This window comes from Thiothrix winogradskyi, assembly GCF_021650935.1.
In the GTDB taxonomy this organism is placed as follows: domain Bacteria; phylum Pseudomonadota; class Gammaproteobacteria; order Thiotrichales; family Thiotrichaceae; genus Thiothrix; species Thiothrix winogradskyi.
Genome location: NZ_CP091244.1, coordinates 1,429,350 through 1,541,654 on the forward strand (window position 1 = coordinate 1,429,350; position 112,305 = coordinate 1,541,654).

Annotated in this window: 118 protein-coding genes and 4 tRNA genes (2 of these 122 running past the window's edge); 91 read left to right on the forward strand and 31 right to left on the reverse strand. The window is 50.5% G+C overall.

Features of this window, described 5'->3' with window-relative positions:
• From L2Y54_RS07165 to L2Y54_RS07185, 5 genes are all read right to left on the reverse strand, one after another.
• Positions 1-231 carry the 5' portion of a hypothetical protein gene (locus L2Y54_RS07165; RefSeq protein WP_236501147.1) on the reverse strand. The gene continues 180 nt to the left of window position 1, outside the view, so only the first 231 of its 411 coding nucleotides appear in the window; the start codon lies at positions 229-231; its stop codon lies off the left edge, out of view.
• A gap of 27 nt (positions 232-258) precedes the next feature.
• Positions 259-2,580, reverse strand: a complete 2,322-nt coding sequence (locus L2Y54_RS07170) for a copper amine oxidase (protein WP_236501148.1) — start codon at positions 2,578-2,580, stop codon at positions 259-261.
• Positions 2,581-2,597: 17 nt separating this feature from the next.
• Complete coding sequence (locus L2Y54_RS07175) at positions 2,598-3,758, reverse strand: copper amine oxidase (protein ID WP_236501150.1); 1,161 nt, start codon at positions 3,756-3,758, stop codon at positions 2,598-2,600.
• Between the two features lie 12 nt (positions 3,759-3,770).
• A complete protein-coding gene (locus tag L2Y54_RS07180) occupies positions 3,771-4,442 on the reverse strand; it encodes a hypothetical protein (protein WP_236501151.1) in 672 nt (223 codons plus the stop codon).
• A 110-nt stretch (positions 4,443-4,552) separates the two neighbouring features.
• Positions 4,553-5,017, reverse strand: a complete 465-nt coding sequence (locus L2Y54_RS07185) for an META domain-containing protein (RefSeq protein ID WP_236501152.1) — start codon at positions 5,015-5,017, stop codon at positions 4,553-4,555.
• 145 nt (positions 5,018-5,162) lie between these two features.
• Here L2Y54_RS07185 and L2Y54_RS07190 point away from each other — a divergent pair, with 145 nt between their 5' ends.
• The 6 genes from L2Y54_RS07190 to L2Y54_RS07215 are packed head-to-tail and all read left to right on the forward strand — an operon-like array spanning position 5,163 to position 14,059.
• On the forward strand, positions 5,163-5,654 hold the full coding sequence (locus L2Y54_RS07190; protein ID WP_236501153.1) for a HugZ family pyridoxamine 5'-phosphate oxidase: 492 nt from the start codon (positions 5,163-5,165) through the stop codon (positions 5,652-5,654).
• A complete protein-coding gene (locus L2Y54_RS07195) occupies positions 5,651-6,421 on the forward strand; it encodes an ElyC/SanA/YdcF family protein (protein ID WP_236501154.1) in 771 nt (256 codons plus the stop codon). The genes L2Y54_RS07190 and L2Y54_RS07195 overlap by 4 nt, the downstream gene beginning before the upstream one ends.
• A 2-nt stretch (positions 6,422-6,423) precedes the next feature.
• Positions 6,424-7,143 carry a tRNA (N6-threonylcarbamoyladenosine(37)-N6)-methyltransferase TrmO gene (tsaA, locus tag L2Y54_RS07200; protein WP_236501155.1) on the forward strand — a complete coding sequence of 240 codons (720 nt, stop codon included), beginning with the start codon at positions 6,424-6,426 and terminating at the stop codon, positions 7,141-7,143.
• Positions 7,144-7,161: 18 nt separating this feature from the next.
• Positions 7,162-8,643 (forward strand): D-alanyl-D-alanine carboxypeptidase/D-alanyl-D-alanine endopeptidase, encoded by a 1,482-nt coding sequence (dacB, locus tag L2Y54_RS07205; RefSeq protein ID WP_236501156.1) that lies wholly within the window; start codon positions 7,162-7,164, stop codon positions 8,641-8,643.
• Between the two features lie 41 nt (positions 8,644-8,684).
• Positions 8,685-10,457: an autotransporter assembly complex protein TamA gene (locus L2Y54_RS07210; protein WP_236501157.1), complete on the forward strand. Its 1,773-nt coding sequence runs from the start codon at positions 8,685-8,687 to the stop codon at positions 10,455-10,457.
• Positions 10,454-14,059, forward strand: a complete 3,606-nt coding sequence (locus L2Y54_RS07215) for a translocation/assembly module TamB domain-containing protein (protein WP_236501158.1) — start codon at positions 10,454-10,456, stop codon at positions 14,057-14,059. The genes L2Y54_RS07210 and L2Y54_RS07215 overlap by 4 nt, the downstream gene beginning before the upstream one ends.
• An 8-nt stretch (positions 14,060-14,067) precedes the next feature.
• On the opposite strand, the gene L2Y54_RS07220 is transcribed toward L2Y54_RS07215, so the two are convergent.
• The gene (locus tag L2Y54_RS07220) at positions 14,068-15,393 is read right to left on the reverse strand and encodes a UDP-glucose dehydrogenase family protein (RefSeq protein WP_236501159.1); all 1,326 of its coding nucleotides are present in this window, start codon (positions 15,391-15,393) and stop codon (positions 14,068-14,070) included.
• Positions 15,394-15,578: 185 nt separating this feature from the next.
• On the opposite strand from L2Y54_RS07220, the gene L2Y54_RS07225 reads away from it, so the two are divergent.
• The 54 genes from L2Y54_RS07225 to zapD all read left to right on the forward strand — a co-directional run bounded on the left by L2Y54_RS07225 (position 15,579) and on the right by zapD (position 54,555).
• A tRNA-Tyr gene (locus L2Y54_RS07225) sits at positions 15,579-15,663 on the forward strand.
• A gap of 67 nt (positions 15,664-15,730) precedes the next feature.
• Positions 15,731-15,804, forward strand: a tRNA-Gly gene (locus L2Y54_RS07230).
• A 29-nt stretch (positions 15,805-15,833) separates the two neighbouring features.
• Positions 15,834-15,909: transfer RNA gene (locus L2Y54_RS07235), tRNA-Thr, on the forward strand.
• Positions 15,910-15,942: 33 nt separating this feature from the next.
• Positions 15,943-17,133 carry an elongation factor Tu gene (tuf, locus tag L2Y54_RS07240; protein ID WP_236501160.1) on the forward strand — a complete coding sequence of 397 codons (1,191 nt, stop codon included), beginning with the start codon at positions 15,943-15,945 and terminating at the stop codon, positions 17,131-17,133.
• 59 nt (positions 17,134-17,192) lie between these two features.
• Positions 17,193-17,268 (forward strand) — tRNA-Trp (locus L2Y54_RS07245).
• A 105-nt stretch (positions 17,269-17,373) separates the two neighbouring features.
• Entirely contained in the window at positions 17,374-17,769 is a 396-nt protein-coding gene (gene secE / locus L2Y54_RS07250) for a preprotein translocase subunit SecE (protein WP_236501161.1), read from the forward strand.
• Positions 17,769-18,302 (forward strand): transcription termination/antitermination protein NusG, encoded by a 534-nt coding sequence (gene nusG / locus L2Y54_RS07255; protein WP_236501162.1) that lies wholly within the window; start codon positions 17,769-17,771, stop codon positions 18,300-18,302. Before secE ends, nusG begins: the two co-directional genes overlap by 1 nt.
• Before the next feature lie 54 nt (positions 18,303-18,356).
• Positions 18,357-18,788, forward strand: coding sequence for a 50S ribosomal protein L11 (gene rplK, locus L2Y54_RS07260; RefSeq protein WP_236501163.1), 432 nt, complete (start codon positions 18,357-18,359; stop codon positions 18,786-18,788).
• 1 nt (position 18,789) lies between these two features.
• Positions 18,790-19,485 (forward strand): 50S ribosomal protein L1, encoded by a 696-nt coding sequence (gene rplA, locus L2Y54_RS07265; protein ID WP_236501164.1) that lies wholly within the window; start codon positions 18,790-18,792, stop codon positions 19,483-19,485.
• 267 nt (positions 19,486-19,752) lie between these two features.
• Positions 19,753-20,271: a 50S ribosomal protein L10 gene (gene rplJ / locus L2Y54_RS07270; RefSeq protein WP_236501165.1), complete on the forward strand. Its 519-nt coding sequence runs from the start codon at positions 19,753-19,755 to the stop codon at positions 20,269-20,271.
• A 27-nt stretch (positions 20,272-20,298) separates the two neighbouring features.
• Complete coding sequence (rplL, locus tag L2Y54_RS07275) at positions 20,299-20,673, forward strand: 50S ribosomal protein L7/L12 (protein WP_236501167.1); 375 nt, start codon at positions 20,299-20,301, stop codon at positions 20,671-20,673.
• Positions 20,674-20,827: 154 nt separating this feature from the next.
• A complete protein-coding gene (gene rpoB / locus L2Y54_RS07280; RefSeq protein WP_236501169.1) occupies positions 20,828-24,931 on the forward strand; it encodes a DNA-directed RNA polymerase subunit beta in 4,104 nt (1,367 codons plus the stop codon).
• A gap of 15 nt (positions 24,932-24,946) precedes the next feature.
• Complete coding sequence (gene rpoC / locus L2Y54_RS07285; RefSeq protein ID WP_236501170.1) at positions 24,947-29,137, forward strand: DNA-directed RNA polymerase subunit beta'; 4,191 nt, start codon at positions 24,947-24,949, stop codon at positions 29,135-29,137.
• A 162-nt stretch (positions 29,138-29,299) separates the two neighbouring features.
• Positions 29,300-29,674, forward strand: a complete 375-nt coding sequence (rpsL, locus tag L2Y54_RS07290; protein ID WP_028489190.1) for a 30S ribosomal protein S12 — start codon at positions 29,300-29,302, stop codon at positions 29,672-29,674.
• Between the two features lie 19 nt (positions 29,675-29,693).
• Positions 29,694-30,164: a 30S ribosomal protein S7 gene (gene rpsG / locus L2Y54_RS07295; RefSeq protein ID WP_093064453.1), complete on the forward strand. Its 471-nt coding sequence runs from the start codon at positions 29,694-29,696 to the stop codon at positions 30,162-30,164.
• A gap of 20 nt (positions 30,165-30,184) precedes the next feature.
• Entirely contained in the window at positions 30,185-32,290 is a 2,106-nt protein-coding gene (gene fusA / locus L2Y54_RS07300; RefSeq protein ID WP_236501171.1) for an elongation factor G, read from the forward strand.
• A gap of 2 nt (positions 32,291-32,292) precedes the next feature.
• Positions 32,293-33,483, forward strand: coding sequence for an elongation factor Tu (gene tuf / locus L2Y54_RS07305; protein WP_236501172.1), 1,191 nt, complete (start codon positions 32,293-32,295; stop codon positions 33,481-33,483).
• A 5-nt stretch (positions 33,484-33,488) separates the two neighbouring features.
• Positions 33,489-33,800, forward strand: coding sequence for a 30S ribosomal protein S10 (rpsJ, locus tag L2Y54_RS07310; RefSeq protein ID WP_093064459.1), 312 nt, complete (start codon positions 33,489-33,491; stop codon positions 33,798-33,800).
• A gap of 138 nt (positions 33,801-33,938) precedes the next feature.
• Entirely contained in the window at positions 33,939-34,571 is a 633-nt protein-coding gene (gene rplC, locus L2Y54_RS07315) for a 50S ribosomal protein L3 (protein ID WP_236501173.1), read from the forward strand.
• 11 nt (positions 34,572-34,582) lie between these two features.
• Positions 34,583-35,185, forward strand: coding sequence for a 50S ribosomal protein L4 (gene rplD / locus L2Y54_RS07320; protein WP_236501174.1), 603 nt, complete (start codon positions 34,583-34,585; stop codon positions 35,183-35,185).
• Positions 35,182-35,475 (forward strand): 50S ribosomal protein L23, encoded by a 294-nt coding sequence (gene rplW, locus L2Y54_RS07325; protein WP_236501175.1) that lies wholly within the window; start codon positions 35,182-35,184, stop codon positions 35,473-35,475. Before rplD ends, rplW begins: the two co-directional genes overlap by 4 nt.
• Before the next feature lie 14 nt (positions 35,476-35,489).
• Complete coding sequence (rplB, locus tag L2Y54_RS07330; RefSeq protein WP_236501176.1) at positions 35,490-36,317, forward strand: 50S ribosomal protein L2; 828 nt, start codon at positions 35,490-35,492, stop codon at positions 36,315-36,317.
• A 12-nt stretch (positions 36,318-36,329) separates the two neighbouring features.
• The gene (gene rpsS / locus L2Y54_RS07335) at positions 36,330-36,602 is read left to right on the forward strand and encodes a 30S ribosomal protein S19 (RefSeq protein WP_028489199.1); all 273 of its coding nucleotides are present in this window, start codon (positions 36,330-36,332) and stop codon (positions 36,600-36,602) included.
• 9 nt (positions 36,603-36,611) lie between these two features.
• Positions 36,612-36,944: a 50S ribosomal protein L22 gene (rplV, locus tag L2Y54_RS07340; protein ID WP_202718494.1), complete on the forward strand. Its 333-nt coding sequence runs from the start codon at positions 36,612-36,614 to the stop codon at positions 36,942-36,944.
• Positions 36,945-36,952: 8 nt separating this feature from the next.
• Positions 36,953-37,657: a 30S ribosomal protein S3 gene (gene rpsC, locus L2Y54_RS07345; protein WP_202718493.1), complete on the forward strand. Its 705-nt coding sequence runs from the start codon at positions 36,953-36,955 to the stop codon at positions 37,655-37,657.
• A 12-nt stretch (positions 37,658-37,669) separates the two neighbouring features.
• Complete coding sequence (gene rplP, locus L2Y54_RS07350; protein WP_028489202.1) at positions 37,670-38,083, forward strand: 50S ribosomal protein L16; 414 nt, start codon at positions 37,670-37,672, stop codon at positions 38,081-38,083.
• Positions 38,083-38,280 (forward strand): 50S ribosomal protein L29, encoded by a 198-nt coding sequence (rpmC, locus tag L2Y54_RS07355; protein ID WP_202718492.1) that lies wholly within the window; start codon positions 38,083-38,085, stop codon positions 38,278-38,280. The genes rplP and rpmC overlap by 1 nt, the downstream gene beginning before the upstream one ends.
• A gap of 2 nt (positions 38,281-38,282) precedes the next feature.
• Positions 38,283-38,558: a 30S ribosomal protein S17 gene (gene rpsQ, locus L2Y54_RS07360; protein WP_093064473.1), complete on the forward strand. Its 276-nt coding sequence runs from the start codon at positions 38,283-38,285 to the stop codon at positions 38,556-38,558.
• A gap of 16 nt (positions 38,559-38,574) precedes the next feature.
• Entirely contained in the window at positions 38,575-38,943 is a 369-nt protein-coding gene (gene rplN, locus L2Y54_RS07365; protein ID WP_093064475.1) for a 50S ribosomal protein L14, read from the forward strand.
• 28 nt (positions 38,944-38,971) lie between these two features.
• Positions 38,972-39,292 carry a 50S ribosomal protein L24 gene (gene rplX / locus L2Y54_RS07370; protein ID WP_236501177.1) on the forward strand — a complete coding sequence of 107 codons (321 nt, stop codon included), beginning with the start codon at positions 38,972-38,974 and terminating at the stop codon, positions 39,290-39,292.
• An 8-nt stretch (positions 39,293-39,300) separates the two neighbouring features.
• Positions 39,301-39,843 (forward strand): 50S ribosomal protein L5, encoded by a 543-nt coding sequence (gene rplE, locus L2Y54_RS07375; protein ID WP_236501178.1) that lies wholly within the window; start codon positions 39,301-39,303, stop codon positions 39,841-39,843.
• A gap of 14 nt (positions 39,844-39,857) precedes the next feature.
• Positions 39,858-40,163 (forward strand): 30S ribosomal protein S14, encoded by a 306-nt coding sequence (rpsN, locus tag L2Y54_RS07380; protein ID WP_236501179.1) that lies wholly within the window; start codon positions 39,858-39,860, stop codon positions 40,161-40,163.
• Between the two features lie 12 nt (positions 40,164-40,175).
• Entirely contained in the window at positions 40,176-40,571 is a 396-nt protein-coding gene (gene rpsH, locus L2Y54_RS07385) for a 30S ribosomal protein S8 (RefSeq protein WP_236501180.1), read from the forward strand.
• Between the two features lie 14 nt (positions 40,572-40,585).
• A complete protein-coding gene (gene rplF / locus L2Y54_RS07390; RefSeq protein ID WP_202718487.1) occupies positions 40,586-41,125 on the forward strand; it encodes a 50S ribosomal protein L6 in 540 nt (179 codons plus the stop codon).
• Positions 41,126-41,137: 12 nt separating this feature from the next.
• A complete protein-coding gene (rplR, locus tag L2Y54_RS07395; protein ID WP_236501181.1) occupies positions 41,138-41,491 on the forward strand; it encodes a 50S ribosomal protein L18 in 354 nt (117 codons plus the stop codon).
• 9 nt (positions 41,492-41,500) lie between these two features.
• A complete protein-coding gene (gene rpsE, locus L2Y54_RS07400; protein ID WP_202718485.1) occupies positions 41,501-42,010 on the forward strand; it encodes a 30S ribosomal protein S5 in 510 nt (169 codons plus the stop codon).
• 3 nt (positions 42,011-42,013) lie between these two features.
• On the forward strand, positions 42,014-42,202 hold the full coding sequence (gene rpmD / locus L2Y54_RS07405) for a 50S ribosomal protein L30 (RefSeq protein ID WP_236501182.1): 189 nt from the start codon (positions 42,014-42,016) through the stop codon (positions 42,200-42,202).
• A gap of 1 nt (position 42,203) precedes the next feature.
• Positions 42,204-42,641: a 50S ribosomal protein L15 gene (rplO, locus tag L2Y54_RS07410; RefSeq protein ID WP_236501184.1), complete on the forward strand. Its 438-nt coding sequence runs from the start codon at positions 42,204-42,206 to the stop codon at positions 42,639-42,641.
• A 12-nt stretch (positions 42,642-42,653) separates the two neighbouring features.
• Positions 42,654-44,006, forward strand: coding sequence for a preprotein translocase subunit SecY (gene secY / locus L2Y54_RS07415; protein WP_236501185.1), 1,353 nt, complete (start codon positions 42,654-42,656; stop codon positions 44,004-44,006).
• Positions 44,007-44,033: 27 nt separating this feature from the next.
• A complete protein-coding gene (gene rpmJ / locus L2Y54_RS07420; protein WP_002709743.1) occupies positions 44,034-44,147 on the forward strand; it encodes a 50S ribosomal protein L36 in 114 nt (37 codons plus the stop codon).
• Positions 44,148-44,222: 75 nt separating this feature from the next.
• On the forward strand, positions 44,223-44,579 hold the full coding sequence (rpsM, locus tag L2Y54_RS07425; RefSeq protein ID WP_236501186.1) for a 30S ribosomal protein S13: 357 nt from the start codon (positions 44,223-44,225) through the stop codon (positions 44,577-44,579).
• Positions 44,580-44,605: 26 nt separating this feature from the next.
• The gene (gene rpsK / locus L2Y54_RS07430) at positions 44,606-45,010 is read left to right on the forward strand and encodes a 30S ribosomal protein S11 (RefSeq protein ID WP_028489217.1); all 405 of its coding nucleotides are present in this window, start codon (positions 44,606-44,608) and stop codon (positions 45,008-45,010) included.
• An 11-nt stretch (positions 45,011-45,021) separates the two neighbouring features.
• On the forward strand, positions 45,022-45,642 hold the full coding sequence (gene rpsD / locus L2Y54_RS07435; RefSeq protein WP_093064497.1) for a 30S ribosomal protein S4: 621 nt from the start codon (positions 45,022-45,024) through the stop codon (positions 45,640-45,642).
• A gap of 26 nt (positions 45,643-45,668) precedes the next feature.
• Positions 45,669-46,673, forward strand: a complete 1,005-nt coding sequence (locus L2Y54_RS07440) for a DNA-directed RNA polymerase subunit alpha (RefSeq protein ID WP_236501187.1) — start codon at positions 45,669-45,671, stop codon at positions 46,671-46,673.
• 25 nt (positions 46,674-46,698) lie between these two features.
• On the forward strand, positions 46,699-47,082 hold the full coding sequence (gene rplQ / locus L2Y54_RS07445; RefSeq protein ID WP_093064501.1) for a 50S ribosomal protein L17: 384 nt from the start codon (positions 46,699-46,701) through the stop codon (positions 47,080-47,082).
• 72 nt (positions 47,083-47,154) lie between these two features.
• Positions 47,155-47,538: a hypothetical protein gene (locus tag L2Y54_RS07450; protein ID WP_236501188.1), complete on the forward strand. Its 384-nt coding sequence runs from the start codon at positions 47,155-47,157 to the stop codon at positions 47,536-47,538.
• 10 nt (positions 47,539-47,548) lie between these two features.
• Positions 47,549-48,520, forward strand: coding sequence for a biotin synthase BioB (gene bioB / locus L2Y54_RS07455; protein WP_236501189.1), 972 nt, complete (start codon positions 47,549-47,551; stop codon positions 48,518-48,520).
• A 13-nt stretch (positions 48,521-48,533) separates the two neighbouring features.
• Positions 48,534-50,405, forward strand: a complete 1,872-nt coding sequence (gene mnmG / locus L2Y54_RS07460) for a tRNA uridine-5-carboxymethylaminomethyl(34) synthesis enzyme MnmG (RefSeq protein WP_236501190.1) — start codon at positions 48,534-48,536, stop codon at positions 50,403-50,405.
• A gap of 3 nt (positions 50,406-50,408) precedes the next feature.
• On the forward strand, positions 50,409-50,987 hold the full coding sequence (gene rsmG, locus L2Y54_RS07465; RefSeq protein ID WP_236501191.1) for a 16S rRNA (guanine(527)-N(7))-methyltransferase RsmG: 579 nt from the start codon (positions 50,409-50,411) through the stop codon (positions 50,985-50,987).
• A 14-nt stretch (positions 50,988-51,001) separates the two neighbouring features.
• A complete protein-coding gene (locus tag L2Y54_RS07470) occupies positions 51,002-51,799 on the forward strand; it encodes a ParA family protein (RefSeq protein WP_236501192.1) in 798 nt (265 codons plus the stop codon).
• Positions 51,793-52,647, forward strand: coding sequence for a ParB/RepB/Spo0J family partition protein (locus L2Y54_RS07475; protein ID WP_236501193.1), 855 nt, complete (start codon positions 51,793-51,795; stop codon positions 52,645-52,647). Before L2Y54_RS07470 ends, L2Y54_RS07475 begins: the two co-directional genes overlap by 7 nt.
• 141 nt (positions 52,648-52,788) lie before the next feature.
• A complete protein-coding gene (gene rpsT / locus L2Y54_RS07480) occupies positions 52,789-53,001 on the forward strand; it encodes a 30S ribosomal protein S20 (RefSeq protein WP_479688089.1) in 213 nt (70 codons plus the stop codon).
• A 73-nt stretch (positions 53,002-53,074) separates the two neighbouring features.
• Positions 53,075-53,674 carry a dephospho-CoA kinase gene (coaE, locus tag L2Y54_RS07485; protein ID WP_236501194.1) on the forward strand — a complete coding sequence of 200 codons (600 nt, stop codon included), beginning with the start codon at positions 53,075-53,077 and terminating at the stop codon, positions 53,672-53,674.
• Between the two features lie 59 nt (positions 53,675-53,733).
• Positions 53,734-54,555 (forward strand): cell division protein ZapD, encoded by an 822-nt coding sequence (gene zapD, locus L2Y54_RS07490; RefSeq protein ID WP_236501196.1) that lies wholly within the window; start codon positions 53,734-53,736, stop codon positions 54,553-54,555.
• A 71-nt stretch (positions 54,556-54,626) separates the two neighbouring features.
• On the opposite strand, the gene L2Y54_RS07495 is transcribed toward zapD, so the two are convergent.
• On the reverse strand, positions 54,627-55,178 hold the full coding sequence (locus L2Y54_RS07495) for a DUF2914 domain-containing protein (protein WP_236501197.1): 552 nt from the start codon (positions 55,176-55,178) through the stop codon (positions 54,627-54,629).
• A 161-nt stretch (positions 55,179-55,339) separates the two neighbouring features.
• Between L2Y54_RS07495 and L2Y54_RS07500 the strand changes: the two genes are divergently transcribed.
• From L2Y54_RS07500 to L2Y54_RS07515, 4 genes are all read left to right on the forward strand, one after another.
• On the forward strand, positions 55,340-55,588 hold the full coding sequence (locus L2Y54_RS07500; protein WP_236501198.1) for an exodeoxyribonuclease VII small subunit: 249 nt from the start codon (positions 55,340-55,342) through the stop codon (positions 55,586-55,588).
• Positions 55,588-56,481, forward strand: a complete 894-nt coding sequence (gene ispA / locus L2Y54_RS07505) for a (2E,6E)-farnesyl diphosphate synthase (protein WP_236501199.1) — start codon at positions 55,588-55,590, stop codon at positions 56,479-56,481. The genes L2Y54_RS07500 and ispA overlap by 1 nt, the downstream gene beginning before the upstream one ends.
• A gap of 69 nt (positions 56,482-56,550) precedes the next feature.
• A complete protein-coding gene (gene dxs / locus L2Y54_RS07510; protein WP_236501200.1) occupies positions 56,551-58,440 on the forward strand; it encodes a 1-deoxy-D-xylulose-5-phosphate synthase in 1,890 nt (629 codons plus the stop codon).
• Between the two features lie 75 nt (positions 58,441-58,515).
• Positions 58,516-59,139, forward strand: a complete 624-nt coding sequence (locus L2Y54_RS07515) for a DoxX family protein (RefSeq protein ID WP_236501201.1) — start codon at positions 58,516-58,518, stop codon at positions 59,137-59,139.
• Between the two features lie 59 nt (positions 59,140-59,198).
• On the opposite strand, the gene L2Y54_RS07520 is transcribed toward L2Y54_RS07515, so the two are convergent.
• The 3 genes from L2Y54_RS07520 to L2Y54_RS07530 form a co-directional block, all read right to left on the reverse strand.
• Complete coding sequence (locus tag L2Y54_RS07520; protein ID WP_236501202.1) at positions 59,199-59,456, reverse strand: hypothetical protein; 258 nt, start codon at positions 59,454-59,456, stop codon at positions 59,199-59,201.
• A gap of 122 nt (positions 59,457-59,578) precedes the next feature.
• The gene (locus L2Y54_RS07525) at positions 59,579-60,640 is read right to left on the reverse strand and encodes a Gfo/Idh/MocA family protein (protein WP_236501203.1); all 1,062 of its coding nucleotides are present in this window, start codon (positions 60,638-60,640) and stop codon (positions 59,579-59,581) included.
• Positions 60,641-60,768: 128 nt separating this feature from the next.
• Positions 60,769-62,088, reverse strand: coding sequence for a Gfo/Idh/MocA family protein (locus L2Y54_RS07530; protein WP_236501204.1), 1,320 nt, complete (start codon positions 62,086-62,088; stop codon positions 60,769-60,771).
• 208 nt (positions 62,089-62,296) lie between these two features.
• Between L2Y54_RS07530 and L2Y54_RS07535 the strand changes: the two genes are divergently transcribed.
• Entirely contained in the window at positions 62,297-62,773 is a 477-nt protein-coding gene (locus L2Y54_RS07535) for a DUF302 domain-containing protein (protein ID WP_236501205.1), read from the forward strand.
• On the forward strand, positions 62,770-63,249 hold the full coding sequence (locus tag L2Y54_RS07540; RefSeq protein ID WP_236501206.1) for a DUF302 domain-containing protein: 480 nt from the start codon (positions 62,770-62,772) through the stop codon (positions 63,247-63,249). Before L2Y54_RS07535 ends, L2Y54_RS07540 begins: the two co-directional genes overlap by 4 nt.
• A 7-nt stretch (positions 63,250-63,256) precedes the next feature.
• Here L2Y54_RS07540 and L2Y54_RS07545 read toward each other — a convergent pair whose 3' ends face one another.
• On the reverse strand, positions 63,257-65,029 hold the full coding sequence (locus L2Y54_RS07545; protein ID WP_236501208.1) for a coiled-coil domain-containing protein: 1,773 nt from the start codon (positions 65,027-65,029) through the stop codon (positions 63,257-63,259).
• 161 nt (positions 65,030-65,190) lie between these two features.
• Between L2Y54_RS07545 and rpoH the strand changes: the two genes are divergently transcribed.
• Positions 65,191-66,060, forward strand: coding sequence for an RNA polymerase sigma factor RpoH (gene rpoH, locus L2Y54_RS07550; RefSeq protein ID WP_236501209.1), 870 nt, complete (start codon positions 65,191-65,193; stop codon positions 66,058-66,060).
• 260 nt (positions 66,061-66,320) lie between these two features.
• Here the strand turns inward: rpoH and L2Y54_RS07555 are convergent, their stop codons facing one another.
• A complete protein-coding gene (locus tag L2Y54_RS07555; RefSeq protein WP_236501210.1) occupies positions 66,321-66,527 on the reverse strand; it encodes a hypothetical protein in 207 nt (68 codons plus the stop codon).
• 44 nt (positions 66,528-66,571) lie between these two features.
• Between L2Y54_RS07555 and L2Y54_RS07560 the strand changes: the two genes are divergently transcribed.
• From L2Y54_RS07560 to L2Y54_RS07570, 3 genes are read left to right on the forward strand one after another with little or no spacing between them, the layout of a single operon-like run.
• On the forward strand, positions 66,572-67,174 hold the full coding sequence (locus L2Y54_RS07560; protein ID WP_236501211.1) for an HNH endonuclease: 603 nt from the start codon (positions 66,572-66,574) through the stop codon (positions 67,172-67,174).
• Positions 67,175-67,233: 59 nt separating this feature from the next.
• Positions 67,234-68,013 (forward strand): T6SS effector amidase Tae4 family protein, encoded by a 780-nt coding sequence (locus L2Y54_RS07565; protein WP_236501212.1) that lies wholly within the window; start codon positions 67,234-67,236, stop codon positions 68,011-68,013.
• 17 nt (positions 68,014-68,030) lie between these two features.
• Positions 68,031-68,468 carry a hypothetical protein gene (locus L2Y54_RS07570; RefSeq protein ID WP_236501213.1) on the forward strand — a complete coding sequence of 146 codons (438 nt, stop codon included), beginning with the start codon at positions 68,031-68,033 and terminating at the stop codon, positions 68,466-68,468.
• A 14-nt stretch (positions 68,469-68,482) separates the two neighbouring features.
• On the opposite strand, the gene L2Y54_RS07575 is transcribed toward L2Y54_RS07570, so the two are convergent.
• Positions 68,483-69,025, reverse strand: coding sequence for an SPOR domain-containing protein (locus L2Y54_RS07575; protein ID WP_236501214.1), 543 nt, complete (start codon positions 69,023-69,025; stop codon positions 68,483-68,485).
• A gap of 94 nt (positions 69,026-69,119) precedes the next feature.
• On the opposite strand from L2Y54_RS07575, the gene L2Y54_RS07580 reads away from it, so the two are divergent.
• From L2Y54_RS07580 to L2Y54_RS07615, 8 genes are all read left to right on the forward strand, one after another.
• The gene (locus L2Y54_RS07580) at positions 69,120-69,953 is read left to right on the forward strand and encodes a DUF3025 domain-containing protein (RefSeq protein WP_236501215.1); all 834 of its coding nucleotides are present in this window, start codon (positions 69,120-69,122) and stop codon (positions 69,951-69,953) included.
• An 88-nt stretch (positions 69,954-70,041) separates the two neighbouring features.
• Positions 70,042-71,775 (forward strand): type II secretion system ATPase GspE, encoded by a 1,734-nt coding sequence (gspE, locus tag L2Y54_RS07585; protein ID WP_236501216.1) that lies wholly within the window; start codon positions 70,042-70,044, stop codon positions 71,773-71,775.
• Positions 71,762-72,994 (forward strand): type II secretion system F family protein, encoded by a 1,233-nt coding sequence (locus L2Y54_RS07590; RefSeq protein ID WP_236501217.1) that lies wholly within the window; start codon positions 71,762-71,764, stop codon positions 72,992-72,994. The genes gspE and L2Y54_RS07590 overlap by 14 nt, the downstream gene beginning before the upstream one ends.
• A 54-nt stretch (positions 72,995-73,048) precedes the next feature.
• Positions 73,049-73,492, forward strand: coding sequence for a type II secretion system major pseudopilin GspG (gene gspG, locus L2Y54_RS07595; protein WP_236501218.1), 444 nt, complete (start codon positions 73,049-73,051; stop codon positions 73,490-73,492).
• On the forward strand, positions 73,467-73,913 hold the full coding sequence (locus L2Y54_RS07600) for a GspH/FimT family pseudopilin (protein WP_236501220.1): 447 nt from the start codon (positions 73,467-73,469) through the stop codon (positions 73,911-73,913). Before gspG ends, L2Y54_RS07600 begins: the two co-directional genes overlap by 26 nt.
• Entirely contained in the window at positions 73,897-74,292 is a 396-nt protein-coding gene (locus L2Y54_RS07605) for a prepilin-type N-terminal cleavage/methylation domain-containing protein (protein WP_236501222.1), read from the forward strand. The genes L2Y54_RS07600 and L2Y54_RS07605 overlap by 17 nt, the downstream gene beginning before the upstream one ends.
• The gene (locus L2Y54_RS07610; protein WP_236501224.1) at positions 74,289-74,906 is read left to right on the forward strand and encodes a prepilin-type N-terminal cleavage/methylation domain-containing protein; all 618 of its coding nucleotides are present in this window, start codon (positions 74,289-74,291) and stop codon (positions 74,904-74,906) included. Before L2Y54_RS07605 ends, L2Y54_RS07610 begins: the two co-directional genes overlap by 4 nt.
• Positions 74,896-75,783: a type II secretion system minor pseudopilin gene (locus L2Y54_RS07615; RefSeq protein WP_236501226.1), complete on the forward strand. Its 888-nt coding sequence runs from the start codon at positions 74,896-74,898 to the stop codon at positions 75,781-75,783. Before L2Y54_RS07610 ends, L2Y54_RS07615 begins: the two co-directional genes overlap by 11 nt.
• Here L2Y54_RS07615 and wecA read toward each other — a convergent pair.
• Complete coding sequence (gene wecA / locus L2Y54_RS07620; RefSeq protein ID WP_236501227.1) at positions 75,737-76,810, reverse strand: UDP-N-acetylglucosamine--undecaprenyl-phosphate N-acetylglucosaminephosphotransferase; 1,074 nt, start codon at positions 76,808-76,810, stop codon at positions 75,737-75,739. The genes L2Y54_RS07615 and wecA overlap by 47 nt on opposite strands.
• Positions 76,811-77,134: 324 nt before the next feature.
• Between wecA and L2Y54_RS07625 the strand changes: the two genes are divergently transcribed.
• Positions 77,135-77,947, forward strand: coding sequence for a tyrosine-protein phosphatase (locus L2Y54_RS07625; RefSeq protein WP_236502005.1), 813 nt, complete (start codon positions 77,135-77,137; stop codon positions 77,945-77,947).
• On the opposite strand, the gene L2Y54_RS07630 is transcribed toward L2Y54_RS07625, so the two are convergent.
• On the reverse strand, positions 77,936-78,859 hold the full coding sequence (locus tag L2Y54_RS07630) for a hydrogen peroxide-inducible genes activator (protein ID WP_236501228.1): 924 nt from the start codon (positions 78,857-78,859) through the stop codon (positions 77,936-77,938). The two genes, L2Y54_RS07625 and L2Y54_RS07630, sit on opposite strands and share 12 nt — an antisense overlap.
• Positions 78,860-79,115: 256 nt before the next feature.
• On the opposite strand from L2Y54_RS07630, the gene L2Y54_RS07635 reads away from it, so the two are divergent.
• Positions 79,116-80,606 (forward strand): oligosaccharide flippase family protein, encoded by a 1,491-nt coding sequence (locus L2Y54_RS07635; RefSeq protein WP_236501229.1) that lies wholly within the window; start codon positions 79,116-79,118, stop codon positions 80,604-80,606.
• Positions 80,607-80,646: 40 nt separating this feature from the next.
• Here the strand turns inward: L2Y54_RS07635 and L2Y54_RS07640 are convergent, their stop codons facing one another.
• Entirely contained in the window at positions 80,647-81,363 is a 717-nt protein-coding gene (locus tag L2Y54_RS07640) for a class I SAM-dependent methyltransferase (protein ID WP_236501230.1), read from the reverse strand.
• A 132-nt stretch (positions 81,364-81,495) separates the two neighbouring features.
• Here L2Y54_RS07640 and L2Y54_RS07645 point away from each other — a divergent pair, with 132 nt between their 5' ends.
• Positions 81,496-82,977, forward strand: coding sequence for an oligosaccharide flippase family protein (locus tag L2Y54_RS07645; RefSeq protein WP_236501231.1), 1,482 nt, complete (start codon positions 81,496-81,498; stop codon positions 82,975-82,977).
• Here L2Y54_RS07645 and L2Y54_RS07650 read toward each other — a convergent pair.
• From L2Y54_RS07650 to L2Y54_RS07690, 9 genes are all read right to left on the reverse strand, one after another.
• Positions 82,969-84,153 carry a glycosyltransferase family protein gene (locus L2Y54_RS07650; protein ID WP_236501232.1) on the reverse strand — a complete coding sequence of 395 codons (1,185 nt, stop codon included), beginning with the start codon at positions 84,151-84,153 and terminating at the stop codon, positions 82,969-82,971. The genes L2Y54_RS07645 and L2Y54_RS07650 overlap by 9 nt on opposite strands.
• The gene (locus tag L2Y54_RS07655) at positions 84,150-85,292 is read right to left on the reverse strand and encodes a DegT/DnrJ/EryC1/StrS family aminotransferase (RefSeq protein WP_236501234.1); all 1,143 of its coding nucleotides are present in this window, start codon (positions 85,290-85,292) and stop codon (positions 84,150-84,152) included. Before L2Y54_RS07655 ends, L2Y54_RS07650 begins: the two co-directional genes overlap by 4 nt.
• A gap of 4 nt (positions 85,293-85,296) precedes the next feature.
• Positions 85,297-86,049, reverse strand: a complete 753-nt coding sequence (locus L2Y54_RS07660; RefSeq protein WP_236501235.1) for a class I SAM-dependent DNA methyltransferase — start codon at positions 86,047-86,049, stop codon at positions 85,297-85,299.
• On the reverse strand, positions 86,027-86,482 hold the full coding sequence (locus L2Y54_RS07665) for a hypothetical protein (RefSeq protein ID WP_236501236.1): 456 nt from the start codon (positions 86,480-86,482) through the stop codon (positions 86,027-86,029). Before L2Y54_RS07665 ends, L2Y54_RS07660 begins: the two co-directional genes overlap by 23 nt.
• A gap of 167 nt (positions 86,483-86,649) precedes the next feature.
• Positions 86,650-88,314, reverse strand: coding sequence for an energy-dependent translational throttle protein EttA (gene ettA / locus L2Y54_RS07670; RefSeq protein ID WP_236501237.1), 1,665 nt, complete (start codon positions 88,312-88,314; stop codon positions 86,650-86,652).
• A 29-nt stretch (positions 88,315-88,343) separates the two neighbouring features.
• Positions 88,344-88,535, reverse strand: a complete 192-nt coding sequence (locus L2Y54_RS07675) for a hypothetical protein (RefSeq protein ID WP_236501238.1) — start codon at positions 88,533-88,535, stop codon at positions 88,344-88,346.
• 223 nt (positions 88,536-88,758) lie between these two features.
• Positions 88,759-91,125, reverse strand: coding sequence for a hybrid sensor histidine kinase/response regulator (locus L2Y54_RS07680; protein WP_236501239.1), 2,367 nt, complete (start codon positions 91,123-91,125; stop codon positions 88,759-88,761).
• A 5-nt stretch (positions 91,126-91,130) separates the two neighbouring features.
• Positions 91,131-92,495 carry a phosphohexomutase domain-containing protein gene (locus tag L2Y54_RS07685; RefSeq protein WP_236501240.1) on the reverse strand — a complete coding sequence of 455 codons (1,365 nt, stop codon included), beginning with the start codon at positions 92,493-92,495 and terminating at the stop codon, positions 91,131-91,133.
• Between the two features lie 23 nt (positions 92,496-92,518).
• A complete protein-coding gene (locus tag L2Y54_RS07690) occupies positions 92,519-93,877 on the reverse strand; it encodes an exopolysaccharide biosynthesis polyprenyl glycosylphosphotransferase (RefSeq protein WP_236501241.1) in 1,359 nt (452 codons plus the stop codon).
• A gap of 31 nt (positions 93,878-93,908) precedes the next feature.
• Between L2Y54_RS07690 and L2Y54_RS07695 the strand changes: the two genes are divergently transcribed.
• From L2Y54_RS07695 to L2Y54_RS07710, 4 genes are read left to right on the forward strand one after another with little or no spacing between them, the layout of a single operon-like run.
• On the forward strand, positions 93,909-94,853 hold the full coding sequence (locus tag L2Y54_RS07695) for a glycosyltransferase family 2 protein (protein ID WP_236501243.1): 945 nt from the start codon (positions 93,909-93,911) through the stop codon (positions 94,851-94,853).
• A gap of 9 nt (positions 94,854-94,862) precedes the next feature.
• Entirely contained in the window at positions 94,863-95,693 is an 831-nt protein-coding gene (locus tag L2Y54_RS07700) for an ABC transporter permease (protein ID WP_236501244.1), read from the forward strand.
• Positions 95,683-97,020, forward strand: a complete 1,338-nt coding sequence (locus tag L2Y54_RS07705; RefSeq protein WP_236501245.1) for an ABC transporter ATP-binding protein — start codon at positions 95,683-95,685, stop codon at positions 97,018-97,020. The genes L2Y54_RS07700 and L2Y54_RS07705 overlap by 11 nt, the downstream gene beginning before the upstream one ends.
• Complete coding sequence (locus L2Y54_RS07710; RefSeq protein ID WP_236501246.1) at positions 97,004-100,432, forward strand: glycosyltransferase; 3,429 nt, start codon at positions 97,004-97,006, stop codon at positions 100,430-100,432. Before L2Y54_RS07705 ends, L2Y54_RS07710 begins: the two co-directional genes overlap by 17 nt.
• A gap of 58 nt (positions 100,433-100,490) precedes the next feature.
• Here L2Y54_RS07710 and L2Y54_RS07715 read toward each other — a convergent pair whose 3' ends face one another.
• Together L2Y54_RS07715 and L2Y54_RS07720 are read right to left on the reverse strand one after the other, a co-directional pair.
• A complete protein-coding gene (locus tag L2Y54_RS07715; RefSeq protein ID WP_236501247.1) occupies positions 100,491-101,597 on the reverse strand; it encodes a glycosyltransferase in 1,107 nt (368 codons plus the stop codon).
• 51 nt (positions 101,598-101,648) lie between these two features.
• On the reverse strand, positions 101,649-102,764 hold the full coding sequence (locus L2Y54_RS07720; protein WP_236501248.1) for a glycosyltransferase family 4 protein: 1,116 nt from the start codon (positions 102,762-102,764) through the stop codon (positions 101,649-101,651).
• A 112-nt stretch (positions 102,765-102,876) separates the two neighbouring features.
• On the opposite strand from L2Y54_RS07720, the gene recC reads away from it, so the two are divergent.
• On the forward strand, positions 102,877-106,053 hold the full coding sequence (gene recC, locus L2Y54_RS07725) for an exodeoxyribonuclease V subunit gamma (protein ID WP_236501249.1): 3,177 nt from the start codon (positions 102,877-102,879) through the stop codon (positions 106,051-106,053).
• On the opposite strand, the gene L2Y54_RS07730 is transcribed toward recC, so the two are convergent.
• On the reverse strand, positions 106,037-106,690 hold the full coding sequence (locus tag L2Y54_RS07730) for a histidinol-phosphatase (protein ID WP_236501250.1): 654 nt from the start codon (positions 106,688-106,690) through the stop codon (positions 106,037-106,039). The two genes, recC and L2Y54_RS07730, sit on opposite strands and share 17 nt — an antisense overlap.
• Before the next feature lie 119 nt (positions 106,691-106,809).
• On the opposite strand from L2Y54_RS07730, the gene L2Y54_RS07735 reads away from it, so the two are divergent.
• Complete coding sequence (locus L2Y54_RS07735; protein ID WP_202718429.1) at positions 106,810-107,280, forward strand: RNA pyrophosphohydrolase; 471 nt, start codon at positions 106,810-106,812, stop codon at positions 107,278-107,280.
• Between the two features lie 102 nt (positions 107,281-107,382).
• Here the strand turns inward: L2Y54_RS07735 and hemJ are convergent, their stop codons facing one another.
• Both hemJ and L2Y54_RS07745 read right to left on the reverse strand, forming a co-directional pair.
• Positions 107,383-107,805 (reverse strand): protoporphyrinogen oxidase HemJ, encoded by a 423-nt coding sequence (hemJ, locus tag L2Y54_RS07740; RefSeq protein WP_236501251.1) that lies wholly within the window; start codon positions 107,803-107,805, stop codon positions 107,383-107,385.
• Between the two features lie 3 nt (positions 107,806-107,808).
• Positions 107,809-108,312, reverse strand: a complete 504-nt coding sequence (locus L2Y54_RS07745) for a peroxiredoxin family protein (RefSeq protein WP_236501252.1) — start codon at positions 108,310-108,312, stop codon at positions 107,809-107,811.
• A gap of 75 nt (positions 108,313-108,387) precedes the next feature.
• Between L2Y54_RS07745 and argC the strand changes: the two genes are divergently transcribed.
• From argC to erpA, 4 genes are all read left to right on the forward strand, one after another.
• Positions 108,388-109,419: an N-acetyl-gamma-glutamyl-phosphate reductase gene (argC, locus tag L2Y54_RS07750; protein WP_236501253.1), complete on the forward strand. Its 1,032-nt coding sequence runs from the start codon at positions 108,388-108,390 to the stop codon at positions 109,417-109,419.
• 29 nt (positions 109,420-109,448) lie between these two features.
• Positions 109,449-110,294, forward strand: a complete 846-nt coding sequence (locus L2Y54_RS07755) for a DUF6776 family protein (protein WP_236501255.1) — start codon at positions 109,449-109,451, stop codon at positions 110,292-110,294.
• 6 nt (positions 110,295-110,300) lie between these two features.
• On the forward strand, positions 110,301-110,762 hold the full coding sequence (locus L2Y54_RS07760; protein ID WP_236501256.1) for a bactofilin family protein: 462 nt from the start codon (positions 110,301-110,303) through the stop codon (positions 110,760-110,762).
• Positions 110,763-110,829: 67 nt separating this feature from the next.
• On the forward strand, positions 110,830-111,180 hold the full coding sequence (gene erpA, locus L2Y54_RS07765) for an iron-sulfur cluster insertion protein ErpA (RefSeq protein ID WP_093064620.1): 351 nt from the start codon (positions 110,830-110,832) through the stop codon (positions 111,178-111,180).
• A 53-nt stretch (positions 111,181-111,233) separates the two neighbouring features.
• On the opposite strand, the gene L2Y54_RS07770 is transcribed toward erpA, so the two are convergent.
• Positions 111,234-112,305, reverse strand: the 3' portion of a protein-coding gene (locus L2Y54_RS07770; RefSeq protein WP_236501257.1) for an RNA-binding domain-containing protein. Its footprint extends 65 nt past the window's final position; 1,072 of the gene's 1,137 nt are visible here — the last part of the coding sequence; its start codon lies off the right edge, out of view; the stop codon is at positions 111,234-111,236.

Genomic DNA, 112,305 nt, shown 5'->3' on the forward strand with positions numbered 1-112,305 from the left:
CATTCCACCATCCACGGCAATGATGAGGTCGGCGGGCAGGGCTTGCGGGCTGTCCACTTGCAAGCGGCACTCCTGAAATGTACCAACGCTGGGGGGCGCGGCACAGGTCAGGGTGGCTTGGTACAGCGCTTTGCTGCTGGCTTGTTTGAGTTGCCAAGCAATATTCGCGGTGCTGTCCTGGCAGCCTACCAAGAGCAGGCTGAGTGTCAGGGTGAGCAGTTTTGTTAGCATGGTTGTGTGCTCAAGTTGTCCGAAGTATTACTGGAAACGATACGCGAAATAGCGTGGGTTTGCCGAAGCATTCGGATAAACGTCTTCAGTCGTGCCACCAAAGACAGCATTGTTGCCCCGGAACATCAGGCGTAAGTTGGTGGTGCTGCCCAGCCAGCTACGCGGGAAACTGAATTCCGCCGTTTGTCCGCTGAAGGCGTTGGTGGTGCTGCCTTGCGGTACCCAGCTCCAACTGTCGCCGTCGCCGGTATAGCGCCAGAGCGTGCGCCCTTCCAGCATGTATTCGGCTCCTACTGCGCCATTGTCGTAGCCGGTGGTGCTATTGCTATCCGTGTCGAAATAGACTTGGTATGCCCATAACTTGCTGGTATCCACCGCATTGAGGGTGCGGTAAGCAAGGTAGACGTTGCTGCTGTCGTGCGCCAGCCAGCCTTCTTGCCAGTCGAGTGGATTATTGGCACCGGCTACGTCTATTGGATCAATCCCGAAAGAGGTCAGGCTGTTCCAGTCACTCAGATTGCCATTGATGCTGAGATTGGCGGCAGGATTGCTAATGCTGGTTGCTGTACCTGTGCCGGTGGGCGTGTACATTTTATAGGTGAAATAGCGAGTGGTGCTGGTGGTGTTGAACGCGCCATCGGGGTAAACGTCTTTTGCATCCCCACCAAACGCAGCATTATTACCCCAGAAGAGTAAGCGGAATTCGCTGCTATTGCCCAACCAGCTACGCGGGAAGCTGAATTCTGCGGCAGTGCCACTGGTTTGTGATGTCATACGGCCTTGGTATGCCCAACTCCAGCTTGTGCCATTACCGGTATAACGCCACAGGTTTGCGCCTTCCAGCAAATAGTCTGCGCCCAGTGCACCGGTACGGTAGCCGCTGGTGGTGCTGGCGTCGGTATCCAAATACGCCTGATAACCCCAGAAACCGCTGGTGTCGATGTTATCTTTGGTTTGGTAGGCCAGGTAAATACGGTCAGCATCATTGGCTGCCCACGCTTCCAGCCAGTTGAGCTTGTTGTTAGTACCGCTTACGTCATCGGGATCCCTCCCAAACGAGGTCAGGCTTGTCCAGTCGTTGAGGTTGCCGTTGACGCTGATGCCATTGGCATTATTCGACACGGTGCCATTTGCAGGCGGCGGCGGTGGAGGTGTGGTATCAGCCGTGGTTTCGGCGCTAGTGCTCAAGGGGTTTTTGTCATGCCAGTCACGCGGAATGACGCGGATGTGGCTCCAGTGGGTATCCATACGCGGTGCATCTTCGGCACGTGGCATGTGGTAGAAAGTGGTGGAAGGCCATACCACAATGTCTTGTCCGCCGAGGCTCTCATTATTCACAAACGCGCTCAGGTTTTCTGCACAGCCGTTGGTGGTAGGATTGTGGGAGGCAAATAATTCACAGCTTTTTTGCTTGGTGACGTAGAAATCGTTGTGGGTGAACGGTTCGGTGCTGGGGCCAACGTCACGTTGCACCGATTCGGGGAGCTGGATTTCGTAGGAAAGCGCTAAGCCTTTGCTGTTTTTCAGGCTGCCATCCATGACACGCCAACTGCGTAAGGTGGCAGGGTTGACGGAACGGGCGGCTTCGCTGGTGAAGGGGGTGTTGGCGCGGGTTAGTTTCCCGGCGTTTTGGGTGTAGTTGATTTCTTCCACTACATCATCATTGCCGGTGCCACCGAGGTCGAAGTCCAGTTTCCAGAAGAAATTGTGTAAGTGCGCAATCCCGACTTTATTGCTTTCCAAGAGCCAGCCGTGTTCGGCAATGTTGGCTGCGCCAAAGCGTTGCAGCGCACCGGTCGCACCGATACTGGGTTCGATAGCGCCGTCATCCAGAAAGCGCCATTGGGGGATGTAGTTATACGCCCCGATGGCGGCAACGCTGAACAGGCTCAGGGCATCGCCTTGCAAGCGGTCGTTGTCGACGCTGTAAGCATCATCGCGGGGGGTGACTTGCTGGCACAGCACATTTTTGCCGGAATAGCTGAGCAATTGCCCACCGACGCATTCTTGTGCCGTCAACGCGGACATGTAATTACCGCCTAAGCCATAGTCAGATACGTCATGATAGCGTGCGCCATTGTCGTCGTAGGGAACGTGGATTTGCGCCACGGCTGCTTGATACAACACCATGCGGCGCGTGCCGTTTTTGGGCGTGTAATGGATATTGTGCAACACAATGCCTTCGCGGTTACGGTGTTCCCAGCACATATCCCAACGTGATTGATTGGGCAGGGTGGCTTCAACGTAATACTGATCGGCGCAAAATTCGGCTGCTTGCACGCTGTTAGGTAAACAGTTGCCGAGTGCCAGCAGGGCAGTGGCGGCATAGGCATAAACTGATGATTTCATTGTTATCGTTCTCACTATCAGAAGGGGTTGGTGGAGTGCCAGTCACGCGGTAACAGTTGGAAACTGCTCCACACAGTACCGATGCGATTGCTGTCTTCGCTACGTGGGAGGTGGTGGTAACTTTGTTTGTACCACACCACGATGTCCTGTTGGTTGAGGCTTTCAGCGTTAACAAACTGGCTGACATTGGCGGTGCAATTGCTGGTGGGGTTATTGGCAGCGTGTTTTTCACAGGCGTTATAACGGGTAAAAAACACGTCATTTGCCAGCCAAGGGGTATTGCTGCTATTGGCGCGGCTGTGGTCATAACGGTTGGGGATCAGTTCGTAGGAGATTTGCCCGACACTGCCATTGGTGAGAATGCCATCGCGGATGCGCCAGAAACGTTTGGTTTCGGGGTCAAAGTTGCGCCCGGTTTCGGTGTTGAGTCGGGTGATGGTTTTGGTTTTGCGTAAGCGATCGGCACTGGGGGTGCTGATGATTTCTTCCACCACATCATTCGCATGGGTGGTGTCGAGGTCGAAATCCAAGCGCCAGAGGGCGTGATCGGTGAAGCCGGTGGCGATCTTGCCGCTTTGCATGGCGGGCCAGCCGTATTGGGTGGCGCTGGCATCAACGACGGGTAATTCACCGCTTAAGCCGAGGCTGGGTTCAATCGTGCCGTTTTCGTAAAAGCGCCAGCGTACTGCGTAATTGCGCGAGCCGATTTGCGAGTGACTGCTCAGTTCCCACAATTGCCCTTGGCGTTGGGTGGTGTATTTGTAGGAATAGCCGTGGTTGCGGGTGGTGTCACACAACACATTCCGCCCACTGGTGGCGTGTAATGTGCCGTTAGTGCAGGCGGCGGCATTCAGGGTTTGCAGATTATTGCCACCGAAACCGGCTTCGGTAGTCAGAAATAAGGGGGCTACTGAGCCGTCATCCAGCGCGGTTTCCACTTGGGAGAGCGCGGCTTCGCCCAGTACACGCCGTGCGGCGTGGTTGGGGGCTTTGTAGGTGACTTGCGACAAGACAATGCCTTCGGCTTGGCGGGGTTCCCAGCAGAGATTCCAGCTTGCGCCAGACGCAAAGGTTTTGCTGAGTGCTTGCCCGGTGCAGGTGTTGCCGGGGGCAGCAAACACGGGGTTTTGCCATGCGATTAGCAGACTAAGTGTCAGCAGGGGAGTGCGGTATTGCATGGTGGGGTTCCCTTAGAAGCCGATGGTTTGCGTAATCACGCCTGCGGACAGGTTGACGATGGGGCTGACTTCAAACACCACTGAATCGGCGGTGTAGAGCAGCACTTGGGCGCACCGGTGCAAGCCGCATTGTTGGGACGCTGCGTTAAGCTGTTCCGGCAGGCTGGAGGCGTGAAAGACGAAGGCTTTGACCTGTAATTGCTGTGCGGGGTTATTGAGGGGTTGCCCGGTGATGCGTTTGAATTCGGCATCCAATAGGCTGCGCTGCTCATCGTCGGCAAGGATGAGGTCAGAAGCACGTTGCAACTCGTTGGCTGTCAGCGGCAGTTGCAGGTTTTGTTCACGTTTGCGGGAAATCACGCGATTGGTGTCGAGGTCAATCACGTCAATAAGGGTTTCATTGGTGCTGTAGTCATAGGTGTACACATCTGCCCGGCGGGCGGTTTGACCTTTGGCATTGGGGTGACGTTCGACCAGCAGCAATTCCAGCACAGGTGTGGTGCTATTGGTTGTGGCGCTGCGGGTAGTCGGGAGCGGAGCGGCAACATTGGCTTGTTGGGTGGCGCGTGCTATTTCAGCGGGGCTAAGCGGATCAAGGTTGCCTGCATTGGCTGGCAAGTGTGTAAGCGCACAGAGTAGGGTGGCGTAGTGCAGCAAGGTGCGTAGTGACAGAATCTTGGGCATGACTGAAACCGTTATTATGTAAATGTTGGTATCAGTCTAGGAAAGCTAGGGCTGGTCATCTAGTGTGCGGATGCCAGCCTATTTTATTTTTATGATAAACGGTAAAAATTTTATTTTGTCTTGTCGGGCACGGGTTTTTCTGCATTAAAAACCATCAAAATATTGCGCCCGTTATCCAAAAGATGGAGTTGCTCGCGGGTGACAGAATATTTGTTTGCCTTTTCCAACTGGGCGAAAAATTGTTGTTCCACGGCATTTTTGTCATCAAGACAAGCCATTTTGGTTGCGCCTACCGCACTGGTGGTGAAAATGCCATCATTGCTGCTGGTGTAATTCCCGAAAAACTGGTTGCAACCGGAATAGCCATTCATGCGCGTGTCATCAAACTGAATCGTGGGTAATCGGTCAGTGGTGACGGGTTTGCCATCCAAGGTTTTCAAGACCCAGCTAGTATTCGCCAACGTGATACTGGGCGCAGGTTCTTTAGCGTCAAAGCTACAAGCGGAAATGATGCTCAACAGCACCAATACGCCGACGAGTTGTCCTGCCAATGAGGAAAAAAATGCCTTAAGCATGGTTCAGCTCCTAAGTGATGTATTGTTATAGTTATGTAGAGGTTTGAAATGGAAAAAAGTTGCAACTAAATGATGCTCCCGTAAACAAGCATCACGCAAAGCGAACCGACGAGTTGCATAATGAGCTTATTTGAGGAGAAATGTCATGAGCAAGAACCCTGAGGAAATACTGGGGCAACTACTGAAACGTGCAAAAACCCTGCAAATGGCGACCTTGGATGCCGTGGGTGAGCCTTCGATCAGTTATGCGCCATTCGTGCAGGACGACGCGGGTAATTTCTATATTTTCGTGAGTCGGCTATCCAGCCATACGCAGGAAATTCTACAACACCCGCAACTTTCCGTGTTGCTGATTGAGGATGAGCAAGAGGCGCGGCAAATTTTTGCACGTACTCGTGTGACTTACCGCTGTGTGGCGGAGGTCGTGGCGCGGGAAGCGGCGGAATATGCACCGCTATTGGATGCGATGGAGGTGCGGTTTGGGAATGTGGTGGGTTTGCTGCGTGGCTTGGGGGATTTCGTGATGTTTCGGCTGGTTCCACAATCTGGGCGCTTCGTGATGGGTTTTGGGCAGGCGTTTGTGCTGGCGGGGGCTGGCTTGCGTGAGTTGCAGAACATCGGGCCGGGGCAAGCGTGAATATTGATTTGTTTTTGTTCAAAAAACTGGTGTCTAACGCCATTATGCCGCTGTCGTTGTGTGTGTTGCTGCTGCTGATCGGTTTGGTGCTGTTGTGGTTTACGCACCGGCAGAAAACCGGCAAGGTTTTGGTCACGGCGGGTTCGGTATTGTTGCTGGCTGTGAGCTATGGTTGGGGGTTTGCGCCTGCTTTGAAAGCGTTGGAGCATGAATATCCACCCGTGACTGCTGTGGTGGGGGATGCTAAATGGGTCGCGGTGCTGGGTGGCGGTACATTTTCTGATGCGGCAATTCCGCTCCATGCGCGTTTGAGTGAGGCATCGTTAGGGCGTTTGGTGGAGGGCATTCGTTTGTATCGGCAACTGCCGGGGGCGACATTATTGGTTTCCGGCGGGCGCGTGTTTGGCTCTGGTTCGGATGCGGAATCCATGCGTGAAATGGCTGTGTCACTGGGGGTGAATCCGGCGGATATTCGGGTGGATGAGGAGTCGCCGGATACTGAAACCCAAGCAGTCATTATTCGGCAAATGGTGGGTGATGACACAGTGCTGCTCGTAACATCAGCTTCGCATATGCCGCGTGCAGTGGGTTTGTTCAGGTTGGCGGGGGTGAATGTCGTGCCTGCGCCAGCCCATTATCTCGCGCAAACGAATGCAGGGTGGCAACCGGCTGATCTATTCCCTGATAGTGATAATGTGCTGATGGCGCGACGGGTGGCGTATGAGTACATGGGGATTGTGTGGGCGAAGTTGCGGGGGCTGTTGTAAAGATGAAGTACTCGTTTCACCCCATCGCCACCATCACCTCCCCCTACAAAGAAAAATTCGGTATCCCCCGCCAACCCGGTTTGGTCACAGCCGCTCGTTCCACCCTCACGCTCTTGCCCCCGTACAACCTGCCCGAAACGGTGCGCGGACTCGAAGGTTTTTCCCACGTCTGGTTAATCTTCGTCTTCCACGGTACGCAAGCGCAAGGCTGGAAACCCACGGTGCGCCCGCCGCGTCTCGGCGGTAATGCACGGCTGGGTGTATTCGCCACCCGTTCCACGTTTCGCCCCAACCCGATTGGTCTTACGGTGGCTGAGTTATGCGGGATTCAGGTCTCAGGGAGTAACATCACCCTGGAACTCGCCGGGGCAGATTTGCTGGATGGCACGCCGATTCTGGATATTAAACCGTACCTGCCGTATGCGGATGCGTTGCCGCAAGCGCGGGCAGGCTTTGCGCCGGATGCACCACTTGCGCCGCAGCCGGTGGTGTTTTCTGCCCAAGCCAGCCAGCAATGTGCACAAAAACAAGCGCAATGGCACACCGATGTGCGTGTATTGATTGAGCAGATTCTGAGTCAAGACCCGCGCCCTTCTTACCAGCATGGGCAAGTGGTGGACAGGGTATACGCCATGCGCCTCTACGATTTTGATTTGCGTTGGCATTACACCGTTGCGGGCATTGAAGTGCTAGAATTAGCCGACCTTCAACCAGACACTTAAAACCACAACGAATGCATTATGTTGAAAAAATTATTCATCACGCTGGGGCTATGCGTGAGCTTAGGCAAGGTTGGTGCGCAAGAGCCGCCGTTGCCTGTTCCTGCCCGCCCCGCACCACAACCGGCTGAACTTGCCCTGATTAGGCATCAACAAACAGCGGATTTACCCGCTGATATTCAGGCGTGGATGCAGCAAGCCAACATTCCCTCTGAAAACCTGAGTGTATACATCCGCGATTTGAACGCCAATTTACCGATGGTGGTGCATAACGATAAGGTGCTGCGTAACCCCGCTTCGGTGATGAAATTGCTGACGACTTGGACAGCGCTTAAGCTACTTAGCCCCAGCTATACCTGGAAAACCGAAGCTTGGACACGCGGTGAATTAAAAGACGGTATTCTTAACGGTGATTTGATCTTAAAAGGTTACGGCGACCCGTTTCTGACCGATGAAGCTTTTTGGCAATTGCTGCACGATTTGCAACTGAAAGGTTTGAAAGACATTCGCGGGCAATTGGTGGTGGATAACAGTTATTTCAGCATTCCCGATTACGACCCGGCGGCTTTCGATAATGAACCAACCCGTGTCTACAACGCCCAGCCGTCGGCGTTAATGTTTAACTTTCAGGCGAACCGTTTTCTATTGGAAGCCGACCAAGCCACGGGCAAGGTGGCGATTGCACCATTCCCGCTGATTCCCGGTTTGCAATTGGATAACAGCATGGTGTTGGCAAAAGGTGGTTGCCGTAAGGGGCATTACCAGCCGGACTTTACGCCAACAGGCACGGCGCTTAAGGTTTCCGGCGCGTATTCGGCAGATTGCGGGAAAAACTTTGTGCTGCGGGTGTTGTCCACCCCTGAGGAGCATGTCTTCAATGCATTTCGGGATGTGTGGCAGTCGCAAGGCGGTAAGTTCGGCGGCTCTTTGCAAATCGGGCAGGTGCGGGAAGGCGATGTGTTATTGCATACCCACGAATCGCGTACTTTGGGGGAACAAATCCGCTTCATCAATAAGTGGAGCAATAATGTCATGACGCGCAATGTGTTCCTCACCATTGGCGCGAAAGTGCTGGGAGCGCCCGCGACCTTGGATAAAAGCCGGATAGCGACTGCCGATATGCTCAAAAAAGCCGGTATCGACTACACTGGTATGTTAGTGGAAAACGGTTCCGGCTTATCACGTTCCGAACGCATCAGTGCCAAGCAGTTGGGTGAATTATTGGAAATGGCATGGCGTGATCCGTACATGCCGGAATTCATGGCATCGTTGCCGCTATTGGGGGAAGACGGCACATTGGCAAGCCGTTTCAAGGACGATGACTTGCGCGGGCGCAGCCACCTGAAAACCGGGACGCTGAAGGATGCCACGGCTATCGCGGGGTATATGTTGACCCGCAGCGGTAAGCGTCTGGTCATCGTGTTATTGCATAATGGGCGGGAAGCTCAGGGTAGCGGACGGCGCTTGCAGGATGATTTATTAAAATGGGCATTCGAGCAGTAAGTAATATCGCAAACAAAACATAAGGATCAGGAAGCGGCAGCATGAAAACAATCATTTGGGGCTTATGCTTATTAGGAGCAAGTGCGCCGGGGTATGCCGCTTTTTTCCAACAAACGGAAGAAGAGGCTGCGGCTCAGGCGGAATCCCCTGTTAACGTTACTGTGCAGGGCGCTGATACGGCGCTGGCGGATAATTTACGGGCTTTCATGCCTTCCTTGCGCAACCTCAAATGCGATAGCCCGACCGATCGGGTGCAACGTTTCATCGAATCTGCCGAAGAAAAACTACACGAAGGCGCGGAGGCGATGGGCTATTACAGCGCCCGTTTTAACGTTACTCCGGTGCAACAAGGCAATTGTTTGGCGTTGCATGTGGCGGTACAACCGGGCGAGCCGGTGCGCGTGACACTTATCGAGGTGCAAGTGACGGGCGCGGGCAAAGATTTGCCGGAGTTTCGCCAGATAACCGCAGCATTGCCTTACCGAAAAGGCGATGTGTTGGTGCACCAAAAATACGAAGATTTTAAAGCCAGCCTCAACAGTACTGCCAACCGCTTAGGGTTTTTCGATGCGGAATACGTGCAGCGGGAAATTCAAGTTGACCCTGATACACGCCAAGCGCAAGTGCGCTTGCATTTTGATACGGGTAAACGTTACCAAGTGGGCAAGGTCAAGGTAGAACAGGATGTATTGGCAGGAAAATACCTCAAGCGCTACCTGCGTGTGCGTGAGGGCGATACCTATAATGCTGAAAACTTATTGAAACAGCAGCGGATTTTGGAAGGCAGCGGCTATTACAGTGAAGTGCAGGTCAGTGGTGATTACCAACAAGCAGAAAACGGTAGTGTACCCGTGGACATTTCCGCTGAACGCCGGAAACGGTACACCTATAGCGGACGAGTGGGGTACGGCACGGATACGGGGTTTCGGGTGGAAACCGGCATGGATGCTCACTGGGTTAACAACAAAGGTCATAAACTCAATGCCAAAGGCATCTTGGCGCAAAATGAGCAATCGGTGGAGGGCACTTATAAAGTGCCGCTGTGGCAACCAGAACACGAATTCGCGAGTCTTTCCGGCGGTTTGCGGCATACGGATAACAACGGTATTGAAAGTGAAGCGCTCAAGCTAGGCTTGGATTATAACCGCCGCAACCGCCATGATTGGCAGCAAACGGTATTCATCAATTACCTCGACGAAACCACGCGCGTGACCAGTGGTGCGGAAACCCGTTCCCAACTGACGCTGGGTGGGGTGCGGGTCAAAAAGACCGAAACCGACGATTTATTGTTTCCCACGCGCGGTTGGCAAGTGGCGGCTGAAGTGCAGGGTGCGGCAGATGGCGTGCTAAGCGACCAAAGTGTGTTGCAAGGTAAGCTGAGTGGAAAGTATCTGCACACCTTCGACAACCGCGATAAGTTGATTTTGCAAGGTGCAGCAGGGACTACCCTGACCAACGATTTGGACGAGATGCCCAAGTCGCTGCGTTTTTTTGCGGGAGGGCAAAGCTCGGTGCGTGGCTATGATTTCGAGTCCTTGGGAGAAACCAATGCCGCTGGCGATGTATTAGGCGGCAAGCACTTGTTGACTACCAGCGTTGAATACGAACGCCCCATTGTGGATAGTTGGAGTGCGGCTGGTTTTGTGGATGCAGGCGATGCGTTTGACAATACCGCGAATTTGACCATGAACGTGGGGGCGGGGTTCGGGGTACGTTACAAATCCCCGCTGGGGCCGATACGTGCCGATATTGCCGCGCCGACTGATGACCCTGGTGATGTACATTTCTACTTCAGTTTGGGGCCTGACTTGTGAATCAATGGCTGAAACATTTATTGGTTAACCCCTTGCTGGTGATTTTCCTGCTGTTATTGCTGGTGCTGGGAAGTTTGGCTTTTCTCGCGTTGTCACAAACTGGTACCCGTGTTCTGGTTAATAATGTGCCTTATTTTGTCTCCGGTCTTACGCTGGAAAACGTCGAAGGCACACTAGCAACAGGTCTCAAAGCCAGTCGTATCCGCTGGGAAAGCGACAGTGCGACATTGGAGGCTGACAATGTAGATGTGGATAGTCAGGTGGAAGTGGCTTCACCGCCGACCTTGCGGGTAAGCCGTTTGCTGGCTGATAAACTGGTGATTCGCTTGCCGGAAAGTCAGGAAGCGGCAGCCAGCAGCCCGTTTGAATTAATGTCGATTGCATTGCCACTGAATCTCGATGCTCAACAAATTCGTATTAAGGAACTGGAGGTTTGGCAGGGTGAACACCCATTGCGCTTACGCGACGTGCAATTGGATGCGCAAGCCCATAACGGGAAATTACACCTCGATAACTTGCAAGCTGAGCTTTACGATGCACAAGGCAAGGTCGATGTGGCGCTGGATGGCACGATGCAATTGGATAAACCGCATGAGCTGGCGTTGCGTGTGGCTGTGGATGCGAACAGCGCAACGTGGGGTGTCGGCACGGCGAAAGCTGATGTGGGCGGCGAATTATTGCAGTATACCCTCGATATGACGGCGGATTGGGCTTATGCGGATTACCCGCGCTACCAAGGCACTTTGCAGGGCAAGGGTTCGTTTGCTGATCTTACGGTGGCGCAATTGCAGCTTAACGGTGCAGCGGGGGCGCTCAATGCCACTGGGCATGTGGATTGGGAGAATGCATTGATTTGGCAAGCCGAGGTGGAAGGCAGCCAGTTAAACCCCGCGCCATTTCTTAAAGACTGGCCTGCCACGCTCGATGTGGAATTGCGTTCGGGCGGCACATTGGCGCAGGGTAAATTGCAGGTAACGACACTGGATGTGACGCGCTTGCAGGGTAAATTGCGCGAATACCCAGTGGATATAAGTGGGAAGGGCGATTGGAACGGCAAGGTTATCAATTTGCAAGCGCTGGATGCCAAAGTCGGCGATAACCGCTTGCTGGCAAATGGTGCTGCCAGCGACAAACTCGACATCAACTGGCAAATAGATGCGCCAAAATTAGCACAGCTTGACCCACGTTTGCGCGGCAATGCCAAGGGTAATGGGACGTTGCAGGGGCTGCTCGATGGTTCGCAATTGCAACTCGATGTGGCGGATTTATCCGGCAAGGTGGAAGGTTACGACCTCAATGCCAAGGGGAAACTCGCTTGGGGCGATGCCAAACTCGCCGCGCAAGATGTGGTGATTGAGTCGGGTGGCAATCGGGTGGAAGTTTCCGGGCAAGCCACCGCGCCCTTTGATTTGCGCTGGAAAGTGGATGCTAAGAACCTTGCCAAAGCGTGGAAAGGGTTGGAGGGCAGTTTGCAGGGCGAGGGTGTTTTCAAAGGCAAGTTGGAAGCGCCAGAGATTCAAGCGGATTTAACCGGCAGCAAATTGCGTTATCAGGATTACCGCTTGGGTGCGTTGGATGTGCAGGCGCAGCAAGTGGGTGAACGCTACGAGGTGGACGGTAAGCTTAAGGATTTTAAAACCGGCGAAACCCTGATTCAGGCAGCCACCATCACGGGGGAGGGAACGCTTGCGAGTCATCGGCTGAGTGCTCAAGTGACCCATGAGTCAGGCAAGCTGGATATAATCGCCAGCGGTGGTTGGCAAAATGAACAGTGGCAAGGCACGATTCCCAGCCTTACATTGCGCGATACACCAGCGGGTGATTGGAAGATGGTTGCACCGATTAATTTGCAAGCGTCCGCTACAGCGTTTAGTAGCTCGCTGATTTGTTTGAGTGACAAGGGGGCGCGTGCTTGCGGCAAACCGGCGTGGACACCCACGGCAGGATTCAGTATTGCGGGGGAGTTGCAACAAATTCCCTTGGTGATGTTGCGTCAGTGGTTGCCAGATACCGTGAGTGTGGCAGGGACAGCGAATGCCGATTACCGTTTTGAGCAGCGTGGTGGCAAGCCGGTGGCGAGTGTCGCATTGCGCTTGCCCGATAGCAGCGTCAGTGTGCGTGGCAGCAAGGGCAAAACCGAAACGGTGCAATACAGCAATACCCGTGCGGATGTTAGCCTCAATGATCGGCAGATGGAGGTGCAGGCGCAACTGGATTTGGTGAGTTACGGGCAGTTGCGTGCCGATGGGCGTATCGACTTGTCGCCTACGGATGGCAATCATCGGATCAATGCCCGCTTGAATGCGGCACTGCCAGATATTGCTTGGCTGGAACGTTTTTCGCCGCAGATTGACCGTTTGCAAGGCAAGGTGGCGGGCGATGTGCAAATCAGCGGTTTGCTCAAACAACCGGTGGTGAATGGCGAAGTGCGCTTAACCGAGGGGCAAGTGCATTTGCCAGAAGCGGGTGTGACCTTGGATGCGATTACGCTGAACATGCAAGCCAGCGGGACAGAACGCGCCACGATTAAGGGTTCGTTGCGGGCAGGCGATGGTTTGATGACCGCTAACGGTGTGTTGTCCTTGGCAAACCTGCCGAAGTGGGAGGCGGATGTTAGCTTGCAAGGCAATCGGCTCAGGCTGATGGATACGCATGAAATACAGGCGCTGGTTTCCCCGGATTTGCGGATTCAAGCCAGTCCCAGTGAGGTGGCGATTAGCGGTGGTTTGTTGATTCCTGAAGCGACGGTGAGTTTACGGGAGATTCCGCAGACTGCCAGTGCGCGTTCCAATGATGTGGTAATCGTCGGGCGTAGTGCGGGTAAGGCGGATGCCGGTGAGCCAGCGACGGTCTTGGTAAAAGATGCACCCTTGAATATCAAGCCCAATGTGGTGATTGAGCTGGGCGATAAGGTTACATTCAATGGCTTTGGGTTGGATGCGCGGTTGACGGGCAAATTGCGGGTGTTGCGTACCCGGCAGGATATTATTGCCGAAGGCGTACTCAATGTCGTGGATGGTGTGTATAAGGCTTATGAGCAGCGTCTGGCGATTGAGCGCGGGCGGTTGATTTTCAATGGTCCGTTGAATAATCCGGGGCTGGATGTGCGGGCGGTGCGGGAAGTGGCAGATGGTGACATCAAGGTGGGCATTTCACTGGCTGGTACGGTGCAACAACCGGAGTCCACCTTGTTTTCCACCCCGCAACAAACGCAAAGCGACACCTTGAGTTATTTGCTCACTGGGCGGGCAATGTCCAGCTTGAGTGGCGATCAATCGTCGTTGCTGATGGAGGCGATTACGGGTCTGGGCATTGCGGGGGGCGAAAATCTTGCGCAACGTTTAGGCGGTAGTTTGGGGTTAGACGATGTGAGCTTGAAAGCCAAAAATGGTGATTTCGACCAGAGTGAACTGGCGTTGGGCAAGCGCTTGGGGGCAAGGCTCTACGTGCGTTATGTCGTGGGTTTGTTTGATTCGTTGCAACGGGTGGCGATTACTTACCAAATTAATAAGCACTTACAGGTTGAGGCGCAAGCGGGGATCCAGCAGGGTGTCGACCTGATTTACAAGATCGACACCGATACCGGGCCACTTAAACGCTGAGCGGGCGGTTAGCAGCCGCGCCCAATGGCGTAGTAGGTAATGCCTTTTTTCACCATTTGTTCGGGTGAGTACAGATTGCGCCCATCCACGATAACCGGGTCTTTCAGCTTTGACTTGAGCGCCTCAAAGTCGGGGCTGCGGAATTGCTGCCATTCGGTCACGATCACCAGACAATCCGCACCTTCCAACGCTGCCTCGGCTGTTTGGCACAGTTTCAGGTCGTCACGTTGCCCGTAAATGCGGGTGCATTCCTCCATCGCTACCGGGTCAAAAGCTTGTACCTTGCAGCCTTGTTTCCACAGGGTTTCCATCAAGGTGCGGCTGGATGCTTCGCGCATATCATCGGTATTGGGTTTGAATGCTAAGCCCCACACTGCAATGGTTTTGCCTTCCAGATTTGTGCCGTAATGCTTTTGCAACTTCTCAAACGGCTTGTCTTTTTGGCGGTAGTTGACCGCTTCTACCGCAGACAGCAACTCGGCGTTGTAACCGATTTCACGCGCAGTACGTTCCAGTGCCTGTACGTCTTTGGGGAAACAGGAGCCACCATAGCCGCAACCGGGGTAGATGAAGTGATAGCCTATACGCGGGTCAGAACCAATCCCCACCCGCACTTTTTCAATGTCCGCACCCAGCAGTTCCGCCATATTTGCCAGTTCGTTCATGAAACTGATTTTGGTGGCAAGCATTGCATTGGCAGCGTATTTGGTGAGTTCGGCAGAGCGGATGTCCATCACCACCAAGCGGTCATGGTTACGGTTGAAGGGGGCGTAGAGTTCGCGCATCAGTTCAGTGGTGCGAGGGTTGTCTGTGCCGATCACAATCCGGTCGGGTTTCATGAAATCGTCAAGTGCTGCCCCTTCTTTCAGGAATTCAGGGTTGGATACCACGTCGAATTCGGCGTTGAAGGCACGTTGTTCCAATACCTCTAGCATCGCCGCACGTACTCGGTCAGCCGTACCGACGGGGACAGTGGATTTGTCGACTACAATGCGGTAGCCGTCCATGTGTTGCGCAATCGAGCGGGCTACGGTGAGTACATAACGCAGGTCAGCCGAGCCGTCTTCATCCGGTGGTGTGCCAACCGCGATAAACTGAAATAAACCGTGTGCAACGCCTTCCGCCGCTGATAAAGTAAACTTCAGACGCCCGGCAGCAATATTGGCTTGCACCATTTTGTCGAGACCGGGTTCATGAATGGGGATTTCACCATTGAGTAACATATTGATTTTGCGCTCATCAACATCGACGCACAGCACGTCATTGCCAACTTGTGCTAAGCACGCCCCGGTGACTAGGCCGACATAACCCGAACCGTAAATTGTAACTTTCATTGATGGTTCCTAAAATAAAAACTGGATTTTTGTATACGATGCGGATTATGATCGACTCCGCTAATTTTTGTAACAATTAAGCCGACGAACTTACCAGTTTAGCCGTCGAAGATTAATAACAAAATTCTGCTTTTCCAAGGTTGACATTGGGGAGTGATTCACTCACAATGCCGTCCTTTCCAGTCGGAGGGGTTCCCGAGCGGTCAAAGGGGACAGACTGTAAATCTGTTGGCTCTGCCTTCGAAGGTTCGAATCCTTCCCCCTCCACCATATTTTAGTTTGCACGTTCAGCTTGATTGATATTGTCACGCGGCACGATGCGGACACACGACTTCAGGCGGGTGTAGTTCAATGGTAGAACTTCAGCCTTCCAAGCTGATTGCGTGGGTTCGATTCCCATCACCCGCTCCAATTTCTGGCTGAGTCGTTAAAATGGTTTTGCTCTCATAGCTCAGGTGGTAGAGCGCATCCTTGGTAAGGATGAGGTCGGCAGTTCGACTCTGCCTGAGAGCACCAATTATTCAGGAATTTAACGGGAAGTTATCGATCATGGCAAAAAGTAAATTTGAGCGTAATAAAACGCACGTAAACGTTGGTACAATCGGTCACGTTGACCACGGCAAAACCACGCTGACAGCGGCGTTGACAGTTGTGCAGGCCAAAAAATATGGCGGCGAGTCAAAAGCTTACGATCAGATCGATGCGGCTCCTGAAGAAAAAGCACGTGGTATCACCATCTCCACGGCACACGTAGAGTACGAATCTGAAACCCGTCACTACGCACACGTAGACTGCCCAGGCCATGCTGACTATGTTAAAAACATGATCACTGGTGCGGCGCAGATGGACGGCGCAATTCTGGTTTGTTCTGCTGCTGACGGCCCAATGCCGCAAACACGTGAGCACATCCTGTTGTCTCGCCAAGTTGGTGTTCCATACGTCGTTGTTTACATGAATAAGTGCGACCTGGTTGACGACGAAGAGTTGTTGGAACTGGTTGAAATGGAATTGCGTGAACTGCTGTCCAGCTATGACTTCCCTGGTGATGACACGCCAATCGTTAAAGGTTCTGCGCGTATGGCGCTGGAAGGCGATGAGTCTGATATCGGTGTTCCATCTATCGCACGTTTGATCGAGGCTATCGACACTTTCATTCCAGATCCGGTTCGTGCAATCGACGGCACATTCTTGATGCCTGTTGAAGACGTATTCTCTATCTCTGGTCGTGGTACGGTTGTAACGGGTCGTATTGAGCGTGGTGTGATTAAAGTTGGCGAGACCATCGAAATCGTTGGTATTCGTGACACCAAGTCCACTACTGTTACGGGCGTTGAAATGTTCCGTAAGTTGTTGGATCAAGGTATGGCGGGTGACAACGTAGGTTTGTTGCTGCGTGGTACTAAGCGTGAAGAGGTTGAGCGCGGTCAAGTTCTGTGCAAGCCTGCATCTATTAAGCCACACACCACGTTTGAAGCAGAAGTTTATGTTCTGTCTAAAGACGAAGGTGGTCGCCATACGCCATTCTTCAAAGGCTATCGCCCACAGTTCTACTTCCGTACTACGGACGTAACCGGTGCTTGCGAACTGCCGGAAGGTGTTGAAATGGTTATGCCAGGTGACAACGTTAAATTGGTTGTTACGCTGATTAACCCGATCGCGATGGAAGACGGTCTGCGTTTCGCTATTCGCGAAGGTGGTCGTACCGTTGGTGCGGGCGTAGTTGCTAAAATCATTGCGTAAATAACGCCTTGTGTTTTGAAAGAGTAGAGAGTATCCTCTCTGCTCTTTCTTGCCTTTACAGGCCAATAGCTCAATTGGCAGAGCGGCGGTCTCCAAAACCGCAGGTTGGGGGTTCGATTCCCTCTTGGCCTGCCATCTTTTAAGATGGCTTTGGATAATAAATTGTAAATGATTGATTCTATTGCAATGTTGCAGTGTATTGCCCAAAGTCATTCGACTATCAGGTTTGGTAAAAAATAAATGTCAGTACATACCGAAGAACAGGGCTCGTCGCTGGACACAGTAAAGCTCATTATTTCTCTCGCACTCCTGTTCTCAGGGATTGTGGCCTTTTACTATTTTGAGAGTTGGCAAGGTCAGCCGGTTTCTTTGTTGCTGCGTGTACTGGGTTTATTGCTGGTTGTTGGTGTGGCGGTCGCTGTTGCCCTATCCAGTTTGTCCGGTAAGCGCTTGCTGGGCTTTATGAAAGATTCACGTCTCGAAGTCCGTAAGATGGTGTGGCCGACTCGTGCTGAAACGTTGCAGACTACTTTGATGGTGATGGTCATTGTTTTGATTTTGTCTATCTTCCTCTGGGGTGTCGATTCCCTGCTGGGTTGGGGCGTTAGAAGTCTGCTCGGTGGGGGGGGTGTCTGATGGCAATGCGTTGGTATGTGGTTCAAGCTTATTCTGCTTTTGAAAATCAAGTTAAGCGCTCGCTTGAAGAGCGCATTGTGCGTTTTGGTTTGGAAGCCTCTTTTGGTCGTGTGTTAGTGCCCGTTGAAGAAGTGGTGGAAATGCGCGATGGTCAAAAACGCAAAAGTGAGCGTAAGTTCTTTCCTGGCTACGTGTTAGTTGAAATGGAAATGAATGATGAAACGTGGCACATGGTGAAAGAAACGCCAAAAGTGTTAGGTTTCATCGGCGGCAAGGCAGACAAGCCTGCGCCGATTACACAGAAAGAAGTCGATAACATTATGCGTCGTGTGGAGGAGGGTGCTGAAAAGCCGCGTCCGAAAGTCCTCTTTGATGCAGGTGAAGTCGTGCGTGTTACTGATGGGCCATTTAAAGATTTCAACGGCGTAGTCGAAGAAGTCAATTACGAAAAGAGCCGCTTGTTGGTTGCAGTGCAAATTTTTGGTCGCTCAACGCCCGTTGAGCTGGAATTCTATCAGGTCGAAAAAGCCTGATCAGATAATCACGGGGAGCCGTAAGGCGTTATTACCCATTTATAGGAAAGTATCATGGCAAAGAAAGTCATCGCTTTTATCAAGCTGCAAGTTCCGGCTGGTAAAGCAAACCCAAGTCCACCTATCGGTCCTGCGCTGGGTCAACGTGGTCTGAATATCATGGAGTTCTGCAAAGCATTCAATGCTGCGACCCAGAACCTTGAAGTCGGTCTGCCTACCCCAGTCGTTATTACTGCGTACAGCGACAAGAGCTTTACGTTCGTAATGAAAACCACACCAGCTTCTGTTTTGTTGAAGAAAGCTACGGGTATCAAGTCCGGTAGTGCTAAGCCGAACAGCAACAAAGTGGGCAAAGTCACCGTTGCACAGTTGGAAGAAATTGCTAAAGCAAAAACCCCAGACCTGACAGCAGCTAGCATGGACGCGGCAATCCGCACCATCGCGGGTACTGCTCGCAGCATGGGTCTTGAAGTGGAGGGTTTGTAAGATGGCAAAGTTGACTAAACGCCAAAAGGCAATCGCTGAAAAGATCGATCGCACTAAAGCTTATGCAGTTGCTGATGCGCTGGACACCCTGAAATCTTTGCCACGTGCGAAGTTTCTGGAAAGCGTTGATGTGAGTTTCAATCTCGGTGTTGATCCACGTAAATCTGACCAAGTAGTGCGTGGCTCTACTGTACTGCCAAACGGCAACGGTAAGACCGTTCGCGTTGCGGTATTTGCACAGGGTGCAAACGCTGAGGCAGCAACTGCTGCCGGTGCTGATATTGTGGGTTTCGATGATCTGGCTGCTGAAATCAAAGCGGGCAAGATGGATTTCGACGTGGTTATTGCCAGCCCAGACGCGATGCGTGTGGTAGGTCAATTGGGTCAAATCCTCGGTCCACGCGGTTTGATGCCTAACCCTAAGGTTGGCACAGTAACACCAGACGTTGCTGGCGCGGTTCGTAATGCTAAAGCGGGCCAGGTGCGTTACCGTACTGACAAAGCCGGTATCATCCATTGCTCCGTTGGCAATGTTGATTTCGATACTGACAAGCTGGTTGGCAATATCAATGCTTTGGTGGCGGATTTGGTAAAAATGAAACCATCCACTTCCAAAGGTGTTTACCTGAAGAAAGTTTCTGTATCCACTACGATGGGTACTGGTTTGACAGTCGATAATTCATCACTGTCTTACTAATCGAATTGGGACGGTTTTGACCGTCCCTTTCTCTGGCTTCCACGGATGGAAGCTGCCGCAAGGCAAGAAGATATACAGGATGTATGTCGTCAAAGACCGCAGGTGTTTTTTAAAAGCTTAATGGTTCTGCATCTAATGTAGAGAACCTGCGCAGATGGCGTTACCCGAGTCAGTAAGATGGTTTGGGACGCTGTTTCCTTCGCAAGCCGGAGTTCCGGCAAGTGATCGATAAATGGTGGATTGTCCGCCAAACCAGGAGTAGATAACGTGGCATTAACACTGCAAGAGAAAAAAGAGATTATCTCTGAAGTGGCCGCAGTTGCTGCAAGTGCTTATTCTGCGGTAGCTGCTGAGTACCGTGGATTGACCGTAGCTCAACTCACTACGTTGCGTCAAAACGCACGTAAGAATGGGGTGTACCTGCGTGTTGTGAAGAATAATCTGGCACGAATCGCCGTTAAAGATACTGCTTTCGAGTGTATCCAAGACGGTTTGGTTGGTCCGTTGGTATTGGCGTTTTCTCAGGAAGACCCAGGCTCAGCGGCACGCCTGATTAAAGACTTCAAGAAAGACAAAGCCAATGACAAGATGGAAGTAAAGTTCGTCGCTATCGACGGCAAAATGCTCCCCGCTTCTGAATTGGAACGTCTGGCGAAATTGCCAACCCGCGATCAGGCACTGGCCACCTTGGCTGCTGTCCTGCGTGCACCGTTGGATAAATTCGCTCGCACTCTTGCTGCATTGCGTGACCAAAAAGCTGAAGCCGCTGGCATTAGCTTAGACTGATTACTGATAGGTTTTTGGAGAAACAAAATGGCTTGTACTAAAGAAGATATGTTGGAAACGTTTGCCAACATGACTGTTACTGAAATCGTTGACCTGATTTCAGCAATCGAAGAAAAGTTTGGCGTAACAGCGGCTGTTGCTGTTGCTGCTGGTCCTGCTGCTGCTGAAGCGGCTGCACCTGTTGAAGAACAAACTGAATTCAACGTTGTTATGACTAGCTTCGGTGCTAACAAAATCAACGTTATCAAGGTTGTCCGTGGCGCAACTGGTCTGGGCTTGAAAGAAGCGAAAGACATGGTTGAAGGCGTTCCTTCCGTTGTGAAGGAAGCTGCAAGCAAGGACGACGCAGCTAAGTTGAAGAAAGAACTGGAAGACGCAGGCGCAACTGTCGAACTCAAGTAAGATTGAGGGAGAGCGTGTTGCGTAGCAATTAGTTCTTACATACCTTGTAGGCTGGCAGTACATAAGTACTGTCGGCCTTTTCTCGCTTATTAAGGCGAGTGAAAAATCCGGCAGTTGTTGTGAGCCGGGGTTCTGATTCCAGAGAGGAAAGACGATGGGACTGAGTTATACCGAAAAGAAACGGATCCGCAAAGACTTTGGGAAACGGCCACAGATACTGGAAGTGCCTGACCTGCTTACCATTCAGTTAGACTCCTATCGACATTTCCTGCAATTGGAAAAACCAGTCGCAGAGCGCCGGGACGTTGGTTTGCACGCGGCTTTTTCCTCGGTATTCCCGATTATCAGCTACAACAATTATGTTGCGCTGGAGTATGCCGATTATCGTTTGGCGGAACCTGTGTTTGATGTGCAGGAATGCCAGTTGCGCGGGTTGACGTTTGCTACGTCGCTGCGTGTTAAATTGCGTCTGGTCATTTATGACAAAGATGCGCCTGCGGATGCCAAGGTGGTCAAAGCCATTAAAGAGCAGGACGTTTATCTGGGCGAATTGCCATTGATGACGGATAAAGGCACATTCATTATTAACGGAACTGAGCGTGTTATCGTTTCTCAGTTGCACCGTTCTCCGGGCGTGTTCTTTGAGCATGATAAGGGTAAGTCGAATTCCGCTGGCAAATTGTTGCACAGTGCGCGGGTAATTCCTTACCGTGGTTCATGGCTCGATTTCGAGTTCGACCCTAAAGATTCTATTTTTGTACGTATTGACCGTCGCCGTAAATTACCTGCGACGATTTTGCTGCGTGCTTTGGGTATGCAGAATGAAGGTATTCTGGATGTCTTCTTTGATAAGACGGCAGTGCATTTAAGCGATAGCAGTGTTGAAATGGAACTGGTGCCTGAGCGTTTGCGGGGTGATTTGGCTTCATTTGATATCATGCTGGACGGTCAGGTACTGGTAGAGACGGGACGTCGTATTACGGCTAAGCACATTCGTCAGTTGGAAAAGTCTGGCATGAACAAGTTGGTCGTGCCTAGCGAATACATGACGGGTGCAGGTAGTGTGCCCGGCAAAATTTTAGCGCATAACATTATTGATTCTTCTACAGGTGAGTTGTTGGCATCGGCCAATGATGAACTTACTCCTGCGCTTTTGGAAAAATTACGCGACAATGATGTTAAAGCATTTAATATCCTCTACACCAATGATTTGGATCGTGGGCCGTTTGTTTCGAATACACTGAGGATTGATCCTAGTAGCAGCCAGTTGGAAGCGCAGGTTGAAATCTATCGGATGATGCGCCCCGGCGAACCGCCAACGAAAGAAGCCGCTGAGAACTTGTTCAATAACCTGTTCTTTGTTGATGACCGTTATGACTTGTCTGCGGTAGGGCGGATGAAGTTTAACCGTCGTTTGGGGCGTGAAGAAGCGACTGGTTCTGGCGTGTTGGATCAGAACGATATTCTGGATGTACTGAAAAAGCTGATCGACATCCGTGACGGTCGTGATGATGTGGATGACATTGACCACCTCGGCAACCGTCGCGTGCGTAGCGTCGGTGAGATGGCAGAAAACGCTTTCCGTGTCGGTTTGGTACGGGTTGAGCGTGCGGTCAAAGAACGTTTGACGATGGCAGAAAGTGAAGGCTTGATGCCGCAAGAATTGGTGAATTCCAAGCCCGTTTCGGCGGCAATTAAGGAGTTCTTCGGTTCCAGCCAATTGTCCCAGTTCATGGATCAAAACAACCCGCTGTCGGAAGTGACCCACAAGCGCCGTATTTCTGCATTGGGACCGGGCGGTTTGACCCGTGAACGTGCAGGCTTTGAGGTACGTGACGTACATCCAACGCATTACGGTCGGGTGTGCCCAATCGAAACGCCGGAAGGTCCGAATATCGGCTTAATCAACTCGTTGGCGGTGTATGCCCGTACCAATGATTACGGCTTCTTGGAAACGCCTTACCGTAAGGTAATCGACAATAAGCCGACTATGCAGATTGACTATCTGTCAGCGATTGAAGAATCCAACTACGTTATCGCGCAGGCGAGTGCGGAACTGGATGAAGAAGGTCGCTTGTCAGACGAATTCGTCTCTTGCCGTCATCGTAATGAATTTACCTTGAAGCAAGCGAGCGAAGTTCAGTATATGGACGTATCGCCAAAGCAGATCGTGTCAGTTGCTGCATCCTTGATTCCGTTTTTGGAACACGATGACGCGAACCGCGCTTTGATGGGTTCCAACATGCAACGTCAGGCTGTGCCTTGTTTGCGTGCTGACAAGCCGTTGTCCGGTACGGGCATGGAGCGTGCGGTAGCGCAAGACTCCGGTTCAGCAATTTCAGCACGTCGTGGCGGTATCATTGACTCCGTGGATGCAGGACGTGTGGTCGTCCGCGTGAATGACGATGAAGCCGACGAAGTGCGTGGCGGTGTCGATATTTACAGCTTGATCAAGTACACCCGCTCCAACCAAAACACGTGCATTAACCAACGCCCGATTGTCAAAGTTGGCGACGTAATCGCACGTGGTGACGTATTGGCGGATGGTTCATCCACTGACTTGGGTGAGTTGGCGTTAGGGCAGAACATGTTCATCGCCTTCATGCCTTGGAACGGTTACAACTACGAAGACTCGATTTTGCTGTCTGAGCGCGTGGTTGATGAAGACCGTTATACCTCCATTCACATCGAAGAGATGGCGTGTTTGGCGCGTGATACCAAGTTGGGGCCAGAAGAGATCACGGCGGATATTCCGAATGTGAGTGAAAGCCTGCTGGCGAAGTTGGACGAGTGCGGCATTATTCATGTCGGCGCGGAAGTAAAACCCGGCGATATTCTGGTGGGTAAGGTGACGCCTAAGGGTGAAAGCCAATTGACCCCGGAAGAAAAATTGCTGCGTGCCATCTTTGGTGAGAAAGCGTCTGACGTAAAAGATACCTCCCTGCGGGTGTCAACTGGCATGACCGGTACGGTTATCGACGTGCGCGTGTTTACCCGTGATGGGGTTGAGCGTGATGCGCGTGCCTTGGCGATTCAGGAAGAAGATCTGAAGAAAGTCCGTAAAGACTTGCGTGACGAACTGCGTATTTACGAGGCGGATATTTTTGACCGTTTTGCAAAACTGGTGATTGGCAAAGAGGCGGTTGGTGGCCCCAATCGCTTAACGTCTGGCACCGTTGTGACCGAATCTTACCTGCATAATCTGGAGAAAAAGGACTGGTTCGCCATCCGTATGCAAGACGAGGAGGTGAATACCCAACTCGAATCGCTATCGCACCAGATTGATGAGAAGAAAAAGCACTACGAAACCCGTTTGCACAAGCAACGTGACAAGCTCATGGCAGGCGATGATCTCGCGCCGGGTGTGCTGAAAATGGTTAAGGTGTATATCGCCGTGAAACGCCGGATGCAGCCGGGTGATAAAATGGCGGGGCGTCACGGTAACAAGGGTGTGGTTTCACGCATCGTACCGGTCGAGGACATGCCATTCCTCGCTAATGGTCAAACCGTTGACATCGTACTGAACCCATTGGGCGTTCCATCCCGTATGAACGTTGGTCAGGTATTGGAAACCCACTTAGGTTGGGCGGCTAAAGGCTTGGGCGAAAAGATTGCGCGAATGATCGACACCAAGGCGAAAATCGATGAGCTGCGCCAATTCATCAACGAAGTGTATGCAACCGGTGGTAATCCCAACCAAAATGAAATGATTGCTGATTTGACCGATGATGAAGTCGTCAACTTGGCAAACAATCTGCGCAAAGGCGTGCCCATGGCGACGCAGGTGTTTGACGGTGCGGATGAAGCTGAAATCAAAGCCATGTTGCGCTTGGCGGATTTGCCAGAAAGTGGGCAAACGCAATTGTGTGACGGGCGTACCGGCGATATGTTTGAGCGTAAAGTAACGGTGGGTTACATGCACATGCTCAAGCTCAATCACTTGGTTGACGATAAAATGCACGCACGCTCTACCGGGCCATACAGTCTCGTGACGCAACAGCCATTGGGTGGTAAAGCACAATTTGGTGGTCAACGTTTCGGGGAGATGGAGGTCTGGGCGCTGGAAGCTTACGGTGCGGCTTACACCTTGCAGGAAATGCTCACCGTGAAGTCGGATGACGTGAATGGTCGTAACAAGATGTATAAAAACATTGTGGATGGCGATCACTTCATGGAAGCCAGTATGCCTGAGTCCTTCAATGTATTAATGAAGGAAATCCGCTCGCTGGGTCTGAATATCGAACTGGAACGGGATTAACACAGGATTTTGCCGATGAAAGATTTATTGAACTTCCACAAGAAAGAGCAGGAAACCCAAGACTTTGACGCAATCAAAGTTAGTTTGGCTTCTCCTGAAGTTATCCGTTCATGGTCGTTTGGCGAAGTTAAAAAGCCTGAAACCATTAACTACCGGACGTTTAAGCCGGAACGTGACGGTTTGTTCTGCGCCAAAATTTTCGGGCCAGTCAAAGACTATGAGTGTTTGTGCGGTAAATATAAGCGTTTGAAACACCGTGGTGTCGTGTGCGAAAAATGCGGCGTTGAAGTCACCCAGACCAAGGTGCGCCGTGATCGCATGGGGCATATTGATCTTGCCAGCCCGGTTGCGCACATCTGGTTTTTGAAATCATTGCCATCCCGCATCGGTTTGTTGCTGGATATGACCTTGCGGGATATTGAGCGCATTTTGTATTTCGAGACCTTTGTGGTAACTGAGCCGGGTATGACGACGCTGGATCGCGGTCAATTGCTCAGCGATGAAGCTTATCTGGAGGCTATTGAAGAGTTCGGTGATGAATTTGAAGCCAGCATGGGCGCAGAAGCAATTTTAGAATTACTGCGTTCGACCGACCTCAAAGATGAAGTCGCCAAAATGCGCGAAGAGATTGGTGAGACCGGTTCTGAAACCAAACTCAAGCGTTTGGGCAAGCGTCTGAAGCTGATGGAATCATTCATCAGCTCCGGCAATAAGCCTGAGTGGATGATCATGACGGTGCTGCCGGTATTGCCGCCGGATCTGCGCCCGCTTGTACCATTGGACGGCGGTCGTTTTGCGACTTCCGACTTAAACGATTTGTACCGCCGCGTTATCAACCGTAACAACCGTTTGAAGCGTTTGTTGGAGTTGAATGCACCGGACATTATCGTGCGCAATGAAAAGCGTATGTTGCAAGAGTCTGTGGATGCGCTGCTTGACAACGGTCGCCGTGGTCGTGCCATTACGGGTTCTAACAAGCGCCCTCTCAAGTCCTTGTCTGACATGATCAAGGGTAAGCAGGGGCGTTTCCGTCAGAACTTGTTGGGTAAGCGTGTTGACTACTCTGGTCGTTCGGTTATCGTGACTGGTCCTTACCTGCGCCTGCATCAATGTGGTCTGCCTAAGAAAATGGCACTGGAGTTGTTCAAGCCGTTCATTTTTGGCAAGCTGCAACGTCGCGGTCTGGCAACCACCATCAAAGCGGCTAAAAAGCTGGTTGAGCGTGAGACCGCAGAAGTCTGGGACATCTTGGCTGAAGTGATTCGTGAGCACCCGGTTATGCTGAACCGTGCGCCAACCCTGCACCGTTTGGGGATTCAGGCATTTGAACCGCTGTTGATCGAAGGTAAGGCGATTCAGTTGCATCCATTGGTGTGCTCTGCGTTCAATGCGGACTTCGACGGTGACCAAATGGCGGTACACGTACCACTGTCACTGGAAGCCCAGTTGGAAGCGCGTACCCTGATGATGGCGACCAATAACGTCCTGTCACCCGCGAACGGTGAGCCGATCATCGTGCCATCGCAAGACATCGTGTTGGGGTTGTATTACATGACCCGTGACGCTATTAATGCGAAAGGCGAGGGCATGATTTTTGCTGATCCCTTGGAAGTGCAACGTGCTTACGATACTGGCAATGTGTCACTTCACGCGAAAGTTAAAGTGCGGATTAGCGATAGCATCAAGGACGAAGACGGTGAGCTCATCAAGCGTACCCGTGTGCTGGATACCACTGTTGGGCGTGCGTTGCTGACCAGCATTATGCCGGAAGGCTTACCGTTTGAATTATTCAACATCGTGTTGAAGAAAAAGGCGATTTCCAAGCTGATCAATGAGGCTTACCGTCGGGTTGGTTTGAAAGCCTCCGTCGTGTTTGCTGACCAATTGATGTACACCGGCTACCGTTATGCAACCCGTGCCGGGGTTTCTTTCTGTGCGGATGACATGATGATCCCCGAAAAGAAAGCCGGTTTGTTGGCAGAAGCGGAAGATGCGGTACTGGAAATCCAGAAGCAATTCTCCAGCGGTTTGGTGACACAGGGCGAACGTTACAATAAGGTCGTTGACATCTGGGCGAGTACCAATGAAAAAGTCGCGAAGGCGATGATGGAGAAGATTGGTAAGCAGGAAGTCATTGATGCGGAAGGCAATCTGGTTTACCAAGAGTCTTTTAACTCCATTTACATGATGGCGGATTCCGGGGCGCGGGGTTCTGCGGCACAGATTCGTCAGTTGGCTGGGATGCGGGGTTTGATGGCAAAACCGGACGGTTCCATCATCGAAACGCCGATTACTTCTAACTTCCGTGAAGGCTTGAACGTCCTCCAATACTTTATCTCGACGCACGGTGCGCGGAAAGGTTTGGCGGATACGGCACTGAAAACCGCGAACTCTGGTTATCTGACGCGGCGTTTGGTAGACGTGGCGCAAGACATGGTGGTCACGATTGACGATTGCGGCACGGTGCAAGGCATTAAAATGCGCCCAATCATCGAAGGCGGTGACGTGGTAGAGGCGTTGGCGGAGCGTGTATTGGGTCGTGTGGTCGCGCAAGATGTTACCCGTGGCGATGAAATTCTGATTCCTGCCGGTACTTTCCTTGACGAAGCGTGGGTCAAGCAAATTGATGCGCTGGCTGTGGATGAAATCGTGGTACGTTCAGCGATTACCTGCGAAACCCGCTATGGCGTGTGTGCGAAGTGCTACGGTCGTGACCTTGCTCGCGGACATATTGTGAACAAGGGCGAGGCTGTCGGGGTCATTGCGGCGCAATCCATCGGTGAGCCGGGTACTCAGTTGACGATGCGTACCTTCCACATCGGGGGTGCGGCGAGCCGGTCTGCGGCAGAAAGCAGCATTGCGGTTAAGTCCAGCGGTCAGGTGCATTTGCTCAACGTGAAAACGGTGCGTAATAAAGACGGCAAATTGGTGGTGGTATCGCGTTCCGGCGAACTGGGCGTGGTCGATGAAAATGGGCGTGATAAGGAACGTTACAAACTGACCTACGGTGCGCTGCTGTCGATTGATCATTACGATAAAGTGGTGGCAGGTCAGGAGGTAGCAACGTGGGATCCGCATACCCACCCGATTATTTCCGAGGTGGCGGGTCAGGTCAGTTTCAGTGACTTCATTGATAATGTCACGGTGCAGACCAAAGTGGACGAAATGACAGGTTTGTCCTCCATCGAAGTCATGGATCCTAAAAACCGTCCTACCGCAGGTCGCGAATTGCGTCCAACCGTGCGTTTGTTGGATGAGCGTGGCGATAGCGTATTCTTTGAAGGCACGAAGATTCCGGTGCAATACCCATTGCCTGCCGGAGCAATCGTTAGCTCCACCAATGGTGCAACCGTACAGGTCGGTGAGGTTGTGGCACGTCTGCCGCAAGCATCGTCTAAGACTCGTGACATCACGGGTGGTTTGCCACGGGTTGCGGACTTGTTTGAAGCGCGTAAGCCGAAAGATGGTGCGATTCTGGCGGAAAAAACCGGCACAATCTCCTTCGGTAAAGAAACCAAGGGCAAGCAGCGTGTCATTATCACCGGCGAAGACGGCGAGCATTATGAAGAGCTTATTCCGAAGTGGCGCAATCTGGATGTGTTCGAGGGTGAAAAACTCAACCGTGGTGAGGTCATCGCAGACGGTGAGCCAAACCCGCACGACATCCTGCGCTTGTTAGGTGCGACTGCATTGGCAGAATACCAAGCGAGAGAAATCCAAGCTGTTTACCGCCTACAAGGGGTAAAGATCAACGACAAACACATTGAGGTCATTGTGCGTCAAATGATGCGTAAGGTCGAGGTGGTTGATCCGGGTGATAGCAAGTTCTTGCGTGGTGAGCAGGCCGACTACTGGCGTGTGGTGGAAGAAAATAAGCGCCTCGATAAAGAAGGTAAGCTCAAAATCGTCTACGAGCGGCTGCTGATGGGCATCACCAAGGCATCCCTAGTAACGGACTCCTTCGTGTCTGCTGCGTCCTTCCAAGAGACCACGCGGGTTCTGACAGAGGCAGCGGTACGTGGTGCGCGTGATGAGTTGCGTGGCTTGAAAGAAAACGTCATCGTGGGGCGCTTGATTCCGGCTGGTACCGGTTTGGCTTACCATGATGACCGTCGTAGCCAACGCAATGAGTTTGCTTACGAAAAGCCAGCATCAATGGAAACTATTAGTTTCGGTGAGCCGCTGGATATGGGTTCGGACGATTAATCGCAGTTGAAGAGTTAACAATCGGGAAAACTTCCTTGACAGGAGGTCTCCCGATCCCTAAAATCTGGCGTCCTTAAACAGACCGATTTTCGGTCTGTTGCTTTTATGGGGACAAGGCAAGCCAGGCAGGTTCCTCGTGATTCCAGGAGACAATTTCAGGATATGGCAACAGTAAACCAATTGGTGCGTAAGCCGCGCCAAAGCAAAGTAGAGAAAAGCAAGGTGCCAGCGCTAGAGGCTTGTCCGCAGCGCCGTGGTGTTTGCACCCGTGTTTATACAACCACGCCTAAGAAGCCGAACTCCGCTATGCGTAAGGTTGCTCGTGTGCGTCTGACCAATGGTTTTGAAGTCACCAGTTATATCGGTGGTGAAGGCCATAATCTCCAGGAACACTCGGTTGTACTGATTCGCGGCGGTCGTGTAAAAGACCTTCCGGGTGTCCGTTACCATACGGTTCGTGGTAGTCTGGATACACAGGGTGTCAAAAACCGTAAGCAGGCTCGTTCCAAGTACGGCACGAAGCGTCCTAAGAAGTAATTCACAGGTGATATGAATCATGCCTAGAAGAAGAGAAGTCCCCAAACGCATCGTGCTGCCCGATCCTAAGTTCGGAAGCCAATTGCTGACTAAGTTCATGAACGCCATCATGCAAGATGGTAAAAAGTCTGCCGCTGAAAAAATCATTTACGGCGCGTTGACTGAAATTGCTGGCAAGAAAGGCGGCGACGGTATTGAAGTGCTGGAATACGCACTGGATAACGTCCGTCCTGCGGTAGAAGTTAAATCCCGCCGTGTCGGTGGTGCAACTTACCAAGTGCCGGTGGAAGTACGTCCTTCACGTCAAAATGCGCTGGCGATGCGTTGGTTGATTGATGCGGCTCGCAAACGTGGTGAAAAATCCATGGCGCGTAAGCTGGCAGGTGAATTGATGGATGCTTCTGAAAAGCGTGGTACTGCTGTGAAGAAGCGTGAAGACGTGCATCGCATGGCAGAAGCCAACAAAGCCTTCGCACACTTCCGCTGGTAATGTGAAAAGAGTGACCATCCGTGGCGCGTAGCACCCCAATTGAGCAGTACCGTAATATCGGCATCATGGCACACATTGATGCGGGTAAGACCACTGCCACTGAGCGCATTCTGTTTTATACGGGTGTGTCTCACAAGATTGGGGAAGTGCATGATGGTGCTGCGACCATGGACTGGATGGAGCAGGAGCGTGAGCGTGGCATTACGATTACCTCCGCTGCTACCACGTGTTTCTGGTCGGGAATGGATAAGCAGTTTTCGCTGCATCGTATCAATATAATTGACACGCCAGGGCACGTTGACTTCACCATTGAAGTGGAGCGTTCATTGCGGGTGTTGGACGGTGCGATGTTTGTGCTGTGTGCCGTTGGTGGGGTGCAGCCGCAGTCGGAAACAGTATGGCGGCAGGCAAATAAGTATCATGTGCCGCGCATGGCTTTCGTCAATAAGATGGATCGTTCCGGTGCAAACTTCCTGCGCGTGTATGAGCAGTTGAAGGCTAAGCTGAATGCTAATCCGGTGCCGTTACAATTGCCGATTGGTGCAGAAGAAAATTTTGTTGGCGTTGTTGACCTGATTCGCATGAAAGCCATTATGTGGAATGAGGCTGACAAGGGTGTTACCTATGAAGCTGTTGATATTCCGGCTGATATGGTGGCTGCTTGTCAGGAGTGGCGCGAGAAGATGGTAGAGGCGGCTGCCGAAGCCGATGATATATTGATGGGCAAGTACTTGGAAGAAGGTGATTTGTCCGCCGAAGAAATTATAGCGGGTTTGCGTAAGCGTACCATCAATCTTGAAATTATCCCGATGACCTGTGGCTCGGCTTTCAAGAATAAGGGTGTGCAAGCCGCACTCGATAAGATTGTTGAGTTGATGCCATCGCCGTTGGATGTGCCCGCCATTAAGGGGCATCTGGATGACAAGGATGAGACTGAGGCGGAACGTCATGCGAGCGATGATGAGCCTTTTGCTGCATTGGCTTTCAAGATTGCGACTGACCCCTTTGTGGGGACATTGACGTTCTTCCGGGTATATTCTGGCGTGTTGACATCACAAAGTGCTGTCTACAATCCTGTCAAGGGTAAGCGCGAGCGTATTGGGCGTTTGGTGCAAATGCACTCGAATGCGCGTGAAGACATTGACGAGGTGCGTGCGGGCGATATTGCTGCGGCTGTCGGTCTGAAAGATGTGACAACCGGTGATACCTTGTGTGACATGAATCGTGTCATTACTTTGGAGAAAATGGATTTTCCTGAGCCGGTTATTGCGGTGGCAGTTGAGCCAAAGTCCAAGGCTGACCAGGAGCGTATGGGTATGGCTCTGAGTAAACTGGCGCAAGAAGATCCTTCTTTCCGTGTGCGTACTGACGAAGAGACCGGACAAATCATTATCGCTGGTATGGGCGAGTTGCACTTGGAAATCATCGTGGATCGGATGCTGCGTGAGTTCAAGGTCAATTGCAATGTAGGTGCGCCACAAGTGGCTTACCGCGAAACCATCCGTAAAACGGTCGAGGTTGAAGGTAAATTTGTGCGTCAGTCCGGTGGGCGTGGGCAATATGGTCACGTTTGGCTGCGCCTTGAGCCACTCGGCGAGGCGGAAGGCTACAAATTTGAAAACGCCTTGGTGGGCGGGGTTGTGCCGAAAGAATTCGTGCCAGCCGTCGACAAGGGCGTGCAAGAACAAATGGGTAACGGCGTATTGGTCGGGTTCCCGCTGGTCGATATGAAGGTCACCATTTTTGATGGTTCTTACCATGATGTCGACTCCAGCGAAATGGCATTCAAGATTGCAGGCTCTATTGCTCTCCGTCAGGGCGTTATGGATGCCGCACCGGTTTTGCTTGAGCCAATCATGAAAGTTGAAGTGACTACGCCTGAAGAGTATATGGGCGATGTTATCGGTGATTTGAACCGGCGTCGTGGTGTCATCCAGGGAATGGATGAGGAGAGCGGCAGTTTGGTGGTGCGTGCTGAAGTGCCTTTAGGTGAGATGTTTGGTTACGCGACTGATGTGCGGTCTGCAACTCAAGGGCGTGCTTCTTACAGTATGGAGTTTGTACGTTATTCAGAAGCGCCTGCGGCTATTACTCAGGCGGTGATAAAGAAAGTGAAGGGTGAGTAATAATGGCAAAGAGTAAATTTGAGAGAACCAAAACTCACGTAAACGTTGGTACAATCGGTCACGTTGACCACGGCAAAACCACACTGACAGCAGCGTTGACTGTTGTGCAAGCTAAAAAATATGGCGGTGAGTCAAAGGCTTACGATCAGATTGATGCAGCTCCTGAAGAAAAGGCACGTGGTATCACTATCTCCACTGCCCACGTAGAATACGAGTCTGAAACCCGTCACTACGCACACGTAGACTGCCCAGGTCATGCTGACTATGTTAAAAACATGATCACTGGTGCGGCGCAGATGGATGGCGCAATTCTGGTTTGTTCTGCTGCTGACGGTCCGATGCCACAAACACGTGAACACATCTTGCTGTCCCGTCAGGTTGGTGTTCCATACGTCGTTGTTTACATGAATAAATGCGACCTAGTTGACGACGAAGAGTTGTTGGAACTGGTTGAAATGGAATTGCGTGAGCTGCTGTCCAGCTACGATTTTCCCGGTGATGACACGCCAATCGTTAGGGGTTCAGCGCGTATGGCGCTGGAGGGTGATGAATCTGACATCGGTGTGCCATCTATTGCCCGCTTGATTGACGCCATTGATACGTTCATCCCGGATCCGGTCCGTGCGGTTGATGGCACTTTCTTGATGCCGGTAGAAGATGTATTCTCCATCTCCGGTCGTGGCACGGTTGTTACGGGTCGTATCGAGCGTGGTGTGGTTAAGGTCGGTGAGTCTATCGAGATCGTTGGTATCAGTGCTACCCAGACCACGACGGTAACGGGCGTTGAAATGTTCCGTAAGCTGTTGGATCAGGGTATGGCGGGTGACAACGTGGGTTTGTTGCTGCGCGGCACCAAGCGTGACGACGTGGAGCGTGGACAGGTGTTGTGTAAGCCGGGTTCAATCAAGCCACATACAAAATTTGAAGCGGAAGTTTATGTCCTGTCTAAGGAAGAGGGTGGTCGTCATACGCCATTCTTTAAAGGCTACCGCCCACAGTTCTACTTCCGCACTACCGACGTAACAGGTGCTTGTGACCTGCCTGAAGGTGTGGAAATGGTCATGCCGGGTGATAACGTCAAGCTGGTTGTCAGCCTGATCAACCCGATTGCGATGGAAGACGGTCTGCGTTTCGCGATCCGTGAAGGTGGCCGTACTGTCGGCGCCGGTGTTGTTGCTAAAATTATTGAGTAATAGATATGTCTGATCAAAGAATCCGTATTCGCCTGAAAGCATTCGATCACCGTCTGATTGACCGTTCTGCGACTGAAATCGTTGAAACGGCCAAGCGTACTGGTGCGCGTGTTAAAGGGCCAATCCCTTTGCCAACGCGCGTAGAGCGTTACACCATTCTGGTTTCGCCGCATGTTGATAAGGATGCGCGTGACCAGTATGAGATCCGCACTTACAAGCGTCTGATGGATATTATTGATCCGACTGACAAGACTGTTGATGCCCTGATGAAGCTGGATTTGGCTGCGGGCGTTGATGTACAAATCAAGCTTAACTGATTTGTAAAAAAAGACTTAACGGCAGAGATTTTTCTGCTATAATGCGCGGCTTTCCACGGCTCGACCTAGGTCGAGCCGAGTTTTTCTAAAAGACAGAATGAAAGTTGCTCGGTGTGAGTAATTCGAAGAGGTATGCAAATGGCTATCGGTCTGCTGGGTCGCAAAGTAGGTATGACCCGGATATACGGTGAAGATGGAGGTTCAACCCCCGTCACTGTGCTTGAGATTGCGGCGAACCGTGTATCACAAGTCAAGACGGTAGAAACAGATGGCTATAATGCCGTCCAGTTATCTACAGGTGAGAAAAAGTCTTCCCGCGTTTCCAAGTCGGAAGCTGGTCATTTTGCCAAGGCGAGCGTGCCTGCTGGTACTTGTGTTCGTGAATCGCGTGTTGATGATGCGTCAGGTTACGAGCTTGGTGCTGAGCTTGCGGTCAGCATGTTTGAGGCAGGCCAGATGGTTGATGTGACTGGTACGAGCAAAGGCAAAGGTTTTGCTGGTGTGCTGAAGCGTCACCATTTTGCAGGTCAAGACCGCACGCACGGTAACTCTTTGTCGCACCGGGTTCCGGGTTCCATTGGTCAGAACCAAACGCCAGGCCGGGTATTCCCAGGCAAGAAAATGGCTGGTCATATGGGTGCTGTACAGCGTACTGCCCAGAATCTGGAAGTGGTACGTGTAGACGCTGAGCGCAATCTATTGCTGGTTAAGGGTGCTGTTCCTGGCGCTACTAACGGCAATGTGGTTGTCAAGCTGTCGGTCAAGGCATAAAGGTGGCAGCAATGGAATTACAGATTGCAAATGGTGGCTCGGTCGCGGTAAGCGATGAGATTTTTGCACGCGAATTTAATGAAGGTCTGGTGCATCAGGCGGTTGTTGCTTATATGGCAGCAGGTCGTGCTGGTACTAAAGCACAAAAGACCCGTTCCGATGTGAGCGGTGGTGGCTGTAAGCCATTCAAGCAAAAAGGTACTGGTCGTGCTCGTGCGGGTAGTATCCGTAGCCCACTGTGGCGCACTGGTGGTAAATCTTTCGCGGCTCGTCCTCGTGACTTTACGCAAAAGCTGAACAAGAAAATGTACCGCGCTGCAATGCGGGCAATTTTCTCTGAGCTGTTGCGTCAGGATCGTTTCTTGGTGGTGGATTCTTTTAATATTGAAGAGCCTAAAACTAAGTTAATGCTGGCAAAGCTGAAAGAGTACGGCTCTAATGATGTGCTGCTGGTATCTGATGTAGATGATGTCAATGTGCTGCTGTCTGCCCGTAACATCCCTCACTGTGAAGTCACTACTGTTGCTGGGTTGAATCCAGTGAGTTTGGTAGGTCATCAGAAAGTTGTGGTGACAACTGGCGCAGTAAGCAAAATTCAGGAGTGGCTGGCATGAGTATGGAGCGTCTCTATCATGTTTTGGTTGCGCCGCGTGTAACAGAAAAAACTGTTCGTGCTTCTGAAAAGGCAAACCAGTATGTGTTTAAGGTTGCTAAAACGGCAACTAAGCAAGAAATTAAGGATGCTGTCGAGACTTTATTTGAAGTCAAGGTTGATCAGGTTCGCACTATCAACGTAAAAGGCAAGCAAAAGAACTTTGGGCGTCGCGCCGGTAATCGTAGCGATTGGAAAAAGGCTTATGTGAGCCTGTCCGAAGGTTTCTCTTTGGATGCGGCAGCAGAATAAGGCAAGGGTGAATCATGGCAGTCGTTAAGGCAAAACCAACCTCCCCAGGGCGTCGCTTCCAGGTTAAGGTTGTTAATAAGGAATTACACAAGGGTGCACCTTGTAAGAGCCTGTTAGAAAATAAGCGCAAGAGCGGTGGTCGTAACAACACCGGTCGTATTACTACCCGTCATGTGGGTGGTGGTCATCGTCAGCACTATCGTCTTGTTGACTTTAAGCGTCGTAAAGATGATATTCCGGCGCGTGTTGAGCATTTGGAATATGACCCGAACCGCAGTGCAAATATTGCATTGTTGTTGTATGCCGATGGCGAGCGTCGCTACATTATCGCGCCGAAAGGTTTGAGCGCGGGTGCTGAGGTTGTTTCTGGTGTTCATGCGCCGATTGCCACGGGTAACTGCTTGCCAATGCGTAATATCCCTGTGGGTACGGTTATTCACTGCATTGAAATGAAAGTTGGTAAAGGTGCGCAATTGGCACGTAGTGCTGGTGCTTCTGTGCAATTGATTGCTCGTGAAGGTGCATATGCCACTATCCGTCTGCGTTCAGGCGAAATGCGTAAAGTTCCTGTTGATTGCCGAGCCACTATTGGCGAGGTTGGAAACTCAGAACATGCATTGATTAAGTTGGGCAAGGCTGGTGCAAAGCGCTGGCGCGGTGTTCGCCCGACCGTTCGTGGTGTGGTTATGAACCCAGTAGACCATCCACATGGTGGTGGTGAAGGTCGTACTTCTGGTGGTCGTCACCCTGTTACTCCTTGGGGCGTTCCAACCAAGGGTTACAAGACTCGTAGCAACAAACGCACTGACAATATGATTGTCCGTCGCCGGAACAAGAAGTAAGGGGATTACACAGTGCCACGTTCACTCAAAAAAGGTCCTTTCGTTGACCATCATCTGATGAAGAAGATCGAAACTGCTAAAGCGGCTAACGATCGTCGTCCAATCAAAACATGGTCACGCCGCTCCATGATCCTGCCCGAATTTATCGGTCTGACCGTGGCAGTACATAACGGCAAGCAGCATGTTCCGGTGCTGGTTAATGAAAATATGGTAGGCCATAAGTTGGGTGAGTTTGCACTGACCCGTTCTTACCGTGGTCACGTTGCCGACAAAAAGTCGAAGTAAGAGGTCGAAATGGAAGTTGCTGCAAAATTGCGTTTCGCACGCATTTCACCTCAGAAGTGCCGACTGGTCGCTGATCAGATTCGTGGACTGCCGGTGGACAAAGCACTGAATATTCTGGCGTTTAGCCCGAAGAAAGGTGCGGCGATGCTGAAGAAAGTTCTGGAGTCTGCGATTGCTAACGCTGAACACAATGACGGTGCCGATGTGGACGAATTGTGCATTAAGAGCGTATTCGTTGATCAAGGTCCAACCATGAAGCGTATCATGCCGCGTGCTAAAGGTCGTGCTAACCGCATCCTGAAGCGCACCAGTCACATTACCGTCGCTGTAGGCGAGAAGTAAGGTTTAGTATGGGTCAGAAAGTACATCCAACCGGTATTCGTCTTGGTATCGCCACCGACTGGCGCTCCAAGTGGTACGCTGAAGGCAAAGACTATGCCGACTTCCTGTTCAAAGATTTGGAAGTGCGCACATTCTTGAAAAAGAAGCTGAAAGAAGCTTCTGTTAGCCGCATCCAAATTGAGCGTCCTGCAAAGTCTGCGTTCATTACCATCCACACGGCGCGTCCGGGTGTAGTGATTGGTAAGAAAGGCGAGGATATTGAGAAGCTGCGTGCAGAAACGGCTGCAAAGCTGGGCTTGCACGTTAATAACGTGAAGTTGAATATCGAAGAAATTCGTAAGCCAGAATTGGATTCTCAATTGGTTGCTGAAAGTATTGCTAGCCAGCTTGAGCGTCGTATCATGTTCCGCCGCGCTGCTAAGCGTGCTGTTGCGAACGCGATGCGCTTAGGTGCATTGGGTATCAAGGTTTGTGTGGCGGGTCGTTTGAATGGTGCAGAAATCGCGCGGACTGAATTTTTCCGTGAAGGTCGTGTGCCGCTTCATACGCTACGTGCTGACATCGACTATGCAACTGCGGAAGCTCTCACCACCTATGGTATCATCGGTGTGAAAGTTTGGATCTACAAGGGCGAAGTCTTCGACCTGGAACAGAAACAGCAATCTAGCCAAAGCCAAGGTCAGAACCAAGGTCAAGGCAGAAAGAAGAAGTGATAGAGGTTTGAGATGTTACAACCCAAGAGAACCAAATTCCGCAAACAGATGAAAGGCCGCAATCGCGGTCTGGCATTGGCGGGCAGCAAAGTCAGCTTCGGCGATTTCGGACTGAAAACGGTAGAACGTGGTCGCTTGACGGCACGTCAAATTGAATCGGCACGTCGTGCGATCAACCGTTATGTACGTCGTGGCGGTAAAATCTGGATTCGCGTGTTCCCGGACAAGCCAATCAGCAAAAAGCCGTTGGAAGTTCGTCAAGGTAAAGGTAAAGGGAACGTTGAATACTGGGTGGCACTGGTTCAGCCTGGCAAGGTTCTCTATGAAATTGAAGGTGTGGCAGAAGAAATTGCACGCGAGGCTTTCCGCCTTGCTTCTGCAAAACTGCCGGTTAAGACTACATTTGTTTCCCGTCAGGTGATGTGATGAACGCAGCAGAACTTAAGCAAAAATCAGCTACTGAGCTTAAAACTGAGCTGGTAGAAAACCTGAAGGAGCAGTTTAAGCTGCGTATGCAAAAAGCCGCTGGCCAGTTATCACGTCCTTCCGAAGTGAAGCGTGTGCGTCGTCAGATTGCCCGTATCAAGACAGTGCTTGCACAAAAGCAAGTGGCAGGTGAATAACGATGACTGTTAGCGAAGAAGCAAAAGTTGAACGCAGCCTGATGGGTCGTGTAGTCAGTAACAAGATGGACAAGTCAATCGTGGTGCTGATGGAACGTCAAGTAAAGCATCCAATGTACGGTAAGTTCATTAAGCGTTCTAAAAAATACCATGTTCACGACGAAAACAATGAATGTCGTGAAGGTGATACCGTAATGTTCAAGGAATGCCGTCCTTTGTCGAAGACAAAGCACTGGACCTTGATCAAAGTTGTTGAACGCGCCCCAGGCCAAGCATAAGGGACGGAGAACATAAATGATCCAGATGCAATCCATTCTGCAAGTTGCAGATAACAGTGGTGCCAAACGAGTTATGTGCATCAAAGTTCTGGGCGGTTCTCATCGTCGTTATGCAGGCATTGGTGACATCATCAAAGTCAGCATTAAAGATGCGATTCCGCGCGGTAAAGTTAAAAAAGGCGATGTTTACAACGCTGTGATCGTGCGTACTGCTCACGGTGTGCGTCGTAATGATGGCTCTAAAATCCGTTTCGATGGTAATGCCGCAGTCCTGCTGAATAACAAGCTCGACCCGATCGGTACTCGTATTTTTGGGCCTGTCACTCGCGAATTGCGTGGTGAGAAGTTCATGAAGATTATTTCCCTAGCACCTGAAGTGCTGTAAGACTGCAACGACAGAAGTAGGTGACGAAATGCGTAAAATTCGCAGTAATGACGAAGTAGTTGTCATCACCGGCAAAGATAAAGGCCGTCGCGGCAAGATCATGCAGGTGTTGGTAGACGAAGGTAAGGTTTTGGTTCAAGGTATTAACCGTGTTAAAAAACACGTTAAGCCTAATCCAAATGCAGGTATTCAAGGCGGCATTATTGAAAAAGAAATGCCAATGGATACTTCAAATGTGATGCTGGTTAACCCTGCTACTGGCAAGGGCGACCGCGTTGGATTCAAGCTCCTGGACGATGGTAAGAAAATCCGTGTCTTTAAGTCCAATGGTGAGCGCGTAGACGCTTAAGGTGTAAAATGTCGAGACTGCAACAGTATTACCGCGATACTGTCATCAAAGAATTGATGGACAAGTTCGGGTACAACAATGTGATGGAAGTGCCGAAGCTGGTGAAAGTCAGCCTGAACATGGGTTTGGGTGAAGCTGTCGGTGATAAGAAGATTATTGAACATGCAACCGGTGATATGTCTAAAATCGCAGGTCAAAAACCTGTTGTGACATTGAGCCGTAAATCAGTGGCGGGTTTCAAAATCCGTGACGGTTGGCCGATTGGCTGTATGGTAACGCTTCGTGGCGAGAAAATGTACGAGTTCATTGACCGTCTCGTTAATATTTCCATCCCCCGTATCCGTGACTTCCGTGGTCTCAATGCGCGTGCATTTGATGGTCGTGGCAACTACAACATGGGCATCAAAGAACAGATCATCTTCCCAGAGATCGAGTACGATAAAATTGATGCACTGCGTGGTATGAACATTACGATTGCGACTACCGCAAAAAACAACGAAGAAGGGAAAGCGCTGCTTGAAGCATTCAAATTCCCTTTCCGTCAGCAGTAAGAGGATAAGATCACATGGCTAAGAAATCCATGATTGCTCGTGAAACGCGCCGTACTGCTGCTGTTGAAAAATTCGCAGCCAAGCGTGATGAGCTGAAAGCTATTATCAGTAACCCAGAAAGCTCCTATGAAGCTGTGATGGAAGCTGTTGATAAGCTGCAAAAGTTACCACGTGACAGCAGTCCGGTTCGTCAAATGACCCGTTGCCGTCTGACCGGTCGTCCACATGCTGTTTACCGCAAATTCGGTCTATGCCGTAATAAATTGCGCGAAGCTGCCATGCGTGGCGATGTGCCTGGTTTGACCAAAGCAAGTTGGTAAAGGAGAAACAAAATGAGTATGAGTGATCCTATCGCCGACATGCTGACCCGCATTCGTAACGGTCAAATGGCAACCAAGGCGAGCGTCAAATTTCCGTCTTCTAAACAGAAAACGGCGATTCTAGAAGTATTACAAAGCGAAGGTTATGTTGCTGAATTTGCAACAGATGCAGTCGATGGCAAGCCTGTTACAACAGTCAAGCTGAAGTATTTCCAAGGCAAACCAGTTATCACTAAAGTGAAGCGCATTAGCCGTCCAGGTTTGCGTATTTTCCGTGGTGCAGATGAGCTGCCAACAGTTATGGGTGGTTACGGTATTGCTATCGTTTCCACATCCAAAGGCGTCATGAGTGGTCGCGTCGCCAAGGCTTCTGGCCAGGGTGGCGAAGTCATTTGCACGGTTGAATAAAGGCGGGCTTTGAAATGTCTAGAATTGCAAAGAAAGCGCTGACTGTGCCACAAGGTGTGGAAGTTAGCATCAGCGGGCAAAGCCTGAAAGTCAAAGGCGGCAAAGGCTCTTTTGATTTCGCAGTGCACGACGCTGTAGAAGTTTCACAAGAAGACAATGTACTGAAGTTTAAAGCTAAGCGTGACGGCGATTCTGCTGGTTGGGCATTAGCGGGTACTACACGCGCATTGGCAAACAACATGGTGATTGGCGTTAGCCAAGGCTTTGAGAAAAAATTGCAATTGGTTGGGGTCGGTTATCGTGCCCAAGCACAAGGCAATAAATTAAATCTCAGCTTGGGTTTCTCCCACCCTGTGGTACACGATATGCCAGAAGGCATTACGGTCGAAACCCCTAGTCAGACAGAAATTCTGATCCGTGGTAGCGATAAGCAGAAAGTTGGTCAAGTTGCGGCAGAAGTTCGTGCATACCGTCCACCAGAGCCTTACAAAGGCAAGGGTGTGAAGTATTCAGACGAAGTTATTCTGCGTAAAGAGACCAAGAAGAAGAAGTAAGGTGAACTAAAGATGGACAAGAAAACATCCCGCATCCGTCGTGGTAAGCGTAGCCGCATGAAAATGCGTGAGTTGCGTGTTAACCGTCTGAGTATTCACCGTACTTCTCTGCATATCTATGCACAAGTGGTGAGTTCCGATGGTTTTCAAGTACTGGCTTCAGCTTCCACGCTGGATAAAGACCTGAAAGCAGGTTTGGACTACACTGGCAACGTTGCTGCTGCTATGGCAGTGGGTAAGTTGGTTGCTGAGCGTGCATTGGCAAAAGGTATTGACGCGGTTGCTTTTGATCGCTCTGGTTTTAAATATCATGGTCGCATCAAGGCGCTGGCAGATAGCGCTCGTGAAGCCGGTCTGAAATTCTAAGGATTTATCATGGCGAAGGCAGAACATACATCAGCACCATCTGACGGCTTGCAAGAAAAGTTGGTTAAAGTTAACCGCGTTGCTAAGACTGTTAAGGGTGGTCGTATCATGAGTTTCACTGCGTTGACCGTAGTGGGCGATGGTAATGGTCGCGTGGGTTTTGGTTACGGTAAGGCGCGTGAAGTGCCTGCGGCTATCCAAAAAGCAATGGATCAAGCACGTCGTAACATGGTGACAGTTTCTTTGGTAGACGGTACTTTACAATACCCTATCAAATACGAACAGGGCGCAGCACGTATTTACATGCAGCCAGCTTCTGAAGGTACAGGCGTTATCGCAGGTGGTGCGATGCGTGCAGTTCTGGAAGTTGCGGGAGTGCGTAACGTACTGTCCAAATGCCAAGGCACACGTAATGCAGGCAATGTGGTACGTACTACTATCGCAGCGTTAGGTTCAATGCAGTCACCTGAAATGATTGCAGCGAAACGCGGCAAAGCCGTTGCAGACATTAAGGGGTAAACAATGACTTCCGCAAAACAACTCAACGTGACGTTATACCGCAGTCTGAATGGTCGCTTGAAAGCGCATCAGCAGTGTGCGCGTGGTCTTGGTATCCGCAAGATTCATAATACGGTTACTGTGACTGACACCCCTGAAAACCGTGGCATGATCAACAAGATTTCCTACATGCTCAAGGTTGAGGAAGCTTAAGATGAAATTGAATACGCTACAACCTGAACTGGGTAGCCGCACTAGCCCTCTTCGTGTAGGCCGTGGTATTGGCTCTGGTCTGGGTAAAACTGCTGGCCGTGGTCATAAAGGTCAAAAGTCCCGTAAAGGTGGTTTCCATCACCGTAAAGGTTTTGAGGGTGGTCAGATGCCTATGCATCGTCGTCTGCCTAAGTTTGGCTTTGTCTCCCGCATTGGTCAGCGTACCGCTGAGGTTCGTTTGAGCGAGTTGGCTCAAGTGGAAGGCGATGTGATTGATCTGGCTGGTCTGATTGCTGCGAATGTGGTTGATGCGCGTACCTTGCAAGCTAAAATTATTCTTTCTGGTGAAGTTGCGAAAGCGGTCACTGTAAAGGGTGTTGGCGTGACTAAGGGCGCACGTGCCGCTATCGAAGCAGCAGGCGGCAAAATCGAAGAATAACGGATAAAAAATATGCGCAAGAACCCTACAGGTTCCCTTGGGGGCTTTAGAAACATGGTTGAAATCCGCCAGCGGCTAGTTTTTGTGCTGCTGGCGTTGATCGTTTACCGCATTGGTACCTATATTCCTGTTCCTGGTGTAAATCCTGCGGCTATGGCGCAATTTTTTGACCAGAACAACGGTACAATTCTCGGCGTTTTTAATATGTTTTCAGGTGGTGCATTAGAGCGCCTGAGCGTATTTGCACTGGGGATTATGCCGTATATCTCAGCTTCCATCATTATGCAGTTGATGGCGACGGTTGTTCCGACATTGGAGCAGATCAAGAAAGAAGGTGAGTCTGGTCGCCGTAAAATCACGCAATATACGCGCTACGGCACTGTGGTCTTGGCTTTGTTCCAAAGCTTTGGGGTCGCGATTGCTTTGGGTGGTACCGATGCGGGCAATGGTCAAACAATTGCTTTGAATCCCGGTATTGGGTTCACGATTACGACGGTTGTTACCTTGGTGACAGGCACGCTATTCCTGATGTGGTTGGGAGAGCAGATTACCGAGCGTGGTATCGGTAATGGTATTTCTTTGATCATTTTTGCGGGTATTGTTGCAGGTTTGCCTGCTGCTATTGGTGGCACGTTAGAGTTGGTGAATACCGGCGAATTGCATTCCCTGTTTGTGATCGGCCTGTTGTTACTGGTGTTGGCTGTTACCGCATTCGTGATTTTTGTGGAGCGTGGTCAGCGTCGGATCACCGTGAATTACGCTAACCGTCAGCAAGGTCGCAAAATGATGATGGGGCAGCAGTCCAGTCATTTGCCTTTGAAATTGAATATGGCAGGGGTTATTCCGCCGATTTTTGCTTCTAGTATTATTTTGTTCCCGGCAACACTTGGGCAATGGTTTGGTAATGCAGAAGGTATGGGGTGGTTGAAAGGCTTTTTTGATATGTTAAAGCCTGGTGAGCCAGTTTATGTCTTGCTTTATGCCGCAGCTATTGTATTCTTCTGCTTCTTTTATACAGCCTTGGTATTCAACTCGCGTGAAACCGCTGATAATTTGAAAAAAGCAGGTGCTTTTATTCCTGGTATTAGACCGGGTGAACAAACATCTAAATACATTGATGGTGTCATGACTCGCTTGACCGCAGTTGGCGCTATCTACATTACATTGGTCTGTCTGTTGCCTGAATTCCTGATTTTGGGCTGGAATGTTCCTTTCTACTTTGGGGGAACTTCACTGCTGATCATCGTGGTTGTGGTCATGGATTTCTTGTCTCAGTTACAAGCACACATGATGTCACACCAGTACGAGGGTCTGATGAAAAAGGCCAATTTCAAAGCGCAGACACGCCCCGGCACAGTGCGCTGATCTGATCACTTTTGAGAGGTTTTTATCATGAAGGTTCGAGCTTCAGTTAAAAAATTGTGCCGTAACTGCCGGGTTATCCGCAGAAACGGTGTAGTTCGCATTATCTGTTCTGACCCACGCCACAAACAGCGTCAAGGTTAAGAGCCGATTTGGGTTGATAATTAAAAGGGGTTCTGGCACAATCGCCCGTTTTCCCGGTAGTCTGGAGAGATTTTAATGGCTCGTATTGCGGGTATCAATCTTCCTGTCAATAAGCACGTAGTGATCGGTTTGACCGCCATTTATGGCGTTGGTCGTCCACGTGCTGCTGACATTTGTAAGGCGGCGGATGTTGTGCCAAGCACTAAGATTCGTGAGCTGAGTGAAGACCAAGTTGAACGTTTGCGTCTTGAAGTAGGTAAACTCCTAGTTGAAGGCGATTTGCGTCGTGAAGTTTCCATGAACATCAAACGTTTGATGGACATGGGTTGCTATCGTGGCATCCGCCACAGACGTGGCCTGCCTATGCGCGGTCAGCGTACCAAGACTAACGCGCGTACCCGTAAAGGCCCGCGTCGTCCTATTCGCAAATAATACATAGATTGCAGGTAGAGTAAGTAATGGCAAGACAGCCTAGAAAAGGTGCAACTGTTAATCTTCGTAAGAAGGTCAAGAAAACTGTCACTGACGGTGTTGCACACGTCCATGCATCCTTTAATAACACTATTGTGACTATCACCGACCGCCAAGGCAACGCATTGGCATGGGCTACCTCTGGTGGCTCTGGTTTCCGTGGTTCACGTAAAAGTACCCCGTTTGCGGCACAGGTTGCTGCTGAACGTGCGGGTAACGCAGCGAAAGATTATGGTTTGAAAAACCTTGATGTCGAAGTCAAAGGTCCGGGCCCTGGTCGTGAATCTGCGGTACGTGCCCTGAACAGCGTTGGCTTCAGAATTAACAGCATTGTGGATGTAACGCCGATCCCGCATAACGGCTGCCGTCCACCTAAGAAACGTCGTGTGTAGGAGATAGTCATATGGCACGTTATATTGGCCCTACCTGCAAACTGAGCAGACGCGAAGGCACTGACCTTTTCCTGAAAAGCCGCAGTGTTTCCCTCGAAAAGAAATGTAAACTGGATAAAGTTCCGGGTCAGCACGGCGAAAATAAAGCTCGTCTATCTGACTACGGCGTTCAGTTGCGTGAAAAGCAAAAAGTTCGCCGTATGTACGGTGTCCTAGAACGTCAGTTCAGCAACTACTTTAAAGAGTCTGCACGCCGCAAAGGTTCTACGGGTGAAAACCTGTTGAAGCTGCTGGAATGCCGTCTTGATAACGTCGTTTACCGCATGGGTTATGGTTCTACTCGCGCTGAATCCCGTCAATTGGTTAGCCATAAAGCTATTACCGTTAACGGTCAGTCAGTGAACATCCCATCCTACCAGGTTAAAGCCGGTGATGTCGTAGCGGTTCGCGAAAAGTCCAAAAAGCAAACCCGTATACAGGATTCTGTCGCTGTAGCGGAACAACTTGGCTTCCCATCTTGGGTTGAAGTTGATGCAAAGGGATTGTCAGGTACGTTTAAATCTGTACCAGACCGTAGCGATCTGCCAGCCGAAATTAATGAATCACTGATCGTGGAATTGTACTCCAAATAATCATTGATCCGTTCGAGAGGAAAAGTATGACCTCGAAAACAACAGAATTGCTGAAACCACGCAATGTTCATGTGCAAGAGACAGGTTTAAATACCTATCGTATTACGCTTGAGCCATTAGAGCGTGGTTTTGGTCACACGTTGGGTAATGCCTTGCGCCGTATCTTGCTGTCCTCTATTCCGGGCAGTGCGGTAACGGAAGTGCAAATTGCTGGCGTGGTACACGAATACACCAGTATAGAAGGTGTGCAAGAAGATGTGGTTGAGATTCTGTTGAATCTCAAAAACTTGGCAATTCGCCTCAATGCCCGCGATGAAGCAACCTTGACCCTGAAGAAAAAAGGCAAGGGCGTTGTAACTGCAGCGGATATTGAGTGTGACCATGATGTGGACATCATTAATCCTAATCATGTGATTGCACACATAACCAAGGATGACACTGATCTGGAAATGAGCCTGACCATTACCCGTGGTCGTGGTTATCAGCCAGCATCAGTACGCCGTGGCCCAGACTCTCCTGAGTTGCCGTTAGGCACTTTGGTGTTGGATGCCAGCTACAGCCCAATTACGCGCGTTGCCTACAATGTGGATAGCGCCCGTGTTGAGCAGCGTACTGACATGGACAAGCTGGTGCTGGAAATCCAAACGAATGGTTCCGTTAACGCGGAAGAATCCATTGGGATGGCAGCACAGATTCTGCAACAGCAATTGGCAGTATTCTTCGATCTACGTATTGAAGAGCCGGTTCGCCGTGAAGAATCTCAACCAGAAATTGACCCGATTCTGTTGCGTCCGGTTGACGATCTGGAACTGACTGTACGTTCAGCTAACTGCCTGAAAGCAGAGAACCTGTTCTACATCGGTGATCTCGTACAACGTACTGAGACTGAATTGCTGAAGACTCCGAATCTGGGCAAAAAGTCTTTGACTGAAATTAAAGATGTGCTGGCACAGCATGGTCTGACACTGGGAGCTAAGCTGGATAGCTGGCCTCCGGCAGGTCTCGATCACCGTGACAGCAAAGTGGCTTAACCACGGGTTTTGAAGGATATAGAAGATGCGTCACCGTAATACTGGTCGTCAATTAAGCCGCGACAGCAGCGCCCGTAAAGCCCTGCTGCAAGCGCTGACCAACTCACTGCTTCGTCACGAGACGATCAAAACAACTCTGCCAAAGGCGAAAGAATTGCGTCGTGTAGCGGAGCCACTGATCACCCGTGCGAAAGAAGACTCTGTTCACAACCGCCGTATCGCTTTTTCACGCTTGCGTGACAAGGAAGTAGTTGGCAAACTGTTTAACGATCTTGGTCCGCGCTTTAAAGAGCGTCAAGGTGGTTATCTGCGTATCATCAAGTGCGGTTTCCGTGCGGGTGACAATGCGCCGATGGCTTACGTTGCACTGGTTGATGAAGCAGACGCTGCGCAAGCCGCAGCCGAGTAAGCAGCGCTTCAAGCTTCCTGGAAAGGCCGACACTGTTCGGCCTTTTTGCGTTTCTTATCTTCAGGGGATAGTATGCAAAATGATCCGCAAGTAGTTACCGCAGAAAGCGCTCGTAAAACAGCTAAGTTTTTTTATTACGGCAATTTGTTGGCAGTAATCATTCCCTTCCCGGTGTTTATTTTATGGTTTGGGGCTGGAATATTGGTTTATGCGATGTTGCGCCACCACCCTAACCCGCGAGTAGGCTACTATACGCAGATTGCCACCTACCATTATTACGGTTTGGCGGGTGGTTTGGTGCCAATCTTAACCTTTGCCCCCGGTGATTTCTTTGTGAATTGGTGGTGGGCGCTGTGGATTACCTGTGTTGTGGTGTTAGTACCGTTGTCTATTCGCCAACTCCTGCGGATTAACCGCGAAGCTTGGCAAGATACTGTTAAGCCCTTATCCCACTGAGGAGTGGAACATGCCTGAATTACGTCATGATTGGCGCATCGAAGAAATCAACGCTTTGTTAGCCATGCCATTCAGTGATTTGATGTTTGCTGCGCATCAAGTGCACCGAGAAAACTTCCCAGTCAATCAGGTGCAAGTGAGTACCTTGCTGAGTATCAAAACCGGCGCGTGCCCGGAAGATTGCGGCTATTGTTCGCAAAGTGCGAAACACGACACCTCGCTGGAACGTGAAAAGTTATTGCCACTACAGGAAGTCATCGACTCTGCTAAAACCGCGCAAGTACAGGGTGCAACCCGTTTTTGCATGGGGGCTGCGTGGCGCAATCCTACCGACAAGAACCTTGAGCGCGTCATCGAAATGGTGCAAGCGGTCAAAGGCTTAGGGATGGAAACCTGCGTTACTTTGGGCATGTTGACTGACCGTCAGGCAGACCGTCTCAAAAATGCTGGGTTGGATTACTACAATCACAACCTCGATACCTCGCCGGAATTCTACGGTAACGTAATTTCCACTCGCACCTTCCAAGACCGTTTGGATACCTTGGAGCATGTACGTAATGCGGGCATCAACGTCTGTTCCGGCGGTATTTTGGGCATGGGTGAAATCCGTCAAGACCGTGCGCGTTTATTGCAGCAATTGGCGAATATGAAATTTCACCCCGAATCCGTGCCTATCAATGATTTGGTTAAAATCGAAGGCACACCATTGGCGGGAGTGGAAAAACTTGACCCGTTTGAGTTCATCCGTACCGTCGCAGCAGCGCGTATTATGATGCCGAAATCTTATGTGCGTTTATCGGCTGGTCGTACCGAGATGACCGATGAAATGCAGGCGTGGTGTTTCTTTGCCGGTGCCAATTCTATTTTCTATGGCGAAAAATTATTGACCACTGACAACCCCGGCGCAAGCCACGACCGGCAACTGTTTGCACGTCTGGGGATTCAGGTGGAAACAGGGCAGGCTGGCAGCGTTCACATGTAAGGAGCAGGGCATTATGCATTACCCACAGTCCTACGATGTCATCGTCATCGGTGGCGGACACGCCGGAACCGAAGCCGCGCTAGCTGCTGCGCGTATGGGGCAGCGTACTCTCTTGCTGACCCACAATATCGAAACCATCGGCGCAATGAGTTGCAACCCCGCCATTGGTGGTATCGGCAAAGGTCATTTGGTCAAGGAGGTCGATGCAATGGGTGGCGCAATGGCGCACGCGGCAGACCGTGGTGGCATTCAATTCCGCATCCTCAATTCCAGTAAAGGTGCGGCAGTGCGAGCGACTCGCGCCCAAGCAGACCGCATCCGCTACAAATCCGCGATTCGCACCATTGTTGAAAATCAGCCCAATTTGCAGCTATTTCAACAAGCGGTGGATGATTTGCTCGTGGAAGGCGATCAGGTCGTGGGGGTGCGTACCCAAATGGGCTTGAGTTTTTCCGCACGTGCGGTGGTATTAACCTCAGGAACGTTTCTTGCGGGCAAAATCCACATTGGTTTAAGCAATCATGCCGGTGGTCGTGCCGGTGATCCGCCCTCCATTGCATTGTCGCAACGTTTACGCGAACTGCCATTCCGGGTTGATCGCCTAAAAACGGGTACGCCGCCGCGCATTGATGCCCGCAGTATCGACTTCAGTAAGCTGGAAGAACAACCCGGCGACACGCCTACGCCCGTGTTTTCGTTTCTGGGGCGTGAGAATGAACACCCGCTGCAAATTTCGTGCTACATCACCTACACCAACACCGAGACTCACGACATTATCCGTGGCGGTTTAGACCGTTCGCCCATGTATACCGGCGTGATCGAGGGCATTGGCCCGCGCTATTGCCCGTCGATTGAAGACAAAGTGGTACGCTTTGCCGACAAAGACCGCCACCAAATTTTCATTGAACCCGAAGGGCTGGACACACACGAAGTGTACCCCAACGGTATTTCCACCAGTTTGCCGTTCGATGTGCAATACGCGCTGGTGCGCTCAATGGCTGGTCTGGAAAACGCACACATTACCCGCCCCGGCTATGCGATTGAATACGATTTCTTCGATCCGCGTGATCTCAAGCCGACGTTGGAAACCAAAGCGGTGCAGGGTTTGTTTTTCGCAGGGCAAATCAACGGCACAACGGGTTACGAAGAGGCTGCCGCGCAAGGTTTGCTGGCAGGCTTGAACGCCGGTTTATACGCCCAAGAAAAAGATGGCTGGTATCCACGTCGTGACCAAGCTTACCTCGGTGTATTGGTGGATGATTTAATCACGCTAGGCACGAAAGAGCCGTACCGCATGTTTACCAGTCGTGCTGAACACCGTTTATTACTGCGCGAAGACAATGCCGATTTGCGCCTGACCGAAATAGGGCATGAGCTAGGTTTGGTCGATGAATCGCGCTGGGCAGCATTTTGCACCAAGCGCGAAGCCATTGAGCAAGAACAGCAACGCCTCCGCGCCACGGTATTGCAACCCACAGCGGTCAGTGTGGAAGATAGCCAGCGGGTATTCGGCGATGTCTTGTCTCGTGATTACAAATTACACGACCTATTGCGCCGCCCTAATGTCACTTATGCCGCTTTAACCAGTCTGCCAGCGGTTGGCAGCCCTGTTACCGATGAAAAAGTGTCGGAACAAGTCGAAATTCAATGCAAATACGCCGGATACATTGAGCGCCAGCACGACGAAATCGACAAACAGCGTCGCCACGAAGAAACTCGCCTGCCGGATTGGTTGGATTACACCCAAGTACGCGGCCTCTCCAACGAAGTCCGCCAGAAATTGCAAATGCAACGCCCTGCAACCGTTGGGCAAGCTGCACGAACACCCGGCATTACCCCCGCCGCGATTTCTTTATTGCTCGTGCATTTGAAAAAGGCAGGTTGAGGCATGGAGGTGGATGCTCGTGAAAAACAGTTGCTCAACCGTTACCTGCAATTATTGCAACGCTGGAACAAAGTTTACAATCTGACAGCGGTGCGTGATCCGGCGGAAATGCAGTCCTTGCATATCGCGGATAGTCTGAGTGTTGCGCCCTATTTGCGGGGTACGACGTGCCTTGACGTGGGCAGCGGAGCAGGGTTGCCAGGGATTCCGCTGGCGATTATTCAGCCGCAACGCCAGTTCACCTTGCTCGATACCAATGGCAAGAAAACCCGTTTCATGCAACAAGCGGTGTTGGAATTGGGCTTATCCAATGTGACCGTGATTCAAACGCGCGTTGAAAGCTGGCAGCCTGTCAGATGTTTTGACGCGATTATCAGCCGGGCTTTCGCTTCCCTACAGGATTTTGTGACCTTTACCGGCAAACATGCCTGTGAAAATGGTATCCTCTACGCCATGAAGGGGCGCTACCCTGACAGCGAACTGGCAGAATTGCCCAGCGGCTGGCAGGTAATGGCGCAACACACCCTGCACGTACCCGATTTGGATGCAGAACGGCATCTGTTGGAATTACAGCACGTATAAGCGAGAACCATTTCATGACGCGAGTTATCGCCATCGCCAATCAAAAAGGCGGCGTCGGCAAAACCACCACCACGGTCAATTTAGCTGCCTCTTTAGCCGCGATGAAGCGCCGTACCTTACTGGTGGACATGGATCCGCAAGGCAATGCCACCACTGGCGTTGGTTTAGAAAAGCATGGGCAAGCCGTCACCTTGACGGATGTGCTGTTGGGTGAAGCTCATGCCGCTGATATTTTGGAGGAGCTACCCAATAGTTCCCTGCATGTATTACCCGGCTCACCGGATGTGACGACAGCCGAAGTCAAGTTGATGAGCCGTGAGCGGCGTGAATACCATTTGCGTGATGCGCTTGCCCCTCTACTCAATGATTACGATTACATCCTGATTGATTGTCCGCCCTCCCTCAATATGCTCACCGTTAATGCACTGGTGGCGGCGGATGGGGTGATTATTCCCATGCAATGCGAATACTACGCGCTGGAGGGCTTGAGCGCCTTGGTCGGCACGATTGAGCGCATTACCCAAACCGCTAACGCTGACTTGCAAGTCATGGGTTTGGTGCGCACTATGTACGATCCGCGCAGCAATTTGGCACGTGACGTATCGGAGCAGATTCAGGCATTTTTCCGTAATAAAGTCTACAATACGGCTATCCCGCGCAATATTCGCTTGGCAGAAGCCCCTAGCCACGGTCTATCCGTGCTGGAATACGACAAAGGTTCACGTGGTGCATTGGCTTACCTTGCCTTAGCAGCCGAAATGTTGCGTAAAGATTCCAGCAAAGTGGCGACGGATGGAGAACATGCATGGTAAAAAAACCGGCGTTGGGTCGCGGTCTCGATATACTGCTGAGTTCAGTACGCGGCGACGGCGAACAGGCGGATGATACCGTTCTGAAAAAACTTCCCGTTGAACGCATTCGCCCCGGTCAGTACCAACCCCGTACCCGCATGGATCCTGACGCTTTACAAGAGCTGGCGGATTCCATCAAAGCCCAAGGCTTGGTGCAGCCGGTGGTGGTGCGCAAACTCGGCGGCGGTGAATACGAGCTGATTGCCGGTGAACGCCGTTGGCGAGCCGCACAGTTAGCGGGTTTGCATGAAATCCCGGCGGTCGTGCGCGAAATCCCCGATCAAGCCGCTGCTGCCATGTCGCTGATTGAAAATATCCAGCGCGAAGACCTGAATGCGCTAGAAGAGGCGGGTGCGTTACGGCGTTTGATTGACGACTTTGGTTTGACTCATCAACAAACCGCAGAGGCGATAGGGCGTTCGCGGGTGGCTGTCACCAATTTGTTGCGCTTACTGGAGTTGCAGCCAGAAACTAAAGCCTTAGTCGATGCCGGACAGCTTGAAATGGGGCACGCCCGTGCCTTGTTAGCCCTGCAAGGTCAACAGCAAGTCGACGTGGCGCAAAAAGTTGCCGACCGTCAGCTTTCTGTGCGCGAAACCGAGCGCCTCGTTAAAAGCCTGTTAGACACTGACCAAAAGCCAGCGACTGAGTTTAAGCCCTCACCTGATGTCTTAAAGTTGGAGCAAACCTTGGCGGATACCCTTGGTGCTAAAGTGGCGATTCGCTACAACCGCACAGGCAAGGGTAAATTGGTTATTGAATACAATAGTTTAGATGAGCTGGATGGAATTCTAGGTCATATTCAGTAAATTTTATGCTCAAGGTGTTGCTGTGAAGCTGGAATCGCTGCATAATACGCGCCTTGTTTTTCGGATTGGTTTTTCGGGAGAATACCCTTGCCTAACATAGCTTCAGCTAAGAAACGTGTTCGCCAGAGCGAAGTAAGCCGTATGCACAACCGTCATATGCGCACACGGTTACGTACACAAATTAAAAATGTCTTGCGTGCTATCGACGCTGGCGACCGCGAAGCTGCCCTGTCTGCTTACCAAGCGGCTGTGCCGGTGATTGATTCCATTGCCGACAAAGGTATCATTCACAAGAATAAAGCAGCACGCCATAAAAGCCGTCTGAACGCACATATTAAAGCGCTGCAAGCCTAATCATTACGATTGGTTTGGGGTGTTTTCTAAAGCCGGTAATTAAAGACCGGCTTTTTGTGTTTGTGTGGTGTTTATGCTGAAAGTTGGTTTAACGGGCGGTATCGGTTGTGGTAAATCCACAGCAGTGCGACGGTTTCGGGAACTGGGTGCTCCTGTCATCGAAGCTGATCTTGTTGCCCGTGAAGTTGTCGCTGTAGGGCAACCAGCGTTGCAGGAAATTGTTGAGTGTTTTGGTTCACACGCATTGCAAGCCGATGGTGCGCTTGATCGCGCGTGGTTGCGTCAAACCGTTTTCAGCGACCCAGTACGTTTGCAGCAACTCGAATCCATTCTTCATCCGCGCATTCGCGCTGAAATCCTTGCCAGAATTGCCGCTTGTACCGACAGCGCTTATGTGATCGTTGACGTACCCCTATTGTTTGAAAAGGGCTATACTCAACTTTTCGAGCGTATCTTGGTAATTGACTGTTTGCCCGATCAGCAGGTTTTGCGTGTCCGGCAACGTGATGGCAGCGACGGTAGTGTGATTGCGTCTATCATGCAGTCACAGATTGGGCGTGAGGCACGTTTGCAGCAAGCTCATGACATTATTAGCAATACTGCGTCAATTACTGATTTTTATGAAAAAATTGATGATTTAAATTTTAAATACATAAAATTGTCGAATGCTTAGTTGCTTGTTCTATTGGCTTTTTGGTATAAAGGCAATTCAATAGGGCTTGTAAGTGTTTTATGATGATTTATGCAGAACCGCTGAGTAAAGACATTCGCCGAATTTCAGAGCCACACATGATTGGTTATGAGCAGCCGTTAAACGAAAAAATCCGTTTATTTATGCGCTTGGAATTGCTAATGGGTCGATTCCAATACCATATTTCTACTGATCCTAAACCTGAGGATACGGTAGCGGCACTGCATTTGTTGCTGGATCTGTATAATCTTTCTGCCCGCCTCGATGTCAAAAGCGAAATCCTGAAAGAAATCGACCGCATGGGGCAATCAGCACGCTTGTTATTGCGGCGTGAAGATGCGGATGCTGCGCGTCTTGATGCCGTATTGGAAAAGCTCAATCACCATAGCGATGTGTTGTACCAGCAACGCGGGCAACTGGGGCAACATCTAAAGACTCACACATTTTTCAATAGTTTGCGCCAACGCTCGACCTTGCCGGGTGGTTTGAATGGTTTTGATATTCCCCTGTTTCATTATTGGCAAGAGCAAGCAATTAATGTGCGGGTCGATGATTTGCGTGAATGGATTGAGCCTTATGTGACCGCGAATGCTGCTGCCCGTGAGTTGCTGAATATCGTGCGTGATTTCGGTGAGCGTCATGCAGAGGTGGCTAAGGAAGGTTTCTACCAGTCGATGTTGGAATCGCGTAAGCCGTATCAAATGATGCGGGTGGAACTGCCTGATAGCGTTGACTATTACCCCGAAATCAGCGCGGGCAAACAGCGTTTCACGCTGCGCTTTGTGAATGCGGATATGCTGGCTGAACGTGGTAAGCAAAATCAAAAAGATGTGAATTTCACCTTGGTACTGTGTTCTTTCTGATCACAGTGCCTGGACAATGCATGACAGCAAGCGGGCTTTTTAGCCCGCTTTGCGTTTGTGGAACGAATAGTTTAGCGCGGTAAGGTATCCCAAATAGCTTGGGGTGCGGGCGCGGTAACGGCTTCAACCATTAAGGTATCTTGGTGCAATACCGAGCCATCGTCATTGAGGACACTGACTTTCCAAACGCCGGGCAGGTTGGGGGCAATCATTTTGTTAGAGTGTACTCGCCAGCGTTGCCCGCCTACCGGAAATTGTAAACCGAGCTGGAATGCCCCGTCTTTTTCCCAGCGGTGGGTGATAACGCGCCCTTGCAGGTTAAGCAACTCGGTGAAGTAATAGATATTTTGCCCGGCGGTGACACGGTTTAACTGGTCATTGGGTTCGCGGGCAGTGAGACCTGTGGTAAATGCAGCACGGGTTACTTGTGGCGCAAGGTTAGCTGTCGGTGGTGGTGCGTTAGTTGGTGATGTTGTGCTGGCGGGTTCTGGTGTTGCGGATGCTGCTGTGCTTGGCTTGGGGTAGGCGATAATGTTTTCCTCCGCCCAGCTCACTGGCGTGATGGTCGCTAAGATACCCATGAGTATTAAGCAGGTTGCTGTTTTCTGATACATGTTCAACATTATTTTGCGCTCTCATTACTTGATGATTAGAATCTAATAATATTCTTTATATAGTTTACGGTATTTGTAAGCTGTTCTTCAAAGAATACCTTGTCTAGGCTTGCCCCTGAGGGCGACTTAGGCTTTACTATCTTTATTTACCCGCATGAGCAGGATTGTGTATGCCGAGAAAACAGGCGGATGTCAGCGATGCCCCAGCCAATTTTGAAACCGCGATGCTGGCGTTAGAAACGCTGGTACAGCGCATGGAAAGTGGCGAGTTGTCCTTGGAAGATTCCCTCAAGGAATTTGAACGCGGTGTGCTGTTAACCCGACAGTGCCAAGAGGCGCTTAAAGCCGCCGAGCAACGGGTCAAATTGCTGAGTGCGGATGGTCAGGAAAGTGATTTTCCACAGCAAGGGGATGCCTGATGCTGAATGTGCGTAATCGTCTGCAAGCTTGGCAGGAGCGTATTGAGTCGGTGTTGGAGGATACCTTGCCACCAGCGACTACTCACCCGGCGGTATTACATGAAGCCTTGCGCTATTCGGTGCTGAATGGCGGGAAGCGGATGCGCCCGCTGTTGGTGTATGCCACAGGGGAAGCCTTGGGGATTGCACCGGAGCATTTGGATATTCCGGCGGCAGCGGTGGAGCTGATCCACGTGTATTCGCTGGTGCATGACGATTTACCGGCAATGGATAACGATGATTTACGCCGTGGTAAACCAACCTGCCACAAGGCTTTCGATGAGCCAACGGCGATTTTGGTCGGGGATGCTTTGCAAGCTTTGGCATTTCAGGTATTGGCGGCACACCCCCGGATGACCGCTTCCCCCGCGCAACGTTTGCGGATGATTGAGTTATTGGGGCAGGCGGCGGGTTCACGCGGTATGGTCGGCGGGCAGGCATTGGATCTGGCAGCCGTCGGGAAAACCCTGACCGAGATAGAGTTGGAAAACATGCACATTCACAAAACGGGTGCATTGATCCGTGCCAGTGTGCTGTTGGCGGCGTATAGTGTGGAAGCACTGGATGCCCAGCGTTTGCAACGACTTGATCATTTCGCGAAGTGCATTGGTTTGGCGTTCCAGGTGCAAGACGATATTCTCGATGTGGAAAGCGATACCCAGACTTTGGGTAAAACCCGTGGCGCTGATGAGGCTGCGGGTAAGCCGACGTATCCTTCCATCATTGGCTTGTCCGCCTCTAAAACGAAATTACAGGATTTGTATGATGAAGCGTTGGATGCTTTGGTATCCTTCGGTGAATCTGCCCATTTGTTGCGTGAAATTGCTGAGTTCACAGTAAAACGCATACGATAAATACTAATAGCAAGATCAGAACCCACCACAGTACCATCTTTACGGTTTGACGATTAGGGGTTAGCCAACGTGCTTAATACGATTCATTCGCCTGACGAGTTGCGTCATTTGGAACTTGAGCAACTGCCAACAGTATGCGCTCAAGTGCGCGAGTTTTTGCTGAATTCGGTGTCGACTGGAGGAGGTCATTTTTCCTCCAATTTGGGCACGGTCGAATTGACGGTTGCCTTACATTACGCTTTTGACACGCCAAAGGACAAGCTGGTGTGGGATGTGGGGCATCAGGCATACCCACATAAAATCCTTACCGGGCGGCGCGAGCAAATGAGCAGCATTCGCCAAAAAGATGGGTTGGCAGGTTTCCCGAAGCGCTGCGAAAGTGAATACGATACGTTTGGTGTAGGGCATTCCAGCACTTCGATCAGCGCTGCCTTAGGCATGGCGTTAGCCGCACAACATAAGGGTGAGGATTACCATTCGGTCGCGATTATCGGCGACGGTGCGCTGACGGCGGGGATGGCGTATGAGGCGATGAATCATGCAGGCGATTTAGATGCTAACCTAATCGTGATCCTCAATGACAATGAAATGTCGATTTCACCCAACGTTGGCGCTTTGCGTAAATACCTGACCCGTTTGTTGACGGGACGGATGTATTCCACCATGCGTGAAAGTGGTAAGAAAGCCTTGTCGCACAGCAAGTCGCTGTCAAAATTGGCGAAGCTGACCGAGGAGCACATGAAAGGCATGGTATTGCCGGGTACACTGTTTGAGGAGATGGGCTTTAAATATTACGGCCCGATTGACGGGCATGATGTGGAAGAGCTGGTGCGGGTGCTGCAAAACATCAAAAGCATTAAGGGTCCGCGCTTATTGCATGTGCTGACACAAAAAGGCAAAGGTTACGAGTTAGCCGAGGAAGACCCGTGCACCTATCATGGCGTGGTTCCCTTCAATCTGAAAACGGGATTGGTTGCCAGCTCAAAAAAATCTACCCCCACGTATACGCAAGTGTTTGGGCAATGGTTGTGTGATATGGCTGAACAGGATGCGCGTTTGGTGGGAATTACCCCGGCGATGCGTGAGGGTTCGGGTTTGGTGGCATTTTCAGAACGTTTCCCTGAGCGTTATTTCGATGTTGGCATTGCAGAGCAACACGCGGTTACGTTAGCGGCGGGCTTGGCGTGTGAAGGCTTGAAACCAGTGGTGGCGATTTATTCGACCTTTTTGCAACGCGCGTATGATCAATTGATTCACGATGTGGCGATTCAGAATTTGCCGGTGGTGTTTGCGATTGATCGCGCTGGCTTGGTGGGGGCGGATGGTCCTACTCATTCGGGGAATTACGATTTGTCGTTTTTGCGTTGCATCCCGAATATGGTGGTGATGGCTCCTGCCGATGAAAACGAATGCCGTCAGATGTTGTACACCGCTTTTCAGATGGATTGCCCCACCGCAGTACGCTACCCACGTGGTAAAGGGATTGGGATTGAACCCCAAACAGAGATGCAAGCGCTGCCATTAGGCAAGGCTGTCAAGTTGCGTACCGGTCACGCTATTGCCGTTGTGCTGTTTGGTTCACTCCTGCCTGAGGCACAGGCTGCCGCAGCCGAACTGAATGCCACGCTGGTTAATATGCGCTTTGTTAAGCCGCTGGATAAAGCGATGTTGCGGGAGTTGGCGCAATCCCATGAACTGTTGGTGACATTGGAAGACAATGCGGTGATGGGTGGGGCAGGGAGCGCGGTAAACGAATATTTGCATGAAGCAGGCTTGACGGTGGAGGTGTTGAATCTGGGTTTGCCGGATAACTACATCGAGCACGCGCAACGTGAGGAACAATTGGCGAGTTGTGGTTTAGATGCGCCGGGTATTGTGCAACGGGTCAACGCCGGTTATGGCGGACGGATTCGCAATGGCGTAATGTTGTATCCTGTGCCACAATACAGTACTCATTAATGTGTCAGAAATCGACTATAATCCCCTAAAAAGTTTGGTTTCGTCTGTATTTCCCAATTCCTGAGGAGTTGTTTCATGAAGTTTATTGTTGGCTTTTTCAGCCTCGAATGGATGCGTATTTTCGATTTTATTGCGCCATTGGCTATCCGCCTGTTCCTTGCCCCGATGCTTTGGGTAGCTGGCGTTAAGCATTTGGGGCTGTTCTCCAGTTCTGATTTTGTGATTTATAACCCGTTAACTTGGGTCAATACGGAAGCTTTCCAGCAAAGTGCAGCGGCAATGAGCAATACCGTCCTGTCTGGGATGGGGGCTGAATCTGTGCTGATTTTGATTGGTACGATTGAAATTGTTGCCGCCATTTTCCTAGTGTTGGGGTTTGCGGTGCGTTGGGTGGTGTTGGCGTTGATGTTCGTCGTCGTGGTGCTGGGTTTGATGTCGATGGGCGAAGCAGGGTTCCTCACTACCATGCAGCAATTGGTCATGAGCCACGGCTACACCGATATGGCAAATAATATGACAGAAGTGTATTTGGTGTATTTCGTGCTGCTGTTGGCGCTGTTCTTCATGGGGGCGGGGCGCTGGTTCAGCTTGGACTGGTATATCTACCGCAATTTCATGAAACGTATTGATAGCAAAACGGCTCACCATGATCCGTTTGAGATTGATGCGACTGACGAACCCGGCATCAGTAAGTCGTAATACGGCTATATTATTGTCGAGCAAAGAAGGCTGCCATTGGCAGCCTTCTTGCTTATGGTTTAACGGATTTCACCGCGTTCACGCATGGCTTTGACTTTTTCATCGTTGCGTTTCATGAGTTGTAATGTTAGATAAATTTTGGCGGGAACCGATAAAAATAAGCCCCCCGCAATCAAGCCCGCTACCAGCGCAATGCCTTGCACACCATACCCCGTTACAATATCGGTGAAAATAACCAGCCCAACCCCAACGGCAGCAACGCCTAAGCCCACAATAATGAGGGTGTACATGAGGCGGCTGAGCGATGTTTCATTCATGGTGGCTTACCTTGCAGGTGTTCAATGGAATGGCTTCATTATCCGCCTCCCTGAAATTCGGGGTAATTGATGCTTATCAATCTTGTGCCAGTTAACCTGTAATCTGATTAGAAAGCACGCAATTACTTGGCAAGTAAACGATCAATAATTTCCATAACTGCAACGCTGTCTGACAAAGGCATGATGGCACTTTCGAGCTTACCACCTTGCACACACTGGCGAACTTCTTCCGCTTGGTAGTGATAAGCATTGCCTGAATAAAGCACATTCACTTTTTTGCCTGCTCCTGCCTTTAAAAGTGGCAATAAGTATTGATGGAGTAGGTGTAATACTCCCGATTCTCGGATATGGTCTTTTTTACTTGGCGCTTGTGCAGGGCTACGCGATATGGCCTGTGAGGTAAAAATCCTCAAGCGGGAAGGACGATAAATCGGGGTATCCAACTCAATTCGGGCTTTGCTGCCCGAAACACTCAAATTATTAGCCAAATCAGCAATCAGGCTTATAGTGAACTGTGCAGTGATTTTATCTTGCCAGCCTAGGGTAATGGCTGCCTGCTCATCTACCCCTCCCTCTGCACGGATGAGTACGCCATTTACGTAATCTGGTTTGCCCAACAGATACACAGCCAAAGAAATGGGGTAAACACCACGATCCAGTACTGCGCCGCCCCCCATGGCCTTGTTAAATAAATGATTGGATTCTGATGGTACTTCCTGTATGCCAAAACTGCCATTTAGCATACGTATTTCACCCAAATCGCCAGCGTCCACCCTGTTTTTGAGCTGTTGAACAGCAGGGTTAAAGCGTGTCCACATCGCTTCCATACAAAAAACACCGTTTGCCTGCGCCGCTGCGCGGATCTCTGCCGCTTCGGCTGCATTCATGGCAAAGGGTTTTTCAACAAGTACGGCTTTTGCAGCGGCAATACACATAAGTGCTTGCAACTTATGTACGTTAGGGGGGGTGGCGATGTAAATCGCATCGACGTTTTCGAGGCAGGCAATTTCCGCGTAACTGCCACAGGTGGCATCTACCTTTAAGCCTGCTGCAAACGCTTTAGCTTTCTCTTGAGACCGAGAAGCAACTGCTACGATCTCATGATCATCCAATGCCTTAAGACCCAAAGCAAACTTGCCTGCAACAAAACCTGTGCCAAAAATTCCCCAACGAAACTTGCCCACTTGTTTTCATCCTCCAGTATATGATTGATATGATTGGGTCTGGCTTTGAAAAGTACCATGTTGTATCTGGAACAAATACCCCCGCTTTTGATGGCGGGGATTAGCGCAGTCGCAGACCACCATTAAACTTAATGCTTATGCAAGCGTTCAATCATTTTTTCGATTGAGAATGCTAAAAAATTACGCGAATCGCTGCCGTATTTTTCTTTAGACTCCAGAGTGCTCGGTAATGCACGTATAGGCTCAAAAGTAGTGGTAAGTTTATAGGGTTCGCTGGTTTCTCCCGCGTTTTGCATTGCCAGCGCCAGCTCATTTACATGCAGAACAAGATCAGCGGGAATGTGACTGCGCCTATTGTTTTCTATAGCGTCGGCAAGCTCAGCGACCCCTCTGAAAAAATCCATGAAAACCAGTTCTCGCTTACTCAACATTTTTATGAGTAAGCCCAAGATGCCACGCTCTTTGTGTTTCCATTCTCGCAGACGATCTGGATATTGTGAAATGGGTTTGCTAACCAGTTTTTGTTTCTTACCCCCTACGCCAAAAATCCACTTTAGCAAATTGCTGGCACGCACACTATGTGCTTTGCGTGCATTCAGGCTCAACTGGGAAAAACGCTCAAGATAAACCGGGGCTGCGTAGTGCCAACACTCATTGGCGGTTAATACACCTTCATCGCCGACAATTTGGATTCGGTGGTCATAGGTACCAACGATGCTGCACGTCAGGCGTGCCACAACACCAGATTCAAAGACGATGCACGCAATGGCGAGATCAGGTGTATTAGCCGGGTTCAGAGGCAAGTCGGTTTTATCGGGAACAACACAGGAAGAAAAACTGCTGATGCTCTTTGCAGGTCCGAAAATCGAGCAAATCCAAGTGAGGTAGTACCCAGAGTGTTCCAGTGTGCAACCGGTTTCATATTCGTTCAAATACGGCCAGCGAATGCCACGGGCATTCTTCCAATTCTCTGGTTTCATGCGGTAAATGGGGTTGTCGTCGAGTTCGGCATACACAATACGCGGCTTACCAACTGCGCCGTCCTCCACGGCTTTCCACAGGGTTTGTGCTGTTTCACTCAACACGCTGCAAGGTGCGCCTGATACCATAAGCCCTTTCTGTTCTGCTAAAGCAAGCACTTCTCTTGCCTCATCTAAGTTCATGCCAAGCGGCTTTTCACAATACAGGTGCTTACCTGCATTCAGTGCCATCATATTCACGCGATGATGATTTTTTGGTTCGGTCAGATTGACAACAATCTGTACCTCAGGGTCAGCCATGAGTGCTTCCGTTGAGTCGTATACGCGGATTTTGTAATGATTGGCTAGAATGTCAGCACGCTCGCGCTGTAAATCTGCAACGCCCAACAGGGTTAAATTATTGTGATAATGAAGTGTTTCCATGTAGGGATCCGCTACGTAACCACAACCAACGATAGCAATTTTCATTGTCTCTCTTCCATGACAGTTGTTATAAAATTGACGTTTGAGGGAACAATTTCATTATCCGCCCCCCGGTAATTCGGGGTAATTGATGTTTGTCACTCTTGTGCCAGTTAACCTGTAGTCTGATTAAAAAGCGTTCTTTTGCTTGAACTTCGGTGGCTTTGTGCATATATTAGAAAAATCTAATATTTATTGATGATGGGCTATTACGATGAAACGCTTAAAAAAATTAATGCTGCTGGGGCTGTTATGGTTGGCAACGACCATGACGGCAAGCGGCGCAGAGCAGGGTAATAACCTCAAGCTTACCTTGGTATATGACTCGCCTTATGGGTTTGAAGAGACTCTGGAGTCTTTGCGTAACAGTATTCATGCGCATAATTTCCGCGTATTTCCTGACCGTTATCTCGAAGAAGGTTTGGTGGATGAGTTTTCCGTGAATACGCGTCAGGTCAGTGTCCGGTTCTGTAATTTCAGCGATTTGCATCAGGCGCTCCAGATTGAGCCACAAGTCGGTGTAGTGTTGCCTTGCACCATCACTGTGATTGAAAACGAAGCTGGCAAGGTGCAACTGTTGACGGGCAATGTTCAAGCCATGTTGACACTGTTTGACAACCCGGATTTGACCGCCGCGTTCCAGGATCTGGAACACAAGTATCAGGCTATTATTGATGAGGTGACGCTATGAAACGTTTAACTATCGGTTTCTGGAGCGTATTGCTTGCAGTGCTGTTGGCTGTTCCGGCACAGGCGAACGAGAAATTGCTGACGGCACGTTCCCCGCAGGCATTTGATCTTGCCTTGGAACAAGTGCAGACCGTGTTGAAAAAACACAATTTCACCGTGGCACATATCCAAAAATGTGACGGTGGGTTAAAAGACATGGGCTATACCACGGATAATTACAAGATTGTGTTTTTCGGCCGTTTGGAAGAGGTGCGCGAGTTAAGTAAAACGCACCCCGAATTAGTTCCCTTGTTTCCCTTTAAGCTGGCTGTATACGCAGATGGCAAGGATACGCGGTTTTCGGTGTTGAATCCTGCCGAACTCGCTCCCTTGTTGGGTGCCGATAAAGCATTGGCAGAGCAGTTAGTTGCATGGGAACGCGATTTTCGTGCGGTCTTGAGTGATATGGAAGTCGTGCAAGTGGCACACGCTGACTAAACCTCGCTTAGGCAGTTGCGCTGTAAACGCGCAATTGCTGCCCCAGTTTTTGCAGCATCACGTCCCGTTGTTGCAGGGCTTTTTCTTTGTGCAGTAATTGTTGATTAAGCTGCGCGATAATGGTGTCTTTGATATTGATCACTTTGTCGCGCTGTTCCAACTTGTGTTCCCATGCATGGTTAACCCGATCACGTTCTTGCGTTTGATTTGCCATAGTTGTCAGGGTGTCGAGCTGTTGTAATAAGCTGTTTTCTTGGGCGTGCTGTTTGTCGGTGAGTTCACTGATGGCGCTGATGTGTTGCAACAGTAACGCTTCACGGCTGGCATGTTGTTGCTCGCGTTCGGTGAATTGTTCTTCACGGCGTTGTAGGGCTATTTCGCGTTCGTTTAAGCGTTGCTCATGGGTTTGCAGCAATTGCTGTTGTTCCAGTATCGACTGGTCTTTGGTTTGCAGGGTTTTGTCACGTTCGCTGAGTTGCTGTGCAAACTGCTGTTGCTGGTGTTCTTGCCGCTGGATGACCTGATCTTTTTCCAGAATTAACGTGTCTTTGTGTTGCACCAGCTTGGCGTATTCGGTGAGGTGTTTTTCCTTGTCGAGTAAGGTGATTTCCAACTCGGCAACCCGTTGGTGGTGGTTGTCGATGTGCTGTTGCTGGGCGAGCAGGCGTTGTTCCAGTTCGTTGAGATGGGCTTGCAGCGCTTGAATCGACAGGTCACGTTGCTGAATTTCTTTATCGCGTTCTTGAAGTTGTAAAAACTGTGCGGCAATTTGTGCGTCACGGCGTTGCAGGCTGCGTTCCCGTTCGTTAATGGTTTGGTCGCGGGCGGTAAGTTGCTGGTCTTTTGCGAGTGTTTGATTATTTTGTTCCAGTAGCAGTTGTTCGCGTGTTTGTGCAATACGGTCTTTTTCGTGCAGCAGGCGGGTTTGTTCGGCTAACTGCTCATTGCGCAAACTGATTTGATCAACTTTGCGACGTACTAGGCTGTCACGTTGGTGAATTTGCTGATCTTTCTGGAAAATCAGGTCATCGCGGCGTTGTAATAGGCGGTCAAAATCACGCAGCCGCCGATCACGTTGCAGGATCTGCTGGTCACGTTCTTGGAGGTGGCGGTCACGTTCGGAAAGATGGCGATTGCGCTCGCTTAGCAGTTGTTCCTGGGTGTAAATGCGTTGTTGGTGGTCGCGAATCCAGCGATTGAGTGCTTCGAGTTGTTGGCTGAGTTCTTGAATGCTGGTGTCGCGTTTGCCGATTTGTTTGTCGCGGTTGTCGATTTCACGGTCGCGTTTGCCGATGTGATTGTCTTTTTCTTCAAGGCGGCGATTTCGGATGTGAATTTGGTCTTCACGTTCCAGAATGTACTTTTCTTTCTGGCTGGCAAGTTGCTCGATTTCGCGCGAGTGGTTCTCTAATTCGCGAATAATTTGGTCACGTTCTTGAATGACAGCCTCTTTTTGTTGGAGAGCCGCATCACGTTGGGCAAGCTGTTGGTCGCGTTCTTGGGTGCTGTGTTGATTGCTCAGGAGCAGTTGTTCTTTTTCGGTGAGCAATTCTTCCTTACGCGCCATGTGTTGGTCGCGCTCGCGTAAGGAATGTTCCAATGTATCAATGAGTTGATCTTTGCTGTGCAGCGCTTCATTAAGCGTCAGGAGCTTGGCTTCAGTGTGTTGCAAACGTTCATAAGCATCACGCCAGCGATCAATTAGGGTTTGTCGGTCACTGGCGGTGAGAAAGCGGTTGCCTTCGATTTTCTCGATAAGAGTCTGTTCTTCGCGATTCATTGTTATAATGTTCTACTTATCTGTTTATGCGCTATCATAAAGCATAATGTGTTAAAAATAACGTGGCATGAACCAAATAAAGACAGCAACCAAACGGGTTATTAGCACTCTAAGGCGATGAGTGCTAAGATAATGCTATAAGTAAATTGAGGAGATCACGCATGACTAACGCCATGATGCTCAAAGGGCAAACACTTCCGGTTCCCGTGGGGAATCTGGAAAGTTACATCCATACGATCCACGCCATTCCGGTTCTGGAAGTAGAGGAAGAGCGTGAGTTAGCTGAACGTCTGAAATATGCCAGTGATTTGGAAGCAGCCCGTCAGCTCATTTTGCACAACTTACGCTTTGTGGTGAAAGTGGCGCGGGGGTATAGCGGGTACGGCTTACCGTTGGGCGATTTGGTGCAGGAAGGCAACGTTGGCTTGATGAAAGCAGTGAAGCGTTTCGACCCTGATATGAATGTACGACTGATTTCGTTTGCGGTGCATTGGATTCGCGCGGAGATCCATGAGTTCATTTTGCGCAACTGGAAAATCGTCAAAGTGGCGACCACTAAGGCGCAACGCAAACTGTTCTTCAACTTGCGCAGCAGCAAAAAGCGCTTGGGTTGGTTGAATCAGGAAGAAGCGCAGTCGATGGCAGATGATTTAGGGGTGACAACTGCCGAAGTGCTGGAAATGGAAAAGCGTATGAGTGCGCATGATGTGTCATTTGATCTCAGTATTGATCAGGATGAAGACGATTCTGCCAATTTTTCCCCTAGCCAATATTTGGTGGCAGAATCGGCGGACCCGGCAGAAACCTTGGAAGCGGAAGAGTGGGATGCTTATACCCGTGGACGTTTCCAAACAGCCTTGGCTAACTTGGATGCCCGCAGCCGTGATATTTTGGCGAGCCGTTGGTTGGTTGAAGAGAAAGCAACCCTGCACGAGTTGGCAGAAAAATATAGCGTATCGGCAGAGCGGATTCGCCAGCTTGAAAATGCGGCGGTGAGCAAGTTGCGCTTAGCCGTGGTGGAAGCCGCATAAAAAAAGGTCGCATTAGCGACCTTTTTTATAACACTGAATGCTTAACCCAAAAAAGCGACCGACAGGAAGCTAAACCACGAAAAAGCAATCAAACCTACCACAATCAACATCGGAATGCCGAAATCCCAGCTAAACATACCTACATACCTCTAAAATACTTATGTGCATAAGAGGATAAAGGAATGCCGCCCTCCTGACAAGATCAGGAAGCGCTAAAACCAGCGGCACGCGCGGGACAGGGGGCGGAGCTGGGTGTTAATTCAGCCGGAAAAAACCACCGAAAAGAAGCTGAACCAAGAGAACAAAATCATTGCAATCACAATTGCAAAGGGCAAGCCATAATCAAAACTAAACATGGTGGTCTCCTTCCAAATATCTTCAGTAATCAATGTGTGCAGTGTGCCTGAAGTGATAGGGTTGAAACCTTGACATGGCTCAAGGATTTCAGCGGGCGATGACAACTTCATGAAAAATATTATGAATACTTGATTTATGTCAGGAATCTGCAATCATGCTGCACATGATCAGCTTGAACCAACTAATCCTGCGCACTGACGTAAGTGGGATGCCGTTGGAATGGATTCATTTCCAAACGGCAGTCAAACTTTATTATTCTGAGCAAGTGGCTTACACCTGCGGGACTCCCATTCTCGCCATTCGGGGCGGTATCAACGCCATCACCGGGCAACGTAGCCGGATTATCCTGAATTCCATCATTGCCACACACGGCAGCAAGCAACAATTACACGAGTATTATGTACCACCACTCAGTAACCCCTTGCTGTTTCGGCGCGATAACCATATTTGCCTGTACTGCGGGCAACATTTTCAGGAAAAAGATTTATCCCGTGACCATGTGCGCCCTTTAGTGCTAGGTGGTCCCGATCGTTGGACCAATGCTGTCACTGCGTGTAAATCGTGTAATAGCCGTAAAGGCGGACGTACCCCAGAGCAGGCGCACATGCCCTTATTGGCTGTGCCATTCCAACCCACGTATGCAGAATATATTTTTTTGCAGGGGCGCAATATTCTCGCGGATCAGATGGAGTTTTTGAGTGCGCATTTCCCCCGAACCAGCAAATTACGTGAGCGCGGGCAATTGGGCGGATTTTAGTTGCGCTGCCACGCGGATTTTTGCCTATAGTCATAGCGTGTTCATCAAGGAATTGCTCCATGCCTGAGTCAAGTTCGTTCTGGAGTTGGTTGTTGTCGTTGTTTCGGCCGCGTCGTCCGGCTCCAGTGGTACCGGCAAGTCCACCGCCGGTTACTCCGCCTCCCAGTGTTACGTCACCGCCAATCGCTACCGAACCGGAACGGGCGGCTATTGTGGCAGAATTACAGGATGCTCCTGCTTTGCCGCCCCCGCCGCCACGGCGACCTCCCGCATTAACCCCCTTAGAGAATACGCCGCCATTACCGGATATTGATGTGGGGATATTGGAACAGGTGTTGCCACAGGAAGGGCCGAAGTTAGGTTTTCGGCTATTGTGGAATAACCATCCAACAGTTGAGACGGGGGAAACCTTTCCGTGCCGCGATGCTGAGGGCAACCCTCACTTTGGGAATCAGTGCGCCATCTTGATGGGAACGTGTTTATTGCGCAGTAATTTGTTGCAAGGCTATGACAAAACCACCTGTTGGTATCGCGGGCATAAAGGTCACACGTTACGGGCACGTGAGGTGGCAGATTGGATGCGGCGTAATCCTGGGCGTTTTGGAGCGGTGGAAATTCGTCGCAATGTATCGTGGGGGGCATTCAAGGGGCGCACGGGATTTGTGTGTTTTCATAATTTTTGGGGGGAGGGCAACCAAGGGGATCATATTGACTTGTGGGATGGCACGGGCATTTTGATGCGTGAGAAAAACCCGGATTGGGAAGGCCCGGCTCTGGCAGATGGTTCCTTGGACTATTTTGAGCGTTCGGAGGAAGTATGGTTTTGGCCCGTCCATTAATCTGCGCTGTGGCCTGCGTGTTGCTGTTGACAGCTTGCGAACCTGAGCGACAGCCTAATACGCAAGCGCTGGTGTTGCCTGAGCGTTTTACCACCCCGCACGTGACGGATCAGGCTCAAGCCGCAGGTTTGACCTTGGTGTTGAGTGATAATGGCGGTGGGTGTCAGTTGCAGGTGGGGAAAACGGCGCCGCCTGTTTGGCTTAAGCCGATGGCACCGTGTTATTTCATGAAGTCACCGGGAGCGGCACAAGCGCAAGTTTACCGGCATGATAAAACGACTGCGGTAGTGGCGGTGGTGGGGACACCCGTCAAAGGTAATCGTTGTGGGCGGGAGGTGCAGGGTTTGGTCATCAAGGGCGGGGCAGTAACACCTTCTGCTTATGTGATGCAGGGCAGCGTCCACTGCGCTGATCAAGGCTTACAAAATTTCCAGTATGAGTTATTTGCAAAATAAAGGGGTGGGAAAAGTTAATCGCCTTCTACAACAAAACTTGCGCCAAAGTTGGCGGGGTAACGGCTACGGAGTTTAGTCTGCAAGGTTTCAGCTTGCTTGCGTGAAGAGAATGCGCCGACCCGTAATTTGAACATTAGTCCACGCGGTGTGTTTAAACTGACCAGATAAGCATCATAACCATCTTGGGCAAGGGCATCGCGCCAACCGTACAATTGTCTGGAATCATAACCCGCCGCTACCTGTACGGCGTAGCGATTGGTGGTATAGCGTGTGTCTTCGCGGTCGCGAATGACGGGGGTGGGCTTGCGTTGTTGCGCTTGAATGTAGTTATTGCTGGGTTCCCATACGTCGTCGTTGCGGGGATTGTTGTTATTACTGCTGCCAAGATTCCACTCTGAAAGGTTAGGGCGATAATTAATAAAAGGTAGTTTTCCTGCTTTATACAAAACCACAAGCGTGACCACGCCCACTACCAATATCAGGGAATGAATCATTTTAAAGACAAAGCCGCGCTGTTGACGGAAGGAACTCGATGACACGCTACTGGAATGCTTCACTCCGACCTCTTTTGACCTATTGCTGCCCTATGACTATAGCCAAAAAGACAGGGATAAGGGAGGTTGAGTTGCGTTAAAATTCATGGTTTCGGTCATGAATGGATTGGCGATGACTTCCGACATCTGGAATGCTGACTTCGATACCTTACATCCCTGCTTTCAGCAGTTACGTAACCGTTGTTGTTGGGCAGGGTTAACGGACTGGCCTGCGTGTGAATGCTTGAATCAATTATTGCCAGCGGCGTTGTGCGCTCAGTCGGGGTTGCCAGTGCGTTTTTTTCCGCAAGATAATACGCTGCCATTTCCTGAGTTGTATTATGAAGAGCGTATTTTTCAGCATGGCATGGTGGCGACTCGTGCGAATTGGCACGATTTTTTTAATGCCCTAATGTGGAGTGTATTTCCACAGACCAAGGTGATGATTAATGCTTTGCACGCGGCTGACATCCAGCAGTACGGTAAACCGCGCACGCCTCAGCGGGATGCATTGACGGTGTTGGATGAAAGCGGGGTGATCATTGTTGCCAGTCGGCGTGAGTGTCTGCAATACGTGATGGATTTCGCGTGGGAAACCTTGTTTTGGCAGGAACGGGCGGCGTGGGGGCAGGAAATTGCGTGTTTTATGATTGGTCATGCGACGCTGGAAAAAATGCTGACGCCGTATGTGGGGGTGACTGCCCATGCGCTCTTGGTGGAAGTGACGCCAGCGTTTTTCCACATGCCGCTGGCACAACAGCACGCTTATCTGGATCAGGTGGTATCCGGGCAATTGCAGCAAGGTAGCTTGGCTTCCACCGCTTGTATGAATCCGTTTCCGCTGCTGGGTGTCCCTGGTTGGTGGGACAATACGACGCCAGACTTTTACCGAAATACGGGCTATTTCCGTGGAAAAAACCGTGAGCGTGTGGTGCAAATCATTGCCGCATAATTTTCCGACCGTTTGGGGGGAAACTGCTTGCATGTTTCCTCTGCATCCCTAAAATGGGTTCGCATTATAATAATAAAGAAATACGATTATGCAGGTTGCGACATCCCATGCTCCAGCCGCACTGTTTGGCGAACGGCTGGTCAAACTAGGCAAACTAAAACCTTCTGATTTGGAACGTGCATTGCGGGCGCAGGCGGAAATTCGTCAGCCGCTGGGCAGTGTGTTAGTCCGTTTAGGAATGCTCACCGAACAAGAAGTCGCGTTCGTGTTGTCACGTCATCTGAATGTGCGCATGGCACTCAGCAAAGACTACCCTTCGTTACCCATCGAAAACCTCGGCATTGCCATTAATTACATGCGCAACGCGGAAATTGTTCCCTTGCAAGCGGGGGAAGAGCGTTTGGTCGTGGCAATGTCTAACCCGCAGGATGAATTTACCTGTCAGGCGATTTGCATGGCAAGCGGCAAATTGGTTGAGCCATTGTTGGGGCTACCTACTGAAATTCGTGCCAATATCGAGCGTTTGTATGGCGCGGAAGCCAGCAAAAAAGAATCGGGTGGGGATGGAGGCGACGAGTTTGAAATTACCAGCCAAGATCACAATCTGGATGACATTGAACACCTGAAGGACATGGCGAGTGAAGCGCCCGTGATTCGCTTGGTGAACCAGATTATGACCAATGCGATGAGCCAACGCGCGTCCGACATTCACATTGAGCCGTTTGAAACCCACCTGAAAGTGCGTTACCGGATTGACGGGGTGATTCACGAAGTCGAATCGCCGCCACCACAATTGACTGCCGCAATTATTTCACGCCTCAAATTGATGGCACGGCTGAATATTGCCGAGCGCCGTTTGCCGCAAGACGGGCGTATTCAACTCCGTGCGCAAGGCAAAGAAATCGACATGCGGGTTTCCACCGTACCGACCATGCACGGTGAAAGTGTGGTCATGCGTTTGCTGGATAAGCACAGCGTCAAGCTGGATCTGAATACGCTGGGCTTTTCCGATGACAATTTGCGCAAAGTGCAGCAGCAATTGGATGCGCCGCACGGAGTTATTCTGGTCACAGGGCCGACGGGTTCGGGGAAAACCACCACGCTGTATTCGGCGCTGACCCAGCTCAACACCCCAGAAAACAAAGTGCTGACGGTCGAAGATCCGGTGGAATACGAACTCGAAGGCATTAATCAAATTCAAGCGAACCCCAAAATTGGGTTGAATTTTGCCGACGCATTACGTTCCATTGTGCGCCAAGACCCAGACATTATTATGATCGGGGAAATGCGTGACGTGGAAACGGCGCGGATTGCGATTCAATCGGCGTTGACGGGTCACTTGGTGTTGTCCACCTTGCATACCAATGATGCTGCCAGCGGTATTACCCGTCTCATGGACATGGGGATTGAAGATTATCTAATCACATCCACGGTGAATGGCATTTTGGCACAACGTTTGGTGCGTCGTTTGTGTCCCCAGTGCCGCGAATCTCATTCGGTATTGCCGGAGATCGAGCAAGAACTCGGTTTGCGCCGTTATCAACCGGAGGGGGAGTTGCGTTTGTGGCACGCCAAAGGTTGCAGTGCCTGTGGCAATTCTGGCTACAAAGGGCGCAGTGCGATTCACGAAGTGTTGGTAATGGATGACCCTTTGCGCCGCTTAATCCTCAAGCACGAAGACGCGGGAGTGTTGCAAGAACAAGCGCGTAAAGGCGGAATGCGCACCATGTACGAAGACGGTTTGTACAAAGCCCTCAAAGGCGTAACCACGCTGGAAGAAGTATTGCGTGTGGCGGAGGAAACCCCGAATGCCCACGTATAGCTACAAAGCCATTACCCCCCAAGGTGTGGCAAAAGAAGGCAGGTTGGAAGCTGCGAATGAAGCCCAGGCGGCAGAAAGCCTGAATGCCCAAGGACTGATTCCGATCAAAATCGAAGCGGGGAAAGGTACGGCTAATGTGTCTTCCGGCACGGCACAGAAAAAATCCAGGGGTTTGTTTGCCAGCAAAGCGGTAAGTCAGCCCGACATTATGGCGTTGACGCAGCAACTCTCGACCATGTTGCGGGCAGGTTTGCCGCTAGACCGTGCCTTGGGCATTTTGCTGGAAATTGGCGATAAACCGGCGGTGCTGGAATTGGTGCAAGGTATCCAAAATCAGGTGCGCAGCGGCAAACGTTTCGCGGATTCACTGGAAACCAGCGGCAAATTTTCCAAGTTTTACATCAATATGGTGCGAGCAGGGGAAGCGGGTGGTTCGATTGACGATGCCTTGGCGCGTTTGGTGGAATACATGGCGCGTGCAAAAGAGTTGCGTGGCACGGTGATTTCGGCATTGATTTACCCAGCGATTTTGGCATTTGTGGCGGTGGTGTCGATTTTTGCGCTATTGGCGTTTGTTGTACCGCAATTTGCGCAAATGTTCGGTGACATGGGGGCGGAATTACCGACGATTACCAAGGTGGTGATGGGGACTGCGGCGACCTTGCGCGATTATTGGTGGGCGGTATTGGGCGGGTTTTTGCTGATTTTGATGCTGGTGCAATACGTATTTAGCAATGAAAAAGCACGTACCGGATTGGATCGCAGTATGTTGCGCTGGCCCTTGGTTGGTGATTTGGTCGGCAAGATTGAAACCGCCCGCTTTTCGCGCAGCTTAGGCACGTTGCTACACAATGGTGTGCCGTTACTCGGTGCGTTGAAAATTGCCAAAAATACCGTGGGCAACCGCGTCATGGCAGCAGCAGTAGAGGAATCTGCCGATAGCCTTAAGCAAGGCGAAAGCCTCACCCGTACATTATTAAGCAAAGGCGTGTTCCCCCCTTACGCCTTGCACATGTTGCGTGTCGGGGAAGAAACCGGGCGCATGGAAGAATTACTGCGTGAAGTTGCCGATATTTATGACGATGAAGTCAAAACGTCGGTGAAACAGCTATTAGCCCTGCTGGAACCGGTGCTGATTCTGATCATGGCAGTTGCCATTTTGGTGATTATTGGGTCGGTATTGTTGCCGATGATCAATATGGCTGATTTGGTTAAGTAGTTTCCCAAGAAAACCACAAGCTATTGAAATTATAATAAATAACAAGGAGTTAATATGCAGTTCCAATCTAAACCACGCCTGTCTGCTACCCAACGCGGCTTCAGCTTGATCGAATTGATGATCGTGCTGGTAATTCTCGGCTTGATTGCCGGGATCGTCGGGCCACAAGCCATGAAATACCTCGGCAAGGGCAAAGGGCAGTCAACCAAAGTACAGATTGAAAACATCAGTGCCGCGCTGGATATGTACCGTTTGGAAGTGGGCAGTTACCCCACTTCCGCCGATGGTTTGAAAGCCTTAGTGACTGCACCTTCCAGTGCGCGTGGCTGGAATGGCCCTTATTTGAAAAAAGGCGATGTGCCTAAAGATGCGTGGAACAATGACTATCAATACAAACGCCCCGGTAGTAACGGTCAGCCGTATGATTTGTTGTCATTTGGCGCGGACGGTGCAGCCGGTGGTGAAGGCGAAGATGCCGATATTACGCTCTGGAAATAACGGTTTCACTCTGCTCGAAGTCTTGCTGGTATTAATTATCGGCGGGCTATTGATGGGAGTGGTGGCAACCTCACTCTCCGAAGGGCCGGTGTTACGCAAAAGTAGCCGCGAAGTCGCGGCGAGTTTGCGTCATGCACGGGCGCAAGCGGTGATGCGTCAACAGCCGACGCTGTGGAAAATGCACATTCAGGAAAAACGTTTCTGGATTGAGGGGGGTACAGCCGATACGGAACGCCATCTCAGTGCCGCGATTACCGCCAAAATCAACACCACTTCTTCCGAAGTCGATGCCGCCAATCAGGGCGGCATTCGCTTTTTTCCTGATGGCAGTTCCACTGGTGGCTCGGTGGAATTGACGCACAACCAACAGACCTACAAGGTCAACGTGGAATGGGTGACGGGGCGTGTTTCAATCCAATAAAGGTTTTTCCCTGCTCGAGGTGCTGGTCGCTTTCGTGGTCATGGGTTTGGTGGTTGGGGTTTTGCTGCAATTATTTGGCTCATCCATGCGCAGTGTGGCGTTGGCGGATGAATACAGCTTTGCCATACAGGTCGCTGAATCCCGCTTAGCGGCGGTGGGCAATGACATTGAGGTGGAGGAAGGCAACGTCAGCGGTGAAGAACAAGGTTCCGGCTACCGTTGGGAGGTGCAAATGTCCCCGCTCGAACTCGGCGAAGCGTTGGAAAAACTACCCGTTTCCTTGCAGCTTTACCGGGTGGAAGTCGTCGTGACCTGGAAAAGTGGCGATAGCTCGCGTGAGTTCCACCTCTCTTCCCTGCGTTTTGGGGAGGCAATATGAGGCAACGCGGTTTTACTTTGCTGGAAATGTTGATTGCGTTTTCGTTGGTTTCCTTGCTGTTTCTCGCCTTATTCGCCAGTTTCAACACCATTGGGCGCAGTTGGGATGCGGCAGATACGCGCATGAATAAAACCGAAGACATGCGCCTGATCAGTGACTTTCTGCGTCGCCAGTTGGGGCAGGCGATGGTGGTGCGTATTGCCGGTGAAAAAGAAGCCAAAGTGTATGCGTTTGAGGGAACGGCAACTTCCTTGCGTTATGCCGCGCCGTTGCAACCCTTGCAGCATCAAGGCGGCGTGTTTCTGATCGAACTCAATATTGTGGCGGGCAAAGACGCTAAAAAACTGGAAATGCTGTTCGCCCCGTATCGCCCGGAACTGACGTGGGAGGATGCGTTTGCAGAGGCAGAGCCAGTATTGATTTTCGAGGGCTTGCAAGCGGCTGAGTTTGAGTATTTCGGTGCGGAAGCAGAGGGCAAAGACCCGGATTGGACATCCGATTGGGAAGACAAGCCGCGCTACCCCGATATGCTGAAACTCACCTTGGCGGATAAAGAACGTGCTTGGCCTGAGCTGTTGGTGGATTTGCCACAGGTAACTGATTATGCGAAATAAACAATCCGGGGTTGCCATGATCGTCGTGTTATGGATGATCATGGTCATGATGACGCTGGCTGCCAGTTTGTTATACGCCACGCGCACCGAAACCAGCATGGTGGATTACGCTCGCCGCAGTGCGCAGGCACGAGCTGTGGCGGATGCGGCGGCACATTACACGGTGCTGCAATTATTCCTGCCCAATAAAGAGCGGGAACTCAAGCTTGGCGGTGCGCCTTTACTGTGGGAGTACGAGGGTATGAAAGCCGAAATCCGGGTGGTGGGTGAAAACGGTCTTATCGACATCAATTACGCCAGCCGCCCTTTACTGCAATTGATTTTTGAGCAAGCGGGTTTGGATGAACAATCTACCCAAAACATGCTGGATATTCTGGAAGATTTCCGCGATGTTGATGATCTCAAACGTATTAACGGTGCAGAAGATGGGGATTATAAGAATGCAGGCTTGCTGTTTGGGGCAAAAGATGCGCCATTTGAACGCATTGAGGAATTGCAACAAGTCTTAGGGATGACACCGCAGCTTTACCAAGCCATGACGCGCTTTCTCACGGTGAATTCTGGCGCGGCAGGCATTAATCCCATGTTGGCTCCACGTCAAATGCTGCTGCTGCTGGCGGAAGGTGATGCCGCTAAAGTTGATGCTTATATGCTTCAGCGCGAGGAGTCCGAGGGGCAGTACGTGCAACCTGATTTCGGGGGGGCGTTTATTGATGCCAGCCAACAGCCTTTGTATCGGATGCAAATCAGAGTTTATACCGACGAAACCGCTCCCCCGTATTTTGAAGAGCGGTCGTTGCGCCTAAGACCTGGGCAAACCCCGCCGTTTGTTAATTATTTCCGTATCTTGCAAGAATCTTCCGCGCAGTTTGAGTAAGGGTTGCGGCTTCAATCCAACGTTTCAGGCTGCCTTTCTCCGCATCCACCAAGGGCGCGACCGCTAACAGATACGCCAGGAAGGTGAGTAAGAAACCGTAGAACATCACGCTGGCATTGGTTTGCCAGTATTCGGTGAGGATACCGACGCTGGCAAAGACTGCGGCAAGCGTTACCATCGTGACTAGGGTGGCGCACTTGCTCATGCCAATTTCCAGCAATAGGTGATGCAGGTGATCACGTCCGGCTGCAAAAGGTGAGCGGCGACTCCGTAAGCGCACCAGAATTACCCGCACCATGTCCATCAGTGGCAGGGCAATCAACCACAGGGCGGTGACAGGGCGGAAGGCTGGGTGCGCAGGGTCTTGCGTGCCTTCAATGAGCAACCAACTGATACTTAAACCGATTAGCATGGAACCGGCATCCCCCATGAAAATTTTCTCTTTAAACGGTGGTAGCACCAAGTTATTCATTAGATAGGGAATCAGAGCAGCGACGAATATCACGCTAATACTCAACAGCGTGCTATGCGTGGAGAGGCTAAACAAGGTGATCAAACTCAACAAGGTGACTAAGGCAATGGATCCTAATAACCCATCAATGCCATCGATCATATTGAAGGCATTAATCACGCCCAATACGATTAAGACGGTGAACGGGTAGCTAAAGATGCCCAAGTCGATTTCACCCATTCCCAATAAATCGCCTAAGTTGGCTAATGACACACCAGTACCAATGCATAATGCCAAGGTGAGCAGTACTTGCATCACAATCCGCAATTTGACCGAAAGGTCTTCGGCATCATCCGCGACTCCTAACAGCACGATACCTAAAGCGCATAACAACCAACTGGTGATAACGGCATCATTAGGCAGCGTTAGCATTACTGCTGTTGCGACCCCGATGAAAATGGACATACCCCCGATTAACGGGACAGCACCCTTGTGTTGTTTGCGGCCTTTGGGAATGTCTAATAATTTGGCGCGATGCGCCACGGGTTTTAGTAAATGGAGTGCTATCCATGTCACGCATACACTCGTGATTAGCGATATTATAAGCATATTGTCCTCGGAGTTTCTGACTAGCTTTCTTATTTTGTGATTGTAGTCACTGATAATCGATTTTAGTTATTTCTTGACGCTAAGTGAGCAATAATTCTGATTAGTGGAGGGGGCGCTATTAAGGGAACAGATAGGCGGTAGTTTATCTGCCATTGGTCAGAATCTTAGGATTATTCGCTATTGTTGTGCTAGTTTGATTCACCAATATTAATAATAATTTTAATTAATGAATTGGCGGTTTAACCGATAACGGTTAAGCTGTTTTTATCATTGAACCATTTATTGAGCAATATGATAGATTTGCACAGCCACATTTTGCCCGCGCTTTGTGATGGTTCCCAGAGTTTGGAGACCTCGTTGGCAATGGCACGTTTAGCCGTTGCCGATGGCACGACACATTTGGCTTGTACCCCGCATATTTATCCGGGGGTATATGACAATTCCACTGAAATCATTGCCAGTGCGCTGCGGATGTTGCAAGTGGAGTTGTATTCACGTGATATTCCGCTGCGCTTGGTGATAGGGGCGGATGTCAGGCTGGTGTCTGGCGTGCTGGAAGGCTTACAGTGCGGGACTGTCCCGACGCTGGATAATTCGCGCTACTTCCTATTAGAGCCTTCTCATAGCTTGCCAGTACCCCATTTCCTGCGTCATATTGAAGCGTTTCTCGCGGCGGGTTACGTGCCGGTGATTACCCATCCAGAGCGCTTACGTTGGTGTGAGGCGAACTATCACGAGTTTATTGCCGCAGCACAAATGGGGGCGTGGTTGCAGGTGACGGCGGGTGCTATTGCAGGCACGTTTGGGCGCACCGCAAAGCGTTGTGCCGAGCGTTTATTATTAGACGGCGTGGTGCATATTATTGCGTCCGATGCACATAATGTGAATTATCGACCGCCGATTTTATCCGCAGGTGTCGACGCTGCAATCCGTATCACGGGCGATGATACGGAAATTATGCGGATGGTTAATGATAGACCATTAGCCATTTTAGATAATATCGACCCTAGTGAGGTATTATTACCCGCTGGCTTACCGACAAATGGGGCGGTAATCAATGCGGAGTCGGCTCAAAAGCCTTGGCTGGAACGTTTACTCGGTTAATGTTTGACTTTCAAGCAATGTTAACCATGTCTTCTTAATGAATTCGCCTAATTGCATGAATTCCACTTCACGGGCGCTGCCCCGTCGCCAAGCTAAACCGACTTCACGGTAACTCTCTTCTGGCAATGTCCAAATTTTAACATTGGTGCCGGTTAATAACGTTGAGCCTTTAACCATTTCTGGTAAATAAGAAATCCCCAAATCCGCATCAACCATTTGCGTCAGGGTTAGCAGACTGCTGGCGGTGAAGCGGCTGATTTTGTCCATGTCCTGCAAATGACAGGCGGAGAGCGTATGGTCACGCAGGCAATGCCCATCTTCCAATAACAAAATACTTTCGGGATTGAGGTCATTAAAAATGTGCCGTCTGGGGCGGGTGTGGCGCGTATCCTCCCGGCAGGCTAGGAAAAAACGGTCTTTGAACAGTGACAGAATTTCAACATTGCGCAGTGCATACGGTAAGGCAATGATGATGAGATCCAGCTCGCCATTCATGAGTTTTTCGTAGACCCGTTGGGTAATGTCTTCCGTCAGGTATAAGCGCAGATGGGGAAATTGTTGGCGTAAGGTGGGTAATACCCTGGGTAATAAAAATGGGGCTATCGTCGGGATAATGCCTACCCGGAGTTCACCCGTGAGGGGGGCATGATTGCTGCGGGCTAATTCGACCAGATTCTCTACATCCCGCAGGCAGCGTCGGGCTTCTACCGCGATTTGGCGTCCTATGTGGGTGACGGTGACATTCTTGTTGGTGCGGTCAACCAGTTGTACTTCCAAAATGGTTTCCAGCTCACGTATGGCGGTGCTGAAGGCAGATTGTGAGACGAAACAAGCTTCGGCAGCTTTGCCGAAGTGTTCATGGCTTTCTAGGGCAACGAAGTAGCGGAGTTGTTTTACGGTTGGCAGGTTCATGGCAACCTCGGTGGTGAATCGTTTTTGAGACTTACAATAAAGATAATATTCTATTTTCTGCATGATTGTAAAAAATCTTTTGAATGGGTGCGTGTTTGATTTTTTATGTTGCGAATTTTAAACAAGAAAATATATTTAATAACTTATTTCTATGATTAATAATAAGCATATGATATTTGTATGGTGATTGCTTATTGTCTATGATTTTTCATAAATTTATTAAATTGTTTCTCGTGCTTAATGGTGTCAAAAATTTATGAATCATGTGCGTAAAAATGTCATTTTTACTGGACTTGGTTATGCATTGCCCTTATTGGCAGCGTTAGCCACGATTCCGATTATTGTCATAAAACTTGGTGTTGATTTGTATGGGTTATACATTATTTGTATATCGTTGATCGGTTTTATGACCTTTGTGGATTTTGGTATCGGACAAACTGTCGTCAAATATGTAGCAGAATATGAGGCGACTGATCAACGTGACAGGGTTAAACCCGTATTGGGGGTGGCTTTGTTGTTGTACTTGCTTATCGGCTTGTTGGGGGTTATCTGCTTGTATGGGTTTGCGCCGCTATTGGCGCAAGGTTTGTATGCAGACGCGGATAAGCAAGCACTGGCAACTGAGGCGTTACGCATTACGACTGTGCCGCTGTTTTTGAGTTATCTTAACCAATTCTTTTTGAATATTTGTAAGGCTTACCATCGGTTTGATTTGCCCGCCATTATTCATAATGCGGGAAATTTGGGCGGTATTGTGCTGGCAACTGGCTTGCTGTTGGCGGGTTATGGGCTGCTTGAAGTGTTGTGGGGGTATGCATTTGTGCAATTTGTGGCAATTATTAGCGGTTATATCGCTAGTGTTGAGGTTTTGCCACAAGGTATTAAACCTCGCCCTGTGTTTAAGCAAAGCGTGTTTATGGATATTATTTCTTTTAGCTCGTATACCTTTCTGGGGAATTTGATTGGCTCTCTGGTATCGCGTGCCGATAAGTTATTGATTGGTATTGTGATTGGTACGGAAGCTGTCACCTATTATCAAATTCCATTTACGATTGCACAAATGGCGAATGGCATTATCCACACGCTGGTAAACATTACTTTCCCGCGCTTTACTGAGATGTTTAGCCTGAATGACCGTGAGGGCGTGTTGAAATTGTATCGGTTGGCGAATAATTTGGTGTTTTTGCTCAGTTTGGTGATTGCGGTACTGTTGATTACGGTGGGGGATGATTTCCTCGCATTGTGGATTTCTGCCGAATTTGCACAAAAAGCAGGGGTGGTCTTACAGGTAATGGCACTGTATTTCTTCCTGCATTCCAATACCGTGGTCGGCTATTGGGTGCTGCAAGGGGCAGGGCAGGCTAAATTAACCGCGTTGATCGCTAGCATTGGCGGAGTCGTATATTTTGCCGCACTGTACTATTTGGGGGGCAAGTATGGGTATATGGGGGCAGCACTGGCGTTGTTCTCCATGCTGATTGCTACCTCGCTTCAATATATTTGGATTGCACGTCGTATCGGGCATAGTTTTATCGAATACTTTGGGCAATTGTTAGCGTTTTTGCTGGGGGGCTATGCGGTTGTCTATTTACTGGAACATGTGAACGATTGGCTGAGCCATAGTGTGCTGGAAATTGTGGTGAGTACCACGTTGGGCTTGGGGTTGTTGGCTGTTGGTGTGTGGTTGCTGTTGGCACGGGATGGTGGGAAAACGAAAGGGCTAAAAGCTGTGTTAAACAGAGATTAGCCCTTTCAGTGTGATGTTGGTCGTGGCGTGAACTTGGTAATCAATTGTTGCGTCGAAAAATCAAGTACTCCGAATGACCTTCACAACAAGGGCTGAGGAATTGATCCACTAACTGGAAATTGTGTTGGGCAAAAACGTCGGTTACGTAAGCGGTTGATAGAAAGCAAGGGTAAGTTTCACCACTGCTTAGCCAACGTTCCATGTCTGCTGCGCTGAAACAATTTTCAGAGAAAATATCGAAAGCAACCACGCCACCGGGACGGGTGACGCGCCATAACTCTTGCCAATAACGCCATGTCGTTAAAAAAGGTAGGTAAACAAACACGCCATGAGCATGTACCAAATCTGCACTTTCTGATGCGGTAGGGGTGAGGCTGATGCCGTCAGCAGGTTGACGGATGACTGGGTAGGTGGCTTGCAGCCATTTTGTCCAGCCTGGATCCGTTTCGTAAATTTCGTAACGGTTGGGTTGCCCATGTTCCAGGACTTTCGCTAAGTAACGTCCTGTGCCAGGGCCAATTTCGACAATATTGGCTGCTTGCGTCGGGATACCATGATTCATGATGCGGGTTACGACCCGTTGTGCTTCGCCTACTTTGTTCCATAGCTGCTCCACATAGTCACCGACCGGTAGGTTGGCTTGTTGGGCGGCGCTTAGGGTCGCGTCTGCCGCAATATACCCCAGCCCTACACGCTTAATGGTATAGCCTTGTTGTTCTAGTAGTCGGCGAATGAGTGATTTAGCTTGTGTTAGCATGGGTATTCTCTGGTTAGTGTGTTTTTGATTTGGTGTGCGCATAGTATAAAAAGTTAGGTAGGGTATCAACGCATGTGGTATCAGCATACGTGTTATGCTCGCGCCTTCCTTGGGGAAATGGGATGATGATCAGTGAAATACCTACGTAAAAATGTGTTGTCCTCTGCGGTAGCTTACGCTTTGCCGTTAATAGCAGCATTGTTGAGTATTCCGTTGTTGGTTATGCATTTGGGAACGGATCTGTATGGGCTATATACGGTGTGTTTGTCACTGCTGGGTTTCATGGCATTGGTAGATTTTGGTATGGGGCAGGCGGTGATCCGTTATGTTGCAGACTATGAGGCAAAAGAACAGCGCAATCAGATACAGCCCCTTCTTGGTATGGCTTACAGTATGTACTTACTGATTGGATTGCTGGGGGCAGGAATTTTATATATGGCTGCCCCTTGGTTGGCAGTGGGTTTGTATCGGGAAGATAGTGGGCAACAGCTATTAGCGCAATCAGTATTGCAGATAACGGCTATCCCGTTGCTGTTCAGCTATGTGAATCAGTTTTTCTTAAGCATCTGTAAAGCCTACCACCGTTTTGATTGGCCAGCGTTAATACATAATGGTGCGCACTTAGGGGGCATTCTGCTGGCAGCCTTATTGGTGGTAATAGGACAACCCTTGCCGATAGTCTTGTGGGGGTATGCATTTACTCATGCTTTAGCACTCTTGGCTGGCTATAGGGCGGCACGGGTTATTTTGCCTAAGGATATACGTTTGGTGCCGACATGGCATCTCTCGATGCCAGCAGGCGTGTGGGGGTTTAGCGCCTATACGTTTTTGGGGAATCTCGTGGGCGTACTGACTTCACGCGGTGATAAGGTTGCTGTTGGCATATTGTTAGGGACGGAAGCCGTTACTTATTACCAAATCCCTTACACGATTGCCCAGATGGCGAACGGGGTAATGCACTCCCTCACACAAATTACCTTGCCGCGTTTTACCGAGTTACTGGGTAATAAGCAGCATAGTGCCTTAGGGTTGCTGTACCGGCAGGTGTTGGATGCCGGATTTATTCTAAGCATGACGATTGCCGTATTGTTGGTGACAACAGGCGAAGTATTTCTGACTTGGTGGATTTCTCCTGAAATGGCGGAAAAAGCTTATCCGGTGTTGGTGGTGATGGCAGGGTATTTTTTCTTGCAATCCAATACGCTGGTGAGTTATTGGGTGCTGCAAGGCGCAGGCATGGCGCGTCTAACCGCTGGGGTTGCCGTGCTGGATGCCACTGTCTATGCCGTCGCGTTGTATTACCTGAGTAGCTATTATGGTTATATCGGTGCGGCTGTTGCGTTGTTTTTCTTGCTCTTGGGGACGTTTTTACAATATTACTGGGTAGTGGAGCGGGTAGGTTGTAGTTACCAAGCGCATCTGTTCCGGTTGTTGGGATTTGGTGTCATTACCGTGGGAGCAAGTTATGCAATGATGTCTGCCGGGGCTTGGTTAGCATTGCCGCCGTTGGCTTATCTTGCCGTGAATGTCTCGTTGATCTTCGTATTGGTATTGGGTGGCGGCGGGTTATGCTGGTATTGGTATTACCGTTCCAGGTTGGCTACTTCAAAGTAGTGCGAGTAAGTACAGTGGAATACCACAGGGGCTGACACAATGGGTTGTAACATTATGAGCAGGGTGTTCCAGTGTCCCCAGAAATTGCCGGTAGCTCCGCTCAAAGTTAATCAGGGTTGGGTAGTGTTCAGCAATATGTTGCGCATACTGCGGCTGTTGAGCCACTAAGGTGGCAATTGCTATACCGAACTGCTCAGGCGGAACTGCTAGCCCTAGTTGGTGGCTATGCAGAAACTCGCGCAGCGAGGCAATATCGTTGGTAATGACGGGTTTGGCAAACGATAGGTATTTATGTAATTTTCCTGAGGATAAGCCGATTTCGTTGATGTTGGGGTCAGTTGAGTCGTAAAACACCAAGCCTATATCCGTGTGTTTGACGATATAATTCAGATCCGCAAGGCTTTTTTTGCCCATATTGAAATGGATGTGCGGGCAATGGGCGTAGCGCTCCATCATGGTTTCCGCAAAACCGTCGCTTGACCAGCCACTAAATAGAAACGTTATCGCCGTTTTGTCAGCAATGGCGCGAAACAGGGTGTCGGATAATGCCCATGATTCAATTGCCCCGATGTAACTTACCAAGGTCTGGCTGTGTTGGCGCAGGGTGTCAAACCACGCCAGAGAGGTGCTACTGGGTTCTACCGCCGGGATATAGGCATTGGGGACGTAACTGGTACTTTTCTTTGCAAGATCCGGACAGTGCTGTTTTAGCAAGGTGTGGCGGGTGGCATCTTGAATAATCACCTTATCCACCGCCGCGTAGCCGCTGTATAAATAACGGTGCAGTTTGCTTTTCCAGCAGCGTCTACCCAGTTGGTGCACCGGCACTTCTAGGCTGTGATGCACCAAATGTTGGGTGCGGGTTTTCAAATCTACGCCACACAGCTTGGCTAACTGGTAGAGTTTGATGTCACGCGGCTCATACAGAATGATCATGTCAAACTGCCGCCCAACCCGACCTAACTGCCAGGCTTTCTGTAAGGGATGTGCGCCAAAACGGTGGTTTTCTTGCAATAAGTGCTCAAAACCGTGGGTGTTGACCGCTGTGATCAGGTGATTTTCCCAGCCGTTTTGGTGCAGCACGTGCAGGGCATTGTAAACACTGGGATAAGTGTCTAGCCCACGTTCCCGCAGGACAGCGCCACTCTCGCCGGATAACACATGCAAGGCTTTCATGTGCCGCTCCCCGTTGAGGGATTGGCAAGAAACTGTTTGAGCATAGCGGCACTACGTTCCATTTGTGCGTCGTTGAGCGCCAAACCGCTGGGGATGTAAAAACCACGTCGGGCAAGGCGTTCCGCGACCGGGTAGCGGGCATTCCCGAATAGTCCCATGTTGCGCAGTACCGGTTGTTCGTGCATTGCCCAGAAGAATGGGCGTGTGCCGATGCCCAGTTTGCCCAAGGCATTCATGGCAGTTTTGGCATCAAAGGGTAAGTCATCATCCAGCACCACGCCGTATACCCAGTAGATATTCTCAGCGTAAGTCGTGTTTGCCAGTGGCAGTTGAATGCCCGCAACCCCTTCCAGCAGATGGGTGTAATAGCGCCCCATGTGGCGCTTGCGTTGCACGAATTCGTCCAGCCGTTCCAGTTGCGCCACGCCCAATGCGGCTTGCAGATTGGTCATGCGGAAATTCCAGCCGAGCTCATCGTGCAGGAAACGTTGTTCCGGTTTGAAACACAGGTTACGCAGGGAACGGCATTTTTCCGCCAGTTGCGGGTCATCGGTGGCAATCATACCGCCTTCGCCGGTGGTGATGTGTTTGTTGGGGTAAAAACTAAAGGTGCTAATGTCGCCGAAACTGCCGCAGGGTTTGCCTTGGTAGGTTTGCCCGTGCATTTGCGCGGCATCTTCAATGACCTTGAGGTTATACCGTTCCGCTAGGGTTAACAGTGGCTGCATGTCCACCGGTAAGCCGAAAATATGCACTGCCATAATCGCTTTAGTGCGCGGGGTAATCAGACTCTCGATCTGCTCAACGTCCATATTCCAGGTGACGGGATCGGAATCGACCAGTACCGGAATTGCCCCCGCCCGCACAATGGCGGCTGCACAGGAAATAATGGTAAAGGTGGGCATAATCACTTCATCGCCCGCGCCAATATCCAATGCCACGATGGCGGCATCCAATGCCACGGAACCATTGGCAACCGCAATGCCGTATTTACGCCCCATTTTGGCAGCAAACTGTTCCTCAAATTGTTTGACGAAAGGACCTTCTGAAGAAATCCAGCCGGTATCAATGCACTGGTTCAGGTAGGCTTTTTCATTGCCATTAAGGAGCGGCTCATTAACAGGAATAAAGTCGTGCATCGGCTTAACCTTTTTGGAATACGCAACAGACGCCCCACGTGTCTTCGCTGGGCGCAGTATCATTGAGCAAATCACCGGCATATAGGCGGCTAAACCCGGCATTGGCAGCAAACAGGTCAAGTTCCGGCAGCGAGAAATAACGCATGGGGTGGTTTTCGTTCAGGCGGGTGAATTGTGCATTGCTCAAGTCTTGCACGAATACCGTGTAGTTCACGTCCACGCGGTTTTCATTGGGGTGCATGACCGGTTCGGCAATGCGTGTTACGGCAATTTGCGCATCCTGCATCCGTTTGACCCGTGTATCCGGGCGTTGCTTGAGGACGGCTGGGGCATACCAAACATCGAACACAAACAAGCCGTTAGGATTGAGGTGTTCGGCTGCACGCGCAAACACGGCTTGCACATCGGCATTGCTTGTCATGTAACTGACCACGTGGAATAAGGACATTACCGCATCGAAGCGTTGCGTCAGTTGCACATGGCGGATGTCGGCTTCCACATAGTGGATGCGCTCGGATACAGGCGCTTTGGCAAGCATGGTAGCGCTACGTTCTACGCCGGTAATCGCGTAGCCACGCTCACTGAGTAATTGGGCATGTTTGCCAGTGCCACAACCAAATTCCAGCAGCGTTTGACCCTGTGGGGCGAAGCGTTGCAACAGTTTCGTTACGCTGTCAGCTTCCGCCGCGTAATCTTTGTCACGGTAGAGCAGGTCATAATAGCGGCTGTAGGCATCAAACGGTTGCAAGGTGTTCATCCGGTTCCCCATAGTTCAGGTGGGCAGGCAGGTTAGGTGTAAAGCGGGTTTTGTCGCCATCACCGGCAAACGGTCCTTGCTTGATTTCGATAATCTCGCTGGGTTCAATCATGGTGAAACCATGCCCGCCATACGCCAGCAAAATCACATCACCAGCATCCAGCACCCGACTGGCAAGGTAGTGTTGGGTATCGTCGTAAAAATCCACCCTGACTTTACCGGAACGGATCAATAGCACTTCCTTGGTAAAGTGCACTTCGCGCTTGACCGAGTTATGCACGTGGGGTTGGATAATATAACCTGCCGGGCGATTCATATAAGCCAATTGTTGGGAGAAATCATCGGGTGTGAAAAAGCGAATGCCTTCTGTTTGGAAATTGCGGCGCAAGATAATGGCAAGGGTAGTTTCCGCTACCGTGATTGTCTCTAACACTTCTCTACAGCCTCTAGGTGGTTGATTTTTGATCTTTAAATGCAACTATTAAATATTATCATAGAGAGTAGCTCATTTTTATTATAAATGGTGTGTGTGGCATGTTTTTATCAGTGAATGGTACTGCTGAAGCTAAAACAGCAGTACCTAATTACTGGAGGTTTACATCATGCTTTCAATTTCTTGTACTTAATCCGATGCGGATTCAAGTCGTTGCCGTGGCGGCGCTTGTAGTCTTCCTCGTAATCGCTGTAATTGCCTTCAAACCACGTCACTTGTGAATCACCTTCAAACGCAAGGATGTGGGTGGCAATCCGGTCTAAGAACCAGCGGTCATGCGAGATGACCACCGCGCAGCCGGGGAAGTTGAGAATCGCTTCTTCCAGCGCCCGCAAGGTTTCCACGTCGAGGTCGTTGGTTGGTTCGTCGAGCAGCAACAAATTGCCGCCTTCTTTGAGCAATTTCGCCAGATGCACGCGGTTGCGTTCCCCGCCCGACAAATCGCACAGGCGTTTTTGCTGGGAATCACCTTTGAAGTTGAAACGTCCACAATACGCACGCGCCTGAATTTGGTAGCCACCGACCGTCATAATGTCGTGCCCGTCAGAAATTTCCTGAAACACCGTTTTGGTGGGGTCGAGGTCGTCGCGGGACTGGTCGACGTAAGCAATTTTGACGGTTTCGCCGACTTTGAACGTGCCTGCATCCGGTTGTTCCTGACCCGTAATCATGCGGAATAGGGTGGTTTTACCTGCACCATTCGGGCCGATAATGCCGACAATGCCACCTTTGGGCAGGCTGAAGCTGACGTTTTCATACAGCAAGCGGTCGCCGAAGGATTTGCTGATGCCATTGGCTTCGATCACCAAATCGCCAAGGCGCGGGCCGGGGGCGATGTAGATTTCGTTGGTTTCGGCGCGTTTTTGGTAGTCGCTGGAAGAGAGTTCCTCAAAGCGTTGCATCCTTGCTTTGCTCTTGGCATGACGACCTTTGGGGTTGGAACGTACCCATTCCAGTTCCTGCTTCATGGCTTTCTGGCGGCCTTGCTCGGACTTACTTTCTTGGGCGAGGCGGTTTTGTTTTTGTTCCAGCCATGAGGAATAGTTGCCTTCCCACGGGATGCCTTGCCCACGGTCGAGTTCCAGAATCCAGCCAGCCACGTTGTCGAGGAAGTAGCGGTCATGGGTGACGGCGACGACTGTGCCTGGGAAGTCTTGCAGGAAGCGTTCCAGCCAAGCGACGGATTCGGCATCTAAATGGTTGGTCGGTTCGTCGAGAATCAGCATATCGGGGGAGGACAGCAACAAACGGCACAGCGCGACACGGCGTTTTTCACCACCGGAGAGGGTGGTGACATCGGCATCCCACGGCGGCAGGCGCAGTGCGTCGGCGGCAACTTCGAGGGTGTGTTCGAGGTTGTGCGCGTCGGCGGCTTGCAGGATGTTTTCCAAACGGGCTTGTTCGGCGGCGAGTGCGTCGAAGTCAGCATCGGGTTCGGCATAGGCGTTGTAGACTTCATCGAGGCGAGCTTGCGCGTCTTTGATGACTTTTAAGCCTTCTTCGACGTTGCCGCGCACGTCCTTGGTCGGGTCGAGTTGTGGCTCTTGCGAGAGGTAGCCGATATTGATGCCGGGTTGCGGGCGGGCTTCGCCGAGGATGTCGGTGTCGATACCTGCCATAATGCGCAGCAAGGTTGATTTGCCCGCGCCGTTGTAGCCGAGTACGCCAATCTTCGCGCCGGGGAAGAAACTGAGGTAAATGTCTTTGAGAATGTAACGGTTCGGTGGGACGACCTTGCCGACACCGTTCATGGTGTAAATGTATTGTGCCATCCAGTGCTCCAGAGTGTGGAAAACGCTAATTATGCGGGATGTGGGCGGGTCATGGTATGGTTGTCTTGCAGTTTTGGCGCATCTTCTCCGACCAGTACGGGTTTGCCATCTTGCCAAATGACGGCGTATTGACCGAGGCGTTTTTTGCGGTCTAAGGCTTTTTCAACGGCTTTACGCATCACATCCAGCATTTGTTGGGTGTCTTGGGATGGTGTGTTCATAATCCGGCTTCCTTCAGGAGTTGTTGGTAGTAAATCTCGTGAAGTTAAGTTTGTTGATTTTTGCACAGTTTATCCGGCGTGTCATGTTTGCAAAGTGCCTGCCTCAAAACCAGCGGCTGTGCTACGTTTGCGGTGTGCCTGCTTTGTCCCGCATTCATCAGGAAATCGTGTTTGAGTTGGGTAGACAGATCGGTAATTACCTGCAAGGTAAATCCTGCCGAGGCTATGTTGCGCCGTTTGATGTGCGTTCCACGGCCTCAAGCGCTTGGCAAATCACGCCCTGCAATTGCTCCAACCCAAACGGCTTGGTCAGGTAATCATTCATACCGGCAGCGAGGCAACGCTCCCGCTCTCCCGGAATGGTGTGCGCCGTCAGCGCAACGATGGGCAGTTCAGCAAAGCGTGGCAGGGCGCGGAGTCGGCGCGTTGTTTCATAGCCATCCATGTCGGGCATACTCACATCCATAAGCACCAAGTCGATGTGTTGCTGCTGAAGCAGTTGCAGCGCATCCTGTCCGCTACTGGCGGTCATTACGCTAACGCCTAATGTTTGCAACAATTCTTGCCCGAAAAAGCGGTTGAGGGAATCATCATCCACTAACAGAATGCGCGTTCCGACCAGTGGCATTGCCGGTGTGATGGGGGTTGACGGCGCGTTCTCGGTGGCAGTATCCGTGGCGGTATGCACCGTAAAGGTCAGTGTAAAGCTGAATACGCTGCCTTTACCGAATTGGCTAGTCAGTTTCAGCGAGCCACCCATATTGGCTAACAGCTTGCGGCTGATGGCAAGACCCAACCCTGAACCGCCGTATTCTCGCGCCGTACTGCTGCTGGCTTGTGTGAATGGCTGGAAAATGGCAGCTTGTTGCTCAGGCGCAATGCCAATCCCCGTATCCTTGATCTTGAACGTGAGACAAGCCCGATGATCCGCCACCCATGCCGGTGTGATTTGCAAGCTGACACGCCCCTGATGGGTAAACTTGATGGCATTGCCCACCACATTCACCAGTATTTGCGTCAAACGCGTCGGGTCGCCCAGCAAATAATCGTAGGGTGGGGCAACCTGATTGTCCAAATCCAGCGGCAACTGCTTGGCGCGTGCTTGTTCACCCAGTAACAGTTCGACTTGTTGGATGATGTCCTGCAAGCGAAACGGCACATTCTCCAGCAGTAATTGGCTGTTGTCGATTCGCGCCAAATCCAGCACGTTATTGATTAACCCCAGCATATGGCGGGAAGCCGCCTCCTGTTTGCTGACATAATTCTGTTGTTGCTCGGAAAGCGCGGTCATGTTTAGCAACGTTCCCGCACTAATCACCGCGTTCATGGGGGTACGCAATTCATGGCTCATGGTGGCAAGAAATTCGCTGGTAGCCTGATTACGGACGGCTGCCTGAGTTGCTTGAAATCGTAGCAATCGGGTGTGTTCTGCCTGAATAAACGACAGAAAACTGCCGCCTAGCAAGAAACCGATGAGCATCAATCGGATACTAGTATTCATATCCTCCAATACGATAAGCCCCAAGCCCCATAGCAGTGTGGGCATATAAAAACAGACCATCACAACCTGCAACAGTGTGATGTATTGCATAATACGTGTACGCACTTTTTGCCTGTAAGTGAGTATCTCAACCACACAGAAAACAGTGGCCGACACGGCTGCCCAACCGTAACCCCACCAAGCAGTACTAGGCAGTAACTGCGTGAACGGCAGCGTCATTACACACACCAGCACAGGTATGCGCAACCATTGATCAATGTGTGGGAAGCACATTTTGCTATTTACCAAATCTCGCCATGCCTGCATGTAAAAAATGATCAAAAATTGGAGTGTTATCGAATAGGCGGTGCTCGCTGGGTCACTTAAAAAAGATAAAAAGGGTAAGGTGTGACCACATCGCTGATTGACTAGGAAACTGACGCCGCATAATGCGGCGAGGGTTAGGTAGCTACGCTGACGAATGATGAAAAATAGGAATAAATTATTAGCGGTTAAAATCAACAAGCCGCCACCAATCACCCCGTAGAAGAAATACTCAGCGTTGTTGTTATCCCGCAAGGCATCTGTAGACAGCAGTTTGATAGGGATGTGCAGGCGTTCTTTGCCCCCATTGCTGACGCGCAGATAAAGGTATACCAGCCCGTGCTGTGCAGGTAGTTGCACGGTCGGGGTACGCGTTTTGGGGGTGCGCATTTCTCCCAAGCGTTGAATGCTACCATCCGCCGCGACCACGAAGGCTTCTGCGGTAGCGATAACGGGGAAATCGACCACTAGATACCAAGGAGTGTTACTGTCGATACGGGTTATGCCGACACGAAACCACCTCGCCACATTTGCTCGCCCAAAATCTTGTTGCCCCTCGATATTGGGTTGGAACTGTCGCTGGTAGGCGGTTGATGTAACGTGTTCAATGCCAAGGGTGTTGGAGGGGTCTGCCAAAATGTCCATCTGCGGGTTGAGAAACACTTCCCCCAACCCATCACTTAGGGTAATGGGGGTAGCATTCAGCGGTGCGAACGGTAGCAGCAGGCAAATTAACAGGAGCAGTTGCCGCCAGCCAGCCATGCGAAACGGCACCCCGTTGTTCATCACTTTCAGAAAAAGCGGCTGATGTTCGCAACTTGTTCTTGCACCAACGCCATGTCTTGGCGTGATTCCACATTCAAACGCAGCACAGGCTCAGTATTAGAGCCGCGCAAGTTGAAACGCCATTCCGCAAATTCCATGCTCAAACCATCGGTGGTATCAATCACCAGCGGTTGCAGTGCCGCGAAATGTTCACGTACCGCCGCGATACAGGCTTTCACATCACTAACGTGGAAGTTGATTTCACCGCTGCACGGGAATTTGCCAATGCGCTCACTCACCAGCGTGGACAGTGTTTGCCCTTTCACGCTCATCAATTGCGCTACCAACAACCACGGAATCATGCCACTGTCGCAGTACGCAAAGTCGCGGAAATAGTGGTGTGCACTCATTTCCCCGCCGTAAATCGCATCTTCCAGCCGCATCCGCTCTTTAATGAAAGCGTGCCCGGTTTTGGATTGGATCGGTACGCCACCCGCCGCTTGCACCACGTCAATCGTATTCCAGGTCAGGCGCGGATCGTGGATGATTTTTGCACCCTGATGCTGTTGCAAAAACGCTTCCGCCAGCAAGCCGACGATGTAATAGCCTTCGATGAACTCGCCGGTTTCGTCGAACAGGAAGCAGCGATCAAAATCGCCATCCCACGCAATCCCCATATCGGCGTTGTGCGCCAACACCGCATCGCGGGTATCCGCCCGATTTTCTGGCAGCAAGGGGTTAGGGATGCCGTGCGGGAACGTACCATCCGGTTCGTTATGCACTTTGATGAAGGTAAGCGGCACTTGCAGGCGTTGGCATTCAGCTTCGAGCGCATCGACCACGTGACCCGCCGCGCCATTGCCCGCATTAACCACCAGTTTCAGCGGTTTGATGGCTTTCAGGTCGATGTAACCCAGCAAGTGTTGCACGTAATCGGCAAGGCACGATTGCTGCGTGAGTGCGCCGCGTTGCGTAACAGGCGGGAAGTTGTTCTCCTCCGCCATGCGCTGAATGTCTTTGAGGCCAGTGTCGCCGCTGATCGGGCGTGAGCCTTCGCGCACCAACTTCATACCGTTGTAATCCATCGGATTGTGGCTGGCAGTGACTTCAATGCCGCCATCCACGCCAAGGTGGAAAGTGGCGAAATAGATTTCTTCCGTACCAGTCATGCCGATGTCGATCACGTTAACGCCTGCATCTTGCAAGCCATTCGCCAATGCCAACTTCAAGGTTTCGGAAGTCAAACGCACGTCGCCACCGACCACGACTTGCTTGCCTGCGCCGATAAATTCCCCATACGCCCGCCCAATGCGGTAAGCCACGTCGTCGTTAAGCTCGTCCCCTAGCTTGCCGCGAATGTCGTAGGCTTTGAAACAGGTTAGTTTTTGCATGTATACGTCTCGTGTTTGCTTGTTTAATAGCTGCCCTTGCGTAAGAGCACTGCCACAAAAGTTTTGGTCAAAATGATTAAATCCAGTTCCAGTGACCAGTTGCGCACATACCAGACATCCAACTGGACGCGCTCGGCGTAGCTTAGCTCATTGCGCCCGCTAACTTGCCATAGCCCCGTAATGCCCGGTCTGACTTGCTGGTAATAGTCGATGTATTCGCCATAATCAACAATTTCTTCCCCAATGATCGGGCGCGGCCCGACCAGTGACATTTGCCCGCGTAACACATTGATCAATTGCGGGAGTTCGTCCAGCGAGGTACGCCGTAAAAAATTCCCCACACGGGTAATGCGCGGGTCGTTTTTTAATTTGCGATCACGTTCCCATTCTTCCCGTGCAGCGGGGTCGGCGGCAAGGATTTTTTCCAGTTGTTCGGCAGCATCGGCACGCATGGTACGGAACTTGCAAATTTTAAACAGTTTGCCATTTTGCCCGATTCGCTTTTGTTTGAAAATCGGTTTGCCATCGGTTGCCAGCCAGACCCAGACATACAGCCCAAACAAAAACGGCGATAGCGTTAGGGTAAGCAATAGCGCGAGGATGAAATCGGAGACGTGCTTAAATGCACGGTCGCTGTCACTCAGCAGGTTGTTGCGGACAAAGAAAATCAACCCTTTCTGGTTGATGGAGTTGAAAACTTCGGCATTAAACATAGGCAAAGAGGTCATTCGTGGGACAAGTAGGATGCGTTTCACTTTGTGTTGAATTTGATCCATGAGGTGAAACATGCGTTCCATGCCGGTATTTTCCAGCATGATAATGGTGGCGAAAAAGTGCTGTTTTTCTAAAATTTGCCCGACTTTGGATTCTAACCCTTCGGGGGAATAGTGGTTGATATTGACGGTGGCGGCAACATCGAAACCAAACGGATTGTCAGCTTTTAGCCATTGGTGGGAATTCGCACACGCGGTTTCATCACAGATCAGCAACACTTTTTCACGCAATAGCGGATGTTGCAGGCAGCGGCGCTTCAGGTAATAAATCCAGATAGGCAGCAGCAGGTTAAGGCTAAAAAACATTAGGATGATCAGGCGTGAATATTGATCCGATTGCTTCAGCAGTGACATCAGCGCGAAGTTGATGATCAGGGCAATCACACTGCCTTTGAGTATCAGCCAAGTTTCTGAAGTCGTCACCATGCGTCGGGTTAAGAGGCGTAGATAGAAGAAAATCAGCACATAGACCATGATTTGCCATAGGTATTTGCTGGCGGGGTGTGTGTGCGCGTCTGGAAGGATCCATTCCGCTAGCCAGCGTGCTAACACGAGGTTAAGTAGCAGTAGCAGGGTATACAGGGTCAGCTTGAACAGGATATATTTCATGTTTTATTAATAGAAAAGAAGTTATTGCCTCTTGAACAGAAGTGCCATCCCAACGGTTGCTATCCTGCTCTGTACTTATAATGGTCAGCGTTACTTGAGTGAGCAACTGGATTCAGTGGCTACCCAAACTTACCCGCACTGGCGTATGTGGGTGTCGGATGACGGCTCGCAAGATGATACTCCCTCAATTCTGACAGAGTATAGGTCAAAATGGTTCGATGGGCGCTTATCTATTGTGCAAGGCCCTAGACAGGGATTTGTGGCTAATTTTTTATCGCTTAGTTGCCGTGAGGAGATTCAGGCGGAGTATTACGCTTTTTGTGATCAGGATGATGTGTGGGAGGCAGATAAGCTTCAGCGGGCATTGGATTGCTTGCAAGCAGTGCCAGCGGATATTCCTGCGCTGTATGGTTCGCGTACACGGTTGGTGGATGCGAATAATGGTGAATTGGGGTTGTCTGCGCCGTTTACCCGTTCACCGGGGTTTGCTCATGCGCTGACGCAAAATATCGCCTGTGGAAATACGATGGTATTTAATCACGCTGCTATCGCCCTGTTACGTGATGCTGGAAGCAAGGTGGCAGTGGTGGCGCATGATTGGTGGTTGTATTTGTTGGTGAGTGGCGCGGGCGGGCAGGTGTTTTATGATGCATACCCCGGCGTGCGTTACCGTCAACACAATAGTAATCTGGTCGGGATGAAAACGCATTGGCTGGCGCGGTTAGTGCGATTGCGCACCATTCGTGAGGTGTGGCGGGGTACTTTTCGTGCTGGTAATGAGCGACAAATGCAGGCGTTACAAGTGATGCGTGCTAAACTTAGCCCCGCTAATCGCGTGATACTGGATAGGTTTATGTTGGCGCGAAACCGCTGGTTATTGCCCCGTTTGTTGGGATTCTGGCAATCCGGTATTTATCGCGAGCCGTTGGGGAGTCACTTGGGACTCATTGCCGCCGCTATTTTAAAGAAAATTTGAAAATTATTTATGCAGCTTTATCAGCCTCTTCCACTTAGTCCCCTTGCCATGCTGGATTCGGCGTGGCGTAACCGTCAGCTTATTTGGCAAATGAGTAAGCGCGATGTGCTAGGGCGTTACCGTGGCTCCATGATTGGGATGGCTTGGTCGTTTTTTAATCCGCTGTTTATGCTGGCGGTGTACACCTTTGTGTTTAGCGTGGTGTTCCAATCACGCTGGGGCGTGGATACCAGTGAAAGTCGAGGGAGTTTTGCGGTCATTCTGTTCGCGGGGTTGGTGGTACACGGTTTGTTGGCGGAATGTGTGAATCGTGCGCCCAGTTTGATTTTATCCAATGCCAATTACGTGAAAAAAGTGGTGTTTCCCTTGGAAATCTTGCCGTGGGTCACGTTGGTGGCTGCGTTATTTCATACCGGCATTAGCTTATTGGTATTGCTGATAGCCGAGTTTATGTTGATGCCATATGTGCCTTGGACAGTGTTGTTATTGCCGCTGGTGTGGCTGCCGTTTGTTATTGGCATTATGGGGATTAGTTGGTTTTTAGCCTCATTGGGCGTGTATGTGCGTGATGTGGCGCAAATTACCGGCTTGGTGACGACGGTATTGCTGTTTATGAGTCCGGTGTTTTACCCCTTGTCTAAATTGCCCGAAAACTTCCAGACCTTGCTGTTGCTGAACCCCTTGACGTTTATTATTGAGCAAACGCGGGAAGTGGTGATCTGGGGCAACGCGCCGGATTGGGGTGGTTTGCTGCTGTACAGTGTGGTGGCGTGTTTGATCGCTTGGCTGGGGTTTGTGTGGTTCCAGAAAACCAGAGGAGGGTTTGCGGATGTCCTCTGAGTTTGCGATTAAAGTGACAGGTCTGGGGAAGAATTACCATATTTATGATAAGCCGCATCACCGTTTGTTGCAGATGTTGCATGGCGGAAAAAAAACGTATTGCCGTGATTTTTGGGCTTTGAAAGATATTTCATTCAATATTAAAAAAGGTGAAACAGTCGGTATTATTGGGCGCAATGGTTCTGGGAAATCGACACTGCTACAAATGATTTGTGGCACGTTAACACCGAGTACTGGAAGTATTGAGGTGAATGGGCGTGTTGCTGCTTTACTAGAGTTGGGGGCTGGATTTAATCCAGAGTTTACTGGGCGAGAAAATGTTTATATGGCAGCTTCTTTGTACGGATTAACTATTGAAGAAGTCGATGCTAAGCTCGATGCCATTATTAACTTTGCGGATATTGCTGATTTTATGGATCAGCCGGTGAAAACCTATTCCAGTGGTATGTATGTGCGTTTGGCATTTGCGGTGATTGCTCATGTGGATGCTGATATTTTAGTGATCGACGAAGCCTTGGCGGTAGGGGATATTTTTTTTACACAAAAGTGTATGCGTTTTCTGCGTGATTTTAAGCAGCGTGGCACAATCCTATTTGTCACGCATGACACCAATAGTGTTATCAGTTTGTGCGATCAATCTATCTGGCTGAATCAGTCTCGTATGCAAGCCATTGGTACGGCAAAGGTCGTGTGTGAGGCTTATTTGGCGGCACTGTACGCTAATACCGATTATCAGGGAAAAAATACATCAGCGGAGGCAAAGCCATTTGTACCAATGCAGGATTTTCGTGATGTACGGCAAGATTTTCTTAATTCTTCTAATTTGCGTAATGATTTAGAAGTGTTCCGCTTTACAGATAGTGGTGAAAACTTTGGTACGAGTTTGGTGCAAATTCGTGATGCTTATTTGCGTGTGCCAGGAAAACAGGCTGTAGCGTGGTTTGTCGGTGGGGAACAGGTGGAATTGCAGGTGATTGCACAAACAGCCATAGAATTAATCAGTCCCATTGTCGGTTTTTTGGTGAAAAATAAGCTTGGGCAAAACCTATTTGGTGACAATACTTTTCTGAGTTATGCCAAGCAGCCGCAGCGTTTTGCTGAAGGTGACTACTTGCAGGCAGTATTTTGTTTCAGGATGCCATTAATGCCATCTGGCGATTATACCATTGGGATTGCTGTTGCAGAGGGTACGCAGGAGAGCCATGTGGTGCACCATTGGATTCATGATGCCATTGTTTTTAAAGCACACAGCGATAGTGTATCTACCGGATTGTTGGGGATTCCCATGTTAAACATTGAGTTGGGGGCGTATGAGCAGTCTCTATAAGTTTGGTTATGCCGAAGTCAGTGTATACGCTTGTGCAGTTAAACTGATCACCCGTTATGCTATCCCCGGCGCGGTGCATGTCGATTTGGGCTGTGGTTATGCTGCGATTGCAGGCAAGCTTCAAGAAGCAGGTTTACGCTATATTGGTTTTGATGCTAATCCTGAGGTGGTGGCTGAATTACGTGCTGGTGGTATCGAAGCACACACCATTGATTTGTTGCAAGCTGAGAAAGCTGTTGCAATGATTCGTGACACTTGTTCGGGTGAAAACATTACCACGTTGTCGATGTTGGATGTGATCGAACACCTCGACTTTGAATGTCATTTGTTGCAGACATTACGTGAACAGTTGCCTAGGGCTGATGCTATTACCTTGATTGCCAGCATTCCCAATTTTTCCCATAGCGATGTTGCCATCAAACTACTTGCCGGACAGTGGGAATATACGACTTCAGGTTTGTTAGACAATACCCACCGTGTGATTTATACCGATCAACATTTAACTCAAACGTTACAACAGGCAGGATGGCAAGAAATTGACCGTGATGATTACCACCAGGAATACAGCGATCAAGCATTGCTGCGCCCGACGGTCGTTCTCAACCGTGAAGTAGGAATCGGAAAACTCTTACGCCAATTGAAAGGTGTGCTTGATCCGTATGCGGATGTCCATCAGTTTGTAAGAGCCTACCGATTACAATCTGTTGCTATGTCGGACATTGCGTCATCGGATGCTTATGCATTGAGTATTGTTGTGAGCGATGATACCAGTTTATCGTGGTTGTGTGCGGAATTGGAAACGGTATGCAGTGTAGAGTGTCGTGCTGAATTGCAGGTTCTATTGGTTGCACCACTCACGAATACAATAGTGCAACGTTTGCGCCGTATTACGCCAGCCCTGTGTATTATTGGCGATGGGGTGCAAGCACTTACCGTGGCAGAATGGCAGCGTGTCAGTGGGCGTTATTGTCTGAATTTTGCGGCACCATTGCCAAGTAGTGGTTATCTCCCCGCGTTACTCGTGGCGTTGCAAGAGATGCACGATGCAGCATTATTATGGTTTGCACCGCTGCAAACCGTGCTAACCACAGAGCATTACTTGCCATTAGAATCAATGGGCTGTTTGTTGAGTGCTGCACCTGCGAGTGTTCTTGTGCCTCAGAATTATGTGCAACAGTTCGTTGATATTCCCAATACGAGAGTGGGGATAACAGAGTGGCAAGCTTATGTACTGAGGGTAGCGCTTCGGGTTGGTGTGCGTTGTTTGATTGTGCCGTCAGTGGCATTGACATTGCCGACACAAACCTTGCCTGTCACTAATTTGCTTGAGTGTCTGGTACATACGGATAAACGCACGTTGGGTGATCCAGTCTTGTTGCAGTATTACCAGCAGCAACTCGCTGAATGGCAACAACGGCAACGTGTGTTGCAAGAGCATGTGCAGGCAATGGAGCTGTCTTTGTCGTGGCGTATCACTGCGCCGTTACGTTTTGCAAAGCGTATTCCATCATTGACCCGCAAATGGGCAGCAATGAATTGGCTGGAATTTTCCACATGGCGTTTACTGTTCCGCGCATTGGTGGCTCGTATTCCGGGATTACGTGTAGTGCGCCAGCAGTATCTGCATTGGAAGTTCCAGCTACTGGCAAGTGAGCGAGCTTTGTGGAATTCCCGCGATAACATGCCAGCCTTGCAAGCGTTGTCGTTACGTCGTTTTGACTCGCAGGCGATAGTGCTACCAATGGATAATTCTGTGGACTATCCGCAGCTAGATGTGTCAGTGGTATCGTTTAATAGTGCGCGGTGGGTACAACCGTTTTTAGCATCATTACAGGCACAGGCATATCCCTTGGCAAGCATTCACTTGCGTGTGGTAGATCATGGTTCGCAAGACGACACGTTAGCGCATTTTGAATCTTGGTTTGCGCAATACGGTGAGCAATTTGCCAGTGTTGCTCTAATTCAGCAGGAAAATTTGGGATTTGGCGCTGGGCATGATCGTGCGATTTGTGCTGGTACGTCTGAATTTTGTCTGGTCACTAATCTTGATATGGAATTTCTGCCGGATAGCTTAACCACCTTGGTACAGGCGGCGTTGACGGATACTCAGCAGCAAGTGGCAAGTTGGGAAGTGCGCCAAATTCCGTTTGAACACCCCAAATATTATGATCCAGTAACGTTGGAAACTAATTGGTCTTCTCATGCCTGTATTCTGTTGCGCCGTAGTGCCTATCAGCAGGTGGGTGGGTATGATCCACGTATTTTCATGTATGCAGAAGATGTGGAGTTGTCTTACCGTCTACGCTCATACGGTTACGTACTGAAATACATACCGCAGGCAGTGGTTAAGCATTTCACTTATGCTGAAGCAGGGCAGGTTAAGCCGTTGCAGTTTACTGGCAGTGCTTTGGGTAATGTGGCTATTCGCCTGCGCTACGGTAACTGGTTGGATCGCTTGGTTGCCTTGCCGTTGTACAGTGCTTTGTTGTTGCAACCGGAAGCATTTGCTGGGGCTAGGGCTTTGTTGCTGAAGCAGAGCTGGGCATTTTTACCCAACATATTCTACTTTATGCGTGGCAAAGGCCAAATGCCAGCGTACTTCCCGTTACGGCGTTTTGATTATGAATTGACTCGTGACGGCGCATTTTTGGAGGTGGCTGTGCCGCAGCAAGCCAATGTACCTCTGGTTTCGATCATTACCCGAACATATCGGGGACGAGGGGTATTGTTGCGACAGGCGATGCAAAGTGTGTTTAACCAGACTTACCCTAATATTGAGTTGTTGGTGGTGGAAGATGGTGGTGATACGCAGCAAGTGTTGGTGGAAAGCCTGCAAGCACCAGCACACTGTCAGGTACGTTTCATTGCCAGTGAAAAGTTAGGGCGTTCCGGGGCGGGGAATAACGCGTTAGCAGTTGCACGCGGTGAATATGTGATGTTCCTTGATGATGATGACCTATTGTTTGCTGATCATGTGGAAACCTTGTTGGCAGTATTGCGTAATGACGCTGATATTGCCGCTGCTTATGCTTTGGCGTTTGAGGTCTTGAGCAACATGAATGATGATTTGTCAGGCTACACTGAGACCGCTTTTCATACATTGGATATTTTTTGTCAGGAGTGGGATCACGAAGTGCTCTTGGATCATAACTTCATCCCGATTCAGTCTATTATTTTTAAACGCGCTTTGTACCTAGAGCGAGGCGGCTTTGATGTGACCTTGGATCAACTTGAAGACTGGAATCTGTGGATACGTTATGGTTATGGCAACCGTTTTGCGTATGTACCGAAAACTACGTCGTTATTCCGTTCCCCTGCGGATTTTGCAGTACGGGCAGATCGCCATGCTTTGCTGCATGATGCTTATCACTTGGCTAAACATAAGGCTATTGCCAGTTTGAACGGAAATTGACACATCTGCTGTAAAATTAAAACCGTCGCGTTCTTGAGTCTGTCTGTGAATGTTGCCGTTAAGCATCATGACCAAGCGGTTGGTAATGAAGACCGCTACTTTGAAGATAAATTTCTCGATACCCATCCGCCATCTGTTGCACCGTAAACTGCTGTTCCAACAATTCCCGGCTGGCACGCCCCAGCCGCTCCCGCAATCCTGCATCGCTTGCCAGTGTCTTGAGTGCCAGTATTGCCGTATCATCATGCTGGAACAAATAGCCATTCCGCCCATCCTGCACAAGATCGGTATGCCCGGTGCATTCACTCAACACCATCGGCAAGCGGTAACACATCGCCTCCAACGCCGATAACGGCAAGCCCTCCCACGATGAAGTGGATAAGTAAACGTCAGCCATCTGTAATTCTTGCGCGACTTCTGCCGTGCTGACCCAGCCAGTGCAGCGAATATTCGGTGCGGTTAGCAAGTGACGTAATTCACCGTCACCGATCCAGACAAAGCGGAGCTTAGGTTCATTGGCAAACGCTTGTGCAATCGCATTAAAACGCGCTGGATTTTTCTGGTTAGAAATTCTGCCAACCACCGCAATGGTACAGGGCGCATCATTGGATTTGTTGGAGGCTGATTCCGGCAGCCGCACACAAGTAATGCCATTATTGATGTAATCGGCAGCAATGCCGTGAGCGTGAAAGCTCGCCGCTTCCGAAGCCGAGCACGCAATCACCTGACCGCTGCATAAACTGGCGACCTTTTCCAAGCCAATAAACAGCGTTTGTTTGAGCGAAGTCACGTCTTGGCGCAGAAAGGCAACCCCGTGTGGTGTATAAATAACCTTGCCGGATTGCCAGAGCAATTTTGCCGCAATACGCCCCAAAAATCCCGCCTTAGAAGAGTGCAGGTGAATAATATCCGCATCGTATTTGCTCAATAAACGTATCAGGCGCAACAGTGCTAGTACATCGCCTAGCGGCGCAATATCACGGCTGACACCGTGCCAAGCCAACAATTTTACCTTGCTGGGAAAGAGACTTGCATAATTATTGGGCGTGTCAGGGCGATTGCCGTGAATGACAATATGCTCATGTTCCGGCATGGCATGAGTCAATTGGGCAACAAAATGTAATACGCCTGCGGCGAATGATTCGGCTACGTGGATAACCTTCATAGTGGGTATTTGTCTTTACTTTTTGATCGATTAGTAGATAGTAGCTAATTTCTAAGTTTTATGCGCTAGCAGTTGTGCGATATGTTGATTAATGTCTTGCCGAAAGCGCGTGACGGAAAATTGTTGCGCAAATTCACTGATACTGGTGGCATCTAACAACTGTCCCCGGCGGGTTTCAAATTCATCCACTGCCTGACGGATCGCTGCCACACTTTGTTCCGGGAAATGGATACCGGTTTTGCCGTGCAGCACCGTTTCAGCCGTTCCGCCTTGATTCAAGCAGATGACCGGTGTGCCGCAGGCTTGGGCTTCGACCGGAATAATGCCGAAATCTTCCATCGCGGCAAACACCAAAGCTTTCGCTTGCTGCATTAAGACGGCGACCCGTTGATCATCCTGAAAACCGAGGAACTCGATATTCGGGGTAGCCATGCAGCGCAATTTTTCCATTTCCGGGCCATTGCCCACCACCACCAATTTGCGTTTCGTGTGCGCAAATGCCTGCACAATCAGGTCGATACGTTTGTATGGCACCAAGCGCGAGAAGGCTAGATAATAATCATCCTTATCCGTCGATAAGCTGAACCGATTGGTGTCGACCGGCGGGTAAATGACGTGTGCTTCGCGGCGGTAAATTTTCTGAATGCGTTTACGGATGTAATGCGAATTGGCGATGAAATGGTCTACCCGATTGCTGCTTAGCACATCCCACAGGCGCAAATGGTGCAAGGTACGCCGACTCAGCCAGGATTTAATGCTGCTGTTTTGCAGATTACCGCCGCGCAAATAATCATGGTACATATCCCACGCATAGCGCACCGGCGTATGGCAATAACACACATGCAATTGCCCATGATGCGTTAATACACCCTTGGCAACCAAATGCGACGAAGACAGCACCAAGTCGTACTTATCCAGATTGAATTGTTCGATGGCAATCGGAAATAGCGGCAAATATTGGCGAAAATGTTTACGCGCAAACGGCAGCCGTTGAATGAACGAGGTTTGCGTTTGCTTGCCGCTCAACAGCGATTGGCGGCTGGCATCGTCCAGCCAGTCGACCAAGGTGAAAATGTCAGCGTCAGGGTAGAGCACATTGAATTCTCCCACGCACTTTTCTGAGCCTGCGACTTCGTTAAACCATTCATGCACGAGTGCTACTTGCATCTAAAAACCTTGGCCTGATTCCATGTGTCGGTAACAATTTTTTCTTGATTGCTATATAGCCGACTTTGTGTCACAAAAGCTGGAATTCTAGCATAACCGTGAAACTTCTCTCATGCTTTACCTGCACCATTCCAATCAGCTCGAACAACTCGCCCAGCAATTTGCGCAGTTACAGCGTGACAATCCGCTCGAACCCTTGGCGAAAGAACAAGTCGTGGTGCAAAACAGCGGCATGGGGCGCTGGCTTTCGCTGCAAACCGCTGGGTATAACGGCATTACTGCCAATATTCGTTATTTGTTCCCGGCAGAAATGACGTGGGAATTATTGCGCATGGTGTTGGCGGAAGTTCCTGAAAAAGACCCGTGTGCGCCAACGGTGATGCGCTGGCGATTGTTTGATATTTTCCTGAGTGAAGCGGATGAATGGCCGGAACTGGCGCGTTATTTGAGTGGGGGTGCGACCGCAGCTTGGCAATTGGCGGCGCAGGTTGCCAAAGTTTTTGACCAATACCTGTTTTTTCGCCCAGACTGGATTCGCGAATGGGAAAGCGGTAAAGGCGCAAGTGATGACTGGCAAGCGCGGTTGTGGTGGCGCGTTGCCGGTGAACAACAGTTGCCGCATTGGGTGCGCCTGCAAGAACGTTTTGCGCACGCGCTTGCCAGCATTGATCCGGCGGTGCTGCCTAAACGTATCTGCTTTTTTTCCGTGCCGGTGTTGTCGCCGGGTTATGTGCAATTGCTGGGGAAGGTGGCGGAATACCTCGATATTCATATTTACCTGATGAACCCGTGTGCGGATTATTGGGGCGACATCGAATCCGAAAAGCGCAAGCACAAACAGCAAGCCGATGTGCAAGATTATTTCAGTGTCGGCAACCCTTTGCTGGCATCGTGGGGGCGGCAGGGGCGTGATTTTCTGGATTTGCTGATTGAAGCCAATGCCGATTTGGATGACGTGGAACTGTTCGGCGAACCGGATGAAAGCACGTTGCTGGGGCGAATTCAAACCGACATGCTGTTGCTGCGAATGCCGGAAGTGATGGAATGGGATGCAACCGATACCTCCATCGCGTTTCACGCCTGTCACTCGCCGATGCGCGAAGCCGAAGTGTTATACGACCAACTGTTGGCGCTGTTTACCGCGCATCCTGACGTGACTCCGGCGGATGTGGTGATTATGACGCCTGATATTGATAAGTATGCGCCGTATTTGGATGCGGTGTTTTCCAGTGCGCCGTACCCGTTGCCGTTTAGCATTGCGGATCGCAGCCCCGGTTATGCGCAAAGCATTACCAATCTGTGCGAACATTTGCTGAGTATTCCACAAGGGCGTTGCGATGTCGAAAGCGTGCTGACTTTGCTGGAATTTGAGGAGATGCGGGCGCGTATCGGCGTGGATGAAGCGCAAGTGCAGCAATGCCGCGCCTGGATTCGTGCCGTCAATATTCGCTGGGGCACGGATGCCGGAATGCGTCCCGAACTCGGCGGTGCAAATACCCCCGAACATACCTGGCGTTACGGGCTGGATCGTTTGTTATTGGGTTACGCCATGCCCGGTGAGGCATTGTTCAACGGTATTTTGCCTTGGAATGAGATCGAAGGCAGCCAAGCCGAAATGCTAGGGCGCTTGCAGCAAGTGTTGGAAGCAGTATTCGAGTTGGCAAGCTGGGGGCGACAAGCGCAAACCCTTGCCGAATGGAACCGGCGTTTTCGCTACTTGTTGGATGCAGTGGTAGGCGACGATGCACCGCTGCAAGCCGTGTGGCAAGCCTTGGATAATTTGGAAAAAACCGTGACGCAAGCCGGTTTCGGGCAGCCGTTGGAATGGGCGGTATTCCAAAGTGCCTTGGCGGAACAACTCGATAAACGCAGCGAATCCGACGGTTTTCTGGGGCGCGGGATTACCTGTTGTGCCTTGATGCCGATGCGCACCGTGCCGTTTCGGTTTGTGGCATTGATTGGCATGAATGACGGCATTTACCCGCGTCGTGATGCCCGCGACAGTTTCGACCGCATGGGGCAAGGCATTAAACGGGGCGACCGTCTCAAGCGTGACGAAGACCGTTACCTGTTTCTGGAAAGTATCCTCTCGGCTCGCGATTGGTTGTACCTCAGCTATGTTGGGCAAAGCCCGCACGATAATAGCGAATTGCCTCCATCGGTGCTGGTCAGTGAACTTATGGATTACCTGGAACGCTGCGTTCCCGACTGCCGCGAAGCATTGTTGACCAAACACCCGTTGCAAGCGTTTAGCCAAAAATACTTGCGGGGTCAAGACGGCTTGTTTACGTACAACCGTTTTTTCCAGACATCAACGTCTACTGAAGAAAACCCCACCCCAACCCTCCCCTTATCAAGGGAGGGCGTAAGAGGAACGGATTACTGTTTTGCTCCTCCCCTGATAAGGGGAGGTTGGGAGGGGTTTCTTCCTCCCCCTGATCCCGCCTACCGTTCACTTAATCTGGCGGATTTGATCCGCTTTTACCAAAACCCAGCGCGAGTTTTCCTCAAAGAACGTTTCGGTTTACGCTTGAACGAATACGCCGAAGAACTGCCAGTACGTGAGCCATTCGGCTTGGAAAAATACCGTGACCGTGACGTGCGCGAATGTATTTTCCAGCAATTGCAACAAGCCTTGCCAGTAAGCTCCGCTGAGCCGCTGTTGCGGGCGCAAGGCTTATTGCCGCACGGCAAACCCGGTGAATTGGTGTTTAGAAAAGAGGCGGATGTTACCGAGGAATTTTTCAACCGGATCCAGCCCTTAGCAGTGTTTCAGCGTGCACCGTTTAGCCTAACAGATGGCGATTTCTACCTCAGTGGTACGATCAATAAATTGGATGTGATGGCGGGGCGCACACTCTACGAACTCGGCAAACTGAGTTACTGGAATTGGCTGGATGCGTGGCTACACCATCTGGCGTTGAATACGTTGCCGGAAAGTATTTGCCCCCACGTCACGCTGATTCACACGCCGGAAGACAGTTACCAGCTCGAACCCGTCAGTGATGCGCGTGAACAGTTGCAACAATTGTTAGCGTGGTATTGGCAAGGTTTGCAAGCGCCGTTACCGTTTTTCCCCAAATCCGGCTTCAATTTGATGGAGCAAAAAGAGCCGGAGGTGGCAAAAGTCATGAGTACGTGGGAGGGCAGTGGTAACTTTAGCGGCGAATGCGCAAAGCCTGAATACCGCTTGTTGTACCGTGACAGTAACCCGTTGGAAACGCATGAGGCAGAATTCCTAGCGATTGCTCACGGCGTATTCGGGCAGATGCTTAGCGTAAGGAAATGATCGGCCAGCCTTTTTCCTGTGCAATAGCATGTAAGGTGTCATCGGGGTCAACGGCGACGGGGTTATCCACCATTTCCAACAAAGGCAAGTCATTGCGGGAATCGCTGTAGAAATAACTGCCCGTCAAAGTTTCCGCACGGTTTTCCAGCCAGTGTTGCAGGCGCGTGACTTTGCCCGCCTGAAAGCATGGAATGCCGTCAATCTCACGGGTATAGCGCTCATTGACAATTTTGGGTTCGGTCGCCAATAAATACGGAATGCCAAACGCTGCCACAATCGGGCGGGTGATAAAGCTGTTGGTCGCGGTAATTACCACCAGCGTGTGCCCTTGGCGGCGGTGTTGTTCCACCAATTGCTGGGCTGCTTCTGTGATCATGGGGTGAACGGTGCTAGCCATGAATTCGCGGTGCAAGGCGGCGAGTTCTGCCATGCTACGCTCACTCAGCGGCTGAAATGAGAACGCTGAGAATTCGTGAATATCCAGCACCCCCTGTTTGTATTGGTCGTAAAAATACTGGTTAGCCGTTTCGTAATGCTCACGTTCGACCAAGCCTTTGCTGACTAAGTATTGCCCCCAAGCATAATCGCTGTCGCCATTGAGGAGGGTGTTATCCAGATCAAAAAGTGCCAAAGTCATGTTTTTCTCACCTAAGTTGACGAAAACCGACGATTGTACCCGCTTTTCGTGAGAGTGAAATTGCCGAATCATGACAGTTATGGAAAAATCAGGAAAAGTTCAGCTTTGGAGAGTGAATCGTGATTGATCAGGAAGGATTCAGAGCCAATGTGGGCATCATCCTCTGCAATTGCGACGGGAAAGTGTTTTGGGGGAAACGGTTAGGGCAGGATTCCTGGCAGTTTCCACAGGGAGGAATAGATCAAGGAGAATCGCCGATAGACGCCATGTTTCGTGAACTGTATGAGGAAGTCGGTTTACGGCACGATCAGGTGGAAATTGTCGGGCAAACTCGTGGATGGTTGCGGTATCGCATCCCCCATTACATGATTCGCCGTCGTGCGAAGCCGTTGTGCATTGGGCAAAAGCAGCGCTGGTTTCTGCTGCGCTTGAAGTGCAACGATTATGATGTCAATTTACAGGCGACCGGAAAACCGGAATTTGATCACTGGGAATGGGTGGATTATTGGCATCCTGCCCACCAAGTGGTGTTTTTCAAACGTCGAGTCTATCATCGAGCGCTGAACGAATTAGCGCCGTTGTTGGGGTAAGAAGACCCTCACCCCCCAGCCCCCTCTCCCAGAGGTAGAGGGGGAGCCAGATAAAGATAGCGCCCCTCTACCTCTGGGAGAGGGGTTGGGGTGAGGGCTTTCTTAAAACGGCTTCACAATCGCTAAAATCACGATCACGATCAGCAATACGCTAGGGGCTTCATTGAACCAGCGATACCACTTGTGATCGTGGGTATTCGCATCATTCCGAAACTTAATCATCAGCTTGTAACAAGCGTGGTGATAGCCTAACAACAACACAATCAGCAGCAATTTGAAGTGAAACCACCCCGATTGAAATAACACTCCGCCGCCTTGCACAATCATAATGATACCGAACACCGCCGTAATGGCTGCGCCAATGGTCATAATGGCGAACAAGCGCCGTTCCATGATTTTGAATAGCGCGAAACTGCCGCTGTTCTCCGGCATGGCGTGGTAAACATACAGGCGTGGCAGGTAAAACAGCCCCGCAAACCACGTCACCATGAAGATGACGTGGATGGCTTTGATCCATTCGTACATGAGTTATCCTTTCAGCATGGCGCGGATTTGTTGTTCCAATTCCGCGAAGTCGAAGCTGCCGAGTTGCATCCGGGTGATTTTGCCTTCCGGGCTAACAAGGAATGAGGTCGGCGTGACTTTAATGCCGCCAAACGCTTGCCCCCACTCACCAGTTTTGTCGTATGCCAAGTCGTATTGCATCCCTTTTTGTTGGCGCATGGCTTTGATGGCAGACTCTTCATCATGCGGCATGGCGACACCGATGGTGCGGAAGCCGGTATCTTGCAGTTTTTGTTGCAGGTCGATCAAATGCGGAATTTCTTCCACACAGCTAGGGCAATCGGTTGCCCAAAATACCATCAGATAAGGCTTTCCCTTGAGTTTTTCTAACTCAATGGCTTGTCCATCAATGGTTTGCAGCGTGATGGCGGGTGCGGCTTTAATGCCGCCTGCCGGGGCGAGTAGGAAAAAGGCTAGAATGCCTGCGATGAATGCCAAAATGGCGATTCCTTTGATATCCAGTTTCATAGGCTTGGTGTTTGTTAATCGTTAAGGAAGGCGTATTATACAGGGATTTTTCTAGCCGACATAAAAAGGGGTAGTGTGAAAAGGAAGATTGGTATTGTTGGCGCGACAGGTTATACCGGCGTTGAATTATTGCGGTTACTGGTTAATCATCCTGAGGTTGAGATCACGTGTGTGACGTCGCGTGAACACGCGGGGAGCCGGGTGGATGCGATGTTCCCGAACTTGCGGGGGTATGTCGATTTGGCATTCACTGCACCCTCTGACGATGCTTTGAGCGCGTGTGACTTGGTGTTTTTTGCGACACCTAATGGCATTGCCATGAAAAGTGCGCAAACTCTGTTGGACGCTGGCACGAAAGTGATTGACCTTGCTGCCGATTTTCGTATCAAAGACATTGCAGTGTGGGAAAAATGGTACGGAATGCAACACGCCAGCCCGCAACTGGTCGAAGAAGCGGTTTACGGTTTGCCTGAGTTAAACCGGGCGCAAATCCGTGATGCTCGCTTGGTTGCCAATCCCGGTTGTTACCCCACCGCCGTTACCTTGGGTTTGTTGCCTTTGGTGGAAAGCGGTTTGATTGATGTGGCTGGGATTATCGCCGACACCAAGTCCGGCGTCAGCGGAGCAGGGCGTAAGGCAGAGGTACATACCTTGCTGGCAGAAGCGGGGGATAATTTCAAAGCGTATGCCGTGGCAGGGCATCGCCATCAGCCGGAAATTGCGCAAACGCTTTCCACCATTGCCCGTACATCCATTAGCCCTGTTTTTGTACCCCATTTATTGCCTATGATTCGTGGGATTCACGCTACACTCTATGCGATGTTGACCAGTGAAGCCGATTTGCAGCAACTCTATACCGCCCGCTATGCGCATGAACCGTTTGTGGATGTGATGCCCGCCGGTTCACACCCCGAAACCCGCTCGGTGCGTGGCGCGAATGTCTGCCGGATGGCGATTCATCGTCCCGGCAATACCGCACGGGTTGTGATACTCTCGGTGATTGATAATCTGGTTAAAGGCGCAGCGGGTCAGGCCGTGCAAAACATGAATCTGATGCTGGGCTTGGCAGAAGATACGGCGTTGAAGCAACCAGGTTTATTGCCCTGATGAATACACAAAAGAGATAATAAGCACCCATGAGTCTGGAGTATAAATTTGAAAATCGCGGCACGGTACAAGTGCGCCCCACCGGGATCGATAAGCGCAGCCCGTGTTGGTACATGTTGATAGGCGTATTGTTACTGTTGACCGCCTTGGCGGGTTGGTTGTTTTTTAGTGGCTACATGACCCCAGCGAATGCATCGGGGGGTATTCATGCCATGACTTTGCGCGGTAAAATGGACGAACAAGAGCGTCTGCTTGCCCAGCAAACCACGGCTATCCGTGAATTAGAAGATAAATTAGCCTCAGCCAAACGTGGCGAAGAAATTCAAGTCGTTGCCAATGAAGAACTTAAGCGCAAGTTTGCGGCAGCCGAAGCAAATTTGACCGTGCAGCGCGACAAGCTTGCCTTGTATGAAGAAATTCTGTCACCTGCGGGCTTAGAGCAAGGCTTACACCTCCAGCATTTTGCGGTCAAAGAGCGTTTAGTGGATAACGATGGCAAAAAAATTGGCGGAGCGCGGCTATACCAATACCATCTTGTGTTGGCGCATATCCGGGGTGGGGATGAAGTTATCAAAGGCAGCTACAGCATCGCTATCAGTGGCAAGCAAGATGGCAAGTCCGCCAGTGTCCTGCACAAGGACGTTACCCCAGCAGGCGAAAAAGCTAACACGGCATTTGAAGTGAAACATTACCAAAGTTTGGAAGGCAATTTAGTCTTTCCCAAGGATTTTGTGCCAGAATCCGTTAAGGTCAAAGTGACGCTGGCATCGGGCGAAACCCCAGAACGCTTAGCGAAAAGTTATGAATGGTCTTCTTTTAGTAATAAAGTTAGCGCTGTGGCGACTGACTCAACCGCATCCATCACCAAGGAGTAAATGAACATGTTCGGAAAATCCGCCAAGCCTAGCAGCGGTAGCACCAGTAGCCCTGCACCTAGCCATCATGGTGATCAGAAAATTCGCAGTGCTCAGATTGACACCATTATTGGCAAAGGCACGACGATTGACGGTGATTTACGTTTCTCCGGTGGTTTGCATGTTGAGGGTGTCATCAAAGGTAACTTGGCAGCCGATGGCGACAATGCCACGCTGATTTTAAGTGAGCATGGGCATATTCAAGGTGAAGTGCGTGTTCCCAGCATGGTATTAAATGGCGCGATTGACGGTGATGTTTTCGCCGGTGGCAAAGTTGAGTTGTTTGAAAAAGCGCGAATCTGTGGTGACGTGTATTACAACCTGCTGGAAATGGCCGTGGGTGCGGAAGTTAACGGCAAGTTAGTGCGCCAGAAGCCAGAGTCCGGCAAATTTGCGCCGCCACCTGTACCAGCAACCGACAGCGAATAAGGCTTTTTTGCCTTTCGAGCCAGCAATGGTAACGTGACCGAATACAATTGTTTTGAGGAGATCACCTATGAGCGTTGAAACCGCTATTCCCGCACCGTTGGTCTTTACTGACGCTGCTGCCGTTAAAGTCAAAGCCTTGATTGAAGATGAAGGCAATGCAGCGTTGAAGCTGCGCGTATTTGTGCAAGGTGGCGGTTGTTCCGGCTTCCAGTACGGCTTTACCTTTGACGAAAACATGAACGAAGACGACACCGCCGTTGAAAACGCTGGCGTTACGTTGTTGATTGACCCCATGAGCTTCCAGTACATGGTTGGTGCTGAAATCGACTACACCGAAGGTCTGGAAGGGGCGCAGTTTGTGATTCGTAATCCGAATGCGACCACGACTTGTGGTTGTGGGTCGTCGTTTAGCCCGTAAGATCGAAGAAAATCCTCCCCCAGCCCCTCCTTTTGCAAAGGAGGGGCGTTAGGCTAGAGTTCCAAAATCACCCTGAACTCTTCGCCATCATCAATAAACTGCACGGTTTTACCCAGTTTTCTCGCTTCCTGATGCACCATCGGCAAGCCGCGCCCCAGCTTATCCATATACCCCAAGTTTTCCATCAAGCGCACCAACAGCGGATTGCGGGAAAAACTTGTTCCCGTGGTGAGTTTGCTGACTTTAACCGTATTGGGCAACCGACCGGGGCTGATGAATTCGATGCGGTCATCGAACAGAAACACGCGGATTTGCGAACCAATAATGCTGTAATTGCGGTGAACACAAGCATTCACCAGTAATTCGCGGAACACTTTGTCGGGGTAGCTCGGTTTATCCACCCGCTTCGTTCCCTCAATCTCGGATGGCACAGGAATATTGGCTTTGATCGCCGCCAGTGCGTTATCCACCTGCATGGGTAAGCCGCCGAACAGGTTTTTCTTGTCACGCAGGGATGAATTGATTTCCGTACCATTAAACACCGCAAAGGCAATGCCAGATTGGTGTAAGTGGCGTTCTGGTGCAATGCCAAACACCAACAAACCGCCTACGGTGGGGATAAGTTGTTCGCTGGCAATATCACTGGCTGCCAATAACCGTTGGCGCTCTCCCTCATCTTCACTCAGGTAGTCGATGTGGTAACGGGAAAAATAGTCGGTAATCGCGGATTGGTTGAGGTGTTTAAGTTGTGCCCCGCCAACTTCTACAATGTCGTAATGGAACAAGCCAGCAGATTGAAACAGGCGGGTCAACTCTTCACGCGAAGCTACTCGTTTGGTTGAGCCAACGCGGATGAAATAGCGGTTCTTCGAGGTATAGTAAGGGCGGTCACTGCCTTTGGGAATGCTAACACGGGCGATATTGACCGTTTCACCTTGGGCATTGTCGGTTTGCAATAAGTGGTAGCTGGGGCAGATGGGAGGAATGACCGCTGTGCGGCAAATGTTCATGACATCTTCTTCGTAGTTGCGGGATAGCCCTACTGCTTTGCCTTGATCATCGACACCTAACCAGATATCGCCGCCTTCACCATTGGCAAATGCCACGATTTCTTCCGCGAGTGTT

What these genes read in the sequence shown, in the direction of transcription:
- rplA (WP_236501164.1), top strand. Translation starts at nt 18,790, where the DNA reads ATGGCAAAGTTGACTAAACGCCAAAAGGCAATCGCTGAAAAGATCGAT.
- tsaA (WP_236501155.1), top strand. Translation starts at nt 6,424, where the DNA reads ATGAAGTACTCGTTTCACCCCATCGCCACCATCACCTCCCCCTACAAA.
- L2Y54_RS07700 (WP_236501244.1), top strand. Translation starts at nt 94,863, where the DNA reads ATGCAGCTTTATCAGCCTCTTCCACTTAGTCCCCTTGCCATGCTGGAT.
- ettA (WP_236501237.1), bottom strand. Translation starts at nt 88,314, where the DNA reads ATGGCACAATACATTTACACCATGAACGGTGTCGGCAAGGTCGTCCCA.
- L2Y54_RS07190 (WP_236501153.1), top strand. Translation starts at nt 5,163, where the DNA reads ATGAGCAAGAACCCTGAGGAAATACTGGGGCAACTACTGAAACGTGCA.
- ispA (WP_236501199.1), top strand. Translation starts at nt 55,588, where the DNA reads ATGCTGAATGTGCGTAATCGTCTGCAAGCTTGGCAGGAGCGTATTGAG.
- L2Y54_RS07580 (WP_236501215.1), top strand. Translation starts at nt 69,120, where the DNA reads ATGAATGGATTGGCGATGACTTCCGACATCTGGAATGCTGACTTCGAT.
- L2Y54_RS07625 (WP_236502005.1), top strand. Translation starts at nt 77,135, where the DNA reads ATGATAGATTTGCACAGCCACATTTTGCCCGCGCTTTGTGATGGTTCC.
- L2Y54_RS07640 (WP_236501230.1), bottom strand. Translation starts at nt 81,363, where the DNA reads ATGCTAACACAAGCTAAATCACTCATTCGCCGACTACTAGAACAACAA.
- L2Y54_RS07590 (WP_236501217.1), top strand. Translation starts at nt 71,762, where the DNA reads ATGCCCACGTATAGCTACAAAGCCATTACCCCCCAAGGTGTGGCAAAA.
- gspE (WP_236501216.1), top strand. Translation starts at nt 70,042, where the DNA reads ATGCAGGTTGCGACATCCCATGCTCCAGCCGCACTGTTTGGCGAACGG.
- rpsE (WP_202718485.1), top strand. Translation starts at nt 41,501, where the DNA reads ATGGCGAAGGCAGAACATACATCAGCACCATCTGACGGCTTGCAAGAA.
- L2Y54_RS07500 (WP_236501198.1), top strand. Translation starts at nt 55,340, where the DNA reads ATGCCGAGAAAACAGGCGGATGTCAGCGATGCCCCAGCCAATTTTGAA.
- L2Y54_RS07720 (WP_236501248.1), bottom strand. Translation starts at nt 102,764, where the DNA reads ATGCAAGTAGCACTCGTGCATGAATGGTTTAACGAAGTCGCAGGCTCA.
- L2Y54_RS07610 (WP_236501224.1), top strand. Translation starts at nt 74,289, where the DNA reads ATGAGGCAACGCGGTTTTACTTTGCTGGAAATGTTGATTGCGTTTTCG.
- rplX (WP_236501177.1), top strand. Translation starts at nt 38,972, where the DNA reads ATGCGTAAAATTCGCAGTAATGACGAAGTAGTTGTCATCACCGGCAAA.
- rpsD (WP_093064497.1), top strand. Translation starts at nt 45,022, where the DNA reads ATGGCACGTTATATTGGCCCTACCTGCAAACTGAGCAGACGCGAAGGC.
- nusG (WP_236501162.1), top strand. Translation starts at nt 17,769, where the DNA reads ATGGCAATGCGTTGGTATGTGGTTCAAGCTTATTCTGCTTTTGAAAAT.
- recC (WP_236501249.1), top strand. Translation starts at nt 102,877, where the DNA reads ATGCTTTACCTGCACCATTCCAATCAGCTCGAACAACTCGCCCAGCAA.
- zapD (WP_236501196.1), top strand. Translation starts at nt 53,734, where the DNA reads ATGATGATTTATGCAGAACCGCTGAGTAAAGACATTCGCCGAATTTCA.
- L2Y54_RS07220 (WP_236501159.1), bottom strand. Translation starts at nt 15,393, where the DNA reads ATGAAAGTTACAATTTACGGTTCGGGTTATGTCGGCCTAGTCACCGGG.
- rpsJ (WP_093064459.1), top strand. Translation starts at nt 33,489, where the DNA reads ATGTCTGATCAAAGAATCCGTATTCGCCTGAAAGCATTCGATCACCGT.
- L2Y54_RS07715 (WP_236501247.1), bottom strand. Translation starts at nt 101,597, where the DNA reads ATGAAGGTTATCCACGTAGCCGAATCATTCGCCGCAGGCGTATTACAT.
- erpA (WP_093064620.1), top strand. Translation starts at nt 110,830, where the DNA reads ATGAGCGTTGAAACCGCTATTCCCGCACCGTTGGTCTTTACTGACGCT.
- rpoH (WP_236501209.1), top strand. Translation starts at nt 65,191, where the DNA reads ATGACTAACGCCATGATGCTCAAAGGGCAAACACTTCCGGTTCCCGTG.
- dacB (WP_236501156.1), top strand. Translation starts at nt 7,162, where the DNA reads ATGTTGAAAAAATTATTCATCACGCTGGGGCTATGCGTGAGCTTAGGC.
- rplF (WP_202718487.1), top strand. Translation starts at nt 40,586, where the DNA reads ATGTCTAGAATTGCAAAGAAAGCGCTGACTGTGCCACAAGGTGTGGAA.
- rpsC (WP_202718493.1), top strand. Translation starts at nt 36,953, where the DNA reads ATGGGTCAGAAAGTACATCCAACCGGTATTCGTCTTGGTATCGCCACC.
- gspG (WP_236501218.1), top strand. Translation starts at nt 73,049, where the DNA reads ATGCAGTTCCAATCTAAACCACGCCTGTCTGCTACCCAACGCGGCTTC.
- L2Y54_RS07440 (WP_236501187.1), top strand. Translation starts at nt 45,669, where the DNA reads ATGACCTCGAAAACAACAGAATTGCTGAAACCACGCAATGTTCATGTG.
- hemJ (WP_236501251.1), bottom strand. Translation starts at nt 107,805, where the DNA reads ATGTACGAATGGATCAAAGCCATCCACGTCATCTTCATGGTGACGTGG.
- L2Y54_RS07560 (WP_236501211.1), top strand. Translation starts at nt 66,572, where the DNA reads ATGCTGCACATGATCAGCTTGAACCAACTAATCCTGCGCACTGACGTA.
- L2Y54_RS07520 (WP_236501202.1), bottom strand. Translation starts at nt 59,456, where the DNA reads ATGAATGAAACATCGCTCAGCCGCCTCATGTACACCCTCATTATTGTG.
- L2Y54_RS07170 (WP_236501148.1), bottom strand. Translation starts at nt 2,580, where the DNA reads ATGAAATCATCAGTTTATGCCTATGCCGCCACTGCCCTGCTGGCACTC.
- L2Y54_RS07650 (WP_236501232.1), bottom strand. Translation starts at nt 84,153, where the DNA reads ATGAAAGCCTTGCATGTGTTATCCGGCGAGAGTGGCGCTGTCCTGCGG.
- bioB (WP_236501189.1), top strand. Translation starts at nt 47,549, where the DNA reads ATGCCTGAATTACGTCATGATTGGCGCATCGAAGAAATCAACGCTTTG.
- rplQ (WP_093064501.1), top strand. Translation starts at nt 46,699, where the DNA reads ATGCGTCACCGTAATACTGGTCGTCAATTAAGCCGCGACAGCAGCGCC.
- L2Y54_RS07545 (WP_236501208.1), bottom strand. Translation starts at nt 65,029, where the DNA reads ATGAATCGCGAAGAACAGACTCTTATCGAGAAAATCGAAGGCAACCGC.
- coaE (WP_236501194.1), top strand. Translation starts at nt 53,075, where the DNA reads ATGCTGAAAGTTGGTTTAACGGGCGGTATCGGTTGTGGTAAATCCACA.
- L2Y54_RS07180 (WP_236501151.1), bottom strand. Translation starts at nt 4,442, where the DNA reads ATGCCCAAGATTCTGTCACTACGCACCTTGCTGCACTACGCCACCCTA.
- L2Y54_RS07565 (WP_236501212.1), top strand. Translation starts at nt 67,234, where the DNA reads ATGCCTGAGTCAAGTTCGTTCTGGAGTTGGTTGTTGTCGTTGTTTCGG.
- rpsL (WP_028489190.1), top strand. Translation starts at nt 29,300, where the DNA reads ATGGCAACAGTAAACCAATTGGTGCGTAAGCCGCGCCAAAGCAAAGTA.
- rpsK (WP_028489217.1), top strand. Translation starts at nt 44,606, where the DNA reads ATGGCAAGACAGCCTAGAAAAGGTGCAACTGTTAATCTTCGTAAGAAG.
- L2Y54_RS07710 (WP_236501246.1), top strand. Translation starts at nt 97,004, where the DNA reads ATGAGCAGTCTCTATAAGTTTGGTTATGCCGAAGTCAGTGTATACGCT.
- L2Y54_RS07655 (WP_236501234.1), bottom strand. Translation starts at nt 85,292, where the DNA reads ATGCACGACTTTATTCCTGTTAATGAGCCGCTCCTTAATGGCAATGAA.
- rplE (WP_236501178.1), top strand. Translation starts at nt 39,301, where the DNA reads ATGTCGAGACTGCAACAGTATTACCGCGATACTGTCATCAAAGAATTG.
- L2Y54_RS07675 (WP_236501238.1), bottom strand. Translation starts at nt 88,535, where the DNA reads ATGAACACACCATCCCAAGACACCCAACAAATGCTGGATGTGATGCGT.
- L2Y54_RS07185 (WP_236501152.1), bottom strand. Translation starts at nt 5,017, where the DNA reads ATGCTTAAGGCATTTTTTTCCTCATTGGCAGGACAACTCGTCGGCGTA.
- L2Y54_RS07600 (WP_236501220.1), top strand. Translation starts at nt 73,467, where the DNA reads ATGCCGATATTACGCTCTGGAAATAACGGTTTCACTCTGCTCGAAGTC.
- L2Y54_RS07175 (WP_236501150.1), bottom strand. Translation starts at nt 3,758, where the DNA reads ATGCAATACCGCACTCCCCTGCTGACACTTAGTCTGCTAATCGCATGG.
- rplK (WP_236501163.1), top strand. Translation starts at nt 18,357, where the DNA reads ATGGCAAAGAAAGTCATCGCTTTTATCAAGCTGCAAGTTCCGGCTGGT.
- L2Y54_RS07540 (WP_236501206.1), top strand. Translation starts at nt 62,770, where the DNA reads ATGAAACGTTTAACTATCGGTTTCTGGAGCGTATTGCTTGCAGTGCTG.
- L2Y54_RS07475 (WP_236501193.1), top strand. Translation starts at nt 51,793, where the DNA reads ATGGTAAAAAAACCGGCGTTGGGTCGCGGTCTCGATATACTGCTGAGT.
- L2Y54_RS07450 (WP_236501188.1), top strand. Translation starts at nt 47,155, where the DNA reads ATGCAAAATGATCCGCAAGTAGTTACCGCAGAAAGCGCTCGTAAAACA.
- L2Y54_RS07635 (WP_236501229.1), top strand. Translation starts at nt 79,116, where the DNA reads ATGAATCATGTGCGTAAAAATGTCATTTTTACTGGACTTGGTTATGCA.
- secE (WP_236501161.1), top strand. Translation starts at nt 17,374, where the DNA reads ATGTCAGTACATACCGAAGAACAGGGCTCGTCGCTGGACACAGTAAAG.
- rplL (WP_236501167.1), top strand. Translation starts at nt 20,299, where the DNA reads ATGGCTTGTACTAAAGAAGATATGTTGGAAACGTTTGCCAACATGACT.
- tuf (WP_236501160.1), top strand. Translation starts at nt 15,943, where the DNA reads ATGGCAAAAAGTAAATTTGAGCGTAATAAAACGCACGTAAACGTTGGT.
- L2Y54_RS07530 (WP_236501204.1), bottom strand. Translation starts at nt 62,088, where the DNA reads ATGAAAATTGCTATCGTTGGTTGTGGTTACGTAGCGGATCCCTACATG.
- L2Y54_RS07705 (WP_236501245.1), top strand. Translation starts at nt 95,683, where the DNA reads ATGTCCTCTGAGTTTGCGATTAAAGTGACAGGTCTGGGGAAGAATTAC.
- L2Y54_RS07680 (WP_236501239.1), bottom strand. Translation starts at nt 91,125, where the DNA reads ATGAACAACGGGGTGCCGTTTCGCATGGCTGGCTGGCGGCAACTGCTC.
- secY (WP_236501185.1), top strand. Translation starts at nt 42,654, where the DNA reads ATGCGCAAGAACCCTACAGGTTCCCTTGGGGGCTTTAGAAACATGGTT.
- mnmG (WP_236501190.1), top strand. Translation starts at nt 48,534, where the DNA reads ATGCATTACCCACAGTCCTACGATGTCATCGTCATCGGTGGCGGACAC.
- L2Y54_RS07535 (WP_236501205.1), top strand. Translation starts at nt 62,297, where the DNA reads ATGAAACGCTTAAAAAAATTAATGCTGCTGGGGCTGTTATGGTTGGCA.
- rplV (WP_202718494.1), top strand. Translation starts at nt 36,612, where the DNA reads ATGGAAGTTGCTGCAAAATTGCGTTTCGCACGCATTTCACCTCAGAAG.
- L2Y54_RS07210 (WP_236501157.1), top strand. Translation starts at nt 8,685, where the DNA reads ATGAAAACAATCATTTGGGGCTTATGCTTATTAGGAGCAAGTGCGCCG.
- rpsT (WP_479688089.1), top strand. Translation starts at nt 52,789, where the DNA reads ATGCACAACCGTCATATGCGCACACGGTTACGTACACAAATTAAAAAT.
- L2Y54_RS07555 (WP_236501210.1), bottom strand. Translation starts at nt 66,527, where the DNA reads ATGAAGTTGTCATCGCCCGCTGAAATCCTTGAGCCATGTCAAGGTTTC.
- rplB (WP_236501176.1), top strand. Translation starts at nt 35,490, where the DNA reads ATGGCAGTCGTTAAGGCAAAACCAACCTCCCCAGGGCGTCGCTTCCAG.
- rpsH (WP_236501180.1), top strand. Translation starts at nt 40,176, where the DNA reads ATGAGTATGAGTGATCCTATCGCCGACATGCTGACCCGCATTCGTAAC.
- tuf (WP_236501172.1), top strand. Translation starts at nt 32,293, where the DNA reads ATGGCAAAGAGTAAATTTGAGAGAACCAAAACTCACGTAAACGTTGGT.
- L2Y54_RS07630 (WP_236501228.1), bottom strand. Translation starts at nt 78,859, where the DNA reads ATGAACCTGCCAACCGTAAAACAACTCCGCTACTTCGTTGCCCTAGAA.
- rpmC (WP_202718492.1), top strand. Translation starts at nt 38,083, where the DNA reads ATGAACGCAGCAGAACTTAAGCAAAAATCAGCTACTGAGCTTAAAACT.
- L2Y54_RS07760 (WP_236501256.1), top strand. Translation starts at nt 110,301, where the DNA reads ATGTTCGGAAAATCCGCCAAGCCTAGCAGCGGTAGCACCAGTAGCCCT.
- rpsQ (WP_093064473.1), top strand. Translation starts at nt 38,283, where the DNA reads ATGACTGTTAGCGAAGAAGCAAAAGTTGAACGCAGCCTGATGGGTCGT.
- rplD (WP_236501174.1), top strand. Translation starts at nt 34,583, where the DNA reads ATGGAATTACAGATTGCAAATGGTGGCTCGGTCGCGGTAAGCGATGAG.
- L2Y54_RS07495 (WP_236501197.1), bottom strand. Translation starts at nt 55,178, where the DNA reads ATGTTGAACATGTATCAGAAAACAGCAACCTGCTTAATACTCATGGGT.
- L2Y54_RS07755 (WP_236501255.1), top strand. Translation starts at nt 109,449, where the DNA reads ATGAGTCTGGAGTATAAATTTGAAAATCGCGGCACGGTACAAGTGCGC.
- rplW (WP_236501175.1), top strand. Translation starts at nt 35,182, where the DNA reads ATGAGTATGGAGCGTCTCTATCATGTTTTGGTTGCGCCGCGTGTAACA.
- rpmJ (WP_002709743.1), top strand. Translation starts at nt 44,034, where the DNA reads ATGAAGGTTCGAGCTTCAGTTAAAAAATTGTGCCGTAACTGCCGGGTT.
- rpoB (WP_236501169.1), top strand. Translation starts at nt 20,828, where the DNA reads ATGGGACTGAGTTATACCGAAAAGAAACGGATCCGCAAAGACTTTGGG.
- rpoC (WP_236501170.1), top strand. Translation starts at nt 24,947, where the DNA reads ATGAAAGATTTATTGAACTTCCACAAGAAAGAGCAGGAAACCCAAGAC.
- rpsM (WP_236501186.1), top strand. Translation starts at nt 44,223, where the DNA reads ATGGCTCGTATTGCGGGTATCAATCTTCCTGTCAATAAGCACGTAGTG.
- L2Y54_RS07660 (WP_236501235.1), bottom strand. Translation starts at nt 86,049, where the DNA reads ATGAACACCTTGCAACCGTTTGATGCCTACAGCCGCTATTATGACCTG.
- rpmD (WP_236501182.1), top strand. Translation starts at nt 42,014, where the DNA reads ATGACTTCCGCAAAACAACTCAACGTGACGTTATACCGCAGTCTGAAT.
- L2Y54_RS07730 (WP_236501250.1), bottom strand. Translation starts at nt 106,690, where the DNA reads ATGACTTTGGCACTTTTTGATCTGGATAACACCCTCCTCAATGGCGAC.
- rsmG (WP_236501191.1), top strand. Translation starts at nt 50,409, where the DNA reads ATGGAGGTGGATGCTCGTGAAAAACAGTTGCTCAACCGTTACCTGCAA.
- rplC (WP_236501173.1), top strand. Translation starts at nt 33,939, where the DNA reads ATGGCTATCGGTCTGCTGGGTCGCAAAGTAGGTATGACCCGGATATAC.
- L2Y54_RS07470 (WP_236501192.1), top strand. Translation starts at nt 51,002, where the DNA reads ATGACGCGAGTTATCGCCATCGCCAATCAAAAAGGCGGCGTCGGCAAA.
- L2Y54_RS07690 (WP_236501241.1), bottom strand. Translation starts at nt 93,877, where the DNA reads ATGAAATATATCCTGTTCAAGCTGACCCTGTATACCCTGCTACTGCTA.
- rplO (WP_236501184.1), top strand. Translation starts at nt 42,204, where the DNA reads ATGAAATTGAATACGCTACAACCTGAACTGGGTAGCCGCACTAGCCCT.
- rplP (WP_028489202.1), top strand. Translation starts at nt 37,670, where the DNA reads ATGTTACAACCCAAGAGAACCAAATTCCGCAAACAGATGAAAGGCCGC.
- rpsG (WP_093064453.1), top strand. Translation starts at nt 29,694, where the DNA reads ATGCCTAGAAGAAGAGAAGTCCCCAAACGCATCGTGCTGCCCGATCCT.
- L2Y54_RS07615 (WP_236501226.1), top strand. Translation starts at nt 74,896, where the DNA reads ATGCGAAATAAACAATCCGGGGTTGCCATGATCGTCGTGTTATGGATG.
- L2Y54_RS07745 (WP_236501252.1), bottom strand. Translation starts at nt 108,312, where the DNA reads ATGAAACTGGATATCAAAGGAATCGCCATTTTGGCATTCATCGCAGGC.
- rplR (WP_236501181.1), top strand. Translation starts at nt 41,138, where the DNA reads ATGGACAAGAAAACATCCCGCATCCGTCGTGGTAAGCGTAGCCGCATG.
- L2Y54_RS07515 (WP_236501201.1), top strand. Translation starts at nt 58,516, where the DNA reads ATGAAGTTTATTGTTGGCTTTTTCAGCCTCGAATGGATGCGTATTTTC.
- rpsN (WP_236501179.1), top strand. Translation starts at nt 39,858, where the DNA reads ATGGCTAAGAAATCCATGATTGCTCGTGAAACGCGCCGTACTGCTGCT.
- rplN (WP_093064475.1), top strand. Translation starts at nt 38,575, where the DNA reads ATGATCCAGATGCAATCCATTCTGCAAGTTGCAGATAACAGTGGTGCC.
- L2Y54_RS07685 (WP_236501240.1), bottom strand. Translation starts at nt 92,495, where the DNA reads ATGCAAAAACTAACCTGTTTCAAAGCCTACGACATTCGCGGCAAGCTA.